Here is a 115,343-nt window from a genome sequence, read left to right on the forward strand (position 1 = left end):
AAAACTGTTACCGATAATCCGGAACAAAACCCAGCAGCTAAAACTGCCACTGATAATCCGGAACAAAACCCAGCAGCTAAAATTGCTACTGACAATCCAGAACAAAAGCTAGCAAGCGCCCCTGCTGAGAATACAAATTCAGGTCCAAAGCAAATAACAACAAACATTTTAACCAGTGTAAAGTTGACGGATAAAGACGGAAAACCATTTACAGAGGATAACCGTCCAAGTACAGATTCCCCTGCCAATATTGAGTTTACATGGGAACTTTTAAAATCAATGAATGTGAAAAATGGAGATTACTATATTTTTGATCTTCCTAAACATTTTAAGATTTACAATACAATTAACAGTCCTTTATATGATAGTGAAAACCATCAAATTGGTAATTTCACTGTTACAAAAGATGGAAAAGTCACGATGACATTCAACGATTATGTTGAAGAGCATCCAGATGTTGCTGGTAACCTACAATTAAAGACAGAATTTAATAAAGCTGAAATTAAAGGTACAACAACACAAGAAATTCCTTTCCCGATTAAAGATAAGGATGTTTCTATTACAGTTGATTTTAAGCCTAATGTACAAACAGCTACGAATAAAAAGGGTTTACCTGATAGACCAATTAATACAAATGAAATTAATTGGAAAGTAGAGATGAACAAAACGAAAGACACCCTTAAAAACGCTGTTTTTAAAGATAACATTCCACAAGGTACAAGCTTAAATAAAGATTCTATTAAAGTTTATTATTTAGAAGTTGATGTTAATGGGAATGTAACGCGTGGTGCAGAAGCTGAGCCAACAGATTACAATATTATTTCATCAGATGGCTCAAAATTGGAGATTGCTTTCAAAGACTCTATCAATAAAGCATATCAAATCGAATATGCCACAAAGATTACTGATGAAAATATTAAAATTTTCCGAAATAACGTTACGATAACGAGTGATAATCAAAAGCAACAAAACGCAAGTTCTACTGTAACGGTTTCTCGTGGTACACACTTAAATAAAACAAGTAAATATGATCCAAAGACGCAAACAATTGAGTGGACAATTACTTACAATGGTGATCAAAGAGAGATCAAAAAAGCAGATGCGATTTTAAAAGATATTTTTGACGATACACATGAACTAGATGCAAATTCTATTGTTGTAAAAAACGCTTCATATAATGAAAAAGGAACGCTTGTAACAGGAGACGCTGTTAATAATTACAATGTAAGTAACAAGAAGAATGGATTCGATTTACAGTTTAATGATGATATTAATAGTGCTTATGTGATTACCTATAAAACCAAGCCAACCAATAAAGTTATAGAAGATGGAAAAGTAAAAAATAAAGTTACAGCTGATAATGATTCAAGTAAAGAAAATGAAGCTAGCTTCAAGCAGCAAAATATTATTAAATCTAATAATAAAGCTGAAACAAATTATAAAGACAAAACAACAACTTGGACAATTATAGTAAATAATAACAACTATCCATTAAGCAACGCGATTATTACGGACACCTTTGATCATGGTGGATTACAATTAAAAGATAAGAAACTAGAAATTAAAGACGGAAATTATACCCTTCAAGCTGGGACTGACTATGTTTTAGATGTAACAGATAAAGGCTTCAAAATTACTCTTATAGGCACGTATCAGTCTAATATGACAAAGACATTAGTCGTAAAATATACGACAGACTTTGATTATACAAAGCTAGAAAGTGGTAAAAATTCATTTAAAAATACAGGTAACCTTTCTTGGATAGATACGGATTCTAATCCACAATCAAATAAAGTTGAAGCTAATTTCGATCCTGATACTTTCACAAAGGCAAATGGTTATAAATACGGTTCTTATAACGCCCAAACGAAGGAAATTACTTGGATAATAGGCTTTAACTATAATAATGTTGAGATTAAAGATCCTTATGTTATAGACGTAATACAAGATAAACAAAAATTAGTGCCTGGATCCATTGAAGTGCGCGATATGATTCTAAATGGAAATCCTGATAATGCACAACCTGGTAATGCTGTACCAACTGAGAAATATGAACTTGAAGAACCTACAGAGAAAAATAAAAACACCCTAAAGGTTCATTTCAAACAATCAATTAATTCACCTTACTATATTATCTTTAAAACAAGCCTTGATGGTGAACTTATCCAAGGCACCTACAAAAACGAGGCAGATTTAAAAGATGGTTCTAAAATCGTAAACACCCTTACAGGTGACACTCAAGTAAATAAAGGTGGCAGCTTCGTTACTAAAAAAGCTGTGCAAGACGACAACTATATTAATTGGAGTATCGCAATTAACGAAAGCCAATCAACCATTGCAGATGCCGTTGTAACAGATGACCCAACCGAAAATCAGGTAATTGTGGAAGATTCATTCCACTTATATCCTACAACTGTTGATCCATATGGAAATTTAACAAAAGATACAGTAAACGAATTAAAAGAAGGAACAGACTATAAACTCAAAATAACAACAGACAATAATACCGGAAAGCAACATTTCGAAATTGCCTTCTTGAAAAAAATTGATCGAGCTTATATTTTAGAATATCGCTCACTTATTAATGCAGACGATAAAGAAAAAGTAAGTAATAAAGCGAAAATCACAGGCAATAAGTTGACAGTTAAAAACACAGAAACTACTGAAACGATTGAAGTGAGAATGTCTTCTGGTTCAGGCGGAGGATCTGCTACTAAAGGCCGTGGAAACCTTGAAATTATAAAGGTAGATAACGACAATAAGAACGCACTATTAGCTGGGGCAGAATTTACTTTATACGATCGTACAGGTAAAACTGTTATCCGTAAAATTACAACAGACAAAGACGGTATCGCTAAATTTAATAATTTAAAACGCGATAAATATTTATTAAAAGAAACAAAGGCTCCTGAAGGCTATGTAATTAGCTGGGATTTAAAACAAGGGAAAATTGTTGAACTTGGTACACAAGAGACTACAACATATAAACTTGCAAATAAGAAGTTTGTCGGTAAAGTAGTTTTAACAAAGTCTGATGACCTGAATAAAAACGTCACACTGCAAGGTGCCGTTTTCACACTACTTGATAAAGACAAAAAAATAATTTCAGAACACGAAAAATTAACAACAAATGATCAAGGACAAATTACTGTAGATAATTTAAAACCAGGAACTTACTACTTACAAGAAACAACTGCTCCTGAGCATTATAAATTAGACAGTACACCTATTCAATTCACAATCAAAGAAGATCAAACAACAGTAATAAACCGAACTGCAACAAACAGTTTGATTCCAGGATCGGCCATTTTAACAAAATTCGATAAAGATGGAAAAACTTTAGCAGGTGCGGAGTTCAGTGTACGCGATCGATATAACAAAGTAATTCGTGGATATGAAAAATTAACGACAAATGATCAAGGACAAATCGAAGCAAAAGATTTACGCCCTGGAGACTATCAATTTGTCGAAGAAAAAGCACCTAAAGATTACGACATAGATAAAAAACCAATTGAGTTTACAATTATAAAAAGTCAAAAGAAAGCACTTACTGTTACAGCGACAAATCACCTCATTAAAGGTGGTGTCACTTTAACGAAAGTCGATGATGTCGATGGCACTGCCCTTGAAGGTGCTGTATTTAAAATTGTCGATGCGAATGACGAGAAACAAGTAATTCGTGAAAATATAAAAACAGGTTCAGATGGAAAAGTTACCGTTAAAGATCTAGAGCCTGGTGCTTATAAATTTATCGAAACAGAAGCTCCTAAGGATTATACATTAAGTACAAACCCTATCGAGTTTACAATTGATAAAAGCCAACAAACTCTTGCTACTGTTACGGCAAATAACAGCTTAAAAACGGGCGAAGTTGAATTATTAAAAGTTGATGAGTTTGGTGAGAAAAAACCACTAGAAGGTGCAGTATTCAAACTTGTCGATACAAATAATAATGACGTTTCCCCTCACACTAACTTAACTACTGATAAACACGGTAAAGTTAAAGTTAGTAACCTACGTCCTGGTACGTATAAATTTATTGAAATAGCTGCTCCTGAACATTACGTTTTACGAGAAGAACCTATTGAATTTACAATCGATAGAAGTCAGAAAGAAACTCTACTTGTGAAAGCTGAAAATGCTTTAAAGCCAGGAGATGTTGAATTAACAAAAGTTGATGATATCGATGGTACAGCTCTTGAAGGTGCTGTATTTAAAATTGTTGATGCAAATGATGAAAAGAAAGTCATTCGCGAAAATGTAAAAACTGGTGCGGATGGTAAAGCTATCGCTACTGGCTTACGCCCTGGCGATTATAAATTTATTGAAGTAACAGCACCGAAGTATTACGACAAAAATACAAAACCAATTAAATTTACGATTACAGAAAGTCAAACAACTCAGGCTACTGTTACCGCTAAAAACAGCTTAACAAAAGGCGGTATTGAGTTAACAAAAGTGAATGCTGCAGATGAAAAGGAAACACTTGAAGGTGCAGTATTTAAAATCGTTAATAGAGATACTAATGAAGATGTTCGTACGGACCTTGTTACGAATAGTAAAGGAATGCTAGTTGTAGATGACTTACGTCCTGGTAACTATAAGCTTATCGAAACAAAGGCTCCAACTTATTACGATGTAAATGTAGAACCAATTGAATTTACAATCGAAAAAGGACAACAAAAACTCCTTCCACTTACATTTAAAAATAGTTTAACGAAAGGAAAAGTTAAACTTATTAAAGAAGATGATGTGGAAAGTAGTAAAGCTCTTGCCGGCGCTGTATTCACATTGCAAGATGCAACTGGCAAAGAAATTATGAAAGATTTAACAACAGATGATTACGGAGTATTAGTTATTCCTGATTTAGCACCAGGGGATTATCAATTTATCGAAACAAAAGCCCCTGAACATTATAAATTAGACAAAACACCTATTAAGTTCAAAATTAAAAAAGGTAGTAAGGAAGATCTTCCTATCCCTGTTACTGTAAAAAATAGTTTACTTACAGGTGGCGTCACTTTAACAAAAGTTGATGATGTTGATGGCACTACTCTTGAAGGTGCAGAATTTATAATCGTTGACGCTCATGATACTAAAAAGGTAATTCGCAAAGGTTTAACAACTGATAAAAACGGTAAAATTTCTGCTTCTGATTTACGTCCTGGAGACTATCAATTTATTGAAGTAAAAGCTCCAAAAGACTATACCTTAAGCAAAGACCCTATTCCGTTCACTATCGAAAAAAGTCAAAAAGAGAATATTACTGTTACTGCTACTAACAGTTTAAAGAAAGGTGCAGTAACATTAACAAAAATTGATGACATCGATCGTACGATGCTCGAAGGTGCAATCTTTAAGATTGTTGATATGAATGGTAAGGAAGTTCATACGAATCTTGTTACAGATAAAAACGGTAAAATTTCTGTTTCTGATTTACGCCCTGGAGACTATCAGTTCATTGAAACAAAAGCTCCTGAGCACTATGTATTAGATGAAACAACGATTCCATTTACAATTGAAAGAAGTCAAACGAAAGAGATCAATGTTACAGGCAAAAATGCTTTGAAAAACGGTAGCGTTGAACTAACAAAGGCTGACGATATTGATATAACTACAAAACTTGCTAACGCCGTATTTAATTTATTAGATGCAGACGGAGAGCTAGTTAAAGAAGGCTTAAAAACAAATGATGAAGGTAAAATTGTTGTTGAAAACCTACGTCCTGGTACGTATCAATTCGTTGAAACAATTGCTCCTGAACATTACGATTTAGATAAAAAACCTATCGTATTTACAATTAAAAAGAGCCAAACTGAAACTCTTCATATCACTGCTACAAATGCTTTAACAAAGGGTGCAGTTAAACTTTCTAAAGTAGACGATGTTGATGGCACTGTTCTTAAAGATGCAGTATTTAAAATTGTTAATATGAACGGTGATGTAGTTCATAAAGACCTTGTTACAAATGAACAAGGAATAATCGAAATTAACGACCTACGTCCTGGTGATTACCAATTTATCGAAACGAAAGCTCCTAAGCATTACGTTTTAGATGAAACACCAATCAAATTCACTATTGAAAAAGGACAGAAGAAAGCTATTTCTTTAACTGCTACAAATAGCTTAAAACAAGGTAGTATCGAATTACTTAAAGTTGATGATTTAAACACTCAAACAAAACTTGCTGATGCGGTATTTAATTTACTGGATCAAGATGGCAAAGTACTTAAAACAGATTTAAAAACAAACAGTGAAGGTAAAATCGTTATCGAAAACTTACGTCCTGGTACGTATCAATTCGTTGAAATAACGGCTCCTGAACACTATGATTTAGACAAAAAACCAATTATATTTACAATTGAAAAAAGCCAAAAAGATATTGCTACCGTTACTATGAAAAATAGTTTAACAAAAGGCGGCGTGGAACTTTCTAAAGTGGATGACGTCGATGGCACTACTCTTGAAGGCGCAGTATTTAAAATTGTGGATATGAATGGTACTGTAATTCGCAAAAATCTTGTTACGAATCAACAAGGTAAAATTAGCGTTTCTGACCTACGTCCTGGTGATTATCAATTCATCGAGACAACGGCTCCGAAACACTACGATTTAAACAAAGAGCCAATTCCATTCACAATTACAAAGAGCCAAGCTGATCCTATCTCCGTTACAGCTACAAATAGCTTAACGAAAGGCGCTGTGGAACTTTCTAAAGTGGACGATGTAGATGGTACTGCTCTTAAAGATGCGGTATTTAAAATTACTGATCTGAATGGTAACGACATTCATACTGAGCTTACAACAGATGTACATGGAAAAATTTCTGTTTCTGATTTACGTCCTGGGGACTATCAGTTTGTTGAAACGAAAGCTCCTGAACACTATAAATTAGATAGTACACCTATTAAGTTTACAATTAAGAAAAGCCAAAAAGAAAAGCTCCAAGTTACTACTACAAATAGCTTAACTGAGGGTGCTGTAGAATTAATAAAAGTGGATGATATAAATCCAGATACAAAACTTTCTGATGCAGTGTTTAACATCATCGATGCGAAAGGTAAAATTGTTCGCACTGATTTAACTACTGATAAAGATGGTAAGATTACTGCTACGAACTTACGCCCAGGAGACTATCAATTCATTGAAACGAAAGCTCCTAAGCATTACGATTTAAATAAAACACCTATTAGCTTCACTATCGAAAGAAGTCAACTAACTCACGCTTCTGTTACTGCTAAGAATGGCCTAACAAAAGGTGGCGTGGAATTAACGAAAGTTGACTCTATAGATAAGAAAGAAATGCTAGAAGGTGCGGTATTTAAAATTACTGATCTGAACGGTAACGACATTCGTACGAATTTAGTTACCAATAAAGACGGAAAAATCATGGCTAAAGACTTACAACCAGGAGACTATCAATTTATTGAAACAAAAGCTCCTAAACATTACGACTTAAATGAAGAACCAATTAAGTTCACAATCGAAAGAAGTCAAACAAAGCATGTCTTCGTTACAGCTATTAATAGCTTAACGAAAGGTAGTGTTGAGTTAATTAAAGTTGATGATGCCAAGCAAAACACAACACTTGAAGGTGCAGTATTTAAAATTGTTAATAAGGATGGACACGATGTTCGTACCGATTTAACTACTGATAAAAACGGCCGTTTAGTTGTGGATGAATTACCGCCAGGAGATTATGAGTTTATCGAAACAAAAGCTCCTGAACACTATGACTTAAACAAAACACCTATTAAGTTCACAGTTAAAAAAGGCCAAGAAAAAATCGCCTCTGTTACTGCTACGAATAGCTTAACTAAAGGCGCAGTTGAATTAACTAAAGTTGATAACATCGACGGTACTACTCTTGAAGGGGCTATCTTTAAAATTGTAGATATGGACGGCAAGGATATTCGTTCTGATTTAACTACTGATAAAGATGGGAAGATTTCTGTTTCTGATTTACGTCCAGGAGATTATCAGTTTATTGAAACGAAAGCTCCTAAGCATTATGACTTAAATCAAAATCCTATCAAGTTTACTGTTGAAAAGAGTCAAACTGCTAAAGCTTCTGTTACTGCTACTAACAGCTTAACTAAAGGCGCAGTTGAATTAACTAAAGTTGATGACATCGATGGTACTACTCTTGCAGGGGCTATCTTTAAAATTGTAGATATGAACGGTAAGGATGTTCATTCTGATTTAACTACTGATAAAGATGGGAAGATTTCTGTTTCTGATTTACGTCCAGGAGATTATCAGTTCATTGAAACGAAAGCTCCAACTGGCTATGATTTAAACATTAAACCAATTCCTTTCACAATTACGAAAGGACAATCTCAGGTTACCTCTGTTACAGCTTTAAATAGTTTAACAACAGGTGCAATTGAGTTAACTAAAGTTGATATTGATCACCATGGAACACTTGAAGGTGCCATTTTCAATATTTTAGACCAAGATGGAAAAATCATCCGAGAAGGTTTAAAAACAGACCAACACGGAAAAGTAATCGTAAATGATTTGAAACCTGGTAATTATCAATTAGTAGAAACACAGGCTCCTAAAGGCTATCAATTAGATGCATCACCAATAAACTTTACAATTGATAAAGCCCAAGCTACACCACTACAAATTACAGTTTCAAATAAAAAGATTGAATCTTCGTCAGGTGGAGATGACAAGCCAGTTACTCCTCCAAATAAAGAAGAAAACAAAGGCAATGAAACATCTGAGAAACACAAAAACGGAACTTCCGAAGAAACATCAAATGAAACAGATAACAAACAGCAAGGTGATCGAAATACGGATAAACACCTTCCAAATACAGGTCATAAAGAAGACCCTACACAAACAGTAGGTATCGTCCTTCTACTAGCTGGATTATTAAGTATTTTAGCTACAAAACGCAAAAAACATTATTAATAATGTTTTTACATCCAATCAATCTCTCAATTGATTGGATGTTTTTTTATACAAAAAGGACGATACATAAAGTATCGTCCTTTTAACGGGGTGAGGCTGCCCAAAAGTACGGAAAACCTTTGAACAGCCTCTTATTTTCATATGGATGCCTTACATATATCACTGATAATAATTATGAAATGCGGAAACATAATTACCATCAACTGATTCAAACATGAGAAATGAAACCCTACAGTGGTTCCATTTCTCTACATAATCTAAAGTTTGGGTACACTAGATTCATGCAATGTAGGAGCTTTCAGAGTAGAAAGCGAACCTTCGTTTAAAATGATAGCATACATATCTTCCTCAAAAATATGCAAATATGCATATTTTGTTTTTATTTATCAATGTCAGAATATTGAAAAATAAAAGGCGCGAAGGTAAAATAAAGTCATTATCCGTCTTCTTTTGTCAGTCACAGAGAATAGAAGAATAGGAGAGGAAAAAATGAGAAAATCATTGAAACAAAAAATAGTAAGCTCTTTGCTTGCTGTATCACTCGCTGTTAGCTTAGCTCCAATTGGGCAAGCAAAAGCGGATTCCACGTCAGAGGTTACACAAACTCCATCTATTACAAAACAGATTGATCCAAACCGCGCAATTGAACATGTTCGTTTCTTATCTGAAACAATTGGTCCTCGACCCGGTGGAACAAAATCCGAAGAATGGGCTTCTCGTTACATTGGTATGCAGCTTAAATCGATGGGCTATGAAGTAGAATATCAGCCATTTCAGGTGCCCGATCAGTACGTTGGATTCATTGAATCACCACTATCAATAAAACGTAATTGGCAAGCTGGTGCTGCTCCTAATTCACTAATTTCTACAGAAGCTGTTACAGCTCCCCTTATCTTTGTTCAAGGTGGGACAAAATTAGAAGATATTCCAAATGAAGTAAACGGTAAAATTGTTTTATTTGAAAGAGGAACGACAATTACAGACTATAATAAACAAGTTGAAAATGCTGTTAGCAAAGGTGCAAAAGGTGTTCTTTTATACAGTTTAATTGGCGGACGCGGAAATTATGGACAAACCTTCAATCCCCGCCTAACGAAAAAGCAATCTATCCCTGTCTTTGGTCTTGCTTATGCGCAAGGAAATGCATTTAAAGAAGAAATCGCTAAAAAAGGGACAACAATTCTTTCCCTAAAAGCGAGACATGAATCTAAATTAACATCTCTAAATGTTATCGCCACAAAGAAACCAAAAAAGAGTACCGGTAATGAAAAAGCAGTCGTTGTAAGTTCGCACTATGATAGTGTTGTCGGAGCACCTGGCGCAAATGATAATGCTTCTGGAACTGGATTAGTATTAGAACTAGCTCGTGCTTTTCAAAATGTAGAAACTGATAAGGAAATTCGGTTTATTACCTTTGGTTCTGAAGAGACTGGCTTACTTGGCTCCGATTATTACGTTAATAGTCTATCCCAAAAAGAACGCAATCGAATTTTAGGTGTCTTTAACGCAGACATGGTTGCAACAAATTATGATAAAGCAAAGAATTTATACGCTATGACACCTGATGGCTCTACAAACTTTGTAACAGATGCTGCCTTGCAAGCAGGTAAACAACTAAATAATGACCTCGTCCTACAAGGTAAATTCGGTTCTAGTGATCATGTTCCATTTGCTGAAGCTGGTATTCCTGCTGCTCTATTTATTTGGATGGGTGTCGATAGTTGGAATCCATTAATCTATCATATTGAGAAGGTATACCATACACCTCAAGATAACGTATTAGAAAATATTTCACCTGAACGAATGAAAATGGCATTAGACGTTATCGGAACAGGGGTTTATAACTCGCTTCAAAAACCTGTTACTCAAACTGAACAGAAAGCTGCTTAATCAATAAAAGACCACTGATTTTTATCAGTGGTCTTTTATTGAGAAAAAATATATATGCATAAAAGCATATTTTATCCTACTCATTATCGTATACAATATTAACTGTAACAATATCGATTACAACTTATAAGGAGGCTTTTTCTATTATGAAAAAAATGATTTTAGCAGGTGCGTTAACTTTAGCAGGAATTACCGGCGCTACCGCGTTTATTCCTGAAACAAAAGTCGCTGCTGCCGCTCAAGAACAAAGCTTTACAAAATTTTATTCTTTGCAAACTGGAGGTAGTTCTGAACAAGAACCTGTTTTCCTTCAAAAGGGACAAGAGTTAACAATTCAACCTAACAGCAAAACTCCTAGTTACAGTGTTTATGACTCAAATCATAACCTTATTGGACGTTATTCTGATGGTTACGGCCGAATTTTCACTGCAAAAACAGATGGAAATATGTACGTTCAATTTCATGCACCTTACGTTTACTATAGTCCTGTTAGTTTTTCTGTTACTTATACAATCCAATAAAATAAAGGGCCTTTCTCAAGGGCCCTTTATTTTGCTTCCCAATTCACTTTTACAAAACCATCTTTCACCATTAAACCACTTATATTAAATACATACTTTTCATTTGCTTTTAATGTAGCTTTAAAAGTACCTTTTTTCGATTCACAGATTTCTTTTAACTCTCTTATACCTTCACCTTCTCCTTCTCCTTTCCTTTCATATAAGCTAAAGCATAAATTACCACGTTTTGCATCTGTTTCATAAGAAAATGTTACTTCTGTATCTTTTGCATACTCAAGTTCAATACCTTTCCCAGCAATATCCCATGATGAGAATTTTGCCTCGTAACTTGTCTCCCCTCGCTTCTCATTTTCTAAATATATATCACCAGCTCTCCACATATCATCTAGCGTTTGAACAAAAGCAAAGCCGCTAAGTAATACAAACATCGCACTTGCAAATATGACAACTAATGTTATCTTTTGTTTTTTCATAACCTTCATCGTATGTTCGCCTTCTATTTTCTTGTTACTTCTTCGTATCATATATAACAAAACTCCAATAAAAAATGGCAATACAATCGCTATAACACTCCACCACTTACTTATTCCACACATTTTCGCATCTGTATACACCCATGATGCTACACATACTAAAAGTGCTATAAAAGCCAAAAACATTGTAATCCCAGCTATCTCAAATACTACAAATGGATTAGCGAACTCTATCATGTAATTTATACTCCTTCTTTAAAAATGACTGTATGACAACGTATATAGGAATGTATAGGTGCATCATAATAACTATCGTTATAATGACAGATATTTTATGATCCAAATGACTAACAAACTGCTCTAGGGTGACTGTTAATACAATCATCCAAATAGCATGAATGAAAACAACCCATCTCTTTTCTAATTTCCGAGCATTTCGCACGCTCTGTTTCGTATGATTTATCAGCTCTTCGCTAGGAATCATCTCTCCCGCTAAACTGCTCTTTATTTTCTGTTCAAATTTATCTTCCTTCATGCACGAAACCCTCCAAATGTTCTCGCATTTTCTTTTTCGCATAATTGAGACGATACTTCACCGTACCAATCGGTATATTTAATATTTCACTCATTTCCTTGTAAGAATATTGTTCATAGTAATAGAGTACGAGTACCGTTTTATATTTTTCATTTAATAACTGTATTACTTCCCGTATCATTTCCGCTTCCACTTTTTGAATAAATTCTTCTGATATATTCACTTCATCTGCGAAATCTATTTCTCCACCATCTTCTTTATGAAACAAATCCAATATTCGATCTTTCCACCTTTTTTTCTTACGATAAAAATCATAAAACGTACGAACACAAATTGTAGTAATCCACTTTTTATAATTATCCACATAAGAAAGTTGGTGCCTTGATGAAAAAACCTTTATCCACGTCTCTTGAAAAATATCTTCCGCATCTTCTTTCGTTTTCGCTAACTTATAGCATAAGGAATATATTTGCTGCTTATATATATCAATTAATTCTTCTACCTTTTCTTCCATCATAAGCCTCCTGTCATTTATATAAGACGACGCAAATTATCCTTTTGTTTGATAAAATTTTATTTTTTTATTATCTCCATACAAAAAGGCAATCACAACATCGTGTGATTGCCTTTTACTGAAAGCGAAAAATCGGCTCCGCTTTGCTAGAATACTCGGTGGCTTCGCGCCTTCCTCCGAGGCAAAGTACGCCTCTCTGTTAGGAGCTCCATCCCCCTCCTATTCTAAACGAGCCGCTTTCTCTTTTCTTAATTACATTTTTTCTGGTGCAGATACTCCTACGATTGCTAATGCATTTTGAAGTGTAGTGCGTACTGCTTTCATTAACTCGTAACGGGCTTTACTTAATTCTAAGTTATCTTGGTTCAATACTTTTTCTGCATTGTAGAAGCTGTGTAATGCTGCTGCTAATTCAAATGCATAGCTTGTAATGCGGTGTGGCAGACGTTTTTGTGCTGCATCCGCAACTACAGCTGGGAATTCACCAAGTTTTTTCAGTAACTCTACTTCTTTCTCAGAAGTAACAAGTTTGTAATTCACGTCTCCATCTGCAGCTAATCCTAACTCTTCACCTTGACGAAGGATACTGCATACACGAGCATGAGCATATTGTGCATAGTATACTGGGTTTTCATTAGATTTTGATACAGCTAAGTCCATATCGAAGTCTAAATGAGAATCACCGCTACGCATCGCGAAGAAGTATCTCATTGCGTCCACGCCTACTTCTTCCATAAGCTCACGAAGTGTAACTGCTTTACCTGTACGCTTACTCATTTTCATTTTTTCACCATTTTGGTACAGTTGTACCATTTGGATGATTTCTACTTCAAGTGTTTCTTTATCGTAACCTAGCGCTTGAATAGCAGCTTTCATACGAGGAATGTAACCGTGGTGGTCAGCACCCCAAATGTTGATTAACTTATCGAAACCACGCTCTAATTTATCACGGTGATAAGCGATATCTGGCGTTAAGTATGTGTAAGAACCGTCATTTTTAATTAATACACGGTTTTTGTCGTCACCGTAAGTCATTGAACGGAACCAAGTTGCTCCGCCTTCTTCAAAGATTTCATCACGCTCTTTTAATACAGCAAGTGCAGCATCAATTTTTCCGTTTTTGTATAATGATGTTTCTGAGAACCATACATCAAATTTAACACGGAAGCTCTCTAAGTCTTTTTGAAGTTTTGCTAACTCATATTTCAAACCATATTCACGGTAGAATTCATAGCTTTCTTTTTCATCAGCTTTTGCGTAACGATCACCAAACTCTTCAGCTAAACGTTTACCGATTCCAATGATATCCGCACCATGGTAACCGTCTTCTGGCATTTCTTTCTCTAAACCTAATGCTTGCATGTAACGAGCTTCAACAGAAAGAGCTAAGTTATGAATTTGGTTACCAGCATCATTAATATAGTACTCACGAGATACATCGTATCCTGCTTTTGCTAATACGTTACATAAAGTGTCACCTACTGCCGCACCACGTGCATGTCCTAAGTGAAGGTCACCTGTTGGATTCGCAGATACGAACTCAACTTGTACTTTTTCACCTTTACCAGTGTTCGTTTCACCGTAAGCTTCACCAGCGTTTACGATTGTTGGAATTAAATCTGTTAAGTAGCTATTATCCATATAGAAGTTAATAAAACCAGGACCAGCGATTTCGATTTTTTCAATAGAAGCTTTTGCTTTATCGAAGTTTGCAACTAGTTCTTCTGCAATCATACGAGGTGCTTTTTTCGCAACGCGTGCAAGTTGCATTGCCATATTTGTAGAGAAGTCACCATTTGTTTTATCTTTTGGAGATTCTAATACAACGTTTGGAATCTGTTCTTCTGTCGCTAATTCTGCCTTTAATACAGCAGCTTGAATTTCTTCTTTAATCAATCCTTTTACCTGTTCTAAGGAATTCATTATTTTTCCTCCTTCAAATTAATTGTAATTGTATATCTGCCAGCTTCTTGTTCACTTAGAAGCAATGCGTACGTTAAGAAGAGTTGTCCTTTTTTCTTTTCATCCGACCATTTAAAAAGAACGTTATCAGTTTTCGTTTGCAGTGCAAACGTACCAAGTTCACTCGTATACGTACCCGTTGTCCATTCACCTTTCACATGCGTCTGACGCATAGAAATAGCACCTGAACGCATAATGAGAACTTGTTCATCTTGAATTTTAATAATTGTTTTCACTTCGCCTTGTTCGTTCGGCTCCTGGAATGTTACATATGTACCTTGACCTTTTACATAGTATTGACCATTTGCTTCAAAAGCAACGGTTTCCTTCCTCGCCCCTTCACGGATTTCTGTTACGAAATGAACGTGTACCGGCAAGCCTGCAAGTTGTTTCTTCACGTCTTGCACACCTTTCAAATGTTATAGATATTAAATACTACTTATAATAAATCACTTTTCCTATCATATCAAAAAAAGACGCTGTCTGTCTGCTGAAAAATCAGGAAAACTCCATTTCAAAAAATAATTCACTTCTACTTTATTTCATGTGATAAAATATTTTTTAAATCTAAATATTCTTTTAATTATAGAGGTGAATTCAGTGATACCAACAAAGTTAAAAAAGGGTGATGAAATACGCGTGATTTCACCATCGTGTAGTTTAAGTATTGTTTCAAATGAAAATAGAAAACTTGCTACAAAAAGATTAACTGACATGGGCTTTCAAGTTACATTCTCAAAATATGCCGATGAGATAGATCAATTTGCTTCCTCTTCTATTTCTTCCCGCATTCAAGACCTCCATGAAGCATTTGGAGACCCTAATGTAAAAGCTATTTTGACGACACTTGGCGGATACAACTCCAATGGTTTATTGAAACATCTCGATTATGATCTAATTCGTAAAAACCCGAAATTTTTCTGTGGTTATTCTGATATTACTGCCTTAAATAATGCAATTTACACAAAAACAGGGCTTGTTACATATTCGGGTCCCCACTTCTCTTCATTTGGAATGGAGAAAGGGCTCGAGTATACAAACGATTACTTTTTACAATGCTTAACCACTAATGAGCCTATTGAAATTATTCCGGCGGAAACGTGGAGCGATGATTCTTGGTATATGGATCAGGAAAATCGAGAATTTATAAAAAATGAAGGGTATGTTCCAATTCAAGAGGGGGAAGCGACAGGAGAAATTATCGGTGGCAATATGAGCACACTTAATTTACTACAAGGCACACCATATATGCCAAACTTAAAGGGCAAAATTTTATTCCTTGAAGAAGACAGTTTAACAGGAAAATCAACGCTTAAAACTTTTGATCGCTATCTACATTCCCTTATGCAGCAACCTGATTTTGAACATATAACAGGTATTGTAATAGGAAGAATGCAAAAAGAAGCAGAATGTACGATAGCGGACATTCAAGAAATGATTTCTTCAAAACCTGAACTTGCACATATTCCTATCATTGCAAATGCAAATTTTGGACATACAACTCCAATTTTTACTTTTCCAATTGGTGGACATGCCAAAATCATTTCTAACAAAGAAAATACATCTATCACTATTTTAACGCACTAAAAAAGGAGCGAACGATTCGCTCCTTTTATGATTTTTCTATTTTTTGCAACGCTTTTTGCGGGATTGACTCTTTCGTTATTTCAGCCCATCCTTTTCCTTGCATACCTTTTGCATAAATTTTTATAAAAGCACCTGCATGCAATTCACGATTTACCATTCTTTTAATAATTTGTTGCTTTCCGTCCTCTGTATACCCTTTAAATGTATACAAATATTCACCGTCTTTTTTCTCACCTTTATCTACAACCGCATAATAATCTTGTATTTCTTTATTCGAAAAGAAGTTGTCTACAAAAGCATGTACACCTTCTGTTTTTGTGTTTAAATAATATGCTGTTCCCCCTAAAATGATGGCGAATACAGCTAAAACTTTAATTACCAATTTCATACATGCGCCTCCTGTTTGCACTTCTTTCTCACTAGTATTATATCTATACTTGTATTATACGGAAAAGAGCATACTATACTCTATCTAAAAGTCTTACACTTTCCTTACATTATTGTAAGGGATTTTTTCTTAAAGCAAGTTCCCAAGAAAAAATTTTTCCGTTTCATACACTTTTATATTATTATTGAATGATACGAATTTTTATTACAAAAATCAAAGGAGACAGTTTTCAAATGGCTATCTTGCAAGGTTTAGCACTATTACTTGTTGTACTTTGTCTATTTACACTTTTCAGTTACCGTGCGCCTTACGGAATGAAGGCGATGGGCGCTTTAGCTAATGCAGCAATCGCAAGTTTTCTTATTGAAGCATTTCACCGTTATATAGGTGGAGAAATGTTTCATAATGACTTTTTACAATCAGTAGGAGAAGCTTCTGGTAGTATGAGCGGTGTCGCAGCAGCGATTTTAGTCGCATTAGCAATCGGTGTTTCCCCCGTATACGCTGTTTTAATTGGTATCGCTACTAGTGGATTCGGTATTTTACCAGGATTTTTCGCCGGATACGTTTGTGCCTTCGTCGTGAAATTTCTCGAAAAGAAATTACCGGCTGGTGTGGAATTTTTAGCAATCCTATTTATCGCTGCACCAATCTCACGTGGAATGGCAATGCTTATGGATCCGCTCGTTAACGCAACACTTGGTAAAATCGGTTCTATGATATCAGTTGCAACTACAGAAAGTCCTATCATTATGGGTATTATGCTTGGTGGATTAATAACAGTTATTTCTACCTCTCCACTGAGTTCTATGGCACTAACTGCAATGCTTGGATTAACAGGTTTACCAATGGCAATTGGTAGTCTTGCCGTAGCAGCCTCAGCCCCGATGAACTTTATTTTCTTTAAGCGACTAAAAATTTGCTCAAAGAAAGACACAATCGCTGTAGCAATCGAGCCTTTAACACAAGCAGATGTTGTTTCAGCAAATCCAATTCCAATTTATGCAACAAACTTCGTTGGCGGTGCACTTGCCGGTATTATTACATCGCTATTCCAGCTTGTTAATAATGCACCAGGAACAGCATCACCAATTCCAGGTCTTCTTGTCCTATTCGGATTTAATGACGTTATAAAAGTAACGATTGCTGCTGTACTATGTGGAATCGTTACCACTATTGTCGGATACATCGGGTCTATTGTGTTCCGTAAATATCCGATCCGCTCTGCTGATGAAATTCGTGGAGTTACTTCGGAAGAGAAGGTTGCATAAGAAAAAGAGCTATTCCCATCGTTTGAGAATAGCTTTTTTTGTGTTGCGTAACGGTAAATGAAATTATATCGGCGATTTTTTAAATATATCGACTTACCGACACATAACGACAAAGCAAGAGCCCTCTAATCATATAGAGGGCTCTTACTTTATCTAGCTGCAGCGGCTAGAATGATCGGTGGCTTCCGCTTTTATTTCTATCCAGTTACGCCTCCTAGACCCTTGCGTCTAAGAACCTTCCCTGCCAAAAGGTAAAAAGCACCTTTTGCAGGAAAGAACCTTAGTCACCGGGTCTAAACAGTCGGCTTCACTTTTATTTCACCCAACCGAGCAGCATTTCCCGCACGAATTTGCTTGCTGCGACTGGTGTTTGATCACTATGGTCGTAGACTGGGGCTACTTCTACTAAGTCTGCTCCAACTACATTTATATTTGAATTTGCAATTGCTACGATGGAATCTAATAATTCTTTAGATGTGATACCGCCAGCTTCTAACGTTCCTGTTCCTGGAGCGTGAGCTGGGTCTAATACATCAATGTCGATTGTGACATAGACTGGGCGTCCAGCAAGTTTCGGTAATACTTCTTTTAACGGTTCTAATACGTCAAATTTATATAAGTTCATACCTACTTCTTTCGCCCATTCAAATTCTTCCTTCATTCCAGAACGAATTCCGAAAGAATATACGTTTTCCGGACCAATTAAATCACACACTTTACGAATTGGTGTAGAGTGGGATAAAGGCTCCCCTTCATACGATTCACGTAAATCAGTATGAGCATCCATATGGATGATTGCTAAATCCGGATATTTTTTTGCCATTGCCTTAAAAATTGGCCAAGACACTAGGTGCTCACCGCCGAGACCTAGTGGAAACTTATCGGCATCTAAAAGTTTTGATACATACTCTTCAATCATGTCTAAGCTGCGTTGTGCGTTTCCGAATGGTAATGGGATATCACCCGCATCAAAATATTTTACCTCTTCTAATTCACGATCTAAATACGGACTATATTCTTCAAGACCGATTGATACTTCACGAATACGTGCAGGGCCAAAACGAGATCCCGGACGGTAACTTACTGTCCAATCCATAGGCATCCCATAAATAACTACCTTTGACTCTTCAAAACTTGGATGACTTTTAATAAATACTTTACCTGAATAAGCTTCATCAAAACGCATATTCTTTTCCTCCTTATGTGGAACTTAAGGTATCCCAACCTTTCACTATTTCTCAAATTTGGAGCGAATTGCTCCTCTTTCTCGATTTACCGGGTCTTCTTTTTAACAACAAGAAGACGATTTTCTCTACAGAAGTGTAAGTAGCTAGCATGTTCAAGTCTTCTGGACAAACACCTTAAATGAGCTACTCACACTTTATTTGTTCAAGCTCGATTTTCTTACTTAATTAAATCGCCAACAAATTTCGGTAATGCGAATGCTGCGTTGTGTAATTCTTTTGTGTAGTATTTCGTTTCGATTTCGTGGAAACGCTCTTCACTTACTTCTAATGGATCATGTTTTTTAGATCCAATTGTGAACGTCCAAAGACCACTTGGGTATGTTGGAATATTAGCTGTGTATAAACGAGTAATTGGGAAAATTTCTTTTACATCTTTAAACACAGTCGTAATTAACTCTGGTGTGAACCAAGGGTTGTCCGTTTGTGCAACGAAAATACCATCTTCTTTTAACGCTTTTGAAATTCCAGCATAGAAGCCTTTTGTAAATAGGTTTACTGCTGGTCCTACTGGCTCAGTAGAATCTACCATAATTACATCGTATTCATTTTCGCTTTCTGCGATATGTAGGAAACCGTCTCCTACTTTTACTTCTACACGCTCATTATCTAATGCGCCTGCAATTGATGGTAAGTATTGTTTAGAGTACTCAATTACTTTTCCATCGATTTCAACAAGAGTTGCTTTCTTTACACTTGGGTGTTTTAACACTTCACGAATAACACCACCATCACCGCCACCAACAACTAATACGTTTTCAGGGTTTGGATGTGTAAATAAAGGTACGTGCGCTACCATTTCATGATAAACGAACTCATCTTTTTCTGTTGTCATAACCATGCCATCTAAAATAAGCATGTTTCCGAACTCTTCCGTTTCAACCATATCAAGTTTTTGGAATTCTGTTTGCTCCGTATGTAATGTGCGGTTAATACGCGCCGTAATCCCAAAATGTTTTGTTTGTTTTTCAGTGAACCATAGTTCCATCGTACAATCACGCCTTTCAATGCAAATTTATAATAGGGACATCATTAATGTCCCCTAACAAAAATAAAACAAAACATCCAAAATGTATAGTTAAAAGTACAAAAATACCGAAAATATATTTTAGTCAGAGGGTTCTAACATATATGTATAAAGAAAACCCTTTCTTAAGAAAGGGCTTTTGTCTCTATTTCTACTGGTTTACGAATTGGAATTAGGATCATAATACAACCAACTAACACCACAATTCCACCTACTAAAAACGGACTTTGTGGTGAAACAGTATGACCGATAATTCCTGATAAAATCGGAGCAATTGCGCCCCCTAACCAACGAACAAAGTTATAAACACCTGACGTAACAGATCTTTCATAAGGTGAAATATCCATTACATAACTTGTATATAATGCATTGTTTAAGCCAGATGCTAATCCTGATAAAACGATAAGAGTAATTTGTAACCACATAATTTTCACAAAGAATAGTGCAATTAAGAAAATCGCAAATACAAGTAAACTACCCTTCAATAATGTTTTTGTTTCATATTTCCCTTCTAGCTTATGTGCTAAAATTGCAGAACCGTAAGCTAACGCTAATCCCCATCCGCAAAATACAAAGCCTAATTGAATAGCTGATAAATGCATAATAAGTGGTGAATATGCTAACACAACGAAAAATCCGTAGTAGTATAACATTCCTGAAATCGCACCTTGCATAAACGGTTTATACTTCACTAGGTTAAGTAATTCTCCTACGCCAGCAGCCTTACGCTTCACTTTTCGTTCTGGTTCTTTTACAAAAAAGAATACTAAAATAAATGCTAAGAAAATTAAAATACTCGTCGCGAAAAACGGATAACGCCAAGAATGACCACCTAATATCCCGCCTAATAACGGTCCGCCAGCCATGCCTAAACCGATCGCTGCTTCGTATAATCCTACTGCTTCATGAACTTCTTTACTTAATGCTATTAACAGCGTCATTGCTGTAGCAAAAAACATCGCATTTCCTAATCCCCATCCAGCACGGAAAAGAGATAATTGAGCAATCGTTTGCGATATACCACATATAAACGCAAATACAGTCACAATCGCAAGACCGATTGTCATCATCCGTTTATCACCAAATCTTGATGCAAATATACCAGCTGGTAACATCATGATTGCCATCGTTAAAATATAAGCAGTAAATAACATTTCAACTTGCCAATGCGTTGCACCAATTTTCTCTGCAATAATCGGCAAAATTGGGTCGACTACTCCTATACCCGAAAAGGCAAGGAAGGTAGCCACCACTGTAATCAATCTCCCTAGTTTTTGTTTGCTCTCCATTTTGATTACTCTCCTTTTGTGCTCTCTAAAAATGTTACTGCACGATGTAAACTATCTTCAAGTTCTGCCTTTACACGTTGCATTTGCTCCATTTTTTCGTCTAACGTTTGCACTTGTTTTTCAAGCATATCTTTAATTTCTTGAATCACTTCACGATCACGAGGGTTCTCGCTATTTCTTCTTTGCTCCATTCTTTCTTTTAGTGATAAGAAATGCTGCATTTCTTGAAGTGTGATTCCTAGCACTTCTTTCGCTTCTACAATTCTTTTAATTCTGGCAATATCCTCATCCGTATACAGACGAATATTCCCCTCACTACGTTCTGGGGGATGAATTAAACCAATTTCCTCATAATAACGAAGTGTACGTTTTGTTAAACCGACTTGCTTTGTTACTTCATCAATTTTATACATGTTTATTCCTCCCTTCACTTGATTATTACATTTTACGTTAACGTTAACTTTTCTGCAACTGTTAGACTTTTGTAAATGTTTATCATATTCAATTGTATTTTCCCTAAAGCAGTTTCATAATGAAAGAAAAGAGATAATAAGGAGAATTTCACATGAGTAAACCACTTATTTTCGCTCACCGCGGAGTAAAAGGTACACATCCCGAAAATACGATGATTGCCTTCCAAGAAGCAGAACGCATTGGCGCTCAAGGAATTGAACTCGATGTCCACTTATCAAAAGATGGTGAACTTGTCGTAATTCACGATGAAACCGTCGATCGTACAACAAATGGCGTTGGACTTGTTTCGGAAAAAACGGTAGAGGAACTACAATCATTGGACGCTGGTAGCTATAAAGACCCTTCTTTCCATGAAGCAAAAATCCCAACGTTGCGTGAGATTTTCATTTGGCTTTCCACAACGAACTTACAACTAAATATTGAATTAAAGACAGATGTTATTCATTACCCAAATATTGAGGAAAAAGCTGTTGCACTTGTGCGCGAATATCATCTTTCTAATCAAATTGTATTTTCATCATTTAACCATGACTCTGTTTCATTATTAGCAGAAATTGCTCCTGAAATCCCAAGAGCAATTTTATATGATACACCGATTGCTGATCCAATTGCCGAAGCAAAACAGAGAAAAGCAAGTGGATTACATCCAAACTTCCAGCTATTAACGAAAGAATTTGTGCAATTAGCACAAGAGCAAGGATATGTTTTCCGTCCATATACAATTAACGAATACAAAGATTTACAAACTATGATTGATTATGGTGTAGATGTCATCATTACCGATTGGCCAGCACGTGCCTTTGAGCTCCTTTCTTAATGGAAGGAGCTTTTTATTTTCGAAATTTCATTGTTTAAAATAAATGAAAACCCTCAATACTAATACAATAACGCTTGTATTAATGAGGGGCTGAAAAAAGATGGATCAAACTATGAATCCAAAACTTAAAAAATATAAACGTCTTTTCTTCACCGCAATGTTTTCTTGCGTCCTTTTCTTCGTTTTTTCTTTTTTTGTTATTATTATAGTTGCAAAAATTATGGGACCTCCTCCTGTTGCGGTCCCACAAACAAGCGTCTTTTACGCAAACGATGATACTGTTATTGGACAAAGTAATGAAATTCAAAAACGTTACAATGTCTCTCTTAATGAAATTTCACCTTATGTAAAAGAAGCGACCCTTTCTATTGAAGATCAAAGATTTTATAAACATCACGGCTTCGATGTGAAACGGATTGCAGGTGCAATTGTTGCTGATTTAAAAGCGATGGCAAAGGTACAAGGAGCTAGTACAATTACACAACAATACGCGCGTAATCTGTATTTAGATCATGATAAAACGTGGAAACGGAAATTATTAGAGGCAATGTACACTGTCCGCCTTGAAGTAAACTATAATAAAAATCATATTTTAGAAGGATATTTAAATACAATTTATTACGGACATGGCGCTTATGGAATCGAAGCTGCGTCCCGTCTATATTTCGATAAAACAGCAAAAGATTTAACATTAGCAGAAGCTAGTATGCTCGCAGGTATCCCGAAAGGGCCAAGTGTCTATTCTCCCTTTTTGAAAGAGGATCGTGCTAAAGGACGACAAGCTCTCATATTAGATGAAATGGTCGAACAAGGATATATTACGAAGCAACAAGCAGCCTTAGCGAAGAAAGAGCCACTAACTTTTGCCTCATTAGATACGAAAAAAGTAGCAGAGGTCGCACCATATTTCCAAGATGCTGTACAAGCTTCGCTTCTTCGTGATGTTGGATTAGACGAACAAGCTTTACAACGGGGTGGCTTGCGAATTTATACAACGCTAGACCCTAAACTACAAGCTGTAGCAGAGCAAGCTGTAAAAGATCATATACCTGACACAACAAACATACAAACTGCTCTCGTCTCTATGAATCCAACGACAGGTGAAGTGGCTGCTCTTGTTGGCGGAACTGATTATACTACGAGTCAATTTAACAGGGCTACACAAGCCGTTCGTCAGCCTGGTTCTACATTTAAGCCATTTCTATATTATGCAGCATTAGAACGAGGATTCACGCCTGCTACGCGCTTAAAAAGCGAATATACTGTATTTACTTTAGGTGACGGCGTTTCAAAGTATAAACCAAAAAACTATAAAGATTATTATGCAGATGATTTTGTAACGATGGCACAAGCTCTCGCAGTCTCTGATAACATATATGCTGTAAAAACGAATTTATTTTTAGGAGATGACGCACTCGCAAAAACAGCAAAACAATTTGGAATTACAAGTGCATTAAAAGATGTGCCTTCTCTAGCTCTCGGCACATCACCCGTAAAACCAATTGAAATGGTTAACGCTTATAGCATGTTCGCAAACGGTGGAAAAGAAGTAAAACCTACTTTCATTCGCCGCATTATGGATCATGAAGGAAATATATTATACGATGCTCATTTAGAGAGTAAACAAGTTCTCGACAAGAGCAAAGCGTTTGTAATGGAAGAAATGATGACCGGTATGTTTAATAAGAAACTAAGCAGTTATGCTGCTGTAACTGGCCAATCGATGTTATCAAAATTATCAAGAACATATGCCGGAAAATCTGGTTCTACTGAAACGGATAGTTGGATGATCGGATTTACTCCGCAAATCGTAACAGGTGTATGGGTCGGATATGATCAACCTAAATCTATTTCAAACGTAGCAGAACAAGGATATGCGAAGAAAATATGGACTGATACGATGGAGAAAGGCTTAGATGGACAGCCCAAAAAAGAATTTAAACAACCAGGTGACGTCGTAGCGGTTAATATCAACCCAGAGAACGGTAAAATTGCTACAAAAAATTGTCCTATTTCTGTGAAAATGTATTTCGCTAAAGGTACCGAACCGACTGAATATTGTATGGATCACGTCGATGATAAAGAAGAATTTGAAAAAACGACTGAAGAAAAGAAAAAAACAAGTTGGTGGAAAAAATATCTTCCTTGGTAAAAAAAATAGCTGACGGGCATCCGTCAGCTATTTTTTATTCACTTAATAATGCAAGGCGCAATTCTTCACTAGATTCGTTCCAAATCGCTTCATTATGTTCTTTCAAGAACGTACCAAGTACTTTTTTAGATGATTCATCCATATGGTCAACCATAATGTGACGCTTCATTGATTTATCCATTTTGTTTACGTGTTCTGGAAGTGATTTATATCCGCGACGAATTTCACGGTCTACTGTCATTTCACAAGCTGTTACACCTGCGTAATAAGCACCAGTTGCAGTTCTTTCAATCGTTACCCAAACAAGCCAAAATGGTTTTCCGTTTGGAACTTCATCTTTATTTGTTAAAAACTTAATACCTTTTTCTACTGTACTACGCGCATGCATCGCACCGATATCAACGAATGCAGTTTTCTCTAGTACATCAACAAATACAGGTGAAATGTTTTCTAGGCTTAATGCCCCAACACCAAATCCACCATGTCCATCTGTTGAATCATTTTTCACGATATTAAAACCGATTTTTTTCTTTTTCTCTGTCATATGTAAAATCCTCCTCACTTAAAAATTATAACAGGCCAAAAATAGGCGCAATGATACTTTGTAAAAACATTAATACATGCGGAATAACTACCTGGAAAATAGGTTGAATTGTGTAATTACTAAGCGGTGTAATAACGAGAATTAATAACGCAATCGCTCCATATTTTTCATACTGTGTCATTTTCGCGCGAATATTTGCTGGTGCTAAATCTTCCACTACACGATACCCATCAAGTGGCGGGATCGGTAATAAATTAAATACAAGTAAAACAATATTTAACATAATAAAGAGCTCAAAAAACTTTCCTAATGTTTCAGCTACTGCAACTGGAACTGCATCTAACACTCCAAATACTGCTAAGCTATACAAAATAATTAAACCAATTGCACTTAAAATTAAGTTACTAATCGGCCCTGCAATTGAAACTAATATGCCTGCAAGACGCGGTCTTTTAAAGTTATATGGGTTAACAGGAACCGGTCTTGCCCAACCGAATCCAAGAATTAATACTGCAATCAAACCGATAGGGTCTAAATGAGCCATCGGTGATAGCGTTAAACGCCCTTGTCTCTTTGCTGTATCGTCCCCAAATTTATATGCAACATATGCATGTGCAAATTCATGAACGGATAATGCAATAATAATCGCCATTGCTACCAACGGAATTTCGTGCAATGGATATCTAAATAACTGATCCATACTTCATCTCCTCTTCCATATGTCAAAAAAAGAAATTATTTGTTTTTTCGATTGTTCTTCCCCATAATCCGCTATAATAAGAGTGTAACTTACATAAAAGGAGCGATTGTACATGCCATACGTAACAGTGAAAATGCTAGAAGGACGCACAGAAGAACAAAAGAAAGCTCTTGCTGAGAAAGTAACAGCAGCAGTAAGCGAAACAACTGGTGCTCCTGAAGAAAACATCGTTGTTTTCATCGAAGAAATGTCTAAGAATCATTATGCAGTTGGCGGAAAACGCTTAAGCGACAAATAATTTCAAGTTTTTCATAAGAAGCAGCCACTAGCTGCTTCTTATTTCTTTCCTTCTAACAACTCAATAATTCTCTCTTTATATTTTCCTTTTCTTCCATCTTCATAGATTAAATCATGTGGATAGAATAGCTTTTGGTCCGTTCTTTTCTTACCTGTAATCGCCTCAACAATATCCGATTCACGTGAAAGCTCTCTAAGCTCTCCGTTTGGCATAAGAAGTAGGATTGGCAAACGCTCTTCTTCTTCTCCTGCACGATAAAAGTCATACGGTAAGTCTGATGTTGAATCAACTACTAAATAATACTCCGGATCAAGTCCAATCTTTTTAAATAAACTACTTAATTCCATCCAATTATCTAAACCGTGTTTATCTGTAAACTCTACATATTTAAATAGGTTTCGATTCATAAAACGGCGGCATAGATCGCTTAAAATTGGATCTTCTTCTTCCTGCCATACTTGGAAGTAGTAATACATAACGTTCTCGTCTAACTTTAAATAATCCTCTACTGTTACTTCTTCTTCAAATAAAGAATAGAAATGAACAGGATGATTTTTAAATGTATAATACTTCTCGTGCAATGATTTAGCACGGTGTAAAATCTTCGTTAAAATAACTTCTGCACTTCGCGTTACCGGATGGAAATATACTTGCCAATACATTTGATAACGACTCATAATGTAATGCTCAACAGCATGCATACCACTATTTTTAATGACTACTTGATCCCCATACGGGCGCATTACACGCAGTATACGTTCCATATCGAAGTTTCCATACTTTACGCCTGTAAAATAAGCATCTCTTAATAAATAATCCATACGATCCGCATCAATTTGGCTCGAAATCATACTAATTGCTAATTTATTAGTAGACGTTTTTGCAATTACATCTGCTACCTTTTGTGGAAACTCCTTATCAACACGACTTAATACATCATTAATCTCCGTATTGCCAACAATAATCTTTTGCGTAAATTTCTCATGATCTAATGAAAATACTTTTTCAAACGAGTGAGAAAATGGGCCGTGACCGACATCATGAAGTAATGCCGCACATAAACATAACAATCTATCTTCAGCATTCCAATTTGGTCTGCCATCAAACACATCATCAATCATACGACGAATAATTTCGTATACACCTAACGAATGAGTAAAGCGACTATGCTCTGCACCGTGAAATGTAAAAAATGTCGTTCCAAGCTGCTTAATACGGCGCAAGCGTTGAAATTCTTTCGTTCCGATTAAATCCCAAATAACACGATCACGCACGTGCACATATTTATGTACTGGGTCTTTAAACACTTTTGTTTCGCTGAGTTTGTCGTTTAAATATACCACTTTCCGACATCCCCCTTTCTTTACTACATTCTTACTTTATATTATAAACGAAATGAGAAACAGAAAGAAATGAAAGACTGTATTAATTACCTTTATAAAAAGAAAAAATCACCTTTACCGAAGTAAAAGTGATTTCCTTTATACATTATTTACCTAAAACGAATTCAGCAACTTCGTCTAAGATCATATCTTTCCCTAATGGGAAGTAACCTTTGTTTAAGTCTTCATTTTTAATTGTGAATACGTGGTTGTTTTTAACAGCGTTCATGTTTTTCCAAATTGATTCTTCTTGGAATTCTTTTAAGCGCTGAGAACCGTCACCAGTTGTAAATACGAATAAGTAATCTGGGTTGTAATCGATTAAAGCTTCTTTTTGTACTTGTACTAGTGGTTTATCAGTTGGTGTACCTTTAACTGCTGGTAGTTTTAAATCATTAAAGATTACGCTACCGTAACCGTAGTCACCGTATACGCGGAAAGCATTTGGATACGCAGCCATTTTCATGAATGTTGCTTCACCAGTTTTAGCGACGATTTTGTCATGTAATTTGCTTGCTTTTTCATCATACTTTTTGAACCATTCTTTTGTTTCTTTTTCTTTACCGAAGATTTGACCTACTTCTTCGAATTTTGGACGCCATTGATCTAATGGAGTGTTTAACATAACTGTTGGTGCAATTTTAGATAATTGATCATAAATCTTTTCTTGACGATTATTTACAAGAATTAAATCTGGTTTTGCAGCAGCTACTGCTTCGATGTTAATTTTATCGCCCCAAGCAGAACCAACTGGTTTAACGTCTTTTAGTTTCTTTTCAATATGTGCATCAATTTTTTCTTGAGATGTATTAGCAGTAATAACCGGTTTCATACCGAAAATTAATAATTCTTCTGTTGAACCACTAAGGTCAGCAATTTTCTTTGGGTTTGCAGGAATTTTAATTTCCCCTTTTGCATGTTTTACAGTGCGCTCTTCAGTCTTTGCATCTGCTTTCTTTTCTTCTTCTTTGTTAGAACAAGCAGCAAATAGTACAGAAGTCACAACTAATACCATTGCTAATAGTGCCATTTTAAAATTCTTCATGTTCCCACTCCTTCTAGCTGTATTTATCTTATAAGTTGCAATGAACTATAAGAAACGAAGATAACAATTAATCAATATATTTTTATTAATTGTTGTTAATACCCCATTCTAACGGGCGTTCAACTTCCCATTCTTATATAAGAAGCTCAACGTCCATTAGAAGTCCCCCCTCTTCACGAGGGGGTTCTACTTAAGCTTTTTTACGCAATTGATTACTAATCATCGCTAAATCATATGTTAAGCAAATTGGCTTACAGTTTACTGGACATGGAACGATTTGAGCTTCAATCTCAAATACGTTACGAAGTGTTTCACTTGTCATAACTTCATCTGGTGTTCCTTGTTTCATTAACTTACCTGCTTTTAATGCAATCATATGATCTGAGAAACGAGAAGCGTGGTTTAAGTCATGGATAACCATAACAATCGTTCTACCTTCTTCTTCATTTAACTTTTTCAATAAGTTTAATACTTCTAATTGATGAGCCATATCTAAGTACGTTGTTGGTTCATCCAATACAAGTAATTCTGTTCCTTGTGCAAGAGCCATTGCAATCCAAACACGTTGACGTTGACCACCAGATAGCGCTTCTGCTGGACGATTCGCAAATTCTTTCATTCCTGTCACTTCAAGTGCCCAGTTAATGTAGCGATAATCCTCTTCTTTCAACGTGCCAAACCCTTTTTGATGAGGGAATCTTCCGTATGACACAAGCTCAAATACAGTAAGACCCGTTGGTACTTCTGCAGTTTGTGGTAAAATCGCCATTTTCTTTGCAATTTCTTTCGTTGGCTGTTTCTCAATTGCTTTTCCGTCAAGATAAACAGTACCTTGTTTTGCCTTCAAAATACGAGACGCCGTTTTTAATAATGTGGACTTCCCACAACCATTTGGCCCAATAATTGTTGTAATTTTCCCTTCCGGAATTTCAACTGTTAATCCATCAATAATTAAACCTTCATTATAGCCAACAGATACCGCATCAACCGCTAAAGTTGCCATACGAAAAGCCTCCCTTTATTTTGTCCTCATAAGTAAATAAATGAAATACGGTGCACCAATTACAGAAATAACAAGACCGACTGGTATTTCTGAAGTTGTTAGTACACTTCTTGAAATTACGTCTGCGAATAAAAGTAAAAACGTTCCTATTAGCGCAGCTGTGGGCAACATGATTTGATGTTTGCCACCAACAAGGCGCCTTGCTAAATGCGGGGCCATTAAACCGATAAAGCCAATTCCACCGGCAACAGCAACAGATGCACCCGCTAAACAAACTGCAATAAATAATAATTTACGTCTTTCTTTTTCTACATTTACACCAAGGCCAACTGCTGTAGAATCGCCTAGGTTCATTACATTTAATATGTGTGCTTTACTTATAGCAAGCGGTAAGAAAATAACCATCCATGGAAGTACACTTAATACGAATTTCCAATCTGTACCCCACAGACTTCCCGCCAGCCAAATCGTAGCAAAACGAAAATCGTTAGATGTCATCTTCATAGAGAAAATTAAACTAACAGCTCCAAATCCAGCTGCAACGGCAATACCGACTAGTATTAATCGAGTCGATGAAACGCCGTCTTTCCATGCTAATAAATAAATAATTACCGCTGCTAATATCGCTCCAACTAGTGCGAAAAATGGAAGAATGAATACAGATAAAAATGTACCAGTCCCTACTTTCCCGAAGAAGAAGTAGACGAATATAACAACTGTTAATCCCGCTCCAGCATTAATCCCTATAATACCTGGATCAGCAAGTGGATTTCGTGATAAACCTTGCAAAATCGCACCTGACATAGCTAAAGCAGATCCGACTAGTATAGCAATTACCATACGCGGCATACGGAATTCAAATAAAATAACAGACTGATCTTCAGCCCCTAGTCCAACCAATGACTTTAATACGTCCATTGGGGGTATTTTAAAAGTTCCTGTATTTAAACTAATAAGAAATATAGAAACGATTAGTCCTACTAAAATCGTTAATATAGAAATGTTCTTTTTTGTTAAGACACTCGTCCTCACATCTTTCCTCTCCCTTCATTACGTGCTAAGTAGAGGAAGAATGGAACCCCAATTAGCGCTGTAATTGCTCCAATTGGCGTTTCAAATGGCGGGTTAATAACGCGAGATAACATATCTGCACATTCAATTAACAGCCCGCCTAAGACCGCAGAACATGGAATAACCCATCTATAGTCCGAGCCTACAAGGAAACGAGTCATATGCGGGATTACAAGACCAACAAACCCTACTGATCCTGCCATGGAAACTGCGGAACCCGTTAAAACAAGAACAAGTACTGTTCCGATAAATTTAATTAATGTCGTATTTTGACCAAGTCCAATTGCAATTTCTTCACCGAAGCTCAAAATTGTAATATATCTCGACATCATAATTGCGATAAAAAGACAAACAAGGCCAATTGGCACTAACATATTAATACTTTGCCATTTCACTCCAGCAACTCCGCCTGCATTCCACATGCTCACCTCTTGGGCAAGATTAAAATACAATGCGATTCCAGATGAAATTGCCCCTAATAAAGCACTAATAGCTGCACCTGCTAAAGCTAATTTCACAGGTGTTAATCCACCTGGTGAAGAAGACCCAATTCCATATACAATGCTTGCACCAAACGCAGCTCCAATAAAAGATGCGATAACAAACATTAAATAAGGTGAATTAGGGAAAAATGCATACATAATTGCAATTCCAAATACAGCCCCATCTGTAATTCCCATTAACGATGGTGAAGCAAGTGGATTTCGCGTCATGCCTTGCATAATTGCTCCTGATACCGCTAAAAAGGCACCTGCAACTACGCCCCCTATTGCTCTAGGCATGCGAAGCTCTTGAATTACGTTATGATGTGTAATAGATCCATCAAACTGAAATACAGCTTGCCATACAGTCTTTAAACTAATATCTGCAGCCCCAAAAGAAATAGAAACTGCCATGCTTAAAGCTAACAAAACTGTACCCGCTACTAAAATAATAGAAGCGATGAGCGGTCTGCTCTTAATCTCTTTAACATTCTCTTCTTGCTGTTCTATACTGCTTGCGCTCGCTTCCATCCCTCAACCATCCTAACCAACAACATATATTTATTAAAATGAAATTTATTCTCAAATAGCAATAAAAAAATTAGGTGAATTGTTATTTTCCTGATAATGATTCTCAGAATCAGACACTTCTATTCTACCTATCGCTTTAAAAGACTGTCAACCATTATTTTGAAATATAAATTTATATAAATTGGAACTTTAATACAAAAGTTATATCCATCCTTTAGAAAACGTTCGTCCACACAAGAGTACTTTCGCAGAATAAATCTTTCCTCTTATGGGCATAAAAAAAGAAGAGTAATCTTTTCACTCTTCTTTTTCTTACTTATTTAACTTTGCTTCAATTTTTACGATTAACTCATCTTCTGTTGGAGCCGCAACTGGACGGTTATTTACAAATGCGAATGATTTTTTACGACCAGGACCACAGTAAGACTGACATCCAACTTCAATCGTTGCACATGAATCTACTTTTTTTAACTTCGGAACTAACGTTTTAACGTTCGTTGCCTGACAGTCATCGCACACGCGAAATTCGTTTCCCATTATATAACACTTCCTCTATTTTAAACTTTTCTCAAGTTCGTTTAAAAATAAACACTAAATGGTATTTTACCGCTCTTTGAAGCTCGTTGCAAGTTTCCCTACAAAGCCTATTCTCTACATAATGCTACATATTTATATGCTCTCCTACAGAAGCGCTCACCATTCATGGGAAAATTTTTACCTTTCATCGAAATCTACCATATTTTTAAAAGCTTTGTATAAAAGTTTATTTTTTTGCCCATTATAAAAATAGGAAGTTCATAAAAAGAAAGGGAGTTGAATCTATGAAAGTAAGACAAGATGCTTGGACAGATGAGGATGATTTATTACTTGCTGAAACGGTACTTCGTCATGTTCGAGAAGGAAGTACGCAATTAAATGCATTTGAGGAAGTAGGAGATCAGTTAAATCGTACATCTGCTGCTTGTGGTTTCCGCTGGAATGCTGTCGTTCGCTATAGCTATGAACAAGCTCTTCAACTAGCAAAAAAACATCGTAAAGATAAAATGCGTGCTGCAAGCGGTGAACAAGCGAAAAAACGTTTACTTTATACACCACCAGCTTCAGATTCGATAACTGATTATGAAGAATTAGTACAAGAGGAATCAATCGTACAATATAAAGAAGCTATTCCATATCAAGAATCTACTGCTCCTGCTGCAAGAAGCTCTATGACAATGCAAGATGTTATTTATTTTTTACAAACAGTCGGATCTTCAAATATAAAAGTGACAGCTCTTGAAAACGAGAATACGAGATTGAAACAAGAAATTAAAGCACAAATCCTTCGGAATGAGGAACTAGAAAAGAAACTAGAAAAGTTAGAAAAGCAATCTCATACTGTACAAGAAGATTACGAAACACTTATGAACATTATGAACCGAGCTCGTAAATTGGCAGTCATGGATGACGAAGAACGTTCTCAAACATCTTTCCGAATGGACCGAAACGGTAATTTAGAAAAAATTGCAGAATAAAAAGGATGCATGTAATGCATCCTTTTTATTATTTCACCTTTAAGCTCCCCCTTTATATGTGAGAAAACTCCATTCTTCATTTTTTGCTATAATAGAGATTGTCATTTTAAAGATAAGGGGTTAGTTATATGAGCAATTCCCGTTCCATTTTATCTCAGCCAGAGTGGCGCATTGTAGATCAGTCTAGTTTGGGACCAACATTCCACGCACTTCAGTCATTCGCAATGGATGACACATTATGCACAAGCATTGGAAATGGCAATTCAGCCGCAACAATGCGTTCTTGGGTTCATCACAATACAATTGTCCTTGGCATTCAAGATTCACGCCTTCCGCATTTAGAAGAAGGTATTTCTTTTTTAAAACAACACAACTTCAATGTTATTGTTCGTAATTCTGGCGGGCTTGCAGTCGTGCTTGATGAAGGTGTTTTAAACGTATCACTTTTATTCCAAGAAACAGAAAAAGGTATCGATATTGATCTTGGATACGATACGATGTGGCATTTAATTAAGGAGATGTTAAAGGATTACAACGTTACTATCGAGGCAAAAGAAATTGTTGGCTCTTACTGTCCTGGTAGTTATGACTTAAGTATTCGCAATCAAAAATTCGCTGGTATTTCACAACGTCGTATTCGCGGCGGTGTCGCTGTCCAAATTTATCTCTGTGCTACCGGAAGTGGCTCTGAGCGTGCCGCACTCGTTCGTGATTTCTACAACCTAGCAATTCAAGGAAAAGAAACACGCTTTACGTACCCTGAAATTGTACCAAGTACGATGGCCTCACTCTCAGAATTACTTGGCGAAACCATTACAGTACAAGATTTAATGATGCGTCTTTTAAAAACATTGCAGCAATTCGCTCCAAAGTTAACACCATCTCAATTAACAATAGATGAGATTCCTTTATATGAGACGAATTTACAACGTATTATTGATCGTAATAATAAAGCACTTGGCTTAGAAAAATAAAAATGACCACCCTAAGGGTGGTCATTTTCCATACTAATTCATTTTAGAATTAAAGTGCTTGAGCTGCTGTAATTAAAGCTAACTTGTACACTTCTTCTTCGTTACATCCACGAGACAGGTCATTTACAGGCATGTTTAAACCTTGTAAGATTGGTCCTACTGCTTCGAAGTTACCTAAACGTTGAGCGATTTTGTAGCCGATATTACCAGCTTCTAAGCTTGGGAATACGAATACGTTAGCATCACCTTTAATTGTAGAACCTGGAGCTTTTTTCTCCGCTACAGATGGTACGAATGCAGCATCGAATTGGAATTCTCCATCTAAAGTTAACTCAGGAGCCATTTCTTTTGCAATGCGAGTTGCTTCTACAACTTTTTCTGTTTCTGGAGATTTCGCAGAACCTTTTGTAGAGAAGCTTAACATAGCAACACGTGGATCAATGCCGAATAACTCAGCAGTTTTCGCACTTTCGATACCGATTTCAGCTAAATCTTGGCTGTTTGGTGCAATGTTAATTGCGCAATCAGCGAATACATATTTCTCTTCTTCACGTACCATGATGAATACGCCAGAAGTTTTTGTAACGCCTGGTTTTGTTTTAATAATTTGAAGTGCCGGACGAACTGTATCAGCTGTAGAGTGAGCTGCACCACTTACTAAACCGTGTGCTTTGCCCATGTATACAAGCATTGTACCGAAGTAGTTTTCGTCTTTAAGGATTTTGCGAGCGTCTTCTTCAGTTGCTTTACCTTTACGGCGTTCAACGAAAGATGCTACCATTGCATCCATTTCTTCGTATGTAGCTGGGTCGTAAATATCAACGCCTGCTAATGTTAAATTCATGCTAGCAGCTTTTGCGCTAATTTCTTCCTTATTACCAACTAAGATTGGTTTTACTAACTCTTCTTTTGCTAAACGCTCTGCAGCGCCTAAAATTCTTTCATCAGTTCCTTCAGGAAGTACGATAGAAATGCCTTTTCCTTGAACTTTTTCTTTTACTGTTGTAAATAAGTTGCTCACGAATAAACCCTCCTACATATGTTAAAAAACTCTATCTTTAAGAATACTGCTTTTCTTCTATATTTTAAACTTATAGCTCCCAAAAAATAGATAAAATAAAAATGATTATATTTTCATAAAATTCAGCCGTTAAATTCACCTCGCTTAAACACTTAAATGTGACAATTTTATGCGCCAAGGTTTTATATAGATGATTTTAAAACTATATATGCTATAGTTAACGTGTAAAACTATCATTAACTGAGGTGAATAGAATGAGTGAAGCAACAACAACGTTAGATGGCTGGTATTGTTTACATGATTTACGTTCTATTGATTGGGCTGCATGGAAAACATTATCTAGCGACGAACGCGGACAAGCAGTGTCTGAATTTTTAAATGTCGTTGAAAAATGGAACGAAGTAGCTACTGCGAAAAAAGGTAGTCACGCAATGTATACAGTTGTTGGTCAAAAAGCTGATATTATGCTTATGATTTTACGTCCAACAATGGAAGAGTTAAATGAAATTGAGACAGAATTGAATAAAACAACATTAGCTGAATATATGGTTCCTGCATATTCTTACGTATCTGTTGTTGAACTAAGCAACTACCTTCCAGCTGATGAGGATCCATATCAAAATCCACAAATTTTAGCTCGCTTATATCCTGAATTACCGAAAGCAAATCATATTTGCTTCTATCCAATGGATAAGCGTCGCCAAGGTGATGACAACTGGTACATGCTTCCTATGGAAGAGCGTAAAAAAATGATGTACAGTCACAGCAAGATTGGTCGCCAATACGCAGGGAAAGTACGCCAAGTTATTTCAGGATCTGTTGGATTCGATGATTTCGAGTGGGGCGTAACATTATTCGCTGACGATGTTCTTCAATTTAAGAAACTTATATATGAAATGCGATTTGATGAAGTAAGTGCTCGTTATGGTGAATTCGGAACATTCTTCGTTGGAAACATCTTACCAGACGAAAAAGTAGAGAAATTTTTACACATATAATATTGAAAAAGGGACGAAATTCGTTCCTTTTTTTATTTCCCTCTATATTTCTCCTCAAAAAACTCCTTTTTCCCGCAAATTCGAACAAAAACCGACAAATTCCTTACAAAATTGTAACTTTTCTATATCCAAATTCATGCTAAAATGGTACGAGCTATATGCTAATAACGATGCGAAGGTGATAATTTATATGAAGAAAATCTTGTCTATTTTACTAGCGCTTCTATTGTCAATTTCTTCCTTAGAAGTAACAACATCCCATGCGGAAGAAAAAATACAAATAGAAGCTGCTGCTGCACTTCTATTTGATGCAGATACAGGGAAAATACTGCATGAACAAAACCCAGACGAACTGCTAGCTATTGCTAGTATGTCAAAATTAATTGTTGTTTACGCTGTTTTAGAAGCAATTAAAGAAGGGAAAATTACTTGGGATACGAAAGTAAATATTTCCGATTACGCTTATGAAGTCTCACGTAATAATGAATTCTCTAACGTACCGTTCGAAAAAGGACGTCAATATACTGTAAAAGAATTATATCATTCTATTGTTATCTTCTCTGCAAACGGGTCTAGTATTGCTTTAGCAGAGCTACTTGCAGAAAGTGAGAAAAACTTCTTAAATCTTGCAAATGAACATGCAAAAAAACTAGGGTTAAAGAAATATAAATTTGTAAACGCTACTGGTTTAAATAACGCTGACTTAAAAGGGAAACATCCCGAGGGTACTGATCCAAATGCAGAAAACTCTATGTCAGCTCGCGATATGGGTATACTTTCAAAAGTAATGATTACAAAGTATCCAGAAATGCTAGAGGATACAAAACAAAGATTTAGAAACTTCCCAGACAATCATCCAAAACCAATTCGTATGGAAAACTGGAACTGGATGTTACCAGGAGCTGCCTTCGCTTATGAAGGTACTGATGGTTTAAAAACAGGAAGTTCTGATACAGCTGGATATGGATTTACTATTACTGCGAAACGCGGTGATTTACGTCTTATCTCGGTTATTATTAAAACGAAATCAATGGACGAGCGCTTCACAGAATCTCGTGAATTAATCGAATATGGATTTAATAACTTCGAAAAACAAAAGCTCAAGGTTGATAAAAATAACACAATCTCTGTAGTAAAAGGGAAAGAAGATCAAGTAACGGTTGCACCTGAAAAAGAAATAACAGTAATTGCAAAAAAAGGTAGCAAAGATCCTTATAAAATTGGGACTGAATTAGATAAATCTCTTGCTGAAGATGGACATTTAGTTGCTCCTGTTAAGAAAGATGCTAAAGTAGGCTCAATTACTTTAGAATCAACTGATAAATATGGTTTCTTAGACGGTAGTAAAAGTATGAAAGTTACTGCAAAAACAACAGAGGAAGTTGAAAAAGCAAATTGGTTTGTGCTAACAATGCGCTCTATTGGAGATTTCTTCTCAAACTTATGGTCTAAAGTATTTTAATGATGAAAAGCTAGCTCACGCTAGCTTTTTTTATTTTCCTCTCTCAATGTAAAACTTCGTTTGGTTGTCATATCTGAGTCCTTTTTCTCATACGTATGAACTAGTAATTGTTCCACACTTCATCTAGAAATAAACCTCTTTCCAAAAGGTATTACAAAAAGAGAGGTGACACATAATGGGTGTTATTGCTTATAACGAAGCAGATGTAAAGTTGTTAGCTAGACTGATGCGTGCTGAAGCCGAAGGAGAAGGGCAACAAGGAATGTTAATGGTCGGAAACGTTGGGGTAAATCGTGTCCGCGGAAATTGTTTAGACTTTAAAAGTATTCGTAATTTACGTCAAATGGTGTATCAAAATCCTGGTGGTTTTGAGGCAACACAAAAAGGATATTTTTATCAAAGAGCCCGTGAACAAGATATCGCCTTAGCAAGGCGAACTATTCAAGGACAACGTTTTTGGCCCGCTAACTTTGCCTTATGGTTCTTTAGACCTGAAGGTCCTTGTCCACCAACTTGGTATAACCAACAAAACTCTGGTCGCTTCAAAAAGCACTGCTTCTTCCAACCATCTGGTGAAGACTGTCCTAGCGTATATTAAGAGATGAAAATGAGGAGGGATTTTTGAATGGCACAGCAACAAAATCCGTACTATGGAACAGGTTTTTATCAACCATCTGGAACTTATGTCCAACCACAACAAATGACTCAACAACAACAGCAAGCAATGCAACAACAAACAGCTCAAGCTGCGCAAGCTCAATATGCAATTTCTCAAGGCATGTTACCTCTAGAGCAATCCTATATTGAAAATATCCTTCGTTTAAACAAAGGTAAGCAAGCTACAGTTGTAATGACTTATGAACGTGGCAGTTCCCTTGGTACACAATCTTATACAGGTATTATTGAAGCAGCCGGCCGTGACCATATCGTTATTAGTGAACCGCAATCAGGAAAACGCTATTTACTATTAATGATCTACTTAGATTACGTAGAATTTCCAGAAGAAATTACGTATTTACCTAGTCAACAAGCAACTTATACTCCAAGACCATAAAAAAAGCTGGCAAATGCCAGCTTTTGTTTTTTATAATCCTTTTACAACTGCAGTCCCTACTAGAATCCACGCCACAATAAACGCTACACCACCAAGAGGTGTAATTGGGCCAAAGAACTTAATGCCTGTCGTACTTAATGCATACAAACTACCTGAGAACATAATAATCCCAGCTACCATTAGCCAACCAGCAGTAGTTAAAAGTGATGATTGAACCTTATCCATCAATAAAGCAACTACGAATAATCCACCTGCATGAAACATCTGATATGTAACGCCTGTTTTCCAAACTTCTAACATTTTCGCAGAAATTTTATTTTCTAAACCGTGTGCTCCAAAGGCCCCTAACGCAACAGATAGCCCCGCTGCAATACAACCTAGTAAAAAGAAAATTTTCATCTTAATTCCCCTTTTTTACCTTTATCATAAGCAATTTTTTCATATAAGCCAAACGATTTAATTCTTAAAAATCAAATAAAGAATTACCATTTGCACCTTCTTCTTTTATATACACAGGTTCTCCAGAAACTGGTATAACTGGTTGAACTGTTGTTATAGGCTGTGATCCAATTACTTGCGATTGAATTTGCGGCTCCCTATACGTAGAAGATTCAACCTGTTCATCTAATAGTAAATCGCATAAAGCACGCACAACTAATAAATGTTCTTTTGACTTTTGTCCTTCGCTACTTTTTGCCTTCGCAATTTCATTCGCCATTTTATTTAAAATCTTGTCACTAGATATTTGCATTCCTTATCACCTCGTACTTTGTAATTCTTTCTCAAATTGTCCCAGTTTCTCTACTGAACCAAATACTATTATCATATCATGTTCTTGTAGTTTTTCCTGCCCTGTTGGATTATGTATAATATTCCCATTTCTTGAAATCGCTAATATCGTTACATCAAACTGATTCCTTACATTACTCTCTAGTAACGATTTACCGACTAGTATTGAATCTTTGCCAACTAGAATTTCTTCAATGACAAATGACTGTTCTACTCCATACAACACTGTATCAATATAATGAACGGTTAATGGATTTGCAATACCTTTTGCTATATGAATACCTGCCATACTAGATGGATTAATAACCTTATTTGCACCAGCACGCCTTAATTTCTCTTCAGTTTCTGGCTTTTCAGATCTCGCCACAATTTTAATCGTATCGTTTAATCCTCTTGCTGTTAATGTAATAAATACATTTTCGGCATCATTTGCAACAATAGCAACTAAACCAGCTGCTTTTAAAATTCCGGCATTATGTAATACTTGATCTTCCGTTGCATCTCCATGTACAAATAAAAGCTTTTCCTGCTCCAATATACTTTCATCTTTATCAACAACGACAAATGGAATGTTCTTTTCTTGCAATTCATGTACAACTTGAAGCCCCACTCTACCGCAACCACATACTATAATATGATTTTTCAACTGCGCTATTTGTTTATCCATCTTCTTCCTCCGTACTGCATGAAATAAATTCCCTTCAATAATCATAGCTGCCACTACCCCAATTGCATACGTAACAATACCTACACCAACAGGAATAATAAGGAGCGCAAATACTTTCCCTGCTTGCGTTACTGGAACGGCATCTCCGTATCCAACAGTCAATACAGTAATCATCGTCATCCAAAATGCTTGAAACAAACTAATCTCTTCAATTGTCATAAATCCTATCGTTCCTAGAATTACAACAAAAGTCATACATATAACTGCTATCCATAATTGCTTACGTGCATTCATACCGTGTTTCAACTCTTTTCTCTATCTACAATCTTTGCCAGTGGAAATAAAATACGTATATACTAGATACGGAATCTATGAAAGAGGTTGATATAATGAAGACATTTCTTTCCGCCTTACAATGGGCACTATTTATTTTAGCTGGAAGCCTTATTGTACCAATTAGTGTCGCAACTAGTTATGGTCTTGATGGCGCTGAAGCCATTGCATTCGTACAAAGAACATTATTTGTTCTAGGCTTTGCTGGTCTCTTGCAAGCTATATTTGGGCATAAACTTCCTATTCAAGAAGGTCCTGCTGGCCTTTGGTGGGGAATTTTCTCCCTTTACGCAAGTTTAGGCGTCGTATTATTTGGATCAAGCAATGAGACACTTAAAGTTCTTCAATATGCTTTCTTATTAAGCGGTATTATTTGTATTATTCTTAGCGTTTTTGGACTTATTGATAAACTCGTTCGCTATTTTACACCGACAGTCATTGGAACGTATTTATTTCTTCTTGTCGCGCAACTCAGTGGCTCCTTCTTAAAGGGAATGTTTGGCCTTGATGGAAAACATACAGAAGTACAACCTAACGTATTTATTCTTTCACTCATTGTTATTTTACTATCCTTTTTCATCATGAAGCTACCTATTATTGGACAATATTCCGTTCTTTTCAGTATCATATGCGGCTGGATATTATTCGCATGCTTCGGATTATCTAATCCAATAACACCAGTGACAGACATAATTCGTTTTCCGTCCTTATTTGTTTTCGGCATGCCTCGTGTTGAATGGAACATGGTAATTACGGTCATATTTGTTACACTCTTACTTCTAACAAATATGTTAGCAAGTATTCGCGTTGTACAAAAGGTTGTCTCTAAATATGAAGAAAATGCTGCATCAGATCGTTTTAAACAAGCCGGCATTATAACAGGAATCAACCAATTGCTAGGCGGCCTGTTTTCAGCTATTGGACCTGTCGCTATTTCTGGATCAGCAGGTTTTATTGCAACGACTAATATTTATAAACGTCTCCCTTTTATATTAGGGTCAAGCTTTATTATTGTCGTTAGTATATTCCCAAAGATTACTTCATTCTTTGCAGCGATCCCTGTTGCAGTTGGTTATGCCGCTATTTATCCTGTATTCGCAAGCATGATTGGCCTCGCCTTTCGAGAATACGAAACTGTCCAGGATAAAGAACAATTATTTAAAGTAGCCGGTCTTTCAATCTTCACAGGAGTCGGAGTTATGTTTGTTCCAGCAGGAGCATATTCCACACTTCCACCATTTCTAGCATCGTTTTTAAGTAACGGTCTCGTTCTTGGATCTGTAATGGCCATTTTGCTAGAAATACTATTTTCTCGTTCCACAGCAAAACAAATATCGTAAATTGGAAAACTTCCATTATTGCACTCTACCTTTAGAGTTGTTACGATAAAATCAAACTTGAATCATTGGGGTTTTATCCATCCCCAATGATTATTAACCGATATTATGAGCAACACACTCATAATGATTTATCTACTTCTTTTCAAAGAGGTTTGATGTCTTACTATTATTCCTCAACATCTTCATGAACATGTATTTTGATTTCAATTAAAGAAAGGAATTTTCTATATGACTTATAAAATGATTGTTTTAGATTTAGATGATACTTTATTACGTGATGACCATACTATTTCACCTCGTACGAAAGAAGCGTTAATGACTGCACAAGAGCAAGGGGTAAAGGTTGTACTTGCTTCTGGACGTCCAACGTTTGGTATGCGCAATGTAGCCAAAGAACTTCGCTTAGAAGAATACGGCAGTTTCATTCTATCTTTTAATGGCGCAAAAATTATTAACTGTAAAACAAACGAAGAAATCTTTAGTAGTACACTATCTCCTGAAATCGTTCACAACCTATTTGAAATTAGTAAAACTGAAGATGTATGGATTCATACTTATATGGGCGATGATATCGTAACGGCAGAAAATAATCCTTATACTGAAATTGAGGGCGATATTACTGGTATGCCAATTGTTGTAGTAGATGACTTTAAAGCCGCAGTTAAAGAGCCTGTAGTAAAAGTATTAATGAATAAAGAAGCTGAACGCCTTGTTGAAGTTGAAAAGAAACTTCAACAACAACTAGAAGGCCAATTAAGCGTGATGCGTTCGAAACCATTCTTCTTAGAATTTACTGAAGCCGGTGTTACAAAAGGAACGAGCTTAAACAAACTGATTCAAAAGCTTGGCATTAAGCGTGAAGAAGTTATCGCAATGGGCGATAGTTATAACGACCAAGCAATGATTGAATTTGCTGGTCTTGGTGTTGCAATGGGCAATGCACCTGATGATATTAAAGAAATTGCAAACTACGTAACAGATACAAATATGAATGATGGTGTCGCAAAAGTTGTAGAGAAATTCGTTTTAAAAACGGATGTACTTGTTTAATATTTTCATTCACAAAACCTATTTGAAGTCAAATACTTCAAATAGGTTTTTATTTAAATTCTCATGCTTTTGTGACTATATTTTGAACTTTGCACTATTCTCGTAGTGTAAACTTTCTTTTTGTATATAATGAAACAAAATAGACTATTTTATTTTGAAAAAGAATACAAATTTACTATATACAAGCATACGTTAAAGGAGGCTACTTTATGTTATCTACACCAATCGGACGATTAAGAGCAATTGGACTAGTTGAGGGTATTTCTTTCCTATTACTATTATTTGTAGCAATGCCATTGAAATATTTCGCAGGATTTGCAACAGCTGTTAAAATTACAGGCATGGCTCATGGTGTTCTGTTTATTCTATTCATCTTTGCAGTAATTCAAGTAACAATCGTACACCGTAAATCAATTTTATGGGCACTTGGAGCATTTGTTTCATCAGTTATCCCATTTGGTACTTTTGTACTAGATGCAAAATTAAAGAACGAACAACAATAATAAAAAGGTAGTTAACGACTGTTAACTACCTTTTCTATTTATAAATTTGGAATTTCCCAATCAATTTCTCTTTCTCCCATATTAGCTAAAATCGTATTTACTTTAGAGTATGGCTTACTACCAAAGAAACCACGTCTTGCCGATAATGGGCTTGGATGTACAGATTCGATAATATGATGATTCGGATTCGTAATTAACTTCTTCTTCGCCTGCGCATGGCGCCCCCACAATATGAAAACAACTGGCTTTGCACGTTCGTTCAACAGTTCAATCACACGATCTGTGAAGTGCTCCCACCCTTTTCCCTTATGAGAATTTGCTTCGCCTTGACGAACTGTTAATACGGTATTTAGTAGTAATACTCCTTGTTCCGCCCATTTTACTAAATAACCGTTATTCGGGATTTCATAACCATATTCATCTCGAAGTTCTTTATACATATTTAACAATGATGGTGGTGTTTTAACATCAGGTTGTACAGAAAAACTTAAACCATGCGCTTGATTCGGTCCATGATATGGATCTTGTCCTAAAATAACAACCTTTGTATTTTCATAACTTGTATACTGAAGAGCGTTAAAAATATCTTCTACCTTCGGATAAACAACATGCGTGCTGTACTCTTCTGTCAAAAAACTGGATAGAGTACGATAATACTCTTTCTCAAATTCTGGTGCCAATAATGGTCCCCAATCATTCTTTAAAACATTTTCCATACTGTCACTTCCTGTCTAATTAATTCAACATATCCTGTTTTGTAAATACTAAGAACGAAATAATAAGGGAAACAACTGCCCAAACAGTTAAATTCATCAAAGAAAATCCCATTGATAAGCCTTGTAATGCAGGTAATTTTCCTGATAAATAATCCGTTAATGATAAATTCACGCTAAAAATATATTTCGCACCTTCCCAAGATGTTGCGAACGAGCTTAAGATACCGCCTGCAATTAATGCAGCTAGCATAACGCCCATACCAGCTGGTGTATTACGAATTAAAACAGAGACCATAAATGATATAGTTCCGACAACGATAGCAACAAACCAGGCTAGTCCATACGCCATTAAGATGTATTGCCACTGCGGAATAAGATGCACAAAGTTCGTATTTAACGTTTCCTTATCAATGACGAATCCTGTTAAAACAGGTAAATTCCATCCCGAGTATCCAAATACAAGCCCTGATAATATGTAAGCAAACAAACCTACAAGAAACAGTATGAGCGAAATGAAAAATAACATCGTCACGTATTTACTAAGGAGTATTTTCCAGCGCCGAATCGGCCGCGTAAGTAACATCTTCATTGTCCCATCACTTCGTTCTCCTGAAACGATATCAATAGCGACAATCATTACGAGAAGCGGAATAAACAATGTAATTCCTTGTTCAATAAATGCTCTGACAAAAGTCGGTGCACCCGGTGCCATCGGGTTAATATCATGATCTAAATAATATTGTTGTTGCTCAACTCTTACCTTTAACCAATCACGCCATTCTTCTGGCAACCTAGAATTGTTCAACCGGTTCTGAGAATCAACAATTTGCTGTTGCAATGAAACCTTCCAATCAGTTGTACCGAGTCTTTTTTGTGTCGTTTCTATTTCACGATACTGCGCGTACACAAAAAGCGGGATCAAGATTGCTAAAATAAGCATGACAACAAAAATACGTTTCTTACGGTAAATCTTTTCTGATTCATTTAAAACTAGATTCGCAAATTCACGCATGCTGCTCACCCCTTGTGAGTTCAATAAATAAATCTTCTAGCGTAAATACAAGCTCCTTAACGCTATGTACATCTATTTCATTTTCTACAAATTTTTTATTCCAACTACTTATAGATGCAATATCCATGCGGCATAGTAATCGCTCGCCTTTTACACTCACTTCTCTTATTTCCTCGGCCGCTTCTAGCATATCTTTCGCCTTAGAAATTGGTGTAACAATCCATTCTACACGATCACTTGCTGTTTTAATTAATTCTTCAACCTTGGCAACTGTTATCATCTTTCCTTTATGAATAATAGCAACGCGATCGCATATCATTTGCACTTCACTTAGCAAGTGACTTGAAATAAACACGCTCATATTTTCTTCTTTCACAAGCTTATGTATAAATTCCCTAAGTTCTCTAATCCCTGCTGGATCTAAACCATTCGTTGGCTCATCTAATATAAGCAATTTAGGATTCCCAAGGAGCGCCTGTGCAATTCCAAGGCGTTGTTTCATACCAAGTGAGTACGTTTTTACCTTGTCATGAATTCTTTCATCTAAATGAACCATTTCAGCAATTTCAATAATACGTTCATCTGATATATCACCTAACATACGAGCAAATTGCTTTAAATTTTCCCATCCTGTTAAATATGTATACAACTCTGGGTTTTCAACGATACTCCCAATTTGACGCATCGCTTCTCTGAAATTTTCCTTAATCGAATAACCACCGATAGAAATCTTACCTTCTGTCGCCTTAATCAATCCGACTAACATTCGAATAGTAGTCGTCTTTCCAGCACCGTTTGGTCCTAGGAACCCGAACACTTCTCCTTGCTTTACATCAAAGGAAATATTCTCTACAAGAGTCTTGTTTCCAATTACCTTCTTCAAGTCTCGTACGGAAAGTATCGTCGTCATTTTACCCCTCCTTGTTCTAGTTTTAATTTACTTACAACATTTTGAACTAAACGTTCTGCCATATACGTATAACCTACTTCATTCGGATGAAAATGATCAGAGTATAATAAATCTTTCCCGCGGTTTTGGAATAAATCAAATGTCGGTGTAATATACACATTTTTATCGTTTAGCGCTAACTTCTCTAAAGATGCATTCCAGTCCACAACAATGTTTGAAGACCCTTTTAAATCTTCTACATCTTCAAAAGGATTGTATAAACCAAGCCAAAAAATCGGACTATTTGCATTTAATTTACGAATTTCTTCTATAATTTTCTTTGCTTCATTTTGAAACGTTTCTGTATCAGGACGATACGTCTCTAAATCTATTTTCCCGAGCGATTCCCAGCCTGGGAACAAATCATTCCCGCCAATCGTTAACACGATTACATCTGCTTGCTTAATTGAATATTGAGCGCCACTACTCTCAATTTGTTTTAATAAATCGGGCATTTTTGCACCACTAACTGCTAAATTTGTTAATGCAATTTTTTGCTTATAATCTTTTTGTAAATCCTCTTTCATTCGCCCAACATAGCCAATTCCTTCTTTATCACCAACGCCACGCGTTAATGAATCACCTAAACTAACGATTTGTAACGTTCCCGTTTTCTTTTTCTCTTTTGCCACTACATCGGTCTTTTTAATTAAATTTGAAGCTTTCGGATTTAATACATCATTTACACCTGAAACAAAGCCATATGCAAATAAACAGAAAGATGCAATTGTAATGAGTAGAATTACTTTTACTACTTTTGATCTCATATCAAAACCCCTTTTAGCCCTCATAGATTGTCCATAATTATACCAAACGAAATTTTGAAAAGCGATTTTCACACCTTCTCAATTATGTCGTTTCTCTATCTACTAACTCTGGTAATAACTCTACATGCTTCACATCTAATTTCTCTTCATTAATCTTTTCATATAATAATTCAAACGCTTTCACTCCAACGTTTTTACTAGAATGCGAAATCGTCGTTATACCCAATATATCTGCCACCTCTTGATCATCACACCCGATAATCGTAATATCCTCTGGAATACGAATTCCTTGTTTTTTTGCTTCTGTAACCATCCCCGCTGCAATATGGTTACAAGATACAAGGAACGCCGTCGGTTTTACTGACATATGAGCCCATTCTCTAATTACATTGCGTCCATCTTCCACTGTAAAACATCCCTCAAATTTCCAGGTCTCTAACGGTGTTACGATACTCTGTTGCAGCGAATCTTCGTATGCCTTCTTTCGTCTTTGGCTATTAACGCTATTACTTCTTCCAATACAATATCCAATACGTGTATGACCGGCATCTATTAAGCTTTTCATCCCACGTGAAAATACTTTGTAGTAATCGATATGGACACTTGAAATATACTTCGAATCTATTTCTTCACACATAACAATCGGGCCGAATTTCGTATATTCTTCAAGCTTCTCTTTACTATTTGTCCGAGAACAAATAATAACCCCATCAAGCTTTTTCATTTTTAACATATTTAAAATTTCTAGTTCTCTTTCTTCGCTATAATTTGTCTGGCAAAGCATCATATTATAATTATTCTTTGCTGTTTCTTTTGATATCCCCTCGATAATAGCACTATAATATTGATCATTTACGTGTGGCAATAAAACGCCAATTACATTCGTTTTTCCTTTCACTAAATGAATTGCATTCACGTTTTGCGTGTAATTTAATTTTTCTATAATTGCTAAAATTTCTTTTCGTTTCTGTTCATTTACGTACGGATGATTATTTAGTACACGTGAAACAGTTGAAACAGATACTCCAGCAAGTTCAGCAATCTTTCTTATATTTGTCATCTCATTTTCCCCTTCTCACAAAAAGTCTCCCTTGACCTGGTAAGCTTTCCACAATATATCCTTTCCTAGCAAATACATTTAGAAAGGATATACAACTATGCTTCGATTCAAATTAGAATATATATTTTTCATTGGCGGTTTACTCATTCTTGCCATCGGTATTAATATGATGACAACAATTACTTCCTTTGGACTTAGTCCTTATGATTCCTTCTTTATTGCACTATATCAAAATTTTGGGATAAGCATTGGTTTTTGGATTTTCATGATTAACTTTGCCTTTACACTTATCGTACTCTTTTGGAATAAAAAACAAATTACAATCGGTACAATTGTAACGATGGTTCTTATTTCTCTTTTTGTTGATTGGATTGGTTCCATTACAACTATTATGGACGCTATCCGCTCTCTTCCAAAATATATAACACTTATTTGCGGAAATCTATTCGTTGGAGCTGGAATTGGTCTTTACGTCTCTACAAACCTTTGCGCAGCGCCTCAAGAAGCTTTCGTTTTAACGGTTGCTGAAAAGAAAAAATGGACGTTTAGAAGAACAGAGATTTCATTAGCCTTTTTATTTTTAACGTTAAGCTTTTTATTAGATGGACCTATCTATTTTGGAACAATCATCTTATCCTTTACAACAGGCTGGATTATCCAAGCATTTATTCAAGTTGGTACGCAGATTTTAAATAGAAAAGAGCCTATTAAGCAAGCTGCTTAATAGGCTCTTTCTGTTTTATGGTAAGAGATACTACTTAGCATCCCCTTCAATTCGATAGTTCGCTTTCAAACAATCGATTTCTTCATACCCTTGCAACGTATGTAGAATATAATCATAATCAGCAAGAGACGCACGATGCGTTACAATTACAATTTCAGCCTTTCCTTTCTCTTCAAGCGGCATTTGAATAATCTTTTCAAAGCTAACGCCACGCTCAGAGAACAATGAAGTAATTTTTGCAAATACACCAATTTCGTCTTTTACATGAAGTCTTAAAAACTTTTTCACGACAATTTCGTCTGGCTCTTTTAATACTTTTTGATATTGTGGGACTACAGCACTATTTCCTGTTACCCCTAATCTAATATTTTGCATTACAGCAACTAAATCCGAAACAACAGCTGTCGCTGTCGGTAAACTTCCTGCGCCTGGTCCATAAAACATCGTTTCTCCAACTGCTTCACCGTACACATACACAGCGTTATATTCATTTTGTACTGCCGCAAGAGGATGTGTATTTGGAAGTAAAGTTGGTTCAACTGTAACCTCCAATTTTTCACCATCTCGTTTTGCAAGACCGATTAATTTAATTGTATAACCTAAGCTCTTACTGTATTCAATATCTTCCTCTGTAATAGAGGTAATCCCTTTTACTTTCACATCTCCAAGCTCTACATTTGTAGAGAAACCGAGAGTAGCTAAAATCGTCATTTTTCTTGCTGCATCTAAACCTTCTACGTCTGATGTTGGATCTGCTTCTGCAAATCCAAGTTGTTGGGCTTCTTTTAACACGTCGTTATATGCTCTCCCTTCGTCTGACATTTTCGTCAAAATAAAATTTGTCGTTCCATTTACAATTCCCATTACTTTCGTAATAAGATCTGAAGAAAGTCCTTCTACGATACTGCGTAAAATTGGAATTCCTCCTGCCACACTCGCCTCATAGAATAAATCAGCCTTATTATCTTTTGCTGTCGCTAATAATTCAGCTCCATGTAATGCCATTAAGTCTTTATTTGCAGTTACAACATGCTTTCCGCTTTTTAAAGCTTGTAAAATATATGATTTTGCATCATCAATGCCACCCATCACTTCGATGACAACATCAATATTTGGATTATCTAAAATTTCATTTGCATCTTGTGTTAATAGAGTAGAAGGTACCTCTACCTCTCTCTCTTTCTCAATGTTTTGCACTAATACTTTCGTTACCTTAACTGGACAACCTACTTGGTGTATGAGTCGTTCTTGATGATCCGTAATAATACGAACCACACCACTGCCAACTGTCCCAAGACCTAATAACCCAACTTGAATTTCTTTCATAGTACTGTCCACCCCTCAAAAATTGTGTTTAGATGAAATTATATGAGTAAAAAATCTGAAAAACAATGTATTTTGAACATTCGGAAAAATATAAGTTAATCTTTACAAGGAAAACGTTGCCACGTGTTACACAATCTTTCTTTACAATATATAAGGGGTTTCTTGATACACGTAATAATTCAACCAATTAGAAAACAATAAATTACCATGACTCCTCCACCTAACAAGCGGCTTTTCATCTGGATTATTATGTTTAAAATAGTTTTTTGGCACATCAATATTTAATCCCTTGTCACGATCTCGTTCGTATTCTTGTTTTAACGTCTCACAACTATATTCGCTATGTCCAAGGGCAAAAACTTGCCTTCCTTCTGGCCCAATAACAAGGTGAACACCTGCTTCTTCAGAGTTTGCTAACAATGTTAATTCTTTCACTTCTCTAATATCATTCTCTCGTACTTCTGTATGACGAGAATGCGGAGCAAAAAACAATTCATCAAATCCTTGTAACAATTTCACATGTTGCTCGCAAACCTCATGTTCAAATACACCGAACATTTTTTCCTTAAGGGGATACTTTGGAACACCATAATGATAGTACAAACCAGCCTGTGCCCCCCAGCAAATATGGAGCGTAGATGTTACATTCGTTTTTGAATACTCCATAATACGTTTAAGCTCTTCCCAATAATCTACTTCTTCAAAAGAAAGAGTTTCAACTGGTGCTCCTGTAATAATGAGCCCATCAAATTTTTCATTTTCAATATCACGAAACGTTTTATAAAAGCTCGTTAAATGGTCCTGCGCTACATTACGAGACAGATGTGATTCCATATGAAGTAAATGAACATCTAATTGCAACGGTGTGTTTCCAATTAAGCGAAGTAATTGTGCCTCTGTGTCTTGCTTCGTTGGCATTAAATTTAATATAGCAATTTTCAAAGCGCGTATATCTTGTGTTTCTGCTCGCTCCTTCGTCATTACAAAAATATTTTCTTTTTGCAACACTTTGCGAGCCGGTAAATCTTTATCAATTATGATCGGCATGTGTTTTGCCTCCAACTAGAGCTGCTTCCAAATCTGCAATAATATCAGAAACATCTTCTATACCAACCGATAAACGAATTAAATCAGATGTAACACCAGCTAAACGCTGATCTTCAGCATTTAATTGTCTATGCGTCGTACTAGCGGGATGTATAACGCAAGTTCGTGCATCAGCTACGTGTGTTACAAGAGTTGCTAGTTTTACATTTGCGATAAATTCTTTTGCTGCTTCTAATCCCCCTTTAATACCAAATGTTAAAACCCCACTAGCACCTTTTTTCAAATACTTTTGTGCTAACGAGTAATTTTCATTACTATCTAATCCCGGATAATTCACCCATTCAATACGTTCATGATTAGCAAGCCACTTAGCAACTGCCAGAGCATTTTCGCTATGACGCTCCATTCGTAAATGCAAAGTCTCTAAGCCAATATTGCTAATATATGCATTGAATGGGCTCATACAATTTCCATAATCTCTTAATAGTTGAACACGTGCTTTCACAATATATGCTGCTGCACCAAAGTTTTGAACGTAACTTACACCGTGATAACTTGGATCTGGTTCAACAAGCTCAGGATATTTTCCATTTGTCCAATCAAAGTTTCCACCGTCAATTACAATACCGCCTAAAGAGCTCGCATGCCCATCGATATATTTAGTCGTAGAATGAACAATAATATTTGCCCCATATTCAAACGCTTGGCATAAATAAGGAGTTGCTAATGTATTATCAACGATAAAAGGTACCTCTAATTCTTTAGCGGCAGCTGAAAATTCTTTGAAATTTAAAACATTCATCGCTGGATTTCCTAATGATTCTGCATAGATAAGTTTCGTCTTATCGTTAGCAAGTGCCGTAATTTCATCTGCCGTTAAATTTGGATTAAAGAACGTAACATCAATGCCAAGCTTACGTAAACTCACCCCAAATAAATTAAACGTTCCCCCGTAAACAGTTGAAGAGCAAAGTAAATGATCCCCACTACTACAAATATTTAAAACTGCGAGCATAATAGCTGCTTGCCCAGAAGCCGTTGCAACAGCTCCTACACCGCCTTCTAAATCTGATAACTTCTGCTCAAATGCGGCTAGAGTAGGGTTTCCAATACGCGTATAAATATATCCTTCTGCCTCTAAGTTAAATAGAGATGCTAAATCATCCGAAGTATCGTATTTATAAGTTGTGCTTTGATAAAGTGGTAAAACACGTGGTTCACCATTCTTTGGCGTATAGCCACCTTGCACACAAATCGTTCCTTTTCCCCATGATTCTCCCATCTCTCATTCTCCTTTCTTTTATACAAAATAAAAAACTGCCCCTTTCCTGAAAACAAGAAAGGAGCAGTTTGAAAACACGCTCTAAAGGCTCTTTCTTATCTCTCAGGATTACTACCTGCAGGATTTGGCACAATTCCGTTATACGGCTGTTGCCAAGGTTTCATCGGGCCTGTCCCTCCACCTTTTCTTGATAAGACTATGCAATTACCGTTGATTTTATAGCAATAATTTCCTAATGTCAAACAGTTTTTCTGAATGTTCTAAAATAAATGTTAACAGTTTCATATAAAGCAACAAAAGAAATATATTCTAGTCTATTTCAAAAAAGACCTTTAAAAAACTCAAATCAGTCTATAAAATTAAATAAGTAATTTAACCTATAAATTCAAATTCTCTAAAATTCAGCCTATATGTTGAATAGGCGGTCCTCTCAAAAAGATACTATATATATTCAATCCATTTTCCACTAGTATATTTCACTTTTTCCCTACTGAGATTTACATAACGGAGGTATAACATGACAAATAAAAAAGATATGCAGTACATACTTGCTCTATATGGCATTCTTCTAGGATCTATAGTAGGAGCTACAGTCTGGTTATTTTTAGTCACAATAAATATTGGAATCCACTTTATTTGGGGATACTTGCCTGAAGTTCTCTCTTATCCCTCTTATTACACCCTTTGCGTAACAATAATTGGCGGGGTCCTCGTTGGTCTATCACAAAAATATTTCGGTATATATCCACGCCTTATGCCTGAAGTGATGACTGAATATAAAAAAACTGGTCGAATCGAATATCGCTTTGTCCATCAGGCTACTTTAACAGCGATTATTGTTTTAATTTTCGGAGCTAGTCTTGGTCCAGAAGCCGCACTAGTTGGAATTATAGGCGGACTGTGCACATGGGTAGGGGATCGCTTTAAATTTGCCTTAAAGGGTATGAATGAGCTAACCGAGATTGGAATTGGCGCTACTTTAAGTGTCATTTTTAACGCACCATTATTCGGTTATTTAGCACCGAATGAAAATGAGGGGGAACAAATTGCTGCTTTTTCTAAAGGAAAAAAGGCAATTGTATACTTAGCTACTACTTTCGCAGGTTTTTCTGTTTATTTACTACTGAGTAAACTCGATAATCGTGGATCCTTTATTGTTGATTTCGGGGAAGGTGCACTTTCTTTCAATGAATGGATCGCATTTCTTCCACTTGCTAGTATCGGTGCTATAGTTGGTTTCTTTTATTTCAAGTTAGAATTCACATTAGAGAAGTTAATTCACCCTTTTAGGGAATACAAGCTGACACTCGGAATTATCGGTGGCATTTTATTAGGAATTGCAGGAACTTTTCTTCCGTACACATTATTTTCAGGGGAACATCAATTAAAAGAGTTAGTTGTTGAATGGAGCCATTTATCTTTTTGGATACTACTTCTTTCAGGGATTTTAAAGTTGTGTATTACTGCCGTTTGTTTGAACACAGGGTGGCGGGGTGGACATATATTCCCAATTATATTTTCCGGATCAAGTATTGGATACGCTATAGCATCTATTCTTCCTATAGATCCAGTAGCGTCCGTTGCTATCATAACGACAGCAATTTCGAGCTATGCGTTACGAAAGCCAATAGCTATTACATTGCTATTACTTATGTTTTTCCCGCTTAATTTACTATTGCCAATGCTTGGTGCAGCTGCTATTGGGAATGCCTTTCCACTCCCAAAACATAACGAAAATACAAATTAACAAAAATAGACAGTGTAGACGAAAGCTCCACTGTCTATTTTTTTATTACACATGCTGCTTTAATAACGCTTCTAACTCCTCAAAATTATGCACTTCATATGTCGGTATAATCCCACTATCATTTAACTTCCTTTCTGGATTAAACCAACAAGTATCAATTCCCGCTACATATCCACCTTTAATATCCGCGCTTAATGAATCCCCAATAATCAGTCCTTCTTCAGGTGCAAAGTTAGGAATCCGTTCAAAAACATAATCAAAATACTCTTTCATCGGCTTTTGAAAACCTGTATCTTCCGAAACAAAAACATCTTTAAACAATGAATGTAACCCTGCATTACGCAAACGTTTACCTTGCGTCTTAGAAACACCATTTGTCACTATATACAACTCATACTCCCCTTGAATTTGATTTATAAATTCAAACGCACCTTGCATGAGTTGATTTCCTTCTTCTAAATAGTTACGGTAATTATTTTCGAATAATATTCCATCTACTTCTTCTCCATACTCTTTAAACAACAGAGAGAATCGTGTATTTACAACTTCATTGCGTGATAGTTCCCCTTTTTCAAAAGCATCCCAAAGACCTTTATTTATTTTTTTATAACGAGCCTCTATCTCGTCTGTTAAAGGGATTCCCTTCTCTTCAAAAAGCACCCGTAAAGCCACTTTTTCAGCCTTTTGGAAATCTAATAATGTATCATCTACATCAAATAGCAATGTTTTATATTTTTTCATAAACTCATCACACTCTCTTTTCTACAAAAACAAATTTACATAAATCGTATCATTCCTTCTTGTAAAGATAATAGGAGATATCTCATACTATAAATAGAGGTGAAAATATGAAAATCAGCAAAAATGAGGAAGAAATTTATCAATACATGCAAATCCATCAATTCCATACCCTATTTTCATTTCATGTCTTGCCATATGTAGAGCTACATTCTTTTCAAACGAAAGAGATGATATGTAGCGAAGGAAATACTCTCCCTTATCTCTATTACTTAATTTCTGGGAAGGCAAAAATATATATGAGTCATAAAAACGGGAAGGTTTCATTAATTAATTTTATTCAAGCACCATCTTTTATCGGGGAATTAGGATTAATAGGAGTAGAAAATATTACCAAGTCCATTGAAGTACTAGAAGATTGTGTTTGTTTGGCACTTCCTCTTAAAGATTGTCAGCAACTTTTATTACAAGATGCAACGTTTTTACAGCACCTATGCAAATTTATTGGAGAAAAGACAATTACTCGCACTGAAAATTACGCAAAAAACTATAGTTATCCTTTTGAAAATCGATTAGCTGCTTTTATTTTATTAACAGAACAAAATAATTGTTATATAGAAAAGCATACTGAGGCCTCGGAATATTTAAATGTCAGCTACCGTCATCTTTTATATGTATTAAATCAGTTTTGCCAACAAAATTACTTAAAAAAAGACGGAAGAACCTATTACATACGAGATCGAATTCAATTAAAAAAACTTGCTGATGAACTAAAAATATAAAAAAAGCAGCATTAACGTTTACATGTTAATGCTGCTTTTTCGAGTGACGATTATAATTTTAATTAAAATTTACTTGCTACTTTAGCTGCTTCTTCAAGACCTGTAGCAATGATTTCTTCTGCTTTATCTGGGAATTGGTTATGTCCTTCAATAATTACTGTTTCCATGTTTGTTGCGCCGAAGAAGCCCATCATACTTGCTACATATTTAACAGCCATTTCTACCTCAGCTGCTGGACCTTCTGAATATACGCCGCCTCGTGCATTTAATAATGCAATCTTCTTATCACCGATTAGGCCAACTGGACCCTCTGGCGTGTATTTGAACGTTTTACCAGCACGGTTTAAATAATCAATATATGTGTGTAGCACTGCTGGAATCGTTAAGTTCCATAATGGGAAGCCGAAAACAACTTTATCAGCTTCTAGGAATTGATTTAAATACTTATCAGCAACTGCTACTGCTTTCGCCTCTTCTTCTGTTAAATCAAATCCTTTACCTGCCTTGAATGTACCATTGATCATGTCTACACCTACATATGGTAATTCTTCTTTATATAAATCCAGTTCTACTACTGTATCATTTGGGTGTGCTTCTTTATAGTTTGCTAAAAATGCCTCATATAATTTTACACTAACTGCTTGTTCCGCTGGACGGTTGTTTGCTTTAACGAATAAAACTGTTGCCATTATTTCTTCCTCCTAGTACTCACTCTTATGTTGTTATATGCTTTCAAAAAAGGTATCCCTTGTAATTGTTGTTTTGTTGCTTACAAACATATTTTATCTTTATATCAAGACAATTTCGTCCTCACATAGACGTATTTTTCCATAAAAAAAGTCCACCTTCTAAAGGCGAACTAGGTCTTACGACTTTTGTCTTATACAATTCCATTTTTCACTGCATATAACGCCGCTTGCGTACGATCGGATAAATTTAATTTACTCAAAATGCTACTTACATGCGCCTTAACCGTCTTTTCTGTAATAACTAAAACAGATGCAATTTCCTTATTGCTCATCCCTTTTGCTAATAGTTGCAACACCTCATTTTCTCTCGCTGTTAGCACATCCACTTGAATAGAATGTTCTTCTTCCTTTTCTTCTACAGGTAATGTTTGAGAGAGAAGAGCATTTGCTATATCCGGATGTAATTGAATATTACCTTTATATGCACTTCGAATAGCCTCAACAAGCTGATCCGGTTCTACATCTTTTAAAATATACCCACTTGCTCCAGCCCTTAATGCAGGTAACACATGCGCCTGATCAGAAAAGCTAGTTAATACAATTACTTTCACATTTGGATACTCTTTTTTAATATATGCCGTCGCCTCAACACCATCCATTTCAGGCATATATAAATCCATTAATATAACATCAGGATTTGTTTCTCCTACTTTCACTAACGCTTCTTTCCCATTATTCGCTTCTCCAACTAACTCTAAATCTTCCTGTGTACTTAAGAAAAATGCTAATCCTTTTAAAACGACTGTATGATCATCAACTAACAATACTTTTATTTTCACAAACTTCCCTCATTTTCACATCATAATGGTACATTTACTTTTACGCTCGTTCGTTTATTACTACTTACAATTTTAATTGTTCCACCAACTAATTCTACTCTTTCACGCATCGTAGTCATACCTAGTGATTTCTTTTCTTTTATATTCTTTTCCACAAAGCCCTTTCCTTGATCAACTATTTCTAATGATACATTTTTCTCATTCACTGTAAAATAAATCGTCGCTTCTTTTACACCTGCATGCTTACTTACATTGTTCAGTGCTTCTTGGCCAATGCGCCATAAAGCTTCTTCTACTACACGAGGTAAATCACGAACACCCGTAACTTGCTCCCTAATTTTCAGTCCCAAATTTTCACCGTACTGCTTTAGAGCTGGCAATAATCCTTTTTCTAATCCTGCTGGACGAAGCTGCCAAATTAATGTCCTCATTTCTTTCAAAGCTCCTTGTGCAAGTTCACGCATCTCATGCAAAGATTGATCTACCTTTTCATTTTTACCTTTTAAAACTGCCTCGGCGCCTTTTGTCATGAAGGTTAATGAAAATAATTTTTGCGAAACAGAATCATGTAAATCTCTTGCTAATCGGTTTCTTTCTTCCATTCGTACAAGTTCACGGCGCTGCTCGTTTAACCTCAAATTCTCTATTATTAACGAAACATGGTTTGATAGCGCTTGAATTACATCTATTGTATTAGCATCAAACTCTCCATTATTCAAGCTAACACATAAAACACCAAATATATGGTTTTGAATATGTATTGGCGTAGCAATAACAGTTTGATTTAGATGCACATTATGCCCTATTTGATGTTTTATTAGAACTGGTTCATCTTGCTCTAACGCCTTGTTGGCCGCCTCTTTCACTTCCTCTTGTAACTCTTCCTGAACGTAAGACGCTCGTAAAGATAGTTCCTTTTCCTCCCTAATAAACAGCGCCACTTGATTCCATTGAAATACTTCACCTACGTGATTTACCACCTTTTCAGGTAGTACATTAAACTTATGAATCGTTTTTAAATCTTGAATGAAACGCTCTAATTTCACATAATAATGTGCTCTTCTCTTTTCATTTTCATATAATTTTGTTCGCTTTAAAGCCGTACCAATTTGGAAAGAAACCGATTGGAGTAATACTAATTCTTCTTCCGAAAAATGTGTTTTACCCGGACTTGCAACATTTAACAACCCAAATTTTTCTCCTCCAGCTTTTAAAGGAACCGTAGCATGATGAAGAATGCCCTCCGTATCTCCCCAATTATATTCAATTGCATTATTAATTCTTTTACATTCAATAATATTAACGGCTCTCTCTAATTTCCCATCTACAAAACCCCGTAAACACCAACACTCACCTTCGCACATCGGGCGTTTATTTTCATATGTAAGTGCCTCTGGTAATCGGTAATCAATCAACTTCGTATACTTCCCATTTTCATCTGCAAGAAAAATCCATCCTGTCGTTAAGCCTGTCACACTTAGTAATTTCTCTAGGACAGCTTGCAATACATGATACGTATCATTTGATGTATTTAATGTTTCTGCAATTTCCTTTAATATAACTAATTCATTTGTACGATTATCTCGAAACATACTCAGTCTCCTGCATACAAGATTTTAAATAGCTCTTAAAATAAATCATCTACTTTTCACTTTGTACTTATTCGTAACATTGATATAATGGTGAAAACATAGTTTTCATTATATCACTTGAGGGGGCTTTCATAATGACATTAAATAAAGCACTTACTATCGCTGGTTCTGACACAAGTGGCGGTGCTGGTATACAAGCAGATTTAAAAACATTCCAAGAACTTGGCGTATACGGAATGACATCTCTTACAACAATCGTAACGATGGATCCACATAACGGTTGGGCACATAACGTATTTCCAATCCCAGCTTCTACATTAAAACCACAATTAGAAACAACAATTGAAGGTGTTGGCGTAGATGCTTTAAAAACAGGTATGCTTGGATCAGTAGAAATTATTGAAATGGTTGCAGAAACAATCGAAAAGCACAATTTCAAAAATGTAGTAGTTGACCCTGTTATGGTATGTAAAGGCGCAGATGAAGCATTACATCCTGAAACGAACGATTGCTTACGTGACGTTCTTGTGCCAAAGGCATTAGTTGTAACGCCAAACTTATTTGAAGCTTACCAATTAAGCGGTGTGAAAATTAATTCTCTTGAGGACATGAAAGAAGCAGCGAAGAAAATCCACGCTTTAGGTGCCAAATACGTACTAATTAAAGGCGGAAGCAAACTTGGTACGGAAACTGCAATCGACGTCCTATATGATGGAGAAACATTCGAACTTCTAGAATCAGAAAAAATCGATACAACCAATACACACGGTGCAGGTTGTACATATTCTGCTGCAATTACAGCAGAACTTGCAAAAGGAAAACCTGTGAAAGAAGCAGTAAAAACTGCTAAAGAATTCATCACAGCTGCTATTCGTTACTCATTCAAAATTAACGAATACGTAGGTCCAACTCACCATGGTGCATATCGTAAATTCGTTGTATCAAAAGAACTTGTCTAATATATAAATAAAAACACTCACAAGGTTCATACATTGACTCTGTGAGTGTTTTTTATAAGCTTTATGTCTTCTGGTCATCTTATCTTTAAGATGCAGAGCTGACCTTATTTCTACCATTTCGTTTCGAGTAGTATAACGCATCATCCGCCACTTGAATAAATTGCTCCGGTGATTCTTCATATTCTGAAACCCCTATCGAAACTGTAATTTTTATTTTTGTTCCATCTAACAATTGAAATGGGTGACTTTCAACAGCTGTACGAATTTGCTCGCCCATACAAATTCCGTAAGCTAATCCCTTATTCGGTATCAAAAGCGCAAACTCCTCTCCACCCTTTCGAAAAGCCAAATCTGGAAATTGTGAAGTTTCTTGTAAAATACATCCTACTTGTTTTAACACTTCGTCCCCTGCAGGATGCCCGTACGTATCATTTACATACTTAAAGTGATCAATATCTATAAGGAGTAAACAAAGCGAATCATTTTTCATGTTCTTATTACTAATATGACGATTCATCTCTAAATCAAACTGTCTTACGTTTCCTAAACCTGTCAATGCATCTATCGTTGCGTATTGTTTCATCTTTTGAAATAACTCATTGGATTGTAAAACATAGTTTGTACTTACGAATGTTATGTAACCTGTAGTAATACTTGAAATTAAATATAGTACAACTACAGATATATCATTAAATAATATATACATCGGTACTATCAAAATAGAAAGGCAGTATACGTGTAACCATACTAACTTTAACGTAATCGAAGTTTGTATTCTTGCAATAAAGATAACACCAATTCCACTTAGTAAAATTGTATAGCAAGCCAATTCGGAAGCTAAAGAGTACTCAGTAAAAATTAGCCGAGTAATTAAAATTATAGTAACTGTTATACTACTAGCTACCGGACCTCCAACTATAATTGCCAAAATAACGGCTAAATAACGTAAATCCAACATAATATCTTCAATGTGTACACCAAAATGCATTAACAGTACACCTAATATTCCAGTAAAAATACCGATTACACACTTCTGCAAAAAAGAGAATCCTTCTTTTAACGGCTTATCTCTTAAAAGCTGACCTCCAACAAAAATAAAGGAAATAATAATTGTTGTATTTACAAATAAGTCCCTTAACATAAAATAATCTCCCTACTTTTCCATCTATCCCCTTCCTCACTTTATTGTATACGAAATCCCTATAATTCCCAAAGTTTTTTGTTTATTTTTTTGCTGTTCCACGTGAAACAGCAAAAAAAATAAAAAGGGCGAAAACTCGCCCTTTTTCATTAACAACAGCGTGATATTTTTCCACCCTTTGCGTTAAATCTTGCTTCTTGTGCCTCAGCAAAAAACTGCTTTTGACATACAATCTCTTCTTCTGGATGATGCTTTTTCATATGCTCTACGTATATTTCATAACTTGGTACCCCAACGAGCAAACTAATAAAGCGCTTCCTTTCCCCCCATACTTGCCACAGCTTTTTAAGCATAGTTCCTCGACTCACTTTCATCTCTAGGAATATATGGTGCCTCTTTTAACGGCATTGGCTTATTTCTTAATACTTGTATCCAAATTCGAAGTGCTGAAATTAACACAGCGATTACAACTATCATAAAAATCCCACAAAGCGCTGCATCTATATAATCATTAAAAATAATTTGCTTCATTTGAGTAACATTTTTAGCTGGTGCTAACACTTTCCCTTCATCTAACGCTCCCTGAAACACCTTCGCGTGAGATAGAAATCCGATTTTAGGATTTTCATGAAATAGCTTTTGATAACCAGCTGTCATTGTTACAATAAGCAATCCCACAGTTGGAATAAGTGTTACCCAAACGTACGCCTTTTTCCCCATTTTGAACAAAATTGTCGTTCCAAGTAATAATGCAATACCTGCTAGCATTTGATTTGCAATACCGAAAAGTGGCCATAATGTATTAATTCCACCGAGCGGATCTATTACCCCTTGGTATAAGAAATATCCCCACCCTAATACACATAACGTTGTAGCTATTACATTAGCTAATGTAGAATCTGTTTTCGCAAACGGCTTATATACATGCCCTAAAATATCTTGAATCATAAATCGTCCTACACGAGTTCCTGCGTCAATCGTTGTTAAAATAAATAGGGCTTCAAAAAGAATGGCAAAATGATACCAGAATGCCATCATCGCCGTTCCACCTATTACTTGTGAGAAAATATATGCCATACCTATTGCTAACGTTGGTGCTCCACCTGTACGTGATAAAATTGTTTGCTCTCCAACATTTACAGCAAGTTCTTTTAATTCATTTGGTGTAATAGCAAATCCCCATGAAGAAATAACTTGAGCTGCCTGCGATACATCCGTACCAATAAGTGCCGCCGGACTATTAATCGCAAAATAAGTTCCTGGCGTTAATACACAAGCTGCAATCATTGCCATCGCTGCTACAAACGACTCCATTAACATTGCTCCGTAACCAATTGGCTGTGCATGTCCCTCTTGCTCAATCATTTTTGGAGTTGTACCAGATGAAACGAGAGCATGGAATCCAGAGACCGCACCACAGGCAATCGTAATAAATAAGAACGGGAATAAATTACCGGAGAAAACAGGACCAGTTCCATCAATAAATTGCGAAACTGCTGGCATTTGTAAATTGGGTGCTACAATTAAAATACCTATCGCCAATCCAACGATTGTTCCAACTTTTAAAAATGTACTTAAATAATCACGTGGTGCTAATAGCATCCAAACTGGTAATGCAGATGCAATAAATCCATATACAATAAGCATAATAGCAATTGTTTCACCACTAAATGTGAACATACTTGCAAGTGTTGGGTTTTCTGCTACATACTGTCCTCCAATAAGAGATAAAATAAGTAGGATAATACCAATTACTGACCCTTCTCCAACACGACCAGGCCTAATATAGCGCATATAAACTCCCATTAAAATAGCGATAGGAATCGTTGCTGCTATCGTAAACATTCCCCAAGGACTTCCGATCAGTGCCTTTACTACGACTAACGCTAATACTGCTAATAAAATAATCATAATTCCTAAAATACCTATCATTGCAATTAGTCCTGTAACAGGTCCAATCTCATCCTTAATCATTTCTCCTAACGATTTACCATTACGTCTCATCGAAGCAAATAAAATGACAAAATCTTGAACAGCCCCCGCAACAACTACCCCAACAATAATCCAAATGGTCCCTGGTAAATATCCCATTTGTGCTGCTAAAATCGGTCCTACTAAAGGTCCCGCCCCAGCAATCGCTGCAAAGTGATGTCCAAATAATACCCACTTATTTGTCGGAACATAGTCTTTCCCATCGTTTAATGTATGGGCTGGTGTTTGCCGATTATCATCTAAATTAAAAACCTTTCTCGCTATAAATCTACTATAAAAACGATAAGCAACTGCATATACACATACGGCAGCTACTAAGAGCCATACAGCATTAATGGTTTCACCTTGTGATAAAGCTATTACCCCAAAAGCACCTGCTCCTACTGCTGTAATAACGCCCCAAAGTAAGATCGATTTCAATGTCTTCACATACAATTCCCCCAATACTATTTCTTAGTGGAGATTGTACTAAATTTTCTGAATATTTAACTTGAATCCTCCTTATCATGAAGGATTTTCAGTTTATCATGTTAAAATACTCTCATTACCTACTATAATTCAATGTTATTTCGAAGGCGTTTTACATAATTACGACTGACTGGAATCGGTTGCTCATCATACCTATCTAAATACAAATTATACGTGCCATTATAATAAGGTTTCAGTTCTTTTACATATGACATATTAATTAAATAGCTTTTATGCACACGTAAAAAATCATATGCATTTAGCTTATTTTCTAATTCCTGAAGTGTATATGTTGAAATATACTGATTATTCGTTGTGTAAATTGAAACAGTTTTATTTTCTTTATTTTTACTTACATATACGATATCTTCTGGAAGCATATATCGTATACCTTCTTGACTTTCTATCGGTAGTTTCCGCAAATAACTCTTTGCTTTCTCACCTTGTTCTTTACCTATTTTATATAAAAGAAATTGTAAATCTTCTTCACGAAATGGTCGTAATAAATAATAAAATGCTTGGAAACGAAAAGCTGTAATAGATTCCTCTATGTTTTCACCTACAAAAATAAATTTTGTATAGCAATTTATTTCTCGTAATAAACTTGCATATTCAAAACCAGTACCATCTAGTAATTTGGAACTTAAAAAAACAAAGTCTGGTATATGTTTTTTCATCATAAATAAAGATTCTGTTCCTGTCTTTGCTTCAAAACATTCTACATTTCTCATATTTTCAGTGAAATTTTCAGCTAACTCTCTTCTCTCTTCTGCCTCTTCCATGATCAGTAAAATTTTCATTTCTTCAACCACCTAATTCTTTGTCCATATGTCCTGCTGTATACATTCGCTTTTATAAGAAATAATCCCTTTTTCTTACTATACCATTATTTATCTAAAAAAACAGAAAAAAGGAAACCCCTTCGGTTTCCTCTCCCCCTTTATCCTACATTAACTGCCTAGAAAGAACCAAGTAGTGTAGGGTAATAAACGATCAGGCATACATTTAAAATTTCACTTTATACTAATTCTCGTTGCTTCGTTTCTTGTCCAAGTATTACTACAGCGAATACACCAATTAAAATTGATCCGCAGAAAATCGTAAATATTAATGATAGTGAAGCTTCTGAGGCAACTAAATACCCCACTAATAGTGGTCCAAGAATACCACCAATACGCCCAAACGCTGCTGCCATTCCTGCACCTGTACCACGAATAACGGTTGGATACTGCTCAGGTGTATAGGCGTATAATGCTCCCCAAGCACCTAAGTTAAAGAAGGATAGTAACATACCTGCCACGATTAATACTGTTAATGAATCCGCAACCCCAAACAAATAGGCACTGCAAGCTGTCCCGATTAAATACGTAACCAAAACAAATTTACGACCGAGACGTTCAATAAACCAAGCAGCGGTGAAATACCCTGGAAGTTGAGCTAACGTCATAATAAGTACGTATTGGAAACTTTTTATTAAACTAAACCCTTTTAGCACCATTACACTCGGTAACCAAAGGAACATTCCATAGTAGGAAAAGACAACACAAAACCATAGAATCCATAGCATAATTGTTGCTTTACGATATTCCCCAGACCAAACTGATTTTATATTTTCAATAACAGATGGTCTTCTTTCCACTTTTTGGAACCTTGGGGAATCCGGTAAATTCCATCTTAAATATAAAGCATATAGTGCTGGAACTGCACTCAATACCATCGCAACTTCCCAACCATATTTCGGAATAACAAAATACGAGATAAGAGCTGCAATTAACCATCCACCTGCCCAAAAACTTTCTAATAACACAACAATTTTCCCACGCTCATGTGCTTCAACACTCTCTGATACTAGTGTAGAGGCAACCGGAAGCTCTCCGCCAAGCCCCATACCAATTACAAAGCGTAAAACGAGAAACATCGCGAGTGTCGTCGTTAACGCAGTTAAACCACTACCGATAGAAAATAATAATAATGTAATAATAAAGACTGATTTTCGCCCTATTTTATCTGATAGTATCCCAAAAATAAGCGCTCCTACTGCCATACCGATTGAGTTAATACTACCTATCCAGCCCATTTCCTGGCTCGTTAATCCCCAATCCTTTTGCAAGGCTACCATTACAAATGAAAGCATTCCAACATCCATTGCATCAAATAGCCATCCAAGCCCAGCTATACCAAGTAGTTTGCGCTTCGAAATTTCTTTTACCTTGCCCACTAGAAGTCCTCCTCACACAGGTGTCTTTACACATCATTTTACATGTGTGAATTGTATAAGTAAAATACTTTTGTGTAAAAAATTTCTCCTTCATCATTCCCAAAAAGTAAAACGTCTATCCCGATTGGTGAGGGCTAATAATCAGTAGGGATGCCTCACTGATTAAAGTTTCAATTTATTAAAAATGAACAAATAAAAAAAGCAGCGATATTTCGCTACTTTTTCGAACGCATTACTTCTTTTAAAAATTCCGCTAATACTAACTGACGACGCCAGCGTGTTGGATTACTGCATAATCTATAAAACCACTCTAAATGAATCGCTTGAATCCATTTTGGTGCACGTTTTACTTCTCCAGCCCATACGTCTAAACTTCCACCCACTCCAACAGCCATTTTCGTTTCTAAACGATGCTTATTGTTTTGGATAAAGTTCTCTTGTCTCGGGAAACCGAGTGCAACAAGTAATAAATCTGGTTTTGCTTCTTGAATGCGAGAAATAATATTCTCTTCGTCTTCTTGTTTAAAATAACCATCTTGTGTACCGGCGATGGATACAGCTGAATATGTCTTTGTTAAATGATCTGCTGCAGCTTGTACAACATGCGGCTTTGCACCTAATAAGAAAACAGATACTGGTTTACTATCTTCTGATAACTTCGCAAGTAAATTACACATTAAATCAAAACCTGCTACACGCTCTTTTAAAGGTGTACCAAGCATACCACTTGCCTTTACAACCCCAATACCATCAGGTGTAATTAAATCTGTATTCAATAATGTTTGATAGAACTTTTCATCCTTTTTTGCGCACATAACAATTTCAGGATTTGCTGTTACTACCTGAAACGTATGAGTTCGTTCCGCTTCTAGTTGTTCTTTTAAATATTGGACCGTTTCATCCATTGTCATTGTAGAAAAAGGAACGCCTAGAATATCAACTGTTTGTACTGCCATAGTTAACTATCCTCTCTATCATTACAAGTTTTTCGCTATTAATTGCTTATATGTTTCTTTTGTATCTTCATATAGTTTTTGAAGTGAGAAGTTCATAGTAGCATGCTCATAAATATGTTTACCCATTGCTGCTAATTCTCCCGTTTTCCACTTATCATACGCTTCTTCTAAAGCTAATGCTAATGTCTTTCCATCACCTGTTGGCACAATCCATCCGTAAGTTTCATCTACGATTAATGGCTCAATTTCTCCAGCCCTAGTCACAATTGATGGTACACGTTGGTTTGCCGCTTCTAATAAAACTAGTGGGAACCCTTCACTATGGGAAGTTAATAAATTTACATGTGACGACGCAAATAATTGTTTTACATCTTGACGATGTCCTAAAAACTCTACTTTATCGTTAATCCCTTTTTCAGTAGCTAATGACTTTAGATTTTCTTCTAATGGGCCATCGCCAACTAATAATACTTTAATTTTCTCTAATTTTGTTTGTTGTAACGCATCGAATAAAACTTCATGTCCTTTGACGGGATGTAATCGTGCTACTTGGATTGCCGTAAATACATCTTCATCAATATTGAACATTTCTTTTTTATTATAGCCTTCTGCTTTTTCCTGATCGTATTCAATTCCATTATAAATAACATGCATCTTGTCATTTGAAATGCCTAATGCTGCCAAGCTTTTTTTCAATCTATTTGTTACAACGAAAAATAAGTCTATATTTTTTAAGGCTTTCAAATTTAATTTCGTAAAAATCCAACCTTTTAAGCCCTGTTTAGTAAAGTCTTGAAATGGATCACTATGAATAGTCGTTACCCATTTTGCCTTTATTCTCTTTTTCATTAAAGAAACATAGAAATTAGCCCTAGGACCATGTGTATGAACTACATCAAATTTTTCTTTATTAATAAATTCACTTATATTCTTTAAAATGGATAAATCATAGCGCGATTTTTGTGAAAACACATGGACTTTTATCCCTAACTCCCTTGCTTCCTTCGCAACAATTCCATCTTCAAATACTGCTAATTCTACTTCACCAGTTGGAAACTGATCGAGAAGTGAAATAATATGTGTTTTCCCTCCCCCATCTTCTGCTCCTGCATTCATATGCAATATTCTCATATTTTTTCCTCCTTTAAATCCTCGCTACGTTTCCATCTATTTTTATTTTACTGTACTAAAAAATAAAAGCTAACAAAAGTTAGCTTTTATTTTTATCATTCAATTTCTAGGTCTACTATTAGATAAGCTAACACCACTACAAAGTAAATTCCAACTCCTGGTGCTGTTAAAATATGTCCTGCAATATAAGCAATACCTAACGCTAACAATAAGCTTGCTGAAATCATTCCATATTTTATATTAAATATGTCCTTAAATCTCGTAGCAAATGCTAGTAGAATTCTTAGCCCGTAATAAATAAATGGAATCATTAGTAATACAAAGCCAATAATCCCGAAATCGTAAAACCAATCATGGAAGTCCATTTCAATTAGTTTTGGATCTGGCTGCTTTTGTTCATTGTATTTAAAGTTACCTGCATAACCCATTCCTAATAACTTTTGTGACATTGGCGCTTCTTTAAAGAACTGCTTATGTCTTTCTTCATATACTTGACGTCCACTGAAAATAAGGTTTTCTTGATTTTCTTTCTTTTGCTCTTTCTCAAGTTCTTTCTTAACTTCCTCTTCTATCTTCGCCTTTTCTTCTGGCTTTTCAACTTTATGATGATTTTCTTCTTTTGCTTTAAGTTCTTGTTCTTTTTTCAACTTATCTTTAATTTCTTGTTCTTTTTGGCCTTGCTGAGCCACATTTTGCTCTGATAAATAATTATTATGAATGCCCATATTTTGTGCTAATGGTGTTTGTTTAAACGTCCCAACTACACCAGCTAATAGGACAATAGCAATTACTGCGTTAAGTGCAAGAGATTTTTTGTTCGGATTTTTTCTATTAAATAATAATTGTAGTACAATGATCCCGATTGCTGCTGCCAACGTAGCACCAATTGAGCCCATTCCTACTTTTGTACCAACTTGAATTAATGAGTAAATCATTAAAAGTGATGGAATCCAATATAAAATATGTTTCCAGCTCTTTGTTTTTTGAATAGAATATAGTACCACAATAGGGAAAATAATAGCTAAGATTGAACCTAGTTCATTCCCTGCATAGAACCAACCTCGAGAACCAACCTTCATCCATTCATAACTACCAAAGTCAGTAGATGTTGAAATAGAAATAACCATAATTGCGTTAATGATTAATGTAGAATATACAATACTATTTCGAACCTTATCACTAATATTAACTTTCGTTTTCAATGATTTTAAAGCTAAAATGTATGATCCCAGCATAATATATATATATAATGCTTTCGCAACGAATTTAACTTCTTCACCAAGTACAATAGGATCCTTAACTAGTTTGTTATTAATAAATCCTATCCCTAAAACGCCGGCTAATAATATAAGATAAATTAAAAACTTTCTATTTTCCTTCTCTTTTGCCTGAATTAAAATGTAAATACCACCAACAGCCATAATAAGGAATCTTACTAAAATTCCAACGGTAGCATTTGACTTTAATAAAGTGATGCTAAGAGACGTTAATAAATCTAAAACAGGCTGTAAAATAATAAAAAAGAGCAAAAAATGCTCAAATCTAACCCTAGCTTGATTTGCTAACATTCCAAGACCTCCATACAAAATCTTAACATTATCTTTTAATCATAATTTATTATCGTTAAAACACACCTAGCAATTATAACATAACTCATATTTAAATTGAGAACTTATTTTTATGCCGAAACTAACCAAATCCAGCTTAAGTAGTGCTAGAAAACATTATCCTTTAGCTATTCTTCCCTATCTCTATAAAAACTATCTAACACTCTTCCACTTATTATCAGCATTATAGTAACATTTGTTAATTTATTTATAAGTATATAAAATTTAATAATTACATACAAACACCCACTCGGCTATCTTACAACTAAAGATTAACCTTGCTTCGTTTTCTCCTAAGCATTTTCAAACGCTTTCTTTATGTATTTTATCCGTTTTTATACATGTAACGAAAAGTAATTGTTATTTCCAATACTTTAGTGTATATTTTTTCTCTGGAACATCTTTAAGAGAAAGGGATTAAGGCCATGTTATTAATCGATATATTTACGTTTCTTGGCATTATCGCCGCTGCCATTTCTGGTACATTAGTTGGTTTAAAAAAAGATTTAGATTTATTTGGTGTCCTTTGTTTAGCTGTAGCTACTGCGCTCGGCGGCGGTATTATTCGTGATATCATGATTGGTAACCTGCCCCCTGTCGCATTTGTAAAACCCATTTACTTTTTCGTAAGTGTATTATCAGCATTATTTACTTGTATGTTTTTTGAGCGTATCAATAAACTTCAAGTCGTTATTATGCTTTCTGATGCTGTTGGATTAGGCGTTTTTACAGCTATTGGTGCAAATGCGGCAATGTCACATCATGTTGACGCCTCATTTCTAGTTGTTTCAATGGGAGTCATTACAGGTATTGGAGGCGGTATTTTGCGTGACATTTGTGCTCAAGATATCCCTTACGTATTCCGAAAAGAGATTTACGCAATCGCTTCTATCTTAGGAGCAATTAGCTTCCTAATCACATACGCTATGGGGGCGCACGTATTAGCTTTCTATGTTTGTTTATTAGTAACATTCGTTATTCGTGTCGTCACTGTAATATATAATGTGCATTTCCCTGTTTTCTTTAAAACACATGCTAAAATTAATAAAGGCCATTAAGAGAATTCTATCTAGAATTCTCTTAATTTATATACTATTCAACGAACTAATATAGAGTAATTATATATAAGCATATATAATTACTCTATATTAGTTTTAAAATTGAAAACGTTTTATATACAGGGGGAAGAATGATGCTTGGGGTTTTCAGAAAAAATATTAATAAAACAAATGCCAGTATAATCGAATTAAGTAAGGACCAACAAATAACTTTTAATGTACCTACTAATTCTGAATTGAAAATTCAAATGGATATGCTACATATTTCAAAAGAAGATTTACAAGTTGTAAAAGTACTACAGCCTTTTATTTATGCAGAAATTGATTGGATTACTGAAAAATTCTATGCCAACATTACAAAACAACCTAATTTAATTACTATTATTGAACGTTACAGCTCTATTCCAAAACTAAAACAAACTTTAAAAACACATATTAAAGAATTATTCAGCGGCAATATGCATGAAGATTTCATTGAACAGCGTGTTAGAATCGCCAAAAGACATGTGCAAATTGGTTTACATCGAAAATGGTATACTGCTGCTTATCAAGAATTATTCCGCTCTATCATGAAGATTTTGCAAACAAAAATAACAACAATCGATGATTTTTCCTATTCTATAAATGTCATAAATAAATTATTCACTCTTGAACAAGAACTTGTTCTTGCAGCTTATGAATCTGAATATGAAAGAATGCAAAAAGAGCATGAGAAAGAAAAAGAACTAACTGCTATGACAATTACGCATATTGCAACAGAACTAGCTGCTGTATCTGAAAAGACAAGCTCTTCTATTCAAAAACTAACCGCTAAGTCTGAAACTATTGTAGAGATTGCTAAAACAGGTACATCATTAGCTACAACATCTGAAGAAAAAGCGAATAAAGGGAAAGAACAATTAAACCAGCAAAACAAACGAATGGGATCTATTCAAATGAATATGGAAACGATTATTACAGATACTCATGAACTTCTTGATATTTCTAACAAAATTAACGAAATCATAGATATCGTTAAATCAATCGCGGAGCAAACAAATTTACTCGCACTAAATGCTGCTATCGAGTCTGCACGTGCCGGAGAATTTGGGAAGGGGTTTTCTGTTGTTGCTGGTGAAATCCGAAAATTATCAGAGCAAACGAAAGAATCTATCTTTAACGTTACAAAGCTCGTCGAAAAAACAAATGAACAAATTATCCGTGTCTCGTCTTCCGTGAAACAAATTAGCTCTCTCGTATCAGAAGGAACGGATAGTATGTCGGCAACAGATCGATACTTCCAAGAAATTGTAAAAGATATGTCTAACTCAAAAGAACAGAATAAGAAAATTGAACATGAGCTACAAGCTATTTCACAAGTAATGAAAGGAATTCAAGATGATTCCTCACAAATGGCTCTAACAGCCGATAATTTACAACTAGAACTAAATCGATAAGATAAAGTGAAACTTTAATCAGCCCTCAACAATCGGGCTTTTACAGGCAGTCCGCCCCCACCTAACTTCTTTGCTTTCGCTGATTTTGAGGTGGGGTCTGACTGTCCGGAAAATAGCGGAATAAAATTCAGGTCCGGCATACTTTCCATTTTGCACTGACTACTAAATTTCATCTTCCATCAAAAAAAGAATCCAGAATGGATTCTTTTTATTTTCTGAAAAATATTTTTTGACAATACACATAACTCATATAAACACCAAAGCTCTGCAAAATAAACAATGCCGGCATAATTACATTGTAATATGCCATATCTACTTGGAAAAACCTTAACAATACGTAGCCACTAATTAAAAATAAAAACAACATATACCCTTCATTTTGTTGTTTCTTAATAAGGAAGTGCAATAGAGCTATAGTCATAAACAATGTTACGGCTATATATATCAGTTTTTCACATTTGAAAAGAATAGAATTTATCCCCTCATCTGAAAACTGATTTATCATCGGTTCTAAAAGTTTAAATCTTTCTCTCTCAATCTCTTTTAACTTTTGATCAATATGCTCTGTTACACTTTGATTTTTCGATATTTTTTCCTCATGTTTCGTTTTTCCAATTAAGACAGATTGAACATACGTCTCATTCGAAATCGTATATTGTGACAATCCCATTGCCTTAATTCCATAATTCACACCAAAATGAGTACTATAAAATAGAATAAGTATCCCTACCATCTTTAGTAACGCTTTTTGTTTCGTTGCTGATTGAGACACTTCAATTAATAATACATATACAGTGATAAAAATAGGAAGAAATAATCCCATTGGAAAAATCATATTACTAAATGCAAATAAAACCGCTGAAAACACCCACATATAAGGATGATCTAACCCTTTATATAAAAGTATGTAACAAGCAAAATAAAATAAAAATATTGCAAGTGACTCAGGAGTTAATACGGAACTCAGCAATATATTTGGGATATACAGAGCATAAAATATAGAAGCAATACGACCGCATTCTTCTCCAAAAACCATTGCCGCAATACGATAAATAAAAAATGCGGTTCCTGCGCAAAATAACACATTAAATAGTTGTAAAGCGAATAATGTATCACCGAATATACGAATGATTACTGACTCATATATAATAAAAGGCAAATGAGTTACAGTCCCTATATTATTACCAATTGCAATCTGCTTTGCAGACTCATACATCACTTTCATATCACCAATTATTGGAGCATCTACAAATAACAGCATACTAAGCCTCACAACTATAGATATACTTATAAGAAAAATAAGAAATTGTTTATCTGTAAAACGATATTGTAGAATTGATGCCACTAACAAAATAAGTATGACGAAAATTGCCAATATGATTGTTACACTTGTTGTACTTCCTCCAAAGAATTGCTTACTTGTCTCAAATGCTACCCAACAACTATAAACGAAAAATGCGAGCATCGCACCGATCGTAATTTTATTGAAGAAAGATGAAAAATTTGTTTGTATATGATTCATATGTCCATTGCACCTCTATTTCCATTCATAACAAAATGATTCTATCATGAATGGGTACACGGCTGATAGGGAATTTCTATGACGAATACATAGTCATTACTTTTTACTTGCAATGTAAGCGAATCCTCTTTTACACTACATTTTAGATAAAATAAATTTTCTTTCAGTTACATGAATACAAATACAGAAGTTTAAATAATCCTCTTTTGGAATACACTTTACTTCATTAAATATCTAATATGAGTACTCCACTTACACATATTATTCTGATTGAAAACAGACTATAGGGGCTGAATATATGGAAAAGAAATTCATGCGAGAATCTAAAGCAATTAAGACAACACGTGTTTTTCCTAACGATTTAAATAATCACCAAACACTTTTTGGAGGGAAATTATTAGCAGAAATTGATAGTATTGCTTCAATTGCGGCTGCAAGACATAGTCGTAAACATTGCGTAACAGCATCTATTGATTCAGTTGATTTTTTAACTCCAATTCACCAAGCTGATTCTGTTTGTTATGAAGCATTTGTGTGTTATACAGGGAAATCTTCAATGGAAGTTTTCGTAAAAGTAATCGCAGAAAATTTATTAGCAGGCGAGCGTAGAATTGCTGCTACTTGCTTTATTACATTTGTGGCTATAAAAGATGGAAAACCTTCGTCCGTACCACAAGTACTACCTGAAACTCAGGAAGAACATTGGTTACACACAACCGGTTTAGAACGCGCGGAAAACCGAAAAAAGGGACGTTTAAAAAGTAAAGAGATGGCTGAAGTTTTAACTTTAAGTAAGCCTTGGAATATTTAACATAATCTTCTCATCATACATGCACAGGTCCTTCCTTGCATGTATTTTTTATTATAAAAAATACTATCGCTTGCTTCATCATAATGCGGAATGGATAGCGCTTCATTAAAAGATATATAAATAATAGTATTGGATATAAAGCAACTTGTAGGCGTAAGTACAATGCTAAAAAGTAGAAAATGTTTCGTTTTATGAGTATCAGCTAATTTTAAGCTCCAATATAATAATCCCAATGAAAAGAATAGAAACTGTCCTTCTGTTAAATTTTCCACAACAATCTCTGGAGGATACACCGCTAATAAGAAAGCACCTATTAATCCTGCAGTGGGATTCAATAAATAAGTACCAATCTTATAAGTTAGTAAAATAATAAGTACTCCTAATAGGATAATAATTAATTTAGCTACAAAAAGGCCTTTATTACCATTTCCAAAAAAGTAAAATACAGTAACTAAAAACACTGGAAAACCTGGCATAATATGAATAGGTGTTTTATCAAGCTCATGATATATTAACATTCCTGTTTCCAATAAAATAGTTTCCATTTTTTGATAACCTATATCATCGCTAGCTAGAGTCAAATCTGCACCATGTGTTTGTAAAGTTGCAAAACGAAGCGCAAATCGCCTTAACATTTCATATTTCCCCTTAAAATACATAATTTTCAAATTTTATTTATATATTTTCACAAGAAAATATATTCTATTATTGTACTTTGTATACAAAGTACAATAATAGAAAGTTGATTTACAAAGTTTATATGCGTTAAACTGATACAGATGTTCTTGTAATCTTCTTCCTTTCAAAAGGCTTGTATATATGGTGCAAGACATAAAAAATTTGAGGAGATAAAAATTCTATGATGGAACAAAAACAACTTGTTTCTGTTGTCATACCTCTGTATAACACAGAAAAATATATTGAAGACACAATGCAGTCAATACTGGATCAAACATATAAAAACATTGAAATTGTAATTGTAGATGATGGAAGTAAAGATCAATCACCTTCTATCGTAAAAAATCTTGCAGAAAAATATCCGGGGCAAGTAAAATACGTTCACCAAAAAAACCAAGGCGTTTCAGTAGCTCGTAATACAGGGATTGAAAATGCTAGCGGAGAATATGTCGCTTTCCTTGATAGTGATGACTTATGGCATCCAACTAAAATTGAGAAACAAATCGAGAGTATGCATAAAAACAACATGGACGCGTGCTATTGTGGTTATATGAATTTCTACGAAGAAACAGGTGAAAAGGTTGAGCATACAACAAACTTTATTAAAGGTGATATGGCAAAAGCATTCTTAACACACCAAGTTGTTGCTCAAACAAGTACTTGGATTTTCAAACGCTCTATCGCAATGAATCATAATATCCGTTTTACACCAGGATGTAGCTGGGGAGAAGACTTGGAGTTTTTATTTAAACTAATGAGTGTGACAAATGTATGCTATGTCGATGAATACTTAACATATTATAGAATCTTATCGGAAGGAAATCTTTCTTCTAAATATAAAGATTACGAATTAAAAACCACTAAAGAACTGGAAGTATTCAATCGTATGAAAGACTGGGTACATAATAAATCTCAAGACTTCATTACGAAAGACCCTCAGTCACTTATTGAGATTCTTGAGACTTATTTATTCCCTTATACGGTTATCAATAATGCTTGTATATACATTAAAGAAAACTCTCAATTGGATAATGCTCAAGTTCAATTAATCAAAAAAGATATAAAGAAATATTGCCGTAAAATCTATTCAAAAAACGGAAAGCGTAGTAAAAAACTATATGCAATGCTTTGGTTTGTGCGAATTAAATTTCTGTTTTCTTAAACCGAAAATATAGTACTCACCTCTCTTTCCGTAAACAAATCAAATTTACAAATAGGACAAACTAAAAAAGTCCTAAAGAATAGAAAGGTTTTTTCTCATGAAAACAAATAAGATTCTTAAAAATGCCTCCTACCTATTTGTAGGAAATATTACTGTTCGATTTGTACTTGCTATCGCGACGATTCTCTTTGCAAGATACGTTTCTCCTGGTGAGTATGGAATGTTTACAACTGCATTAGCAGTTTCCGCTGTTATTTGTTATTTCACAGATGCAGGTTTGACACATACGTTTATGCGTGAAGGAACAAGAAAAGATGCAAATATTAGCGTACTAATCAGTAGTTATTTACGCATTCGTTTCGTATTAGCTGTCGTAATTTCTGTACTCTTCGCTATTTTTGCTCAGTTCTTCTATACGGATGTCTACTTACGTGCCATGGTATATTGGGTTGTACTACCGACAATGTTTGGAGCAACTTTACAAGGCGTTGGAATGGCTTATTTCCAAGTAACAGAACGTATGCAATTTACAGCGATTATTTCTGTACTACAAGGTGTAACAGCCGCAGCTGCGCTTCTACTAGGAATGTCGTTGAAATGGTCACTTATGACAGTCGCTGCCATGTACGGGATATCTAGTCTTGTAACAGGAGTCATCGCCTTCATAATGGTACTCCGCCATACGACAGTTCATAAGGGCTGGGACAAAGGAATTTTAGATCAACTGCTGATTTTCACAATCAATGGCATTATCATTATGCTTTTACCACAGTTAGGCCCTATTATATTAGAAAAAGTTTCGACGTATGAGCAAGTTGGATTCTTTGGAGCTGCATCGAAAATACCTGCAGTCCTTTATCAAATACCTGGTGTAATTGCAGCAGCCTTCTATCCAAAATTATTTGCGTTTGGAAATGAAAAGAATATTGATGAACATAGAAAACTATCTCAGTTTGAATTAAAACTGATGTCTTTCTTAGGAATGGGGATCTCCATTCCATTTATCGCTGATCCAAGCTTTTGGATTGTTACTTTGTTAGGTGAAGAATATGCTCCAGCTGGTGATGCTCTTGCCATTTTAGCCTTTATGGTCATTCTACAATCTATTAACTATCCACTTGCTGATAATTTAACGACAATTGGTCAACAATGGAAACGCGCAACAACAATGGGAATCGGACTAGCTGTTGCCGTTATAAGTTACATCGTCTTAGGTGGTCAGTTTGGAATGATGGGAGCCGCTATTGCCGCTATCCTTACCGAGATTACGTTATTAATCGGATTCACTCTATTTGTTCGTAAAGGCTTCTCTTTACTATTTAAAGGGATTATATTCAATACCTTAGCCTTTATAATCAGCTATATTCTATACCGTACAATATTAATTACCTTACCGCCACTAGTTGCTTTAACAATTACTGGTATATTATACGGTATTATCGGTCTTGCAATCGATCCACAAATACGCGGATTGATTTTAGGATTTATAAATAAAAAACTGGCTCGAAAATAAATAAAAATAAAAACTTCAAATCAAATTTGAAGTTTTTATTTTTATCTTCTTCACTTAAAAAATGAGCCCTTTTCCAATCTATATCTTAAATTGACTTGCCTTTCTGGAATGATTATACTTGGAAACGAACAGCACTAGATGTACAACAGCTATTATTAAGGTAATTCATAGTTAATTCTTCATGTAAATATTAACTATTCACGCCCTAAATTTAACACAAATTGCACAAATGAACACTTTATTAATACTATTAAAAATCGCCGATTCATACATAGTTTTTCTTCATCCTAAAACGATATCCAGAGATGAAGAATGTGGCAATTGCATTTAAGGAGGCTTATTTATTTAATGACTTCAGAAGTAAATAAAAGAACATTTTTCACTAAAAGCACACTTATTATTATTCCATTATTAATAATATGTGCATTTGCTTTTCATTACTTTTTCCTAAAATCAGACAGTGTATTTTCTAGTACGGGAGATGCATTATCACAATTCAGTTTCTTTACATTCCTTTTACAACACGCATTTAAAGATGGGAATTTATTTTGGTCTTGGGATTATGGATTAGGTGGAGATTTATTCGGAGAATTTAGTTATTACTATAGTACAGCACCATTTTTCTGGCTTACACTTCTACTTCCTAAACTAAATTTTGACCAAATCTTTGAGATGAAGCTATATATGAGTATTTTAAAAAGTACATTAGCGATGTTATTCATGTATGGTTCTTTACGTTATCACAATAAAACTATTTTTTCTTCTTTCATTTCTGCCATTATATATGGAGGATGTGTAACTTTCATTCGCCATTCTTTATTATGGGATTTCATGGCAGATGCTATAGTGTTTTTACCTTTAGTAATATGGGGATTAGATAAATATATTTTAGAGCGAAAAAAGGGATTATTCCTGTTTGCAACAGCACTTATGCTTGCATCAAATTTCTATTTCGCTTTCATTACTAGTATTTTTATCTATATTTATGCCTTTTTCCAATATTTCGCTACACAGCAGAACAAAACAATTAAAACATTTATAATTTATTATATTAGAATTGCTTTTCTATATGCTTTATCACTAGGTTTATCTGCTGTTTGCTTTATACCATCTGTAAATGGTGTATTTAGTTCCGATCGACTCGCTACAAAATTTACTATACCGTTATTTTTTGAAGATACGTTTTATAAAAACTTAATGGAAAGTATCTTTTTCATTAATAATACAGAGGATTATCAGCTTGCATTCCCTGTTTTCATCCTCTTCCTTATTACTAGCGCGCTTCTAATACGCAATAAACTTGTCACAAATAAATTGCTCTTTACTGGGTTTATGTTAGTGCTATATATGCTTCCATATACGTATTCCGTATTTAATGGCTTTTCTGCTATGCAATACAGATGGTTTTACTTATTTGCATTTGTGGTTGCGCAAACTGTCGCCTACATTCTAGATTGGATGCTGCTCCACAAAAAGAATGTCAATTCTTTAATAGGTCCTTTGCTAGCAACAGCATTATTTATTTACGCATTCTATAGAAAAGTAAATATAAACGCACAGCCGCTACAAACGATTGATAAAATTTTAATTTGCACTACTGTATTATCTATTATTACAATATTACTATGGCGCTATTTATCAAAAGTAGCCTTACAATGTTTCATTGTATTAAATGTACTCGTCAATGTAATATTTATTAATTACTTCTATTCAGATTTTTCTCTTAGTAAACACTTTAATCAAGCAGGCGTGACAAAAGAATCATTACATGGGCCAGGTCTTGATAATAAGGATGAAATTGACGCAATTCGTTATATACAAAATCAAGATAAAGATTTTTATCGAATTATCAATCCAAACAATAATTATAAAAATACGCCGATGTTGCAAGGTTATCATGGTACAAGTACTTATCAAAGCTTAGTCAATTATCATGTTCATGACTTTATGAAGAATAAGTACAATGTTTTCCAAGGATATGATAGCCCATCTATGTTCTTCCAGTTAGATAAACGATTATTCCTTGAGAACATGCTAGGGGTAAAATATTATGTACTAAGTGAAGGTGCTAATAAAACCGAAATTCCTTATGGCTATAAGCATTTACAACAAGTAGGTCCTTACAACATTTATAAAAATGAATTTGCACTACCATTAGGCTATGTATACGAAGCTGGAATAAGTGATGAAGAATTTTCAAAACTTAATTTTGCCGAGAAAGATCAACTTTTATTAGATGCTGTAGTTGTAAATGATGTTGGAAGTCTTCCATTAAAACAATTTAATACAAAACAGCTAGATTCAAAACAAATTAAGATTAATCCAAATAAAATGAAGTGGGAAAATATAGAGAAAGAGAAAGATATACTCACTGTTCATGAAAACGGGCGTATAATAGTACCTATTGATAATAACGATATGTTAGGTGATCTTCTTGTTGAAATTAAAATTAGAAATATAAACAAGGAATCATTTGGAGTTACCGTGAATGACAAATCTATGATAAAAGGTAATGAGGATGGAGCTTATGCTTATCCGTTAGAAAGATTTGTTTACAACTTAGGAAAAGATGCGAAGCCAACCGAGCTAATCATTTCTATTCCTACTCCTGGTCAATATGAGTTGAAAGACTTACAAATCAACAGTACTAACTATCAGACTGTCCCTAAAAAAGTAAATACTTTAAAAGAAAATAGTCTACAAAACATTTACTATGAAGGTAACTCCTTAAAAGGTGAGATTAATTCCACTAAGGATGGATTACTATATTTATCGGTACCGTATAGTAAAGGATGGTCAATAAAAGTTGACGGTAAAGAAACGGAATTTACGAAGGCTAATTCCGCCTTTATTGGCGTTCCTATTTCTAAAGGGCAACATGTAGTTGAAATGAAATACGTCACACCTTATTTCAAAATGGGTCTCGTTATTTCTATCATTTCATTTATCATTTGCATCTCGCTTCTAGTTCTTGGAGATACGAAAAGATATTCAAAATTAAAAAATCGTTTTAAAAAAAGTTATTAAAATGAAGTGAAGTAAAAGTTGAAGATGATTGCTTCACTTTTACTTCATGCCCAGTTTAAAATTACACCTAAGGAGGTCCTAACATGACCCTTTCAATAGTAGTACCATGCTACAATGAGGAAAAGGTGCTTCGTGCCTTTTATTCAGAGACTTCTCTTGAAATTCATAAATTAACTACCGATTATGAATTTGTTTTTGTTAATGATGGTAGTAAAGATGATACCTTAAATATTTTACGTGATTTAGCTAGTGCAGATTCATCGGTACACTATATATCGTTTAGTCGAAACTTCGGAAAAGAAGCTGCAATGTTAGCAGGTTTAAAATATGCTACAGGCGATGCAATCGTTATTATGGATGCTGACTTACAACACCCTCCTACATTAATAAAAGAACTGTTAGAAGGATATAACGACGGCTACGACCAAGTCATTGCAAAAAGGACAAGAACTGGTGATTCACCCGTTCGCTCTTTCGTCTCTCGTCTTTACTATAAAGTAATGAATAAATTTGTAGATATTGAATTAGTAGATGGTATTGGTGACTTTAGACTTTTAAGCCGAAGAGCAGTGGATTCTTTAGTATCTTTAAGTGAATACAACCGATTTTCGAAGGGCTTATTCTCTTGGATTGGTTATAACGAATTAATCATTGAATATGAAAATGTATTACGTTCTGATGGAGAAAGTAAATGGACCTTCTCGAAATTATTAAATTACGGAATTGATGGTGTAATTTCATTCAATAATAAACCGTTACGTCTATCTATATATCTCGGATTACTAACAACCATTTTTGGACTTTTATATGTAATCACTACGTTCGTTCAAATCATCCTTGGTGGTGTGGAAGTTCCTGGTTACTTTACTCTCATTTCCGCTATACTATTTATTGGCGGTATTCAACTCATATTCCTAGGGGTTATTGGTGAATATATCGGTCGTATTTATTATGAAACAAAACGTAGACCACATTTTATTGTAGCTGAAAAGAAAGTTAGTGAAGTTAAACAAAAGGCATAACAAAAAAGTTACTTCTATAGGTAGAAGTAACTTTTTTATATCCTAACATTTACACACCCTTTTTTGCATAGATATAATCATTTCTTTTAGCCCATTATAATACGAAGTTTTTGGTATCTCCCCGATACACCTCTCATATTTCTCCCCGCTTAATACAACTGGTTTTTCCGTCAAATATAGCATTTCCACAAATTCTTTCATCTGCTTATCAAACAGACCAATGAACTGGATCATTCCTCTTTTCACAGCTATTATTCGTTTGGTATATCCCGTTAATTCCCGTATGTGTTGAATCATTTCCTCACCTGTAATGACACCATAACCTGGTATGTTCCAATTTTGTCCATAGGCCTCATCATGTGAAGCTAATTCAACCATCGCTTTTGCACCATCTGGTGTAAAAATATATTCACGGGCAATCTTTTTATCTCCAACAAAGCTAGACATTTTATTTGCAAGTATTCCCTTTAATGTATGATGGACAAGTGTATTTTCTGCATTTGGACCATAAAAGTCTGGGAAATGAGCAATAAACATTCGTACATTAGCTTGTTTTGCCATCTCTTCAAGTTGTAAACGAATCTTCCCTTTCTTTGTTTGTGGTCTCTTTTTAGCATCTTCTTTTACAAGCCCTTCCCCTTGCCTTCCATACGCATAAATATTATCAACTATTCCTAGTTTGATACCGTAATGTTTCGATACCTCTAATATGTTTATTAATAATTTCTCTTGTTGTTTCTCCCAATCTGAATACGGAATATTTACAGCATGAAATATAATATCAACATCTTTAGCGGCATTCATTATATCCTCTTGTATAAATACATCGCCTGCTACAACTTCTACATGTTTGTTCCCAGAAAATAATGCACCTAATCTCTCCTTATTTCTTGCAAAAGCAACTACATGAATCCCTCGGTCACATAATTCGTTTACAATTGCATAACCCATTGAACCAGAAGCACCTAATACTAAAGCCTTCTTCATTATAAATCCCCTCCTAAATTAATTAACCACCGGTCAATTAATGTTAAAAAGAAAATCACTTACATAAGAAGCGATTTTGAAATAAACTCTACATGTACTTTAGCCAAACCTTGTAGTTCTTCAAACGTTTGACCACTTCTGCAATAATGTGCTACAAATCCATGTAATGATAAAAAAACAGACCATATTATCATCGTATTTAATTTCCCATCACATAAAGAAGAAATAACCTTCGCAAATTTTTCATAGCTAACATTAGGACTATTTGCCAAACACTCTTTTAATTCGGCATCTTTAATTAAAAACATAATTTCATAATGACTCTGATTTCTTAGACCAAATTCAATAAAACCGAATAAAACTGCTCTTAGTTGCTCTTCTCTCGATAATTTTTGATTACAAATTTCATCTAACTTTTTATTTAATAATTGAAAATCCTGTTCCACCATTGCGTAAAATAGCTCTGCTTTGTTTTTAAAATGATAATAAATCGAACCATGGCTATATCCAAGTTCTGTTGCAATTTTGCGCATTGAAGTATGTTGATATCCTTGTGCTATAAATAGCCCCCTAGCTACATTCATAATCATTTCTCTTGTTAGTTCTTGTTTAACTGCTTTCCTTGGTGACATATTTCATACCTCACACATTTAATTAACCACTGTTCAATTATATTATATATTTTCAGAAAATTAATGCAACCCTTTTTTTGAAAAAATATACATTTTGAAATGATGGCATTATATGAAAGAATTTAGTATCATGATTCAAGGTACTATTTCAAGTTGGACGGAGGATACTATGAGCTTATTAACAGTTGAAAAATTAGGACATACATTTGGCGATCGTACATTATTTAAAGATGTATCTATGCGATTATTAGCAGGTGAGCACGTTGGATTAGTTGGTGCAAACGGTGTTGGTAAATCAACATTCATGAATATCATTACTGGTCAGCTTATTCATGACGAAGGTCGTGTAGAATGGACACCAGGCACACATTACGGTTACTTAGATCAGCATACGGTTTTAACGCCTGGACGTACAATTCGTGACGTACTAGCGGATGCATTTTTACCGTTATTCGAAAAGGAAACAGCTTTAAATGAAGTTACAGAAAAAATGGGAACTGCTACACCAGAAGAACTAGAAGAACTTCTTGAACAAATGGCAGAAATACAAGATGCACTTGAAGCAGGTGGTTTCTATTTACTAGATATGAAAATTGAAGAGGCTGCACGTGGTCTTGGAATTGATGCTATTGGTTTAGATCGTGATGTTTCAGCACTAAGTGGTGGACAACGTACAAAAGTATTGCTTGCAAAGCTATTACTTGAGCAACCAGAAGTGTTATTGCTTGATGAACCTACTAACTATTTAGACGTTGAACATATTCATTGGTTAACAACTTATTTAAAAGAATATCCACATGCATTCTTATTAATTTCTCATGATACAGAATTTATGAACAAATGTGTTGATGTTATTTTCCATCTAGAATTCACAAAAATGACGCGCTATACAGCGACATATGAAAAATTCCTAGAACTAGCAGAAATCAATAAAAATCAACATATAAACGCTTATGAAAAGCAGCGTGAGTTTATCAAAAAGCAAGAAGACTTCATTGCAAAGAACAAGGCTCGTTATTCAACGACAGGTCGTGCAAAGAGTCGTCAAAAACAACTTGATCGCATGGAACTTATTGATCGTCCGGAAACAGCAATTAAACCTGAATTCTCATTTAAAGAAAGTCGTGCAAGTAGTCGCTTCGTCTTTGAAGGTGAAAATGTAGAAATCGGATATACACATCCGCTACTACCAAAGCTATCAATGACAATTGAGCGTGGTGAAAAAATTGCTATTGTTGGATGTAATGGTGTTGGTAAATCAACGTTACTAAAAACAATCTTAGGTAAAATTAAACCTTTAAACGGTAAAACAAGTCTTGGTGACTTCTTAGAGCCTGCATACTTTGAGCAAGAAGTTAAAGCTGATAATATAACACCAATTGATGATGTATGGAATACATTCCCTGGCCTAGACCAGCATCAAATTCGTGCGATGTTAGCAAAATGCGGATTAAAAAATGAACATATTTCTCGCCCATTAAGTCAATTAAGTGGTGGAGAACAAGCAAAAGTTCGTTTATGTAAGTTAATGGGTGAAGAAAGTAACTGGCTACTATTTGATGAGCCGACAAACCATCTTGATGTTACAGCAAAAGAAGAACTTAAGAAGGCTATGAAAGCATATAAAGGAACAATTCTCCTTGTATGTCACGAACCGGAATTCTATGAAGATTGGATCACAAAGGTTTGGGATGTTGAAGAATGGTCTCAAAATAGTAAGTAGTCTTTAAGAAAAAACTCCTTGTGTAGACAAGGAGTTTTTTACTTGTTTTTATTAAGAATTTTTTATATTGTAGTATCCTATAAGGCGTAATCGAAATTCTTTTAATTCCGGATACGCCTCTAAATTTGCTAACATACCTCTAATTACCGGAATTCTTGGATTAAGCAATCGCATTTCCGCCTCTAAAACATCTAATGTTACTAGCAACTCATCGTCCTCTAATTGATCAGCTAGAGTGCGCTTAAATCCAATAATTTCTTTTAAAAAATGCTCTTTAACTTGTTCCTTAATGAGCTCTGATTTACAAAAAAATTCTCCAAGCTTTTCTTCATGTAAAATAGGCTCTTCCGAAGACTCTACCAAGCCATCTACTAGATTATCTACTCTTTTTAAAATAAAAGCAGAGACGTAAGATAAATCAATTTCTGTTGCTTGTAAAATAATTAATTCTAAATACCCACGGCATATGCCTTCCACCATAATTACTAAATCCAATAAATATGGCATAATCTTTTCACCATAAATGGACAATAAACTATTTCGATAAAATGCATGAGACTCTAACTTCATCCGCATCATAAATTCTTCCACTTCTTTATTAAACGGAATCGCATTTTCTCTCGCATGCATAATAATAAACTCTTTATGCCTTTGTATATCATTAAACTGACAATGTAATTGTTTTGCAAATTTTTCACGTGGTAACAAAGACTCTTGCTCAATATCTAGCATTTTCTTTTGAATTTTGTCATAATAATATCGAAGTGTCGCTAATAAAAGCTCATCTTTTGATTTAAAATATAAGTAAAAAGCTCCCTTAGATATACCACTAGCTGTCACAATTTCCTGCACTGATGTCGCATTTACACCCTTAGTAGCAAATAACTTCATAGCCGATTCTATAATTAAACGCTCTTTTTCTTTCATATCTTCTCTCCTAAATTTAATCTCGCATCTTATTATGGATTTATTATACCATCTCTTTTTATTGACGATTGACCAACTGGTCAGTTATATTATGTATTAGACTGACCAGTTGGTCAATACAATAAAAAGGGAGCGCAAACATGAACAAAATCATCAATTTCTCGTTAAAAAATAAGTTCGCAGTTTGGCTACTAACCATTATTGTTACTATTGCAGGGATCTACTCTGGACTCAATATGAAGCTGGAAACAATTCCTGATATTACAACACCGATTGTAACAGTAACTACGGTCTATCCTGGTGCTACACCAGAAGAAGTAGCTGATAAAGTTTCAAAGCCGATGGAAGAACAACTACAAAATTTAAGCGGTGTTAACGTTGTAAGCTCATCATCTTTTCAAAACGCATCTTCTATTCAAGTAGAATACGATTTTGATAAAAATATGGAAAAAGCAGAAACAGAAATTAAAGAAGCTCTCACAAATGTAAAACTCCCAGAAGGTGTTAAAGATCCTAAAGTTTCACGAGTAAACTTCAATGCTTTCCCAGTTATTTCGTTAAGCGTAGCAAGCAAGAATGAATCTTTAGCTACCTTAACTGAAAATGTAGAAAAAAATGTTGTACCAGGATTAAAAGGACTTGATGGTGTTGCATCTGTCCAAATTGCTGGCCAACAAGTAGATGAAGTACAGCTTGTCTTCAAGAAAGATAAAATGAAAGAACTAGGACTAAGTGAAGATACTGTAAAAAATGTGATTAAGGGATCGGATGTATCTTTACCACTTGGCTTATACACATTTAAAGACACGGAAAAATCAGTTGTTGTAGATGGCAATATTACAACGATTAAAGCATTAAAAGAACTTAAAATCCCAGCTATACCTTCCTCACCTAACGGTCAAGGTAGTCAAAATGCTGGCGCTGGTGCACAAACGCCGCAAATGAATCCAGCTGCTATGAACGGGATTCCAACAGTTACATTAGACGAAATTGCTGACATTAAAGAAGTTGGGAAAGCAGAATCCATTTCTCGAACAAATGGAAAAGAAGCAATTGGAATTCAAATTGTGAAGGCCTCTGATGCAAATACAGTTGATATTGTAAATGCAGTAAAAGATAAAGTAAAAGATCTTGAGAAAAAATATAAAGATTTAGAGATCATTTCAACATTCGACCAAGGTGCACCTATTGAAAAATCAGTTGAAACAATGCTAAGCAAAGCAATTTTCGGTGCTATCTTTGCGATTGTTATTATTATGCTGTTCCTACGAAATATTCGAACAACGTTAATCTCTGTCGTTTCAATACCACTTTCTTTATTAATTGCTGTTTTAGTCATAAAGCAAATGGATATTACGCTTAACATTATGACACTTGGAGCAATGACCGTTGCTATAGGCCGCGTTGTCGATGACTCAATTGTTGTTATTGAAAATATTTACCGACGTATGTCGTTATCAGAAGAGAAATTGCGCGGAAAAGATTTAATTCGTGAAGCTACGAAAGAAATGTTTATCCCAATTATGTCTTCTACCATTGTAACAATTGCTGTATTTTTACCACTTGGACTAGTAAAAGGTATGATTGGTGAAATGTTCTTACCATTTGCCTTAACTATCGTCTTCGCTTTATTAGCATCATTACTAGTAGCTGTTACAATCGTACCGATGCTAGCTCACTCTTTATTTAAGAAAGAGAGTATGAGGGAAAAAGAAGTACATCATGAAGAAAAACCAAGTAAATTAGCAAATGGTTATAAACGCATACTTGCATGGGCTTTAAATCACAAAATTATTACATCAAGTATCGCTGTCCTTCTATTGGTTGGTAGTCTTGCACTTGTACCAGTTATCGGTGTAAGTTTCTTACCTTCTGAAGAAGAAAAAATGATTATTGCAACATATAATCCTGAACCAGGTCAAACGTTAGAAGACGTTGAAAAAATTGCAACAAAAGCTGAGAAGCACTTCCAAGATAATAAAGACGTCAAAACAATTCAGTTCTCATTAGGTGGAGAGAATCCAATGAGTCCTGGTCAATCAAACCAAGCAATGTTCTTCGTGCAATATGATAACGACACGAAAAACTTCGAAAAAGAGAAAGAACAAGTCGTTAAAGATTTACAGAAGATGTCTGGCAAAGGCGAATGGAAAAACCAAGACTTCGGAGCAAGTGGCGGTAGTAATGAAATTAAACTATACGTTTACGGAGATAGCTCAGAAGACATTAAGGCTGTCGTAAAAGATATTCAAAATATCATGAAGAAAAATAAAGACTTAAAAGATATAGATTCTAGTATTGCAAAAACATATGCAGAGTACACTTTAGTCGCAGATCAAGAAAAGCTAAGTAAAATGGGCTTAACGGCTGCTCAAATTGGAATGGGACTTTCTAATCAACATGATCGCCCTGTTCTGACAACAATTAAAAAAGACGGTAAGGATATCAATGTATATGTAGAAGCTGAAAAACAAAATTATGAAACAATCGATGACTTAACAAATCGCAAAATTACAACACCACTTGGTAATGAAGTAGCTGTGAAAGATGTTATGACTGTAAAAGAAGGTGAAACATCGAATACAGTAACACACCGAGATGGACGTGTTTATGCAGAGGTTAGTGCAAAACTAACATCTGATGACGTTTCAAAAGCATCTGCTGCAGTCCAAAAAGAAGTAGATAAAATGGATCTTCCTTCCGGTGTAGATGTTTCTATGGGCGGTGTTACTAAAGATATTGAAGAATCATTCAAACAACTGGGCTTAGCGATGTTAGCTGCGATTGCCATTGTATACTTCGTTCTTGTCGTTACATTTGGCGGTGCTCTTGCACCATTCGCAATTTTATTCTCGCTACCATTCACAATTATTGGGGCTCTTGTTGCCTTATTAATCTCTGGTGAAACATTAAGTGTATCTGCAATGATTGGTGCGCTTATGTTAATCGGTATCGTTGTAACAAACGCAATCGTGCTTATCGACCGCGTTATTCATAAAGAAAATGAAGGTCTATCAACACGTGAAGCTTTATTAGAAGCTGGTGCAACACGCCTTCGTCCAATTTTAATGACTGCAATTGCAACAATCGGTGCTCTTATCCCGCTTGCATTAGGATTTGAAGGTAGTGGCTTAATTTCTAAAGGACTTGGTGTAACAGTAATTGGTGGATTAACAAGTTCAACGTTATTAACACTTCTTATTGTTCCAATCGTTTATGAAGTATTAAGCAAGTTCAAAAAGAAAAAAGCAAAATAACAAAAAAATAACCTCGCTAACTGCGAGGTTATTTTTTATTTCCAAACAAGATTAGGAAATCGCCATAGCCTTCTTTCTCTAATTCCTCTTTTGGAATAAATCGAAGAGCTGCGGAATTAATACAGTAACGAAGGCCATTTGGTCCTGGACCGTCTGGAAATACGTGCCCAAGATGTGAGTCTCCTTCTTTACTTCTCACTTCTGTACGTGTCATATTATGACTCACATCCATCTTTTCTTTCACACTTGCTGACATAACTGGTTTTGTAAAACTAGGCCATCCACATCCACTATCAAATTTGTCTAGAGAAGTAAACAGCGGCTCACCTGAAACGATGTCTACATAAAGACCTTCCTCTTTATGGTTCCAATACTCATTTCGAAATGGTGGTTCTGTACCATTTTCCTGTGTTACATAAAACTGCATCTCATTGAGTTTTTCTTTTAAATGAGCATTATCCTTTGGCCAATGTTGCTTAATAAAAGCATCTCGTCCTGAGCCTTTACGATATAACTCATAGCGGAATGTGTTTTTCTTATGATATCCTTGGTGATATTCTTCAGCTGGATAAAATGTAGCTGCTGGTAATATTTTTGTCGCAATTGGTTTTGAAAAGCGTCCACTCTGCTCAAGCTCTTCTTTTGAGGCCTCAGCTTTTTTATGTTGTTCTTCATTATGATAAAAAATCACCGTTTCATAAGACTGCCCGCGGTCGTGGAATTGTCCCCCAATATCAGTCGGATCAATTTGTCTCCAATATATATTTAACAATTCCTCATACGGCATTTTATTTGCATCAAATGTAATTTGTACTGCTTCATAATGTCCTGTTGTTTCTGAGCACACTTCTTTATACGTTGGGTCCTCTTTATGACCGCCTGTATAACCTGAAACAACCTGTATAATTCCCTCCATCTCTTCAAATGGAGAAACCATACACCAGAAACACCCTCCAGCAAATGTAGCCAATTCTACCTTTTCATTTACAGCCATTACTTCACCCCTATTCTATATTCTCCTTACAGTATGGCATAAGAAACATAATGTTATAAAAGAAAAAGCATCGAACATCGATGCTTTTTCTCTACTTCACTTTATTTTGTTCCAACATCCTTCTCAATTTCATCACTTGTCACGTCTAAAACATCTAGTAAGAAAATGAAGATTGGAATACCGATAATCAGTCCCCATACACCTAAGAAGTGCTCTGAGAAAATTAATACCATAAAAGTATAGAAAATCGGTAAATTTGTTTTTTGCGACATAAACTTCGGATTTAATACGTAACTTTCAAGCGCATGAATCACTGTTACGATAACTAAAATATAAACAACGTACATAATACCGCCAATATTGTAAGCAATCATACAAAGTGGGAATAACGAAATGATAACCCCCGCTACTGGAATTAATCCAAGCAAGAAAATCATTAATGCTAAACCTAATAATTGCGGGAATCCTAATATCCATAGTGCAATCACGGATAAAACACAGTTAACAACTGCAATTAAAAATTGTGCTTCGATTACTTTTCCGAATGAACGTGCAAATTTCTTACCGAAGTACTCAATTTCAGTATAGAAAATTGCAAGCCTGCTTTCTTTAAACTTTGCAGTAAAACCAACAATACGAGATTTTTCTAGTAAGAAAAACAAACTCAAAATTAAAGAAAGTAAAACTTGAAGACCAAATTTACCAACATTCGTAATTGATTTATACAAAATGTCTACGCCTTGTCCTACATATTTAGAAAGCTCCATATGATTGACAGCATTAACTGCATACTTAATTAGTTCACTATCTGGTGGGTTTCTTAAAAATACATTGAATTGGTAAATCAATTGTGAAATTTGTATCGTTAATACTGGTAAATATTTAAATAGCGTAATAGCAATTCCACCAATTAACATTACATATAGAAATGCTATAATAATTTTTCGATTAATAGGCATGAAATGATCTAATTTGCGGGAAATAAACTTTTGGAATCGATCCATTAAATACGTGAGAATAAACGTAATTAATATTAAATTCAACATACTTTGCAGCCCGTATAACACGAGAGCAAGTATTACTAATACGAGTAACCTCTGAAATCCTTTGCTTTGAAACAGGTTTTTTATTTGCATAATCGACGAATACTCTCTCCTGTCCTATAAACTAAAACGTTAATAAGTAGATTTCTCTCTCTTTTCTACTTTTAATTATTCATTCATATTAAGATTTTTATAAACTCATTATATGCCTACCTTAACAGGTATATAGTAGCTTACTTCTTATTTTACAATACAATGACCTAATTCAAAACGTATTCTACATAGTATTAATGAAGATTTAAGGAAACTTACATTTTTTTAAATAGGTCTTACCACTACTGTAACATAAAAAGCAAGCTATCAGTAGAAATCTGTCCTACAAATAGCTTGCTTTTCTTATTTTTTAAGTAAGTTTCACTATCAAATGAATGGCATGAACATCGGGATGACAACTACTGTTACAACCCCAACTACCGTTACAGCGATACTTGCCATCGCTGCCTCTACCTCACCCATTTCAATTCCTACTGCAACTCCTAGTGCATGGCCCGCTGTTCCAAGTGCTAAACCTTTTGCAATCGGATGTTTCACTCTAAATGTTTTTAAGAATAATGCTCCTAATGCGTATACGATAACTGCGTTGAAAATAACCGCAAACGATGTAATTGCAGGAATACCACCGATACTTTCTGAAATTGGTAACGCAATTGCTGTTGTTGCTGCTTGTGGTAGCATTGAATTCATTACTGCTGTATCTAAACCGATTGCTTTTGCAACAATGAACACGACAATTACTGAACAAATAGATCCAACCACGATAGCTGATAAAATTTGCCACCAATATTTTTTCAACTTATCAACTTGTTTATATAGTGGGATAGCGAATGCAATTGTTGCTGGCTCTAAGAAGAAACTAATCATTTTTCCACCAGTATTATATTCTTCAAAAGTAAAGTTACCTACCTTTAGAAAGACAATCCCTAATACCATCGCTACGAATAATGGTGTAAATAGGAAGAACCCTTTTGAATGCTTGAATAATAATGTTCCGATTCCGTATGCGATTAATGAAACGACGATTCCGAAATATGGAGTCATTGTGCTTGCCATGTTCATTACCTCCTAACAATATATAAATTCAATGGTTACGCAACCTTTCCGTGCTTGCGTCCTTTATTTACTACTTTCAATTCTTTTGTATCTTCTGTTTCTTTTTCATCTTTTCCTAAAATGAATTGTGCAAATAATCCTGTTACAGCGAGTAAAATAACTGTTGCTACAACAATTACAGTTAAAATTTGTACAAAGTATTGCCCCATTACACCAAGAGAATTAATAACTGAAATACCTGATGGGACGAAAAGGAATCCGATAATACCGGTTAAAGCTGTTCCAAGTGATTCAACTTGCTCCAATTTAATTACTTTTAAACATAATAGACTAAATAAAATAACTAACCCGATTACCGATGAAGGCATTGGAATTGGTAAATGCGTTGCAATAATATTTGAAATTAACATAATAGCTGAGAATATAAATGCTTGTGATAAGAAACTATTTACTTTTTTCGTACTCATTTTGGCCACCTCTTTCGATTTGGTACCTTTATTGTATAGGATATAAACACCAAAGTAAGCGTTTACATAACGGAACGTCAAATATACAGAATCAGTTACAAATATAAAAGGATGAAATACAAAAGCCGCTTCTTAAATACGAAGCAGCTTCTTGAGTTCTTTTGCATATGTACGGCTAACAGGTACTTTCGATCCTTCTTTCATGATTAAATTATAAGTAGAATTGAACCATGGCTGAATTTCAGTAATATGATTAATATTCGCAATAAAGCTACGATGGATGCGCATGAAGCTTGCTTGTGGTAACTTCTTCTCTAAAATTACAAGTGTATCATGTGTTACATACGTTTCCCTCATTGTTTTTACTGTTACTTTCCCATCTACAAGCCCTACATATATAATGTCTTCAATATTCACAAGTACGATTGATTCTTCAATTGGTAATGCTAATTTATGCATCTCTGCTGCTACATCTGTCCCCTTTATTTCGTGCTTCGTTTCTATTTGCGCTTGTTTTTGTTTTTTATACTTCTTTAATGTTTGCACAATACGTTCTTCATCAAATGGTTTTAAAATGTAGTCTAACGCATCTACTTCAAATGCTTGCAGCGCATATTGATCATAGGCAGTAGCAAATACAATTGCAGGTGGATTTTTCATCTTCTTTAATATATTCGCGATTTCAAATCCGTTATCATCGGATAATTGAATATCTAAAAACACAATATCTGGTCTACTTTGCATTAGTTCTTCTAATGCGTCTTCCACACAATCAGCCTCACCAACTATCTCAACTTCTTTCGTTCTCTCTAATAAATACTTTAGTTCATCACGTGCTAACATTTCATCGTCAACTACTAATACTTTTAACACCCGGCTCTTCCTCCCCTACTTTTTTTGGAATAATAAAGGTAATCTCCGTCCTTTTATTTAATTCACTTTCGATATGAAGCATCGTTTCTTTCCCAAATAACCCAATAAGACGTTCATTAATATTATATAAAGCTGTTCCAGTCCCTTTCTTTGATGAAACTACCATCTTTCCTAATTGTTCTAAACGTTCTTCCTCAATTCCCTGTCCATTATCTTTTACTTCAAAGTGAACCATACCCTCTTTTTCAAAAACATGCACTTCCACTTCGCATATTGGTTGCTTCTGCGGAAAAGCATGTCGCAGTGCATTTTCAACCAATAGTTGAAGAACAAATGGTGGTACTAAAGTTGTCTTTAGCTCATCCTCAATATACATCTTTACCTCATACTTATTTGGGAACCTTGCTTGTTCTAGTGATAAGTATGCCTGTACGTGGTTTAATTCTTGCTCTAGTGGAATCAATAACTGACGTGCCCCTTGCAAATTACAACGAAAATACACGCTCAGCTGTAATAGTAACTTCCTTGCTTTTTCTACATCTGTTCGGCATAAAGCTGATACTGTATTAATCGCATTAAATAAAAAGTGCGGGTTAATTTGCGCTTGTAATGCTTTTATCTCCGCATCTTGAAGTAATTTACTTTGCAACTCAGCTTCTCCTAACTCTAACTGCGTGGAGAATATCTTTGCTAACCCTTCTGCTAATTCTTCTTCAACGCGACTTAACTGGTTAGAATTTTTGAAATACAGTTTTAATGTACCTATCGTATTTCCATGTGAAGTTAGTGGAATAACAATAGCGGCTTGTAAGGGACAGCTTTCATGTTGGCAATTAATAACCTCACGTGATTTCGCCTTCATTATTTGCCCTGTATGTAAAACCTCTTTTGATAAACCAGTTATTAAACTATGTGAAGGAATATGGTGATCTGATGCTAATCCAACGTGCGCTAATATTTTCTCTGTATCTGTTAAAGATACCGCATCCGTTCCTGTAAAGCGGTGAATAATTTGTGCTACATGCTTACACGATTCTTCTGTTAAACCTTGACGAAAATACGGTAACGTTTTATCAGCAATACGCAATACTTTATGAGTCTGAAGTGCTTTTGCATTCTCCTCCTGACGCAAAATAGCTTGTATCATAGAAAGTAAAATAAAACTTCCAAAACTATTTACAAGAATCATCGGTATCGCTATTGTTTTCACAACGCTAATTCCATCCTCTATAATTAATAAAATCATAACCATTTCTAAAGATACGATAAAAACACTTAAAACTGCTGAAAACTTAGGAGTAATTGTACGATTATATTTTTTGAAAATATATCCGATATAACCAGTTATAATCCCCGCTAAAATAGAAGAGATTGCGCAGCTTAGCGCTGTCGTACCACCAAGCATATAACGATGAATACCAGCAATAAACCCTACTCCAACCCCTACGATAGGGCCACCAAGTAAGCCACTAATACCAACACCCATAATACGCGTATTCGCAATTGTACTTGACGAAGAAACACCTTGTAACCAATTTTCATTCATAATCGTATTTCCTGCTATTTCAATCCCAGTGTAATTGCTTACAATTGTAAATACCGAAAAAATACAAATAAGCTTAAGCTTATCTACATAGCCATCCTGTTTATGAAGGAGACGTCTGAAAGTTTTAATATGAGAGAGTAAAAATCCTAAAATAACTATAAGTCCGACTCGTTCAATCATCATGAGTACTAAATTTAGCATCTTTGATTCATTCCTTTTTATTTAGTTAGTTTTATTATGGGAAAATAATGAAGTCGGCGTCAAGAAGAACGAAATATTTTTTGAAATATTTTACACATAATAACTTCCTCTTTATTTGACAATACAATAGAAGAGTGCTAAAAATAAAGTAATATAATACAGTCCTTTAACCCAACCCCGTGAGGTTGAGAAGGAAGTCGGAATACAATATACGTATGTTCTTCTTTGGGGATACGTATGCTTTTTTGGCCTTCTCATCATATCAGGTGAGAAGGCCTTTTGTTATTCTTCCATAGCGACTGTAGAAAATAAGGAGGAGTAATAATGAACGTCACTACTGATGTACAACAAATAACAGAGGAGACGAAAGCGAAAAGATATAAAACATTATTTGGTTCTGCGCTAGGATATGCAGCAGAAGGTTTAGATATGTTGCTATTATCTTTCGTACTTGTCTATATTTTAAAAGAGTTTCACTTAAGTCCTGTTGAAGGTGGAAACTTAACATTAGCTACCACAATAGGGATGTTAATTGGTTCTTATTTATTTGGATTTATTGCTGATTTATTTGGACGTATTCGTACAATGGCCTTCACAATCTTACTGTTTTCACTAGCAACCGCACTCATTTATTTCGCAACAGACTACTGGCAATTATTAATTCTTCGCTTTTTAGTTGGAATGGGAGTTGGTGGTGAATTCGGAATCGGAATGGCCATTGTAACAGAAACATGGTCTAAAGAAATGCGCGCTAAAGCGACATCTGTTGTTGCACTTGGATGGCAATTTGGTGTACTGGTTGCTTCACTCCTTCCAGCATTTATTGTCCCGCATTTTGGATGGAGAGCCGTTTTCTTATTTGGATTAATTCCAGCTTTACTAGCTGTCTATGTCCGTAAAAGTTTAAGTGAACCGAAAATATGGGAGCAAAAACAACGCTACAAAAAAGAACTATTGCAAAAAGAAGCTGCAGGTAAATTAACACCTACTGAAGCAGAACAACTAAAACATATAAAAAAATTCCCACTTCGAAAGTTATTTGCCAGTAAAAAAGTAACAATCACAACAATCGGTCTTATTATTATGTCATTTATCCAGAACTTCGGATATTACGGAATCTTCACATGGATGCCAACTATTTTAGCAAATAAATATAACTATACATTAGCAAAAGCAAGTGGCTGGATGTTCATTTCTACCATCGGTATGCTAATTGGAATTGCAACCTTTGGTATTCTAGCTGATAAAATTGGTCGTCGTAAAACTTTTGCAATTTATTATATTGGCGGTACAGTATACTGCCTCATTTACTTCTTCTTATTCACAGATTCAACATTATTATTATGGGGAAGTGCATTGCTTGGATTCTTTGCAAATGGAATGATGGGAGGATTTGGGGCAATTTTAGCTGAAAACTATCCTGCTGAAGCTCGCTCTACCGCAGAAAACTTTATTTTCGGTACAGGACGTGGATTAGCTGGATTTGGGCCTGTTATCATCGGCTTACTCGCTACAGGTGGCAACCTACTTGGAGCATTGTCCCTGATTTTTATCATCTACCCAATCGGGTTAATTACAATGCTACTATGTGTACCAGAAACAAAGGGAAAAGTATTAGATTAAACGTAAAAGAGGAAGCATCTCATTTAAGATGCTTCCTCTTTTACGTTTTTATTTATTTTGATTTACTAGCCTTCTGAAATAAGAATGCAGTTTTATCTTCTTCTTTTACAATACCTTGTTTTAATGCTAATTCTCCCGCAACTTTAGGCGCTAACCATAGCATCGGGAATAACAAAATTGATACCGGAACTGCCGTCACTACGATAAACGATTGTAGCGCATTAATACTTCCTTCACCCATATATAAAAGAATTGCTGCAACTGCTCCCATAATAAGCGACCAAAAAATTCGCAAACTAATTCTAGGATCTCCGTCTCCAGTCACTGCCATTGAAATGGAATACGCCATTGAATCTCCTGTTGTCACTACAAATAAAATTGTTAATAAAAGAAATGCTGGTCCAATAATATTAGAAAGTGGCAATTGTCCTGTAATTGCAATCATAGCTGCCGGCATACCAGATTCACTTAATGCATCCGAGATAGAACCAGGATTCATTAACTCATAAAACACACCTGATCCACCTAATATAGTAAACCAAAACGTTGTAATAATAGGTGCGATAATTCCAATTGCAACGATGATTTCTCGAATCGTTCTCCCTCTTGAAATTCGACTCACTAAAATTGCCATCATTGGTCCGTATCCAATAAACCATCCCCAGAAAAAGATTGTCCAAGATCCTAACCAACTTGTATCACCACGGTATGTGCTCATCGGTATAAACTCACTTACATAAAATCCAAACGAAGAAACAAACGAATCAATAATAAATCCACCTGGCCCAAATAGTAATATGAATGCCATTAACAAAATTGCTAATCTAACATTTAAATTACTTATAATTTGAATCCCTTTATCAATACCTGTTACTGCCGATATGGTAGACACGGCCACTACACAAACAATAATTGCTAATTGAGTAGTAAATACATCAGAAATTCCAAATAATTCTTGTAACCCATAACTTGCTTGTAAACCTAAAAATCCAATTGGGCCAATTGTACCTGCAGCTACTGCAATAATTGCAGCTGCATCAATTATCGTTCCAAGCAGGCTCTTTCTTAATTTTCCCCCAAAAATAGGATATAAAAGCGTTCGAGGTTTTAGCGGCATACCTTTATGATAATGTCCATACATCATAACTACCGCACTAATTGTACCTAAAATCGTCCATGCTAAAAATCCCCAATGCATATAACTTTGTGCTAAAGCAGGCATAACTGCTTCTTTCGTTCCAGCAGATATACCATCATGTATTGGTGGCACCGTCATCAAATGGTACATTGGCTCTGCTGCTGCCCAAAAAACGCCACCTCCGGCAAGTAATGTAGACATAATAATAGCAAGCCATTTTGCCGTACTAATCTCAGGTTTTTCTAATCCCCCAAGTTTAACTCTCCCATATTTGGAGAACGCCATACACATCGCAACAATAAATGTACCTAATAATAAAACTTGCCAGAAGGCACCAAAATATTTAATTGAAAAAGCGAAACTGTTATTAATCGCACTCTCTACATAATCCTTGTTCAAAAAAACTGCAATTACAAATAATAAAAGTGAACCACCGCTAATAATAAACAAAGGCCAATCAGTTTTTCGACTCTTCATCCTCATTTACACTTCCTCCTTCCTCAGCAATCTAAAAAAACAACTTTATTATGTTTTATTGTTTAAACCCAAAACACAATAATTATATATGCATAACATTTTATCGACTTCCCACATACTTATGTTGTCCCTAAAAATATGCCAAATCCCTTATTAAAAAGAAAAAATCTCTTTCTCTTACATAAAAAAGCAAAACAAAAGACCTTATATTTCTATAAGGTCTTCGAAACAGAAATTTGATTATAACATAAGGAACTCCTTGGTTCAAAAATCCTCTTCCAAAAATAACCGAGAGTAAAGGCTTCCATTTGCTACATAACAGTAATTAAAAAAAATATATTTTGCAGAAAAAAACTGCACTAAATATTATTTATGAAAGAAATTTGGCTTCAAAATTTCATTCGGATACGGTTTATGATAAATATGAGTGGTAGCTGGAGATAGCGGTGGAATAAGCCACACCCAATTACCTGTTACAACACGACCACAAGCAGCTTCTTGCTTCTCAAATTGCTGAAATTGTTGTGCAGCAGTATGATGATCAACAATACTAACTCCTTGTTTTTTAAAAGAGTGTAGTACGGCAATATTCAACTCAATTAGCGCCTTATCCTTCCATAACGTACCGTTTCTCGATGTATCTAAATCCATCATCTCCGCAACAGCCGGAAGTAAATTATAACGATCATGATCCGCTAAGTTGCGCGCCCCAATTTCTGTTCCCATATACCATCCATTGAACGGAGCGGCTGTATAAGAAATACCGCCAATTTCTAAGCGCATATCTGAAATCATTGGAACCCCATACCATTTTGCTCCAAGTGATGAAATAGGGTATTCTGGGTGTTCAATTGGCACTTCTTTTACTTCTTTCCTCGGAATTTCTTTATATGTAGGCGCCTTCCCGTTTATAGAAAATACAAGTGGCAATACATCGAAATTCGTACCTTCTCCTTGCCAGCCAAGCTCCTGACAAAAGTCCGTAAATGTAGCGGAATGCGAGTCACCGATCACTCCCATTTCTGTTTTATATCCTGCATATCGAATCAATTGGTGATTATAAATTCGTATATTATTTTCCTCACCTTGATATTGCTTAAAAATCGTAATGGTTGGTTTAACTTTTCCATCGTTCGTTGCATATTTAATATGATGAATTAATGCATTATATACACCCTCTTCATCATTTACTTCGCGCGCATCTAATATGTGCATCTTACTCCAAAATAGTCTTCCAATACATCTATTACTGTTACGCCATGCCATTCGTGAACCATGAACAAGTTCTTCAAATGTATGCTCATATGTCCCTGTCTTCTCTATCTCAATTTGAATTTCTTTTATACGTTCTTCTATCAATTGTTCTTTATGAAGCTCCTTATAACAAATCGTAATAAAATTACTTGCTTCCTCTATTAATTGTTTCGTTTTACTCATAAACAATCTCCTTCTATTTCAACAAAACCTTGCTACTTTACAGTATAAGCAAAAAGGATAGGAGTCACAAATGAAATTGAGAGTGTTACTTTTATTGTAATATTTTTCAGAAAATTAACAGACTTACTATTGACTTATATGGAAAATGGGTGTATTTTTGACTCAGGTAAAGTATTTTTACCTAGGCCAACTTTTTTAAATAGAAAGGAGGTAATGTTATGTCTTCATTTCAATTGCCAAAGCTTTCATATGACTATGATGAACTAGAGCCACATATCGATAGCAATACACTTTCCATTCATCATGGAAAGCACCATGCGACATACGTAAACAATTTAAATGCTACTTTAGAAAATTATACTGAATTACATAATAAATCTTTAGAAGAATTGCTATGTAATTTAGATGCTTTACCGAAGGAAATTGTTACAGCTGTAAGAAATAACGGTGGTGGTCACTATTGTCATAGTCTTTTTTGGGAAGTGATGAGCCCACGAGGTGGCGGTGAGCCTAATGGAGACGTTGCAAAAGTAATTGATTATTATTTCAATACCTTTGACAACTTAAAAGATCAACTTTCCAAAGCAGCTATTAGTCGTTTTGGAAGTGGCTATGGATGGCTTGTTCTTGACGGTGAGGAACTCTCTGTTATGAGTACACCAAATCAAGATACGCCTTTGCAAGAAGGGAAAATCCCCTTACTCGTAATTGATGTATGGGAACATGCTTATTATTTAAAGTATCAAAATCGGCGCCCAGAGTTTGTTACCAATTGGTGGCATACAGTAAACTGGGACCAAGTAAACGAGAAGTATTTACAAGCAATTCAATCACAAAAACATTAGTCGTATGTATAAGGTAAATTTGGTAATGTAAAATCAGTATTGTCGAAATCCTCCAGAATCCCCCGGATTGCCACCGGGGGATTTATGATTACTTCATTGTATTTATATAATGTTTTAAAACATTTTTTATTTCTAGTTTCAGCTCTCGGAACAAAAATCCAAATTTACGAGCCTTTCCATTATGTAACGTACAGTTAGTTACCTCATTATAAGGAGCTATATTTTCTCCAGCTTCCTGGATGAGTGCTTTTATTCCCGTCTTCTCTTCTATGAAATGAATAATTTCTTCCGTAGAAACTACCCCGTTACTACAGGCGTTAATTGGTCCTTTCACATTTTCCATTCCGCACCAAGCTAGAAACTCTCCTGCCTCTTTTTCATGTATAAATGACAAAGTTCCATCTACATGATCCACAACGATAGGTTTTTGGTTCACAACACATTCAACGTAAAATTGTAACCTTTTCGTATAGTCATTTTCTCCAATAACAACTGGAAAACGCACTGCAACGACTGGGAATGTTGCATATTGAAATAAAACCGCTTCGGCTAATCGCTTTCCTTCACTATAATTAAAATCATTTCTATCTCCATATGTAATTGCATATTCGTATGGATTGAAGTCCTCTTCTAACAAACTTAATGCAGGTTCATAGACAGCCATTGAAGATGTCATAATATACTTCTTCGTTTTTCCTTTCAAAACTTCACATACCATTTTCGCTGCATTTGAACTATAGCATAAATTATCGTATACAATATCATAACTTTTTCCTTCTAGACGCTCTTCTAGTAGCTTTCTATCTTTTCTATCGACAATTATTCTTTTTACTGCGCTACCAAAAGAATCTTCAGTAACTCCCCTTGTGGCAATTGTTACATCGTGTCCAGCTTGCAAAAGGTACTCTACTAAATGTTTACCAAAAAACCTTGTTCCTCCTAGCACCAACACTTTCTTCAATTTCATCATCCCCATTTTCATGATTTATGAGATACCACCTCTTTTATTATAAAACGCTAATATATAAAAAAGCATGAAATCAGTTTAACGATTCCATGCTTTTATGCAGATCATATATTAACGTACTCGATATTTATAAATACAATAACAGAAGTACAAAATAGAAATTACTGATACATAAACCCATAGTTCATATACGAATCCCTCTCCCCATACTCCCATAAAATAAAATAGTGAAGGTAAAGTCAATGTTACCCATGATTGTACGAAGGCAATCCTTCCAAGATATTGATTGATGTTCTTCTTTTGTGTATTTAATACAAAGAATAAATACCAAAGTAATGCCCACATAAACCACGTTAATGCATTAACAACATCATGGAATTGAACAAATGAAACAACCATATAGAATAAAGCAATAATTGCTACCCAAATACAAAACCATCCTAGACCACTACTATCCATTCCTTTTATAAAAGTAACACCTACATATAAATAAGTTAATCCAAATAAGAAAGTAGCCGCATATGAATACACTGTCCAATTGCTTTGGTCAGAAATCATGATCAAATAAAACGGAATAATAATTTGTAGTGCACCCACAAATAAATTAAAAACACCCGCACTTTTCATCTCTGCTTTCCCTAATATAACAAGACTATTTAAAAATAAAGCTGCCCCTGAAAGTAATAATCCTATATAACCCATATATATTCGTGTGAAAATCTTTACCTTTCACACTTTTAACCTCCCCACACTATAAAGTGATACTGATATTATTTTTCTTCCCATTTAAAACTACATACATAATTTTTCATCTGAATAAGTCAGACCTCCTACCTTAAAAAGGAGCGAACTTAAAACGCTTTCAATAATAAATAATCCTATCAAAACATGAACTAGGATTCCTTGATTATAAACGGACTCTAGCAATGATACAAGTGTTGGAATACTTTTCAATAATACGCTTTCAATTTCTATAAAAAATTAATAAAATAATACATTCCTCTATCTCATTCTACTACCTTCTAGCATAAGATATTGTAAAATCATATCATTTAAAACAGCAAACGTTCTTTTCTAGGTTCGCTAATAAACTTAATAAAAATGACCTCTTGCTTTTATGCAAAGGTCATTTTTTTATTCATCATTAAACTTCTAAATAGCCATTTTTATTATTTGATTGCCATTTCCAAGAATCTGCACACATCTCTTCTAATCCGCGTGTTGCCTCCCAGCCTAATTCACGCTTCGCTTTAGATGCATCAGCAAAACACACTGCCACGTCACCTGGGCGACGCTCTGTAATTTTATAAGGAACTTTCTTGCCCGAAACTTTTTCAAACGCTTTAACCATCTCTAGTACACTATAGCCCATGCCTGTGCCTAGGTTATAAGCATCTACTCCTGTTGTATTCAGTACTTTCTCAAGCGCCTTTACGTGACCATTTGCTAAGTCCACAACATGGATGTAATCACGGACTCCTGTTCCATCTTTCGTTGGATAGTCATTTCCGAATACACTTAATTCTTTTAACTTACCTACTGCTACTTGCGTTACATATGGCATTAAGTTATTTGGGATTCCATTTGGATCTTCTCCGATACGCCCACTTTCGTGTGCACCAAATGGATTGAAATAGCGAAGTAATGCGATACTCCATTCTGCATCTGCAAATGCTACATCACGCATAATTTGCTCAATCATTAATTTCGTTTGACCATATGGATTTGTTGCACTTAATGGAAATTCCTCCGTAATCGGTGACGTTTCCGGGATACCATATACAGTTGCAGATGAACTAAAGATCATCTTCTTTACATTATGTTTCTGCATTACTTCACATAGCACTAACGTGCTTGTAATGTTGTTATGATAATATGTTAATGGAATCGCTACTGACTCCCCTACAGCTTTAAATCCTGCAAAGTGAATAACTGCTTCAATTGCATTTTCTTCAAAAACTACGTCAAGCGCTTCTCGATTTAAAACGTCTTCTTTATAAAACTTAAATTGTTTTCCTGTTATTTCTTTCACTCGATTTATAGATTCTATCGAGCTATTCGAAAGATTATCCACTACTATAATTTCGTAACCGCTATTTAGTAATTCTACACATGTATGACTACCAATATACCCTGCTCCACCTGTTACAAGTATTGCCATAATTATAGTCCTCCATATTTCATTCATTATAAACTTCTCAAAGTATATCACATATTTCTTATCCTATGTTTAATATGCGAACACAGAAACTTACATTTTATCCCATAATAATTTTATAACATATACGATTCTAATCAGGTAATAAAAAAACGCCACATAATAAAAATTATGTGGCGTTTTTTTATTAAATTACGTAACAATATACACTTAGAAAATGCGCAAGACTACCTAGTAATACAAAAACATGAAAAATTTCATGATGTCCCATATATTTAAACTCTAACCATTTTGGCTTTGTTCCATAAATAAATCCACCAATTGTATAAAAAATGCCACCAAGTACTAAGAAAACAATGCCTCCTGTACTTAAATTCTCAGCTAGCGGCGCAAAGAATAAAACAATTAACCAACCCATCGTAATATAAATTGCTGTCGATAACCATCTTGGACAATTAAACCAAAACATTTTAAACACAATGCCACAAATCGCAGTTGCATAGACTAAACAAAATAATAGCAAACCACTTGCTGAATTTAATGTAATTAAGCAAAAGGGTGCATATGTACCTGCAATTAATATAAAAATCATAGAATGATCTAGCTTCCTAAAGAAGTAAATAACACGTTCATTGGCCACAACACTATGATACACAGCTGATGCCGTATAAAGGACCATCATCCCAATACCAAACAAAATAACAGCTGTAATTGCAGCAAATGATGGCATCTTAATAGAAACTTTCACAAGCATAGCTAATAATGCAACAAATGACAATATCGCTCCACCCAAGTGAGTAAATGCATTAACTGGTTCTCTTACATAAGCATTCATAATAACACCCCTTATATAATTACATGTAGTTTTAATAACTACATGTAATTATATACACATTTCATTTTAAGGTCAACATTTACAATTCATTTGTTTCGTAATACCATATTTAAAGATATATTAAACATTAAGTTCCACTAAGTTATAAAAGTGAGGGATCCTACGTGGAAAATATAAATGAATTACTTGAAACATTACATTTAGAAAAAAATATTAAACTTGAGGATATTCCAAATGTTGACTTATATGTAGACCAAGTTGTCCAACTATTTGAGAATACTTATGCAGATACAACAAGAACTGACGATGAAAAAGTATTAACAAAAACGATGATTAATAATTACGCAAAAGGGAAACTATTCATCCCTATCAAAAATAAAAAGTATTCAAAAGAGCATATGATTTTAATTAGCTTAATTTATCAATTAAAAGGCGCTCTCTCCATTAATGACATAAAGAGTTCATTAGAAAATATAAATAACTCCTTATTAAACGATGATACATTCGATTTAAATACGGTATATAAAAATTATCTTGCTCTTACTGAAACCAATGTCGAAAGCTTTAAACAAGACGTAAATAACCGTGTTGCTGAAGTAAATGAAATCTCTTCCTTAGAAGATACAAAGCTCGAAAAATTTCTACTATTAACATCCTTCGTGACTATGAGTAATATGTATAGACGTTTAGCAGAGCAACTAGTTGATGATTTGAAAGAATCATAAATAAAAAACTATCCACCTATTAGAGTGGATAGTTTTTTATTTACTTAATTGCCTCATGAACTTTTAATTGTTTCCCTTTAATCGTTGTAGTCTTCATGACTTTCAAGACAAGCGGTCCTTTTCCATTTAATATTTCAACGTAAGAAACGTTATCTTGTATCGTAATAATGCCTATATCTTCTGCTGTAACACCTTTAATTTTAGCAATTGTACCGACGAAATCTACCGCCCTAATTTTCTTTTTCTTCCCGCCATTAAAGTACAGCTTCATAATGCCTTTGTTTATGTCCGCATTTTTATCTTTCTTTATAATTGGTTTAGCATGTATCTTTTCTTCAAATGCAGCTTTCTCTTTCATAACTTCTTCTTTTGAAGGTCCAATTGCCTTTGGAATTTCAAAACCAATATAATCCTCAATCTCTTCTAAAAATCTATTTTCATATGGTGTTATAAATGTAATAGCTTTTCCACTATTTCCAGCTCGTCCCGTTCTTCCAGTACGATGTACATAGCTTTCTTTTTCAAGTGGAATATCATAATTAATAACATGTGTAATATTATCAATATCGATTCCTCTCGCAGCCACGTCTGTTGCTACTAAATAACGGAATTTCCCTTTTCTAAAATCATCCATGACTTCAAAACGATCTTCTTGTACCATACCACCATGTATTTTGTCGCAAGGATAGTTAGCTCGTTTTAACTGTCTATATACATAATCTACATTTTCTTGTGTACGACAGAAAATAATACAACTATCTGGATTCTCAATCGTTGTTACATCTTTAAGTAGTGAAAGCTTCTCGTCTTCTATTACCTCAAAAAGAGTATGTTCAATTTTATCCGTTGTAATCCCAGCTGCTTTAATTTCGATATGAGTTGGTGAATTCATATATGTACGAGACAATTTTTCAACATCTTCTGGAAGTGTTGCTGAAAATAGCATTGTCATTCTTTTTGTAGGTAATTCATCAATAATTGCCTCTACTTGATCGATAAAGCCCATATTTAGCATCTCATCTGCTTCATCAATAACTAAATACTTCAAACACTCTAAAGAAAGGGTACCCTTTTCAATATGATCCAACACACGACCAGGAGTCCCAACTACAATATGTGTCTTTTGCTTTAATTCTAATTTTTGACGTGCAAATGGAGATTTCCCATAAACTGCCGCAGCCTTAATCCTTTTGAATCGACCTATATTTGTAATATCTTCTTTTACCTGTACCGCAAGCTCTCTCGTTGGTGTTAAAACTAATGCTTGTGGTTTATTCTCTTCCCACTCCACCATTTCACAAAGCGGAATACCAAATGAAGCTGTTTTTCCACTTCCAGTCTGGGACTTCACAACAAGATCCTTCTTTTGTAATGCGACTGGAATAACCTCACCTTGTACTTCTGTTGGATGATCATATCCTAACCCAGTAAGTGCCCTTACAATTTCCTTACTTAATTTATAATCAGAAAAACTTTTTTTACTCATATATTAACCTCATTTTATTCTGTATTATTTTCTTTTTTATCTTTTGTATACGTTACTATCACCCTACTTATTATACTTGAAACCTCACATAAAAAGGTGGATCATACCAGATTCATCTTTTTTATATAGAAATAAACCTTATCATTTCATATATTGTTCAACTAATTGATAACATCTTTTGCTCGTATTGTTAGCATTAACCCTTTCATAGTACCCTCACCCTACCAAAAAATAAAAAGAATACATACAACCTTGTATAATTATCTCAATTTTTCAACCTTTTTTCATAAACGAACAATACAATTGAAAAAATGTTTTAAATTCGTTTTTAACGTTTTTTTTCAGATATAAAATCTACTTTTTCAAAAAATGTTAAGAAATCCTTTGACTTCTTAATAAAAATAATGTAAATTATCCTATGGACGAACATTTTTGATTAATAAAAATAAAATATTCGTATTTTAGGGGTGTAAATGATGGAAAACGTATTCGACTATGAAGATATTCAATTAATTCCTGCAAAATGTATTGTAAATAGCCGCTCTGAATGTGATACAACTGTCACTTTAGGAAAACATAAATTTAAATTACCTGTCGTGCCTGCAAATATGCAAACGATTATTGATGAAAGAATCGCAACTTATTTAGCTGAAAACAATTACTTCTATATCATGCATCGTTTCCAACCAGAGAAACGAATCTCATTCATTAGAGATATGCAATCACGTGGATTAATCGCTTCTATCAGCGTTGGTGTAAAAGAGGACGAATATGAATTCGTACAACAATTAGCTGCTGAGCAACTTACACCTGAATATATCACGATTGATATCGCACACGGTCATTCTAATGCTGTGATCAACATGATTCAACATATTAAAAAACATTTACCAGAGAGCTTCGTTATCGCTGGAAACGTTGGAACTCCAGAAGCGGTAAGAGAATTAGAAAACGCTGGTGCTGATGCAACAAAAGTTGGTATTGGACCTGGTAAAGTTTGTATTACTAAAATTAAAACAGGCTTTGGAACTGGTGGTTGGCAGCTAGCTGCACTTCGCTGGTGTGCAAAAGCTGCAAGTAAGCCAATTATCGCTGATGGTGGTATTCGTACACACGGCGACGTAGCTAAATCTATTCGATTTGGGGCAACTATGGTCATGATCGGTTCTCTATTCGCTGGTCACGAAGAGTCTCCAGGGGAAACAATTGAAAGAGATGGCAAACTTTATAAAGAATACTTCGGTTCTGCTTCTGAATTCCAAAAGGGTGAGAAGAAAAACGTTGAAGGTAAGAAAATGTTCGTTGAGCATAAAGGTTCTTTAGAAGATACGTTAATCGAAATGGAACAAGATCTTCAATCTTCTATCTCTTACGCTGGTGGAACAAAACTAGATGCTATTCGTACTGTAGATTATGTTGTCGTGAAAAACTCGATTTTCAATGGTGACAAAGTATATTAATTCTTAAATTTAAAAAGAAGGAGAAGCATTTCTATGCTTCTCCTTCTTTTTCATATATAAAAATGTGAAATATTTTTATTTTACTGAATTTTCTAGTATCATATTTTTAGATGCTTTTAATAAGGAGGATATAAGACATGAAAACTATAATTGAGAATCGTCTTGTTCGTGCGGAAGTACCTAACGAACTAAAATGGGATTTGTCTGATTTGTATAAGTCCAATGATGAGTGGCATACCGCATTAAACATATTAGAAAATGATATACAGAAACTTGATGCATTTAAAGGACGTTTACATACTAACTCCACAACTTTATTAAATTGCCTACTTTTAGAAGAAGAGCTTTTAATGAAGTTAACAAAACTGTACTCATATGCAAATTTAAAAGAATCTACTGATCGTACAAATCCAGTTATTCAAGCGAACTCTTCCAAAATTTCTGCTTTATGGACGAAAGTACATACTGCACTATCCTTTATTCATAATGAAATCCTCTCATTCGACGAAGGAACAATTGAAAAATATTTAACTGAAGAAACAAAACTCGAACCTTTCCGTAAGTCGTTACTAGAAATACTCAAAAAAAGGCAGCACACACTCTCTCCCGAAACAGAAGAAGCACTTGCTGCACTTGGCGAAGTTCATAGTTCTCCATACAAAATTTACGGCATGACTAAATTGGCAGATATGGATTTCACTTCTATACAAGACGAACAAGGAAACGAACTCCCTGTTTCATTCTCATTATTTGAAAGCAAATATGAATTTTCTCCAAGCACATATATACGTCGAAAAGCATATTCATCATTTGTTTCCACACTAAAACGATATAAAAATACAGTTGCGACAACATATGCTACCGAAGTAAAAAAACAAGTAACACTTTCTCGTTTACGTAAATATGAATCCGTTACCCATATGCTATTAGAACCACAAAAGGTTCCACTTGAAATGTATAACAACCAACTTGATATTATTTATAAAGAATTAGCACCTCATATGCGCCGTTTTGCAGATTTAAAAAAGAAAGTATTAGGACTCGATCAAATGCTTTTCTGCGACTTACACGCACCTTTAGATCCCGAATTTAATCCGACGATTACTTATGAAGAAGCAGCCACGCTCATTCAAGATTCTTTAAAAGTATTAGGCGATGAATATAGTTCCATAATCCAAAAAGGATTCAAAGAAAGATGGGTAGATCTTGCAGATAACGTAGGCAAATCAACAGGGGCATTTTGCTCAAGTCCATACGGCTCTCATCCCTATATTTTAATTACATGGCAAAATACGATGCGTGGATGCTTCACATTAGCACATGAATTTGGACATGCTGGTCATTTCTATTTAGCAAATAAAAACCAACGTATCATGAACGTACGCCCATCTATGTACTTTGTTGAAGCACCATCAACTATGAATGAATTACTATTAGCTCAGCATTTACTAGCGACTACTGACGATAAGAGGATGCGCAGATGGGTCATTCTACAACTACTCGGCACATATTATCACAACTTTGTTACTCATTTACTTGAGGGTGAATACCAACGTAGAGTATATGCTCTAGCAGAAGAAGGACAGGCCCTTACAGCTACAACTTTAACTGAAATTAAAACAAATGTCCTTTCCACATTCTGGGGAGATTCTGTAGAAATCGATGAAGGTGCGGGCTTAACTTGGATGCGTCAGCCTCATTATTATATGGGTCTATATTCTTACACATATTCCGCAGGCCTCACTGCATCAACTGCAGTAGCTCAAATGATTAAAGATGAAGGACAACCTGCTATTGATCGCTGGTTAGATGTGCTTCGCGCTGGTGGTACAATGAAACCACTTGAACTAATGAAACATGCCGGAGTAGATATGTCAAAACCAGATGCAATCCGTCAAGCTGTTTCTTACGTTGGTTCATTAATTGATGAATTAGAGCATTCTTATCAAGAATAAAAAATAAGCCCTCGCTTTATGAGGGCTTATTTCATATTTACTTCCCAAACCTTTTACGATATCCACATTTCCTACAAAGCTCTTCAACCGCAACTCTTTTTGAAAATCCATCGACAATGTTTGTTGCTCTTTCACCTTCTATAATGTTAGAAAATGAATCATTATTAATATTTCCAAGGTTAATAATCCCTTCACCATCTAAACAACAAGGAATAACCGTCCCATTCGCTAAAATCCCTGCTTGATTACGAAGTCCATGACAGAATCCTTTCCCATCATCCTCTTCTTCATGTAATGCTGGCCACTGGAATTCATAGTCTTGATTAATAAAGACACGTTCTGCAATTTTTATACCTTTTCCTGGTGTAAGTTTCTCTTCAATCTGATAAGATAGATCAAATTCATTTTCAATTATGGATAATAACTCCCTATTTTTCTGAATTTCAGCATTTGTTTTATTATCCTGAGTTAAATTCCATAACCTTAACGATACAATTAAATCTGATTGACTTGTCGCTTCCCTAATGAAGGAAAGTATACTCCTTACATAGCCCTCTTTATCTTGCGAACCTGGGTGTCCATCAAAACTATGCAGTGAAAAATTCATTTGTCTTAACGCGGGCTTATTTAACAGCCTATGCCTTCTCTTATTAATTAACGTTCCGTTCGTTGTAATATTAACTTTAAACCCTTTTTCATGACTTAAGTCTAATAGTTGATCTATTTTCGGATGGAGCAACGGCTCACCCTTCACGTGCAAATAAATGTAGTCTGTGTGAGGTTTAATTTGGTCTAATCTTTTAGCAAAATCCTCTACAGAAATGAATTGCTTCTGCCTTTCCGTCGGCGGACAAAAGCTACACGCAAGATTACACACACTCGTAATCTCCAAGTAAAACTTCTTAAACTTCTTCACCTTTAATTCCTCACTTCTCTAACTACTTATACTTTTTCCTCTTCATATTACAGCATATTTTTATGGAAATAGAAACATACTTATTTTAGGAAATCTACATACCATCTAATAATATTTAAAAGACCATCGGTAATTTTTGTCCAATGGTCTTTTTATCCTTTTTATATGCAAAGAATAAATTTATTTATGATACGGTTCATCATAACTATTCTAAATAAGCTTATTTTTTATTATTTTCATAATTAAATTTAACAAAAAAGGTAGTGCCTTCCGATCCTGTTTGAATTTCTATTTTTGCATTATGGCGGGCAGCAATGGCATAACATACACCTAACCCCAATCCAGTTCCATTATGTTTGGTCGTGTAAAATGGCGTACCCAGTTTCTCTAATACTTCAGGCCTGATACCTTTTCCTTGATCCCGCACTGCAAGCACCACACAATTTTGACCTTCCTTGTAGGTGCTAATGGTTAGAACTTTCCCTGTACTCATCGCTTCTAAGCCATTACGATATAGATTCATTAATAATTGCCGTATCTCATTACGATTTAAAAGTAATTCCGGAATGTCATTTGTATCGACTTGAATATATTTATTTTGATTATACGTATCAATCTTTATTAACGGAATAATATCGCGGATAATTGAATTTAAATCTAACATCTGCAAATCCAATTTCCTTGTATTACCCATTGAGAGAAATTCAGTAATAATAGAATTGGCACGGTTAAGTTCTTCAATCATTAAATGAAAGTACTTATTATGTTTCTCATAGGTATTCTCTTCTTTTAATAACTGCAAAAATCCTAGTACCGTTGTCATTGGATTTCTAATTTCATGGCTGATACCTGCTGCCATTTGCCCTATTAAATCAATGTTAGATAATCTTTTCAATTCCTGTTCATATTTCTTTTTTTCCGTTATGTTTTTAAAAATACAACAAATACCATCATCATACGGGTATGCAATAACTTCGTGCCAATATTCATCTGCAGTAGAAAGAAATTCGAAATGAACTGTAGTTCGTTCTGACATCGCACGATGAAATTCCTTATACATAACTGTGTCGATATCACTCGGGAAAACATCCCATATATTCTTTCCTAATACATCTTTTGCTGTTTTTCTTTGCTGAAAATATTGGTGCTTATTTACGTACGTAAATTCCCATTTATTATTTAAAGTAAAGAATCCATCCGTAATACATTCAATCACACTTGTAACTTTTTCATTAGCAGCAGCTAGCTCTCCCGTTCGCTCTTCCACTATACTTTCTAGTTTATCCATATATAACAAATTTGAAAACGTAGGGGCTGTGGCATCAACGATAGATTTTGCTAGTTGAATTTGAGAATTATCGTAATTGTGAGCTTTTCCTTCTTTCCCAACGACGATTACCCCTAATACTTCTCCCATTGAAATCAATGGGATCATCAATAAATCCTTACTATCTATATTTTTTGTTTGAATAACTTCTTGGATCTTGGCTTCATAGCTTTTCTCTGTCCAATCAGTTTCTGTCCAATCACAGCCCTTACTTAATTTCGTTGTTTTAATCGTTGTTTTGTCTAGCGGATCTAGAAGATGGGCAGTCATATTTTTACTCTCTAAAATCTGTTCTAAGTAAAAAAAGCATTTATCAAAACTCTCCTGTATCGAGGAACACATTGATAAATCACGGGTAACATTTAGTAACAGCTGCTTCTCAACAATAAGGTTTTCCTTTTGTGTTAAATTATTTGCGTTTTGAATTGCGACCGCGGCCATATTTACATAAGCTTCAACACTTTGAATTTCTGAATCTGTTAAGTTCATCGGAATTCCATAATCAAATAAAAAAACCAGACCAAATAACTCTTGCCTAAATGAGATAGGCAGAGCTAATAAGGACTTAATTTTAAACGCATCAACTGGTCTCGGATCTGGTCGATGATCCTTTGAGGTATCAGGAATATAGATGGGTTTTTTCGTTTCCATAACTTCTTTTGCCAGTAAGTCTATTTCAGGATCCACTACCTGAGTATCGAGTGTTACGCCATTTATGGTCTCTGGTTTTCCTGCAAACCCTCTAAATGTTCCATCTTCCTGGGGTAAATAAATTCCAACAGCATCGCACCTAACAATCTCCTCTGATATCGCCATTGTCACACGCTGCAATACTTCACGTAGTTCTAATTTCGTATTTATTATTTTTGTTATATTCGCGAGCCTAGAATATCTCGTCTGATCACTTACCATTCACATAGCCTCCAGTTATAGGCATAATAAAATAAATATGATAATATCAGCGTCTTACCTTTGTTTTACATAGAATATTTTACTTATGATACGGTTCACCACGATTAATCCGAAACGCTCTATACACTTGCTCAAGCAACACTAATCGCATTAATTGGTGTGGTAACGTCATCTTTGAAAAAGAAAGTGATTCGTTTGAACGCTTCATTACTTCTGAACTTAGTCCGAGTGATCCACCAATTACAAATGCGACTTTACTCTTTCCATATGTAGCAAGGCGATCTAGACTGACCGCAAATTCTTCTGATGACTTTTGCTTTCCTTCTATAGCTAATGCAATCACATGCGTGTCATCAGAAATTTTATCCAGTATACGTATACCTTCTTTTTCCTTTACAATTAACATTTCTGCTTCACTTAAATTTTCTGGTGCCTTTTCATCTGGCAATTCAATTACTTCTACTTTTGCGTATGCTGATAATCGTTTTAAGTATTCTGCTATACCTTGTTTCAAATATTTTTCTTTTAATTTCCCAATTGAAATAATCGAGATATTCACACGTATCCTCCACCTTACAAACATGTTATCCACAAAACTTATCCACATATCCACAAACACTACCCACATATTGTGTGAGAATCTGTGTTCGATACAACATATGTCGCCTCATTTTGACAAAATTCACATGTTTTTTTCTCTTTTTCTGAGTTATCCACACTGTTGATAACCGGTGCAACTTCACACTCATCCACAATAATATCTAACGCTAATTCAACATGTTCTAAACAACAAGGTAAATTCATTTTCTTCACCTCACTTTTCTACAATAGAAAACAGGAGGTAGGCCCTCCTGTTTTTAATACTTTTGAATGCCTAATTTCACTGTTGTTGTTACTCTTTTTGTACCACGATAAAACGTAAGAGTCATTTTATCATTAATTTCCTTATCATATAAGGCCGTGCGGAATCCAATAATATCGCGAATCGGTTTTCCATCTACTGCCACAATAACATCATGTTCTCTTAAACCAGCATCCGCGCCTGGCGAAGGACTTTTCACATCCAAAATACAAACTCCTTCTGTTACAGTACCTGGTAAATGTAATGTTTTTGACCAATAATAGTTTGGAATTTCATTTAATGACCTAAGTTCAATCCCAACATACGGTCTTCTTACTTTTCCATACTTCTCAAGTTCATTCATAATCGGAACAGCCCTAGTCACTGGAATAGCCAGTCCGATTCCTTCTACTTCTTTTGCAGCAATTTTCATTGAATTAATACCAATTAATTGTCCTGCTGCATTTACAAGCGCACCGCCACTATTCCCTGGGTTAATCGCCGCATCTGTTTGTAACACTTCTACTTGCCAATCATAATGTCCATCTTGATCTAAATCTACAGGGACAATACGTTCATTAGCTGAAATAATACCTTGCGTAACAGTTCCAGAGAATTGCAGTCCAAGTGGATTTCCAATCGCAATAACTGGCTCTCCTCTGCGAACAGTATTAGAATCGCCA

General features: G+C 35.1%; 99 protein-coding genes, 2 pseudogenes and 1 riboswitch (2 of these 102 only partly in view). Of the genes and pseudogenes, 36 read left to right on the forward strand and 65 right to left on the reverse strand.

Annotated elements, in window-relative coordinates; all coding sequences use genetic code 11:
• The 3 genes from ACO6VI_RS07405 to ACO6VI_RS07415 all read left to right on the forward strand — a co-directional run.
• Positions 1-8,922, forward strand: the 3' portion of a protein-coding gene (locus ACO6VI_RS07405) for a SpaA isopeptide-forming pilin-related protein (protein ID WP_422423084.1). 711 nt of this gene lie to the left of the window's left edge; the window shows 8,922 of its 9,633 coding nt (coding positions 712-9,633); the start codon falls outside the window, past its left edge; its stop codon occupies positions 8,920-8,922.
• Between the two features lie 489 nt (positions 8,923-9,411).
• On the forward strand, positions 9,412-10,812 hold the full coding sequence (locus tag ACO6VI_RS07410; protein WP_001232223.1) for a M28 family metallopeptidase: 1,401 nt from the start codon (positions 9,412-9,414) through the stop codon (positions 10,810-10,812).
• A gap of 146 nt (positions 10,813-10,958) precedes the next feature.
• Positions 10,959-11,333 carry a hypothetical protein gene (locus ACO6VI_RS07415; RefSeq protein ID WP_000738223.1) on the forward strand — a complete coding sequence of 125 codons (375 nt, stop codon included), beginning with the start codon at positions 10,959-10,961 and terminating at the stop codon, positions 11,331-11,333.
• A 26-nt stretch (positions 11,334-11,359) separates the two neighbouring features.
• Here the strand turns inward: ACO6VI_RS07415 and ACO6VI_RS07420 are convergent, their stop codons facing one another.
• From ACO6VI_RS07420 to ACO6VI_RS07440, 5 genes are all read right to left on the reverse strand, one after another.
• Complete coding sequence (locus tag ACO6VI_RS07420; RefSeq protein ID WP_098256893.1) at positions 11,360-12,043, reverse strand: anti-sigma factor; 684 nt, start codon at positions 12,041-12,043, stop codon at positions 11,360-11,362.
• Complete coding sequence (locus tag ACO6VI_RS07425; protein WP_000656690.1) at positions 12,027-12,341, reverse strand: hypothetical protein; 315 nt, start codon at positions 12,339-12,341, stop codon at positions 12,027-12,029. The genes ACO6VI_RS07420 and ACO6VI_RS07425 overlap by 17 nt, the downstream gene beginning before the upstream one ends.
• Positions 12,328-12,855 (reverse strand): RNA polymerase sigma factor, encoded by a 528-nt coding sequence (locus ACO6VI_RS07430; RefSeq protein WP_000391649.1) that lies wholly within the window; start codon positions 12,853-12,855, stop codon positions 12,328-12,330. The genes ACO6VI_RS07425 and ACO6VI_RS07430 overlap by 14 nt, the downstream gene beginning before the upstream one ends.
• A 252-nt stretch (positions 12,856-13,107) precedes the next feature.
• Positions 13,108-14,778 (reverse strand): arginine--tRNA ligase, encoded by a 1,671-nt coding sequence (argS, locus tag ACO6VI_RS07435; RefSeq protein WP_001086464.1) that lies wholly within the window; start codon positions 14,776-14,778, stop codon positions 13,108-13,110.
• Positions 14,778-15,215: a DUF1934 domain-containing protein gene (locus ACO6VI_RS07440; protein ID WP_161520356.1), complete on the reverse strand. Its 438-nt coding sequence runs from the start codon at positions 15,213-15,215 to the stop codon at positions 14,778-14,780. Before ACO6VI_RS07440 ends, argS begins: the two co-directional genes overlap by 1 nt.
• 202 nt (positions 15,216-15,417) lie before the next feature.
• Between ACO6VI_RS07440 and ACO6VI_RS07445 the strand changes: the two genes are divergently transcribed.
• Positions 15,418-16,404, forward strand: coding sequence for a S66 family peptidase (locus tag ACO6VI_RS07445; RefSeq protein ID WP_000613238.1), 987 nt, complete (start codon positions 15,418-15,420; stop codon positions 16,402-16,404).
• Positions 16,405-16,429: 25 nt separating this feature from the next.
• Here ACO6VI_RS07445 and ACO6VI_RS07450 read toward each other — a convergent pair whose 3' ends face one another.
• Positions 16,430-16,792: a YxeA family protein gene (locus tag ACO6VI_RS07450; protein WP_000779932.1), complete on the reverse strand. Its 363-nt coding sequence runs from the start codon at positions 16,790-16,792 to the stop codon at positions 16,430-16,432.
• 233 nt (positions 16,793-17,025) lie between these two features.
• Between ACO6VI_RS07450 and ACO6VI_RS07455 the strand changes: the two genes are divergently transcribed.
• A complete protein-coding gene (locus ACO6VI_RS07455; protein WP_000996313.1) occupies positions 17,026-18,063 on the forward strand; it encodes a PTS sugar transporter subunit IIC in 1,038 nt (345 codons plus the stop codon).
• A 313-nt stretch (positions 18,064-18,376) separates the two neighbouring features.
• Here ACO6VI_RS07455 and speB read toward each other — a convergent pair whose 3' ends face one another.
• The 4 genes from speB to ACO6VI_RS07475 form a co-directional block, all read right to left on the reverse strand.
• Positions 18,377-19,249, reverse strand: a complete 873-nt coding sequence (speB, locus tag ACO6VI_RS07460) for an agmatinase (protein WP_001209831.1) — start codon at positions 19,247-19,249, stop codon at positions 18,377-18,379.
• Positions 19,250-19,467: 218 nt separating this feature from the next.
• Positions 19,468-20,295: a polyamine aminopropyltransferase gene (speE, locus tag ACO6VI_RS07465; RefSeq protein WP_000424696.1), complete on the reverse strand. Its 828-nt coding sequence runs from the start codon at positions 20,293-20,295 to the stop codon at positions 19,468-19,470.
• A gap of 164 nt (positions 20,296-20,459) precedes the next feature.
• Positions 20,460-21,623 (reverse strand): MFS transporter, encoded by a 1,164-nt coding sequence (locus ACO6VI_RS07470; protein WP_063549185.1) that lies wholly within the window; start codon positions 21,621-21,623, stop codon positions 20,460-20,462.
• Between the two features lie 5 nt (positions 21,624-21,628).
• Positions 21,629-22,036 (reverse strand): MerR family transcriptional regulator, encoded by a 408-nt coding sequence (locus ACO6VI_RS07475; RefSeq protein WP_000276560.1) that lies wholly within the window; start codon positions 22,034-22,036, stop codon positions 21,629-21,631.
• Between the two features lie 152 nt (positions 22,037-22,188).
• Here ACO6VI_RS07475 and ACO6VI_RS07480 point away from each other — a divergent pair, with 152 nt between their 5' ends.
• On the forward strand, positions 22,189-22,914 hold the full coding sequence (locus ACO6VI_RS07480) for a glycerophosphodiester phosphodiesterase (RefSeq protein ID WP_161520355.1): 726 nt from the start codon (positions 22,189-22,191) through the stop codon (positions 22,912-22,914).
• 100 nt (positions 22,915-23,014) lie between these two features.
• Positions 23,015-25,066: a transglycosylase domain-containing protein gene (locus ACO6VI_RS07485; protein WP_000372960.1), complete on the forward strand. Its 2,052-nt coding sequence runs from the start codon at positions 23,015-23,017 to the stop codon at positions 25,064-25,066.
• A 34-nt stretch (positions 25,067-25,100) separates the two neighbouring features.
• Here ACO6VI_RS07485 and ACO6VI_RS07490 read toward each other — a convergent pair whose 3' ends face one another.
• Complete coding sequence (locus ACO6VI_RS07490; RefSeq protein WP_000136682.1) at positions 25,101-25,610, reverse strand: YwhD family protein; 510 nt, start codon at positions 25,608-25,610, stop codon at positions 25,101-25,103.
• Positions 25,611-25,635: 25 nt separating this feature from the next.
• On the reverse strand, positions 25,636-26,310 hold the full coding sequence (locus tag ACO6VI_RS07495) for a site-2 protease family protein (protein ID WP_000372443.1): 675 nt from the start codon (positions 26,308-26,310) through the stop codon (positions 25,636-25,638).
• Positions 26,311-26,422: 112 nt separating this feature from the next.
• Between ACO6VI_RS07495 and ACO6VI_RS07500 the strand changes: the two genes are divergently transcribed.
• On the forward strand, positions 26,423-26,608 hold the full coding sequence (locus tag ACO6VI_RS07500) for a 2-hydroxymuconate tautomerase (RefSeq protein ID WP_001147171.1): 186 nt from the start codon (positions 26,423-26,425) through the stop codon (positions 26,606-26,608).
• Positions 26,609-26,646: 38 nt separating this feature from the next.
• On the opposite strand, the gene ACO6VI_RS07505 is transcribed toward ACO6VI_RS07500, so the two are convergent.
• The 6 genes from ACO6VI_RS07505 to ACO6VI_RS07530 form a co-directional block, all read right to left on the reverse strand.
• A complete protein-coding gene (locus ACO6VI_RS07505) occupies positions 26,647-27,951 on the reverse strand; it encodes an HD domain-containing protein (RefSeq protein WP_000262741.1) in 1,305 nt (434 codons plus the stop codon).
• A 145-nt stretch (positions 27,952-28,096) separates the two neighbouring features.
• Complete coding sequence (locus tag ACO6VI_RS07510; RefSeq protein ID WP_000787724.1) at positions 28,097-29,035, reverse strand: ABC transporter substrate-binding protein; 939 nt, start codon at positions 29,033-29,035, stop codon at positions 28,097-28,099.
• Between the two features lie 190 nt (positions 29,036-29,225).
• On the reverse strand, positions 29,226-30,038 hold the full coding sequence (locus ACO6VI_RS07515) for an ABC transporter ATP-binding protein (protein ID WP_000212068.1): 813 nt from the start codon (positions 30,036-30,038) through the stop codon (positions 29,226-29,228).
• A gap of 15 nt (positions 30,039-30,053) precedes the next feature.
• Positions 30,054-31,070: a FecCD family ABC transporter permease gene (locus tag ACO6VI_RS07520; RefSeq protein ID WP_001260757.1), complete on the reverse strand. Its 1,017-nt coding sequence runs from the start codon at positions 31,068-31,070 to the stop codon at positions 30,054-30,056.
• The gene (locus tag ACO6VI_RS07525) at positions 31,067-32,122 is read right to left on the reverse strand and encodes a FecCD family ABC transporter permease (RefSeq protein WP_000388296.1); all 1,056 of its coding nucleotides are present in this window, start codon (positions 32,120-32,122) and stop codon (positions 31,067-31,069) included. Before ACO6VI_RS07525 ends, ACO6VI_RS07520 begins: the two co-directional genes overlap by 4 nt.
• Positions 32,123-32,434: 312 nt before the next feature.
• Positions 32,435-32,659: a DUF1450 domain-containing protein gene (locus ACO6VI_RS07530; RefSeq protein WP_000526079.1), complete on the reverse strand. Its 225-nt coding sequence runs from the start codon at positions 32,657-32,659 to the stop codon at positions 32,435-32,437.
• Between the two features lie 284 nt (positions 32,660-32,943).
• Here ACO6VI_RS07530 and ACO6VI_RS07535 point away from each other — a divergent pair, with 284 nt between their 5' ends.
• Together ACO6VI_RS07535 and ACO6VI_RS07540 are read left to right on the forward strand one after the other, a co-directional pair.
• Positions 32,944-33,636 (forward strand): RsfA family transcriptional regulator, encoded by a 693-nt coding sequence (locus ACO6VI_RS07535; RefSeq protein WP_000868358.1) that lies wholly within the window; start codon positions 32,944-32,946, stop codon positions 33,634-33,636.
• Positions 33,637-33,764: 128 nt separating this feature from the next.
• Complete coding sequence (locus ACO6VI_RS07540; RefSeq protein ID WP_000071953.1) at positions 33,765-34,610, forward strand: lipoate--protein ligase family protein; 846 nt, start codon at positions 33,765-33,767, stop codon at positions 34,608-34,610.
• A gap of 49 nt (positions 34,611-34,659) precedes the next feature.
• Here the strand turns inward: ACO6VI_RS07540 and pta are convergent, their stop codons facing one another.
• A complete protein-coding gene (gene pta, locus ACO6VI_RS07545) occupies positions 34,660-35,631 on the reverse strand; it encodes a phosphate acetyltransferase (protein WP_000067215.1) in 972 nt (323 codons plus the stop codon).
• A gap of 254 nt (positions 35,632-35,885) precedes the next feature.
• On the opposite strand from pta, the gene hemQ reads away from it, so the two are divergent.
• The 4 genes from hemQ to gerQ all read left to right on the forward strand — a co-directional run bounded on the left by hemQ (position 35,886) and on the right by gerQ (position 39,145).
• Positions 35,886-36,629: a hydrogen peroxide-dependent heme synthase gene (gene hemQ / locus ACO6VI_RS07550; protein ID WP_001287595.1), complete on the forward strand. Its 744-nt coding sequence runs from the start codon at positions 35,886-35,888 to the stop codon at positions 36,627-36,629.
• Positions 36,630-36,819: 190 nt separating this feature from the next.
• Positions 36,820-38,091 carry a serine hydrolase gene (locus tag ACO6VI_RS07555; protein ID WP_000722833.1) on the forward strand — a complete coding sequence of 424 codons (1,272 nt, stop codon included), beginning with the start codon at positions 36,820-36,822 and terminating at the stop codon, positions 38,089-38,091.
• Between the two features lie 175 nt (positions 38,092-38,266).
• Positions 38,267-38,689, forward strand: a complete 423-nt coding sequence (gene cwlJ / locus ACO6VI_RS07560; protein ID WP_000538155.1) for a cell wall hydrolase CwlJ — start codon at positions 38,267-38,269, stop codon at positions 38,687-38,689.
• Positions 38,690-38,716: 27 nt separating this feature from the next.
• A complete protein-coding gene (gene gerQ / locus ACO6VI_RS07565) occupies positions 38,717-39,145 on the forward strand; it encodes a spore coat protein GerQ (RefSeq protein ID WP_000068652.1) in 429 nt (142 codons plus the stop codon).
• 30 nt (positions 39,146-39,175) lie between these two features.
• Here gerQ and ACO6VI_RS07570 read toward each other — a convergent pair whose 3' ends face one another.
• The 3 genes from ACO6VI_RS07570 to ACO6VI_RS07580 all read right to left on the reverse strand — a co-directional run bounded on the left by ACO6VI_RS07570 (position 39,176) and on the right by ACO6VI_RS07580 (position 40,895).
• Positions 39,176-39,544, reverse strand: coding sequence for a DUF423 domain-containing protein (locus ACO6VI_RS07570; RefSeq protein ID WP_000688315.1), 369 nt, complete (start codon positions 39,542-39,544; stop codon positions 39,176-39,178).
• 64 nt (positions 39,545-39,608) lie between these two features.
• Positions 39,609-39,896, reverse strand: coding sequence for a YwdI family protein (locus ACO6VI_RS07575; RefSeq protein WP_001167346.1), 288 nt, complete (start codon positions 39,894-39,896; stop codon positions 39,609-39,611).
• A gap of 6 nt (positions 39,897-39,902) precedes the next feature.
• Entirely contained in the window at positions 39,903-40,895 is a 993-nt protein-coding gene (locus ACO6VI_RS07580) for a potassium channel family protein (protein WP_000993985.1), read from the reverse strand.
• 95 nt (positions 40,896-40,990) lie between these two features.
• On the opposite strand from ACO6VI_RS07580, the gene ACO6VI_RS07585 reads away from it, so the two are divergent.
• The 3 genes from ACO6VI_RS07585 (at position 40,991) to ACO6VI_RS07595 (ending at position 43,827) form a co-directional block, all read left to right on the forward strand.
• On the forward strand, positions 40,991-42,274 hold the full coding sequence (locus ACO6VI_RS07585; protein ID WP_000847031.1) for a purine/pyrimidine permease: 1,284 nt from the start codon (positions 40,991-40,993) through the stop codon (positions 42,272-42,274).
• A gap of 228 nt (positions 42,275-42,502) precedes the next feature.
• A complete protein-coding gene (locus tag ACO6VI_RS07590; RefSeq protein ID WP_161520354.1) occupies positions 42,503-43,324 on the forward strand; it encodes a Cof-type HAD-IIB family hydrolase in 822 nt (273 codons plus the stop codon).
• A 209-nt stretch (positions 43,325-43,533) separates the two neighbouring features.
• Positions 43,534-43,827, forward strand: coding sequence for a DUF3817 domain-containing protein (locus ACO6VI_RS07595; RefSeq protein WP_000953396.1), 294 nt, complete (start codon positions 43,534-43,536; stop codon positions 43,825-43,827).
• A 38-nt stretch (positions 43,828-43,865) separates the two neighbouring features.
• Here the strand turns inward: ACO6VI_RS07595 and ACO6VI_RS07600 are convergent, their stop codons facing one another.
• From ACO6VI_RS07600 to ACO6VI_RS07620, 5 genes are read right to left on the reverse strand one after another with little or no spacing between them, the layout of a single operon-like run.
• Positions 43,866-44,543: a uracil-DNA glycosylase gene (locus ACO6VI_RS07600; RefSeq protein WP_000432541.1), complete on the reverse strand. Its 678-nt coding sequence runs from the start codon at positions 44,541-44,543 to the stop codon at positions 43,866-43,868.
• A 19-nt stretch (positions 44,544-44,562) separates the two neighbouring features.
• Positions 44,563-45,555 (reverse strand): ABC transporter permease subunit, encoded by a 993-nt coding sequence (locus tag ACO6VI_RS07605; RefSeq protein WP_001206475.1) that lies wholly within the window; start codon positions 45,553-45,555, stop codon positions 44,563-44,565.
• Positions 45,548-46,465 carry an ABC transporter ATP-binding protein gene (locus ACO6VI_RS07610; RefSeq protein ID WP_000207730.1) on the reverse strand — a complete coding sequence of 306 codons (918 nt, stop codon included), beginning with the start codon at positions 46,463-46,465 and terminating at the stop codon, positions 45,548-45,550. Before ACO6VI_RS07610 ends, ACO6VI_RS07605 begins: the two co-directional genes overlap by 8 nt.
• Positions 46,462-47,343 (reverse strand): SGNH/GDSL hydrolase family protein, encoded by an 882-nt coding sequence (locus tag ACO6VI_RS07615; protein WP_015055217.1) that lies wholly within the window; start codon positions 47,341-47,343, stop codon positions 46,462-46,464. Before ACO6VI_RS07615 ends, ACO6VI_RS07610 begins: the two co-directional genes overlap by 4 nt.
• 10 nt (positions 47,344-47,353) lie before the next feature.
• Positions 47,354-48,331 carry a LacI family DNA-binding transcriptional regulator gene (locus tag ACO6VI_RS07620; RefSeq protein ID WP_000181998.1) on the reverse strand — a complete coding sequence of 326 codons (978 nt, stop codon included), beginning with the start codon at positions 48,329-48,331 and terminating at the stop codon, positions 47,354-47,356.
• A gap of 97 nt (positions 48,332-48,428) precedes the next feature.
• On the opposite strand from ACO6VI_RS07620, the gene ACO6VI_RS07625 reads away from it, so the two are divergent.
• Entirely contained in the window at positions 48,429-49,055 is a 627-nt protein-coding gene (locus ACO6VI_RS07625) for a YczE/YyaS/YitT family protein (RefSeq protein ID WP_000943411.1), read from the forward strand.
• A 30-nt stretch (positions 49,056-49,085) separates the two neighbouring features.
• Here ACO6VI_RS07625 and ACO6VI_RS07630 read toward each other — a convergent pair whose 3' ends face one another.
• From ACO6VI_RS07630 to ACO6VI_RS07640, 3 genes are all read right to left on the reverse strand, one after another.
• Positions 49,086-50,381, reverse strand: coding sequence for a homoserine dehydrogenase (locus tag ACO6VI_RS07630; protein WP_000659109.1), 1,296 nt, complete (start codon positions 50,379-50,381; stop codon positions 49,086-49,088).
• A gap of 141 nt (positions 50,382-50,522) precedes the next feature.
• Entirely contained in the window at positions 50,523-51,428 is a 906-nt protein-coding gene (gene metA / locus ACO6VI_RS07635) for a homoserine O-acetyltransferase MetA (RefSeq protein WP_001121531.1), read from the reverse strand.
• Positions 51,412-52,710: a bifunctional O-acetylhomoserine aminocarboxypropyltransferase/cysteine synthase gene (locus ACO6VI_RS07640; RefSeq protein WP_422423106.1), complete on the reverse strand. Its 1,299-nt coding sequence runs from the start codon at positions 52,708-52,710 to the stop codon at positions 51,412-51,414. Before ACO6VI_RS07640 ends, metA begins: the two co-directional genes overlap by 17 nt.
• 92 nt (positions 52,711-52,802) lie before the next feature.
• Positions 52,803-52,907: riboswitch (SAM riboswitch) on the reverse strand.
• A 320-nt stretch (positions 52,908-53,227) separates the two neighbouring features.
• On the opposite strand from ACO6VI_RS07640, the gene ACO6VI_RS07645 reads away from it, so the two are divergent.
• Positions 53,228-54,457 (forward strand): chloride channel protein, encoded by a 1,230-nt coding sequence (locus ACO6VI_RS07645; protein WP_422423108.1) that lies wholly within the window; start codon positions 53,228-53,230, stop codon positions 54,455-54,457.
• 45 nt (positions 54,458-54,502) lie between these two features.
• On the opposite strand, the gene ACO6VI_RS07650 is transcribed toward ACO6VI_RS07645, so the two are convergent.
• On the reverse strand, positions 54,503-55,198 hold the full coding sequence (locus ACO6VI_RS07650; protein ID WP_023523597.1) for a YjjG family noncanonical pyrimidine nucleotidase: 696 nt from the start codon (positions 55,196-55,198) through the stop codon (positions 54,503-54,505).
• A 107-nt stretch (positions 55,199-55,305) separates the two neighbouring features.
• Between ACO6VI_RS07650 and ACO6VI_RS07655 the strand changes: the two genes are divergently transcribed.
• Positions 55,306-55,977, forward strand: coding sequence for a transcriptional regulator YeiL (locus ACO6VI_RS07655; protein WP_098276858.1), 672 nt, complete (start codon positions 55,306-55,308; stop codon positions 55,975-55,977).
• Between the two features lie 62 nt (positions 55,978-56,039).
• Here ACO6VI_RS07655 and ACO6VI_RS07660 read toward each other — a convergent pair whose 3' ends face one another.
• From ACO6VI_RS07660 to ACO6VI_RS07670, 3 genes are all read right to left on the reverse strand, one after another.
• On the reverse strand, positions 56,040-56,666 hold the full coding sequence (locus ACO6VI_RS07660; protein ID WP_000246722.1) for an FMN-dependent NADH-azoreductase: 627 nt from the start codon (positions 56,664-56,666) through the stop codon (positions 56,040-56,042).
• 191 nt (positions 56,667-56,857) lie between these two features.
• Entirely contained in the window at positions 56,858-57,505 is a 648-nt protein-coding gene (locus ACO6VI_RS07665) for a response regulator (RefSeq protein WP_000695798.1), read from the reverse strand.
• A 20-nt stretch (positions 57,506-57,525) separates the two neighbouring features.
• Positions 57,526-59,097: a GAF domain-containing sensor histidine kinase gene (locus tag ACO6VI_RS07670; RefSeq protein WP_023523599.1), complete on the reverse strand. Its 1,572-nt coding sequence runs from the start codon at positions 59,095-59,097 to the stop codon at positions 57,526-57,528.
• A 134-nt stretch (positions 59,098-59,231) separates the two neighbouring features.
• Between ACO6VI_RS07670 and pdxK the strand changes: the two genes are divergently transcribed.
• Entirely contained in the window at positions 59,232-60,056 is an 825-nt protein-coding gene (gene pdxK / locus ACO6VI_RS07675) for a pyridoxine/pyridoxal/pyridoxamine kinase (RefSeq protein WP_000174259.1), read from the forward strand.
• A gap of 85 nt (positions 60,057-60,141) precedes the next feature.
• Here pdxK and ACO6VI_RS07680 read toward each other — a convergent pair whose 3' ends face one another.
• The 8 genes from ACO6VI_RS07680 to ACO6VI_RS07715 form a co-directional block, all read right to left on the reverse strand.
• Complete coding sequence (locus tag ACO6VI_RS07680) at positions 60,142-61,197, reverse strand: GGDEF domain-containing protein (protein ID WP_422423112.1); 1,056 nt, start codon at positions 61,195-61,197, stop codon at positions 60,142-60,144.
• A gap of 149 nt (positions 61,198-61,346) precedes the next feature.
• Complete coding sequence (locus ACO6VI_RS07685; RefSeq protein WP_000914502.1) at positions 61,347-61,550, reverse strand: YbdD/YjiX family protein; 204 nt, start codon at positions 61,548-61,550, stop codon at positions 61,347-61,349.
• Complete coding sequence (cstA, locus tag ACO6VI_RS07690; protein ID WP_016513279.1) at positions 61,543-63,618, reverse strand: carbon starvation protein CstA; 2,076 nt, start codon at positions 63,616-63,618, stop codon at positions 61,543-61,545. Before cstA ends, ACO6VI_RS07685 begins: the two co-directional genes overlap by 8 nt.
• 122 nt (positions 63,619-63,740) lie before the next feature.
• Positions 63,741-64,457: a LytR/AlgR family response regulator transcription factor gene (locus ACO6VI_RS07695; RefSeq protein ID WP_000698259.1), complete on the reverse strand. Its 717-nt coding sequence runs from the start codon at positions 64,455-64,457 to the stop codon at positions 63,741-63,743.
• Between the two features lie 218 nt (positions 64,458-64,675).
• The gene (locus ACO6VI_RS07700; protein WP_098033479.1) at positions 64,676-65,875 is read right to left on the reverse strand and encodes an MFS transporter; all 1,200 of its coding nucleotides are present in this window, start codon (positions 65,873-65,875) and stop codon (positions 64,676-64,678) included.
• Positions 65,876-66,090: 215 nt separating this feature from the next.
• Entirely contained in the window at positions 66,091-66,831 is a 741-nt protein-coding gene (locus tag ACO6VI_RS07705) for a WecB/TagA/CpsF family glycosyltransferase (protein WP_000290751.1), read from the reverse strand.
• Between the two features lie 21 nt (positions 66,832-66,852).
• Positions 66,853-67,962: a glycosyltransferase family 4 protein gene (locus tag ACO6VI_RS07710; RefSeq protein WP_001221224.1), complete on the reverse strand. Its 1,110-nt coding sequence runs from the start codon at positions 67,960-67,962 to the stop codon at positions 66,853-66,855.
• A 95-nt stretch (positions 67,963-68,057) separates the two neighbouring features.
• Positions 68,058-69,530, reverse strand: a complete 1,473-nt coding sequence (locus ACO6VI_RS07715) for an O-antigen ligase family protein (RefSeq protein WP_053563281.1) — start codon at positions 69,528-69,530, stop codon at positions 68,058-68,060.
• A gap of 464 nt (positions 69,531-69,994) precedes the next feature.
• Here ACO6VI_RS07715 and ACO6VI_RS07720 point away from each other — a divergent pair, with 464 nt between their 5' ends.
• The 3 genes and pseudogenes from ACO6VI_RS07720 to ACO6VI_RS07730 all read left to right on the forward strand — a co-directional run bounded on the left by ACO6VI_RS07720 (position 69,995) and on the right by ACO6VI_RS07730 (position 72,063).
• Entirely contained in the window at positions 69,995-70,627 is a 633-nt protein-coding gene (locus ACO6VI_RS07720) for a trimeric intracellular cation channel family protein (RefSeq protein ID WP_000924377.1), read from the forward strand.
• Positions 70,628-70,761: 134 nt separating this feature from the next.
• Positions 70,762-71,307 (forward strand): annotated as a pseudogene (locus ACO6VI_RS07725) (protoglobin family protein); the annotation flags it as partial.
• 54 nt (positions 71,308-71,361) lie between these two features.
• Positions 71,362-72,063: a methyl-accepting chemotaxis protein gene (locus tag ACO6VI_RS07730; RefSeq protein ID WP_372430521.1), complete on the forward strand. Its 702-nt coding sequence runs from the start codon at positions 71,362-71,364 to the stop codon at positions 72,061-72,063.
• Positions 72,064-72,271: 208 nt separating this feature from the next.
• Here ACO6VI_RS07730 and ACO6VI_RS07735 read toward each other — a convergent pair whose 3' ends face one another.
• Positions 72,272-73,585, reverse strand: a complete 1,314-nt coding sequence (locus ACO6VI_RS07735; protein WP_098033493.1) for an ArnT family glycosyltransferase — start codon at positions 73,583-73,585, stop codon at positions 72,272-72,274.
• A 298-nt stretch (positions 73,586-73,883) separates the two neighbouring features.
• Here ACO6VI_RS07735 and ACO6VI_RS07740 point away from each other — a divergent pair, with 298 nt between their 5' ends.
• A complete protein-coding gene (locus ACO6VI_RS07740; protein WP_000412126.1) occupies positions 73,884-74,396 on the forward strand; it encodes an acyl-CoA thioesterase in 513 nt (170 codons plus the stop codon).
• Between the two features lie 61 nt (positions 74,397-74,457).
• On the opposite strand, the pseudogene ACO6VI_RS07745 reads toward ACO6VI_RS07740, so the two are convergent.
• Positions 74,458-75,055: pseudogene (locus ACO6VI_RS07745) on the reverse strand (4-amino-4-deoxy-L-arabinose transferase); the annotation flags it as partial.
• Between the two features lie 200 nt (positions 75,056-75,255).
• On the opposite strand from ACO6VI_RS07745, the gene ACO6VI_RS07750 reads away from it, so the two are divergent.
• The 4 genes from ACO6VI_RS07750 to ACO6VI_RS07765 all read left to right on the forward strand — a co-directional run bounded on the left by ACO6VI_RS07750 (position 75,256) and on the right by ACO6VI_RS07765 (position 81,798).
• A complete protein-coding gene (locus ACO6VI_RS07750) occupies positions 75,256-76,236 on the forward strand; it encodes a glycosyltransferase family 2 protein (RefSeq protein ID WP_098818234.1) in 981 nt (326 codons plus the stop codon).
• A 97-nt stretch (positions 76,237-76,333) separates the two neighbouring features.
• Positions 76,334-77,749 carry an oligosaccharide flippase family protein gene (locus tag ACO6VI_RS07755; RefSeq protein WP_029443701.1) on the forward strand — a complete coding sequence of 472 codons (1,416 nt, stop codon included), beginning with the start codon at positions 76,334-76,336 and terminating at the stop codon, positions 77,747-77,749.
• A gap of 348 nt (positions 77,750-78,097) precedes the next feature.
• Positions 78,098-80,776: a YfhO family protein gene (locus ACO6VI_RS07760; RefSeq protein WP_065229621.1), complete on the forward strand. Its 2,679-nt coding sequence runs from the start codon at positions 78,098-78,100 to the stop codon at positions 80,774-80,776.
• 83 nt (positions 80,777-80,859) lie between these two features.
• The gene (locus ACO6VI_RS07765; protein WP_043935117.1) at positions 80,860-81,798 is read left to right on the forward strand and encodes a glycosyltransferase family 2 protein; all 939 of its coding nucleotides are present in this window, start codon (positions 80,860-80,862) and stop codon (positions 81,796-81,798) included.
• 42 nt (positions 81,799-81,840) lie between these two features.
• Here the strand turns inward: ACO6VI_RS07765 and ACO6VI_RS07770 are convergent, their stop codons facing one another.
• Both ACO6VI_RS07770 and ACO6VI_RS07775 read right to left on the reverse strand, forming a co-directional pair.
• Positions 81,841-82,785 (reverse strand): SDR family NAD(P)-dependent oxidoreductase, encoded by a 945-nt coding sequence (locus tag ACO6VI_RS07770; protein ID WP_078994102.1) that lies wholly within the window; start codon positions 82,783-82,785, stop codon positions 81,841-81,843.
• Positions 82,786-82,844: 59 nt separating this feature from the next.
• Positions 82,845-83,417, reverse strand: coding sequence for a TetR/AcrR family transcriptional regulator (locus ACO6VI_RS07775; RefSeq protein ID WP_063549217.1), 573 nt, complete (start codon positions 83,415-83,417; stop codon positions 82,845-82,847).
• 169 nt (positions 83,418-83,586) lie between these two features.
• On the opposite strand from ACO6VI_RS07775, the gene ACO6VI_RS07780 reads away from it, so the two are divergent.
• Complete coding sequence (locus ACO6VI_RS07780; RefSeq protein WP_063549394.1) at positions 83,587-85,140, forward strand: ABC-F family ATP-binding cassette domain-containing protein; 1,554 nt, start codon at positions 83,587-83,589, stop codon at positions 85,138-85,140.
• 51 nt (positions 85,141-85,191) lie between these two features.
• Here ACO6VI_RS07780 and ACO6VI_RS07785 read toward each other — a convergent pair whose 3' ends face one another.
• Positions 85,192-86,067, reverse strand: a complete 876-nt coding sequence (locus tag ACO6VI_RS07785; protein ID WP_063549219.1) for a TetR/AcrR family transcriptional regulator — start codon at positions 86,065-86,067, stop codon at positions 85,192-85,194.
• A 140-nt stretch (positions 86,068-86,207) separates the two neighbouring features.
• Here ACO6VI_RS07785 and ACO6VI_RS07790 point away from each other — a divergent pair, with 140 nt between their 5' ends.
• Positions 86,208-89,324 (forward strand): efflux RND transporter permease subunit, encoded by a 3,117-nt coding sequence (locus ACO6VI_RS07790; RefSeq protein WP_161520353.1) that lies wholly within the window; start codon positions 86,208-86,210, stop codon positions 89,322-89,324.
• A gap of 28 nt (positions 89,325-89,352) precedes the next feature.
• Here the strand turns inward: ACO6VI_RS07790 and msrB are convergent, their stop codons facing one another.
• From msrB to lytS, 6 genes are all read right to left on the reverse strand, one after another.
• Positions 89,353-90,318, reverse strand: a complete 966-nt coding sequence (gene msrB / locus ACO6VI_RS07795; protein WP_000290179.1) for a peptide-methionine (R)-S-oxide reductase MsrB — start codon at positions 90,316-90,318, stop codon at positions 89,353-89,355.
• Between the two features lie 101 nt (positions 90,319-90,419).
• Positions 90,420-91,454, reverse strand: a complete 1,035-nt coding sequence (locus ACO6VI_RS07800) for an AI-2E family transporter (protein ID WP_001166009.1) — start codon at positions 91,452-91,454, stop codon at positions 90,420-90,422.
• Positions 91,455-91,781: 327 nt separating this feature from the next.
• Positions 91,782-92,471: an antiholin-like protein LrgB gene (gene lrgB, locus ACO6VI_RS07805; protein WP_063549223.1), complete on the reverse strand. Its 690-nt coding sequence runs from the start codon at positions 92,469-92,471 to the stop codon at positions 91,782-91,784.
• A 35-nt stretch (positions 92,472-92,506) separates the two neighbouring features.
• The gene (lrgA, locus tag ACO6VI_RS07810) at positions 92,507-92,938 is read right to left on the reverse strand and encodes an antiholin-like murein hydrolase modulator LrgA (RefSeq protein WP_023523620.1); all 432 of its coding nucleotides are present in this window, start codon (positions 92,936-92,938) and stop codon (positions 92,507-92,509) included.
• A gap of 132 nt (positions 92,939-93,070) precedes the next feature.
• Entirely contained in the window at positions 93,071-93,811 is a 741-nt protein-coding gene (locus tag ACO6VI_RS07815) for a LytR/AlgR family response regulator transcription factor (RefSeq protein ID WP_000921848.1), read from the reverse strand.
• The gene (lytS, locus tag ACO6VI_RS07820; protein WP_098818237.1) at positions 93,789-95,558 is read right to left on the reverse strand and encodes a two-component system sensor histidine kinase LytS; all 1,770 of its coding nucleotides are present in this window, start codon (positions 95,556-95,558) and stop codon (positions 93,789-93,791) included. Before lytS ends, ACO6VI_RS07815 begins: the two co-directional genes overlap by 23 nt.
• Before the next feature lie 324 nt (positions 95,559-95,882).
• Here lytS and ACO6VI_RS07825 point away from each other — a divergent pair, with 324 nt between their 5' ends.
• Positions 95,883-97,181 (forward strand): MFS transporter, encoded by a 1,299-nt coding sequence (locus tag ACO6VI_RS07825; RefSeq protein ID WP_016513283.1) that lies wholly within the window; start codon positions 95,883-95,885, stop codon positions 97,179-97,181.
• A gap of 52 nt (positions 97,182-97,233) precedes the next feature.
• Here ACO6VI_RS07825 and ACO6VI_RS07830 read toward each other — a convergent pair whose 3' ends face one another.
• Positions 97,234-98,802 carry a BCCT family transporter gene (locus tag ACO6VI_RS07830; protein ID WP_161520351.1) on the reverse strand — a complete coding sequence of 523 codons (1,569 nt, stop codon included), beginning with the start codon at positions 98,800-98,802 and terminating at the stop codon, positions 97,234-97,236.
• A gap of 360 nt (positions 98,803-99,162) precedes the next feature.
• Complete coding sequence (locus tag ACO6VI_RS07835) at positions 99,163-100,233, reverse strand: nitric oxide synthase oxygenase (protein ID WP_000047620.1); 1,071 nt, start codon at positions 100,231-100,233, stop codon at positions 99,163-99,165.
• 218 nt (positions 100,234-100,451) lie between these two features.
• Here ACO6VI_RS07835 and sodA point away from each other — a divergent pair, with 218 nt between their 5' ends.
• The gene (gene sodA / locus ACO6VI_RS07840) at positions 100,452-101,078 is read left to right on the forward strand and encodes a superoxide dismutase [Mn] (RefSeq protein WP_000094037.1); all 627 of its coding nucleotides are present in this window, start codon (positions 100,452-100,454) and stop codon (positions 101,076-101,078) included.
• 88 nt (positions 101,079-101,166) lie between these two features.
• Here the strand turns inward: sodA and ACO6VI_RS07845 are convergent, their stop codons facing one another.
• The 4 genes from ACO6VI_RS07845 to trhA form a co-directional block, all read right to left on the reverse strand.
• Complete coding sequence (locus ACO6VI_RS07845) at positions 101,167-102,060, reverse strand: NAD-dependent epimerase/dehydratase family protein (RefSeq protein WP_043924732.1); 894 nt, start codon at positions 102,058-102,060, stop codon at positions 101,167-101,169.
• 96 nt (positions 102,061-102,156) lie between these two features.
• Positions 102,157-102,747 (reverse strand): AmiS/UreI family transporter, encoded by a 591-nt coding sequence (locus tag ACO6VI_RS07850; protein WP_000540540.1) that lies wholly within the window; start codon positions 102,745-102,747, stop codon positions 102,157-102,159.
• A 442-nt stretch (positions 102,748-103,189) separates the two neighbouring features.
• On the reverse strand, positions 103,190-104,206 hold the full coding sequence (gene galE / locus ACO6VI_RS07855; protein WP_098355717.1) for a UDP-glucose 4-epimerase GalE: 1,017 nt from the start codon (positions 104,204-104,206) through the stop codon (positions 103,190-103,192).
• A 184-nt stretch (positions 104,207-104,390) separates the two neighbouring features.
• A complete protein-coding gene (trhA, locus tag ACO6VI_RS07860) occupies positions 104,391-105,038 on the reverse strand; it encodes a PAQR family membrane homeostasis protein TrhA (RefSeq protein ID WP_000995368.1) in 648 nt (215 codons plus the stop codon).
• Between the two features lie 164 nt (positions 105,039-105,202).
• Between trhA and ACO6VI_RS07865 the strand changes: the two genes are divergently transcribed.
• Positions 105,203-105,763, forward strand: coding sequence for a DUF1836 domain-containing protein (locus tag ACO6VI_RS07865; RefSeq protein ID WP_000427877.1), 561 nt, complete (start codon positions 105,203-105,205; stop codon positions 105,761-105,763).
• A gap of 40 nt (positions 105,764-105,803) precedes the next feature.
• On the opposite strand, the gene ACO6VI_RS07870 is transcribed toward ACO6VI_RS07865, so the two are convergent.
• Complete coding sequence (locus tag ACO6VI_RS07870) at positions 105,804-107,249, reverse strand: DEAD/DEAH box helicase (protein ID WP_161520350.1); 1,446 nt, start codon at positions 107,247-107,249, stop codon at positions 105,804-105,806.
• 476 nt (positions 107,250-107,725) lie between these two features.
• Here ACO6VI_RS07870 and guaC point away from each other — a divergent pair, with 476 nt between their 5' ends.
• Positions 107,726-108,709 (forward strand): GMP reductase, encoded by a 984-nt coding sequence (gene guaC, locus ACO6VI_RS07875; RefSeq protein ID WP_000432447.1) that lies wholly within the window; start codon positions 107,726-107,728, stop codon positions 108,707-108,709.
• A 137-nt stretch (positions 108,710-108,846) separates the two neighbouring features.
• A complete protein-coding gene (pepF, locus tag ACO6VI_RS07880; protein ID WP_063549231.1) occupies positions 108,847-110,664 on the forward strand; it encodes an oligoendopeptidase F in 1,818 nt (605 codons plus the stop codon).
• A gap of 37 nt (positions 110,665-110,701) precedes the next feature.
• Here pepF and ACO6VI_RS07885 read toward each other — a convergent pair whose 3' ends face one another.
• From ACO6VI_RS07885 to ACO6VI_RS07905, 5 genes are all read right to left on the reverse strand, one after another.
• The gene (locus ACO6VI_RS07885) at positions 110,702-111,580 is read right to left on the reverse strand and encodes a radical SAM/SPASM domain-containing protein (RefSeq protein ID WP_000713633.1); all 879 of its coding nucleotides are present in this window, start codon (positions 111,578-111,580) and stop codon (positions 110,702-110,704) included.
• 220 nt (positions 111,581-111,800) lie between these two features.
• Positions 111,801-113,819, reverse strand: a complete 2,019-nt coding sequence (locus ACO6VI_RS07890) for a GAF domain-containing sensor histidine kinase (protein WP_161520349.1) — start codon at positions 113,817-113,819, stop codon at positions 111,801-111,803.
• 79 nt (positions 113,820-113,898) lie between these two features.
• Positions 113,899-114,378: a 23S rRNA (pseudouridine(1915)-N(3))-methyltransferase RlmH gene (gene rlmH, locus ACO6VI_RS07895; protein WP_001027003.1), complete on the reverse strand. Its 480-nt coding sequence runs from the start codon at positions 114,376-114,378 to the stop codon at positions 113,899-113,901.
• 59 nt (positions 114,379-114,437) lie between these two features.
• Complete coding sequence (locus ACO6VI_RS07900; protein WP_001052833.1) at positions 114,438-114,623, reverse strand: CxxH/CxxC protein; 186 nt, start codon at positions 114,621-114,623, stop codon at positions 114,438-114,440.
• Positions 114,624-114,676: 53 nt separating this feature from the next.
• Positions 114,677-115,343: the 3' portion of a S1C family serine protease gene (locus tag ACO6VI_RS07905; protein WP_000008031.1), read on the reverse strand. It continues 509 nt past the right edge of the window; 667 of the gene's 1,176 nt are visible here — the last part of the coding sequence; its start codon lies beyond the right edge, outside the window — the gene reads right to left on this strand; it ends in the stop codon at positions 114,677-114,679.

This window comes from Bacillus sp. PSXD-155 (assembly GCF_049310765.1).
GTDB lineage: Bacteria > Bacillota > Bacilli > Bacillales > Bacillaceae_G > Bacillus_A > Bacillus_A cereus.

What these genes read in the sequence shown, in the direction of transcription:
- ACO6VI_RS07595 (WP_000953396.1), top strand. Translation starts at nt 43,534, where the DNA reads ATGTTATCTACACCAATCGGACGATTAAGAGCAATTGGACTAGTTGAG.
- ACO6VI_RS07715 (WP_053563281.1), bottom strand. Translation starts at nt 69,530, where the DNA reads ATGTTAGCAAATCAAGCTAGGGTTAGATTTGAGCATTTTTTGCTCTTT.
- ACO6VI_RS07450 (WP_000779932.1), bottom strand. Translation starts at nt 16,792, where the DNA reads ATGAAATTGGTAATTAAAGTTTTAGCTGTATTCGCCATCATTTTAGGG.
- ACO6VI_RS07555 (WP_000722833.1), top strand. Translation starts at nt 36,820, where the DNA reads ATGAAGAAAATCTTGTCTATTTTACTAGCGCTTCTATTGTCAATTTCT.
- pepF (WP_063549231.1), top strand. Translation starts at nt 108,847, where the DNA reads ATGAAAACTATAATTGAGAATCGTCTTGTTCGTGCGGAAGTACCTAAC.
- ACO6VI_RS07500 (WP_001147171.1), top strand. Translation starts at nt 26,423, where the DNA reads ATGCCATACGTAACAGTGAAAATGCTAGAAGGACGCACAGAAGAACAA.
- ACO6VI_RS07650 (WP_023523597.1), bottom strand. Translation starts at nt 55,198, where the DNA reads ATGAAAAAATATAAAACATTGCTATTTGATGTAGATGATACATTATTA.
- ACO6VI_RS07600 (WP_000432541.1), bottom strand. Translation starts at nt 44,543, where the DNA reads ATGGAAAATGTTTTAAAGAATGATTGGGGACCATTATTGGCACCAGAA.
- ACO6VI_RS07625 (WP_000943411.1), top strand. Translation starts at nt 48,429, where the DNA reads ATGCTTCGATTCAAATTAGAATATATATTTTTCATTGGCGGTTTACTC.
- ACO6VI_RS07755 (WP_029443701.1), top strand. Translation starts at nt 76,334, where the DNA reads ATGAAAACAAATAAGATTCTTAAAAATGCCTCCTACCTATTTGTAGGA.
- ACO6VI_RS07785 (WP_063549219.1), bottom strand. Translation starts at nt 86,067, where the DNA reads ATGAAAGAAAAAGAGCGTTTAATTATAGAATCGGCTATGAAGTTATTT.
- ACO6VI_RS07510 (WP_000787724.1), bottom strand. Translation starts at nt 29,035, where the DNA reads ATGAAGAATTTTAAAATGGCACTATTAGCAATGGTATTAGTTGTGACT.
- ACO6VI_RS07430 (WP_000391649.1), bottom strand. Translation starts at nt 12,855, where the DNA reads ATGGAAGAAAAGGTAGAAGAATTAATTGATATATATAAGCAGCAAATA.
- ACO6VI_RS07705 (WP_000290751.1), bottom strand. Translation starts at nt 66,831, where the DNA reads ATGGCAGTACAAACAGTTGATATTCTAGGCGTTCCTTTTTCTACAATG.
- lrgA (WP_023523620.1), bottom strand. Translation starts at nt 92,938, where the DNA reads ATGAGTACGAAAAAAGTAAATAGTTTCTTATCACAAGCATTTATATTC.
- speE (WP_000424696.1), bottom strand. Translation starts at nt 20,295, where the DNA reads ATGGAACTATGGTTCACTGAAAAACAAACAAAACATTTTGGGATTACG.
- sodA (WP_000094037.1), top strand. Translation starts at nt 100,452, where the DNA reads ATGTCTTCATTTCAATTGCCAAAGCTTTCATATGACTATGATGAACTA.
- gerQ (WP_000068652.1), top strand. Translation starts at nt 38,717, where the DNA reads ATGGCACAGCAACAAAATCCGTACTATGGAACAGGTTTTTATCAACCA.
- ACO6VI_RS07490 (WP_000136682.1), bottom strand. Translation starts at nt 25,610, where the DNA reads ATGACAGAGAAAAAGAAAAAAATCGGTTTTAATATCGTGAAAAATGAT.
- ACO6VI_RS07655 (WP_098276858.1), top strand. Translation starts at nt 55,306, where the DNA reads ATGAAAATCAGCAAAAATGAGGAAGAAATTTATCAATACATGCAAATC.
- ACO6VI_RS07480 (WP_161520355.1), top strand. Translation starts at nt 22,189, where the DNA reads ATGAGTAAACCACTTATTTTCGCTCACCGCGGAGTAAAAGGTACACAT.
- ACO6VI_RS07485 (WP_000372960.1), top strand. Translation starts at nt 23,015, where the DNA reads ATGGATCAAACTATGAATCCAAAACTTAAAAAATATAAACGTCTTTTC.
- ACO6VI_RS07630 (WP_000659109.1), bottom strand. Translation starts at nt 50,381, where the DNA reads ATGAAAGAAATTCAAGTTGGGTTATTAGGTCTTGGGACAGTTGGCAGT.
- ACO6VI_RS07790 (WP_161520353.1), top strand. Translation starts at nt 86,208, where the DNA reads ATGAACAAAATCATCAATTTCTCGTTAAAAAATAAGTTCGCAGTTTGG.
- ACO6VI_RS07585 (WP_000847031.1), top strand. Translation starts at nt 40,991, where the DNA reads ATGAAGACATTTCTTTCCGCCTTACAATGGGCACTATTTATTTTAGCT.
- ACO6VI_RS07455 (WP_000996313.1), top strand. Translation starts at nt 17,026, where the DNA reads ATGGCTATCTTGCAAGGTTTAGCACTATTACTTGTTGTACTTTGTCTA.
- ACO6VI_RS07495 (WP_000372443.1), bottom strand. Translation starts at nt 26,310, where the DNA reads ATGGATCAGTTATTTAGATATCCATTGCACGAAATTCCGTTGGTAGCA.
- ACO6VI_RS07720 (WP_000924377.1), top strand. Translation starts at nt 69,995, where the DNA reads ATGTTATTAATCGATATATTTACGTTTCTTGGCATTATCGCCGCTGCC.
- metA (WP_001121531.1), bottom strand. Translation starts at nt 51,428, where the DNA reads ATGCCGATCATAATTGATAAAGATTTACCGGCTCGCAAAGTGTTGCAA.
- ACO6VI_RS07410 (WP_001232223.1), top strand. Translation starts at nt 9,412, where the DNA reads ATGAGAAAATCATTGAAACAAAAAATAGTAAGCTCTTTGCTTGCTGTA.
- ACO6VI_RS07425 (WP_000656690.1), bottom strand. Translation starts at nt 12,341, where the DNA reads ATGAAGGAAGATAAATTTGAACAGAAAATAAAGAGCAGTTTAGCGGGA.
- ACO6VI_RS07640 (WP_422423106.1), bottom strand. Translation starts at nt 52,710, where the DNA reads ATGGGAGAATCATGGGGAAAAGGAACGATTTGTGTGCAAGGTGGCTAT.
- ACO6VI_RS07670 (WP_023523599.1), bottom strand. Translation starts at nt 59,097, where the DNA reads ATGTTTCGAGATAATCGTACAAATGAATTAGTTATATTAAAGGAAATT.
- galE (WP_098355717.1), bottom strand. Translation starts at nt 104,206, where the DNA reads ATGGCAATACTTGTAACAGGTGGAGCAGGGTATATTGGTAGTCATACA.
- ACO6VI_RS07845 (WP_043924732.1), bottom strand. Translation starts at nt 102,060, where the DNA reads ATGAAAATGGGGATGATGAAATTGAAGAAAGTGTTGGTGCTAGGAGGA.
- ACO6VI_RS07890 (WP_161520349.1), bottom strand. Translation starts at nt 113,819, where the DNA reads ATGGTAAGTGATCAGACGAGATATTCTAGGCTCGCGAATATAACAAAA.
- ACO6VI_RS07530 (WP_000526079.1), bottom strand. Translation starts at nt 32,659, where the DNA reads ATGGGAAACGAATTTCGCGTGTGCGATGACTGTCAGGCAACGAACGTT.
- ACO6VI_RS07645 (WP_422423108.1), top strand. Translation starts at nt 53,228, where the DNA reads ATGACAAATAAAAAAGATATGCAGTACATACTTGCTCTATATGGCATT.
- ACO6VI_RS07695 (WP_000698259.1), bottom strand. Translation starts at nt 64,457, where the DNA reads ATGAAAATTTTACTGATCATGGAAGAGGCAGAAGAGAGAAGAGAGTTA.
- speB (WP_001209831.1), bottom strand. Translation starts at nt 19,249, where the DNA reads ATGCGTTTTGATGAAGCTTATTCAGGTAAAGTATTTATTAAAAGTCAT.
- ACO6VI_RS07740 (WP_000412126.1), top strand. Translation starts at nt 73,884, where the DNA reads ATGGAAAAGAAATTCATGCGAGAATCTAAAGCAATTAAGACAACACGT.
- ACO6VI_RS07680 (WP_422423112.1), bottom strand. Translation starts at nt 61,197, where the DNA reads ATGTTAAGGGACTTATTTGTAAATACAACAATTATTATTTCCTTTATT.
- ACO6VI_RS07825 (WP_016513283.1), top strand. Translation starts at nt 95,883, where the DNA reads ATGAACGTCACTACTGATGTACAACAAATAACAGAGGAGACGAAAGCG.
- guaC (WP_000432447.1), top strand. Translation starts at nt 107,726, where the DNA reads ATGGAAAACGTATTCGACTATGAAGATATTCAATTAATTCCTGCAAAA.
- ACO6VI_RS07415 (WP_000738223.1), top strand. Translation starts at nt 10,959, where the DNA reads ATGAAAAAAATGATTTTAGCAGGTGCGTTAACTTTAGCAGGAATTACC.
- hemQ (WP_001287595.1), top strand. Translation starts at nt 35,886, where the DNA reads ATGAGTGAAGCAACAACAACGTTAGATGGCTGGTATTGTTTACATGAT.
- ACO6VI_RS07540 (WP_000071953.1), top strand. Translation starts at nt 33,765, where the DNA reads ATGAGCAATTCCCGTTCCATTTTATCTCAGCCAGAGTGGCGCATTGTA.
- ACO6VI_RS07775 (WP_063549217.1), bottom strand. Translation starts at nt 83,417, where the DNA reads ATGTCACCAAGGAAAGCAGTTAAACAAGAACTAACAAGAGAAATGATT.
- ACO6VI_RS07475 (WP_000276560.1), bottom strand. Translation starts at nt 22,036, where the DNA reads ATGTATAAAATTGATGAAGTAACAAAGCAAGTCGGTTTAACAAAACGT.
- ACO6VI_RS07730 (WP_372430521.1), top strand. Translation starts at nt 71,362, where the DNA reads ATGACAATTACGCATATTGCAACAGAACTAGCTGCTGTATCTGAAAAG.
- pdxK (WP_000174259.1), top strand. Translation starts at nt 59,232, where the DNA reads ATGACATTAAATAAAGCACTTACTATCGCTGGTTCTGACACAAGTGGC.
- ACO6VI_RS07620 (WP_000181998.1), bottom strand. Translation starts at nt 48,331, where the DNA reads ATGACAAATATAAGAAAGATTGCTGAACTTGCTGGAGTATCTGTTTCA.
- cwlJ (WP_000538155.1), top strand. Translation starts at nt 38,267, where the DNA reads ATGGGTGTTATTGCTTATAACGAAGCAGATGTAAAGTTGTTAGCTAGA.
- ACO6VI_RS07610 (WP_000207730.1), bottom strand. Translation starts at nt 46,465, where the DNA reads ATGACGACGATACTTTCCGTACGAGACTTGAAGAAGGTAATTGGAAAC.
- ACO6VI_RS07830 (WP_161520351.1), bottom strand. Translation starts at nt 98,802, where the DNA reads ATGAGGATGAAGAGTCGAAAAACTGATTGGCCTTTGTTTATTATTAGC.
- ACO6VI_RS07780 (WP_063549394.1), top strand. Translation starts at nt 83,587, where the DNA reads ATGAGCTTATTAACAGTTGAAAAATTAGGACATACATTTGGCGATCGT.
- trhA (WP_000995368.1), bottom strand. Translation starts at nt 105,038, where the DNA reads ATGAATGCTTATGTAAGAGAACCAGTTAATGCATTTACTCACTTGGGT.
- ACO6VI_RS07735 (WP_098033493.1), bottom strand. Translation starts at nt 73,585, where the DNA reads ATGAATCATATACAAACAAATTTTTCATCTTTCTTCAATAAAATTACG.
- ACO6VI_RS07800 (WP_001166009.1), bottom strand. Translation starts at nt 91,454, where the DNA reads ATGCAAATAAAAAACCTGTTTCAAAGCAAAGGATTTCAGAGGTTACTC.
- argS (WP_001086464.1), bottom strand. Translation starts at nt 14,778, where the DNA reads ATGAATTCCTTAGAACAGGTAAAAGGATTGATTAAAGAAGAAATTCAA.
- ACO6VI_RS07750 (WP_098818234.1), top strand. Translation starts at nt 75,256, where the DNA reads ATGATGGAACAAAAACAACTTGTTTCTGTTGTCATACCTCTGTATAAC.
- ACO6VI_RS07850 (WP_000540540.1), bottom strand. Translation starts at nt 102,747, where the DNA reads ATGGGTTATATAGGATTATTACTTTCAGGGGCAGCTTTATTTTTAAAT.
- ACO6VI_RS07570 (WP_000688315.1), bottom strand. Translation starts at nt 39,544, where the DNA reads ATGAAAATTTTCTTTTTACTAGGTTGTATTGCAGCGGGGCTATCTGTT.
- ACO6VI_RS07900 (WP_001052833.1), bottom strand. Translation starts at nt 114,623, where the DNA reads ATGAATTTACCTTGTTGTTTAGAACATGTTGAATTAGCGTTAGATATT.
- ACO6VI_RS07760 (WP_065229621.1), top strand. Translation starts at nt 78,098, where the DNA reads ATGACTTCAGAAGTAAATAAAAGAACATTTTTCACTAAAAGCACACTT.
- ACO6VI_RS07870 (WP_161520350.1), bottom strand. Translation starts at nt 107,249, where the DNA reads ATGAGTAAAAAAAGTTTTTCTGATTATAAATTAAGTAAGGAAATTGTA.
- ACO6VI_RS07660 (WP_000246722.1), bottom strand. Translation starts at nt 56,666, where the DNA reads ATGGCAACAGTTTTATTCGTTAAAGCAAACAACCGTCCAGCGGAACAA.
- lrgB (WP_063549223.1), bottom strand. Translation starts at nt 92,471, where the DNA reads ATGGCAAGCACAATGACTCCATATTTCGGAATCGTCGTTTCATTAATC.
- ACO6VI_RS07535 (WP_000868358.1), top strand. Translation starts at nt 32,944, where the DNA reads ATGAAAGTAAGACAAGATGCTTGGACAGATGAGGATGATTTATTACTT.
- msrB (WP_000290179.1), bottom strand. Translation starts at nt 90,318, where the DNA reads ATGGCTGTAAATGAAAAGGTAGAATTGGCTACATTTGCTGGAGGGTGT.
- ACO6VI_RS07765 (WP_043935117.1), top strand. Translation starts at nt 80,860, where the DNA reads ATGACCCTTTCAATAGTAGTACCATGCTACAATGAGGAAAAGGTGCTT.
- lytS (WP_098818237.1), bottom strand. Translation starts at nt 95,558, where the DNA reads ATGCTAAATTTAGTACTCATGATGATTGAACGAGTCGGACTTATAGTT.
- ACO6VI_RS07525 (WP_000388296.1), bottom strand. Translation starts at nt 32,122, where the DNA reads ATGGAAGCGAGCGCAAGCAGTATAGAACAGCAAGAAGAGAATGTTAAA.
- ACO6VI_RS07770 (WP_078994102.1), bottom strand. Translation starts at nt 82,785, where the DNA reads ATGAAGAAGGCTTTAGTATTAGGTGCTTCTGGTTCAATGGGTTATGCA.
- ACO6VI_RS07605 (WP_001206475.1), bottom strand. Translation starts at nt 45,555, where the DNA reads ATGCGTGAATTTGCGAATCTAGTTTTAAATGAATCAGAAAAGATTTAC.
- ACO6VI_RS07710 (WP_001221224.1), bottom strand. Translation starts at nt 67,962, where the DNA reads ATGAGAATATTGCATATGAATGCAGGAGCAGAAGATGGGGGAGGGAAA.
- ACO6VI_RS07580 (WP_000993985.1), bottom strand. Translation starts at nt 40,895, where the DNA reads ATGAATGCACGTAAGCAATTATGGATAGCAGTTATATGTATGACTTTT.
- ACO6VI_RS07420 (WP_098256893.1), bottom strand. Translation starts at nt 12,043, where the DNA reads ATGATAGAGTTCGCTAATCCATTTGTAGTATTTGAGATAGCTGGGATT.
- ACO6VI_RS07575 (WP_001167346.1), bottom strand. Translation starts at nt 39,896, where the DNA reads ATGCAAATATCTAGTGACAAGATTTTAAATAAAATGGCGAATGAAATT.
- ACO6VI_RS07685 (WP_000914502.1), bottom strand. Translation starts at nt 61,550, where the DNA reads ATGCTTAAAAAGCTGTGGCAAGTATGGGGGGAAAGGAAGCGCTTTATT.
- ACO6VI_RS07470 (WP_063549185.1), bottom strand. Translation starts at nt 21,623, where the DNA reads ATGGAGAGCAAACAAAAACTAGGGAGATTGATTACAGTGGTGGCTACC.
- ACO6VI_RS07590 (WP_161520354.1), top strand. Translation starts at nt 42,503, where the DNA reads ATGACTTATAAAATGATTGTTTTAGATTTAGATGATACTTTATTACGT.
- ACO6VI_RS07835 (WP_000047620.1), bottom strand. Translation starts at nt 100,233, where the DNA reads ATGAGTAAAACGAAACAATTAATAGAGGAAGCAAGTAATTTTATTACG.
- ACO6VI_RS07515 (WP_000212068.1), bottom strand. Translation starts at nt 30,038, where the DNA reads ATGGCAACTTTAGCGGTTGATGCGGTATCTGTTGGCTATAATGAAGGT.